The following is a 104,745-nucleotide window of genomic DNA, read 5'->3' as shown; positions in this document are numbered from 1 at the left end:
CGATCACCTCGTTGCCGCGGATGATGGAGCCCATGTCCTTGGCCGACCGCCCGAGCATTTCGATGCCGCCGCCGTCGGCGGTCTCCTGCCCAACATGGTGGATCCTGTTGAACTCCACGGTGTTGTTGCGGTTCAGCTGGCCGTCATCCCACTCCTTGAACGACACGCCGTAACGGGGAGCGTCGGTGACGTCGTTGTGGCTGACCAGGGTATCGCTGCTGCCGACGGCACCGATGCCGGCCCCGCCCTTGGTGATCTGGCCGATATGCTCGATGGTGTTGGCGTAGATGCGGTTGCCGTTGGCGGCATGGATCATCGACACGCCGTTGTCGCCGAGCTGCTCCATATGGTTGCCGGCGATGCGGCTGTTGTCGGTGCCGTCGAGCGACACCGCGGTGCCGACATTGACGAAATGGTTGCCACCGACCGAGTTGTTGTGGCCGCCCTGCATCGACAGCGCCGAGCCGTCATAGCGGGTATCGGAGAAGGTCAGGCCTTCGATGCTGACGTTGCTGGCATTGCTGGTCTTGATCAGCGTGCCGAGCCGGGCGACGACCACGCCGTCCGACTGGAAGCTGCCGGCATGCTCCGGCTTCACCACCAGCTTGCCGTCGCTGGCGCGCCAGCCGAATTCACCGGCGTCGCGGATCAGCGAGGCGTCGTTCATCACCCGATAGGTGCCGCCGGTGCGCAGGCCGTAGGAGGCCGCGTCGTCGAGCGTCACCGTGTGGTGATACTGGTCGATCGACTTCACAGGCGAGATGTCGTCCCTCAGCCGTTCGGTGTCGAAGGTCTGGACGACCAGGCCGGCATGGGGCTTCAAGCCCGAGGGGATGTCGCCGTTCGAGAAGTTGAAGCTGGTCTTGCTGGCGCCGGTGGAGTTGGCCTTGAGCACATGCCAGCCGCTGGTCGTCGCATGGGCCGGGTCGAAATCGCCGGTCTGCGCCGCATGCTGGCGCGCCCCGCCGATGCTGACATCCAGGCCGTTGGCGGACGAAAGCTTGGCGGAATAGAGGCCTTTGCCCTCATAGGTGAAGCCGGTCACCCGCTCGCCACCGCTCAACACCGGTGTCTCGCTTTTGTAGGCGAGGAAGCTGTGGCCGTCGTCGTGGGAATCGAGGGTCAGGGTCTTGTTCAGGCGGTAGGTGCCACCACGAACATAGGTGGTATCGATGTCGCTCGCCCGCATCGCGTCCCGCGCCTTCTCAAGGCTGGCGAAGGGACCGTCGGTGCCGGCGGCGTTGGGAGCGGCGAGCCGCCCGGACCAGCTGTCATTGCCCTTGGTGGACACGAAAAAAGCGGCCTGGTCGGTGGTCGTCATAAGTCATTCCTCCGTTCTGATGGAGGCATGAGTCCAATTTTTTAGTTAAAATTTTATTTACGCCATAAGTACCGCTGATGGACAGGTTTCCACTGCAAGATCAGTATTTTGTGGTACGATGAATGTATGCAAACTGGTGGCAGTATGAACCAGTTTTGTTTATGAAACTGGACAATCGATACGGACAAGCTTCCGCTTTTAACGACTCTCGTATTACGAGTGTCGCAAGTCTCCAACTGATGTCGTCGATCACCGGAACGTCACAGGTCATCACCGCACTGGTCATTTTCTGGAATTTTATGATAAGCTCACGCACGCCGGGGTCTTGTTCTTGGTCATACTGCGGTGCCGCGCCCAGTTCAGCGTCAGGGCCGCCCCTCCCCCGGCTACAGGACGTGAAAGGGACCTGTCTTGAGCGAAGAGTTGAAGAACGTCACCGCGACGAACGTCACCGCGACGGTAAAGTGGTTCAAACCGGAAAAGGGTTTTGGGTTCGTCCGCCTCGCCGATGGCTCCGGAGAGGCTTTCTTGCACGCTTCGGTCCTGGCCGCCGCCTCCCTGCCCAACCCGGTCGAGGGCACGACGGTCGTCTGCGATCTGGCCCAGGGCGCCAAGGGACCGCAGGTCGTCGCCATTCACTCCGCCACGCCGCCGGAAACGCCGCCTGCCCCGCGTGCCCGCAACCAGCGCCCGCCGCGCGCCACCGCTTCGGCACAGCCGATGGGCCAGCAGGGCAGCCAAATCCCTGGACTGGGCGCACAGCCGGACGAGGGCGGTGAGACCTACGCCCGTCCGGCGAAGCCGCCGCGCGAGCGGCGCGAGCGCCATGCCGAGCCGGCCGGCCCGGCCACCATGGCCTACGGCACGGTGCGCTGGTACAATCTGGACAGCCAGTCCGGCCTGATCGAGCCGTGGGAAGACGGCGCCACCGTCTATTTCGACCGCGCCACCCTGCGCCAGTCCGGCCTGGACATCGTCGCCGACGGCGAGGATGTGCGCTATCTGGCCGTCGGGTCGGAGGATGCGCCGGTCGCCCAGCGGGTCGAGCTGATCTGACGACGTGCCCTTTGCCGTAATCGCCGCCGCGGTCCGGCCATAACAGGCCGGCCGCGCGGCGATGATCGTGCGACCTCAGAACCGCGTCGACAGGGTGAGGAAGGCACGCGGGGCGCGGTCCTGCGTGCTGAAGGGCGTGGTGATGAAGGGCTTGGCGAGTTCGACGCTGGCGTCGATGCTCTGGAACACGCCGAATCGCACGCCGACACCGGTCGAGGCGAGAGACCGGCGGCCATGACGCGTGCCGCCCTCATAGTTATACACCGCCCCATAATCGCCGAAGCCATAGGCGATGGCATAATCCAGGCCATCCTCTTGCACCGGCAGGATGTATTGCAGCTCCGCCCGGCCGGCGAAGCCGCTGTCACCGGTGATCTCCGAGGGATCGAAGGCGCGGCCATACTGCTTGCCGCCCAACCCGTATTCCTCCGACGACAGCAGTTGATCGGGGCTGTATTGCGCCTCGCCGGACAGAAAGAGGATCAGCTGGTCGGTCAGCGGCTGGTTGCGCTGGGCCGACAGCAGAATCTTGCGGAAATCGCTGCGCCCGCCGCTGCGCGTCAGGTTGGCGCTGCCGGATTCGGTGGCGTTCAGGATGTCCAGCCCCTTGGACAGCTCTGCCGTCAGCAGGTTCGACGCGCCCCAGCCATCGGCGAAATCATAGGAGACATTGGCGGTAACGATGCGCAGACGGTCCTGAGACAGCTTGTCGCCCAGCGCATCGGTGCGGCTGTCGCGGACTGTGAAGCCGAGACCGGCGCGCAAGGTCACCGTCCGGCTGCGGATGAAGGGATGCGACACCGCCACCCGGCCGGAGGTGGTCAGGCTGTAGAGGTCGAGCGGCCGGACGCTGTCGCCCGGCTGCGACCAGGACCGGCGGACGCCATACTCCACCGTCGTGCCCTCGGCATCCACCGGCACGAGCTGGCCGACGTCGAAGAAGCGCAGTTCGCGCAATTGCGGGGTGACGATGCCCTGGGCGGTGGTGCGCTCGAACAGGCCGAGCTGATCCTCGACGCTGGCGACGCCGGTCAGCTGGAACGGACCGATCGAGCGGGTTCCGCGGTTGTCCAGCGACAGGGAGCCGTTGAAGGGCGTGCGCTCCAGCGCCAGGGTCAGGCGCGAGGCGCCGGGGGTGTCGGGCGACGCCTCCAGCACCGTCTTCACCGCCACACCGGGCAGATCGTCGGCCAGCAGGACATAGCGCTCCATGTCAGCCATGCGCAGCGGGCGGGAGGCCTTGATCTTCTCCCCCATCCGCCGAAGCAGACCGAGCCGGTCGGCCGCCTCGCCCTGAACGATCACCTCGTCGACATAGCCCTCCACCACCTGCAGGCGGACGACGCCATCGCGGATGCGCTGGGCCGGCACCACCGCCTGCGACAGCACATAGCCGTCGTTGCGGTAACGCGCGGTGATGGCGTCGCGGATGGCGTAGAGATCCGCCAGAGTCACCGGCTTGCCCAGCCTGTCGCGCCACAGGGTGGACAGGCTGTCGGCGTCATAGACGCTGTTGCCGTCGATGCGGATCTCGGTCAGCGTCAGGGTGATGCGCTCGGCATCGCGGGGCGGCGGAGCTTTTTCCGGCGCCGGCATTTCGATTTCCGGCGAGGATTGCGGCACGGCCGGCCGTTCGAAGCGCTGCTCCAGCCGGTTGGGGTCGAGGGACGGAGGCAGGACCGGCGGAACCACTTGGGCCAGCGCCGGCAGCGGACCGGCAACACCCGCCAGCAGCAGAATGGACAGGCGGGCGAGACGCCGGGCGTGGCGGGGGGCGATGATGGGCATGACGGTTGGGGACACGGCTTTTCGTCGCAAGGCTATTTGTCGGTGAGGGCGGTGACGCCGGCCCAGTTCGGCTCGGCAGGCAGGCCGATGCGCCTTTCCGCCTTGTTCAGCATCGCCACGGCGGCGCCGTCACCGGCGATCAGAGCGCGGAACCCGGCGGCGGCGTCCTCGAACCGGCCGGCGCGCCAGTTCTCAAGGGCCGCGGCATAGGCGGCGCGCTGGGCACGCTCCTCGGGGTCGGTACGGCGGGCATCCGACAGCGGCTCGAAAACCTCGACCGGTTCACTGCGGCCGACGACCTGAACGATGTCGAGCGCCCGGAAGGCCTCCGGATCGCCATGGTGGCGCATGGTCTCGCCGCTGACCATCAGAAAGGTGTTGTAGTATTTGTTCGCCCCCTCCAGCCGGGAGGCCAGATTCACCGTATCGCCCATCACCGTGTAGTTGAAGCGGCGGGGCGATCCGATGTTGCCGATCAGCGCCGGACCGGTGGCGATGCCGATGCGGTTGGAACCGCGACCGCCGGATGTGGCCAGCAGGGTGGGATCGTCCGCCATCGCCTGACGCATCGCCAGGGCGGCCGACACCGCGGCGCGGGCATGGTTGTCGATGGCATAGGGGGCGCCGAACACCGCCAGCACCGCGTCACCGATGTATTTGTCGACGAAGCCGCCATGGGCTTCGATGATGTCGGTCATCACCGTGAAATAGCGGTTCAGCACGGTGACCAGCGCTTCCGGCTCCATCCCCTCCGACATCTTGGTGAAGCCCGCGATGTCGCAGAACAGGATGGACAGGTCGCGCTCCTCGCCACCCAGGCTGGGCGACTGGCCCGACGCGATCATGTCGTCGATCAGCGATCCCGGCAGGTAGAGCTTGAAAGCGTTGCGGATGTGCCGCTGGTCGCGATCCAGCACGGCGAAGCGGAAGCCCAGGGCCAGCGGGAACACCAGCAGCGCCGCCAGCGCCGCTTGCAACCAAGGCAGCACCAGTCCGCCCTGGAATGCCTCCACCGCCACGCCGCTCCACCCCGCCAGCAGCAGGAGCAGACCGAATGCCGCCACCGGCGGCCGGATCGCCAGCGTCACCACGGCGGCCAGTCCGGCCAGCAGCAGGACCAGCGCCGCGGCGGCCGGCCGGCCGGTCTCCTCCAGCGCGTCACGCGCGATCAGGTTGGAGATGGCGGCGGCATGGATGTAGACGCCGGGGATGCTGTCGCGGGTGCGGCCGGCGACATACAGCTCGCCCATCACCGGCAGGGCACAGCGCTCGGGAAGGTTGACTCCCTCCGGCTTGGTGACCCAGCGGTTGGAGGAGAGCTTGCGGTCCTCGACATCCAGCACGGTGCCGACCATCACCGCCTTGCCCTTGAAATGCCTGGCAAAAAAGTCGGTATTGCCGGCTTCGGCGCAAGCGTGGAGGTCGGCGAGCGAGTAGGTCGGGATGGCGCCGGCTGCGGTGGCATGGTTGACCAGCAGCCGGTTCCCCTCCCCGCCCGGCACCCGGTAGCCGCCGAGCATGGCCGAACCATCGGCCCCACGCTCCAGCGGCGCCTTAAGCGCCCGCGACGCCACCTCCACCGCCATGCCCGGCTCGGCCTTCGGTTGACCGTCCGGACCGGTGACGGTCAGCGTCAGCGGCACCCGGCGCAGAACGCCGTCGGCATCCTCTACAAGATTGACCGAGCGGATGTTGTTTACCCCGGCGGCGATCATATAGCCCCGATAGGGCATCAGCGGGTCGCTCTGATGCTGCACCTTGGCCAGCACCAGCCGCCCCTCCTTGCCGCCGCGGCGCAGGGTCAGCAGGTATTCGCGCTCGAATCCGGGGATCAGTGTCTCGACCGACGTTGGGTGCACGAGGTCGAGGCCGATGGCCGCCGCCCCGCCGTCGAGCATGGCGCCAAGCACCGTGCCCAATCGCGGCCCCCACAGCGCCTGCGGCGTGCCGGCGAAGGGCGGGCGGCGATAGGTCTCCTCGTCGATGCCGACCACCACCACCGGCGAAGGATCGGGCGCCGGGCGGGGGCCATGCACCCGCTCCCGCAGCCAATAGAGGCTGTCGATCGACGGCCCCTGCAGCATGGGCGAGGCCGCCAGCACCGCAAGCGATGCGATCAGCGGCGCCACCGCGCCGAGCAGGACCAGCCGGACGCGCCGGGGCAGCCTCATCCCAGTCAACGGTCGTGCCCGCCGCTCAGAAGCGGATCAGCCGGCCGAGCGCCGGACCGCCGCCGGCCGACGCCTTCTCGTCGATCTTCACAACGAAGGACTTCTGTCCGGCGGAGATCCTGTAGAGGCCGCCCGGCTCCAGCCCGGCACCGGCTTTGGCAGTATCGAGTGTGGTGCCGGGGACATTCAGCGTGCCCGGCGCCACTCCCTGCACGTCCAGCCGCTCGATGGCGACCGGACCGGGAGCCGACAGGACCAGCACCGGATGCGTCTTGAACAAGGTCAGGTCCGGCTTCGGCAGCGGCGCCTTCATGCCCGGAAGGGCGATGGGCGCGCTGCGGAAGACGGTCACTCCGGCCTTGCCGGCTTCGTTGGAAGCCAGCAACAGCTTGCCGCCGTCGCAAGGCAGCGTGTGGCGATCGATGCTGCCGCCCTGCACCGCCGACTCGCGGGCGCCGACCGTCACCGATCCGCCGGTGATCGTCTCGTTCACGCAGGATTCCAGATAGCTCAGCGTCAGCGTCTGGCCGGCCTTCAACGTGACCGTGCGGCCGGCCGCGAGATAGTCCATCGGCTGCACACCGGCGACACCGTCGGACACATCCTCAACCAATGCGGTGGGTGCGGCCGCCGCCGGCGCCGGATCGGCGGCCTGCGCCAGTGGCGATGCAGCCAGCAGAAGCAGGGTTCCTGCGGCAGCGGCGCGGACTGGCATCTTAAGGACGGGACTCTGGAACGCGGCGGACATGAAAGAACGGCCTCCCGGTCAATGAAGGGGGCAATACCCCCTACGGACGGATCCAATACGGCTATGTCCCCTTTAACGAAGTTACCGAGTTACTTCAAATCCAATACGCTGCGGACGGGGCGGGTCACAGCAACGGTATCATTATAAAGCGGCCGTCCGAGCGATATGCGATTGTCAGGAAAGTGAAACAATCCCGCCACGTTGCCGTCATGACCACAGGCTAATATACACCTCCCGCGCGTGGCGACCTTGCGGGCCGCTGCGGATGGGACGGAGATCATTGGAGCGTCGCGACCGAACATGGGCACCGAACACATCGTCCGTTCCTTCGCGCAGGAATTGCAGCGTCTGTCCAACCTCGTCACCCAGATGGGCGGCGTGGCGGAGGCGCAGGTCGAAGCTGCGGTGAAGGCGGTGACCCGGCGCGACGTCGGGCTCGCCTCGCAGGTGATGCAGGCGGATGCCCGGCTCGACGCCTATGAGCGCGACATCGATGCGGAGGCGGTGCGGTTGCTGGCCCTGCGTCAGCCGATGGCCCAGGATCTGCGCGAGATCGTCTCGGCCCTGAAGGTTGCCGCCGATCTGGAGCGCATCGGCGACTATGCGGCCAACATCGCCAAGCGGTCGCTGGCGCTGGCCCAGGTGCCGGTGGTGCGGCCGGCGGCCGGCATCCCGCGCATGGGCCGGCTGGTCGAGGCGATCCTGAAGGAGGTGCTCGACGCCTACATCGAGCGCGACGTCGACAAGGCGATCGCCGCCTGGGAACGCGACGAGGAACTGGACGACCTCTACACCAGCCTGTTCCGCGAGGTCCTGACCTATATGATGGAGGATCCGCGCAACATCACGCCCTGCACGCATCTGCTGTTCATGGCGAAGAATCTGGAGCGCATCGGCGACCACGCCACCAACATCGCCGAGATCATCCATTTCCTGGTGGTCGGCTCACCGCTCACCGTGCTGCGCCCGAAGAACGACGGCAGCAGCTTCGCCGTGGTGTCGCCGGAGGCGACGGAGATCGATCCGGCATTTTCCCCCGAGGATGACCCTGCATCCGACGCCGGCTGAACCCCGACAGTCAGAATCGCCCTTTCCCGCCCCGGGAGGGGAGCCACACTCTCCGCCCGCCTTTCGCACATGCCCCACCACCGCCGGCAGCGATGCTTTCCCCGGCAGCCTGCGACGGATCCGCCCGCGCAGGGGAGATACCGCCACCGTGCGGGGCTTTTCCGTTTGCATGCGGCGCGGGGGTCGGGTATTAGCCCGCCCCGTGTGCCCGACATTCGCCGCGGCATCCCTGTCCCTGCCTGCAACGAGACACGCTGGTCATGCCCGCCGACGCACTGAGCTCCGCCCTGCTTCCCGCCGGACTGCACGACGTGCTGCCGTCCGAAGCGGCGCATGAGGCGGCCGCCGTCGAACGCCTGCTGGCGGAATTCGCCGCGCAGGGTTACCGCCGCGTCGACCCGCCGCTGGTCGAGTTCGAAGAGAATCTGCTCTCCGGCCCGGGAGCCGCGATGTCCAAGCAGACCTTCCGGCTGATGGACCCGCATTCGCAGCGGATGATGGCGGTCCGCGCCGACATCACCCCGCAGATCGCCCGCATCGCCACCACCCGCCTGAAGAACGAGGCCCGGCCGCTGCGCCTGTGCTACGCCGGGCAGGTGCTGCGGGTGAAGGGATCGCAGTTGCGTCCCGAACGCCAGTTCACCCAGGTCGGCGTCGAGCTGATCGGTGCCTTGGAGGCGGAGGCCGATGCCGAGGTGGTGCTGCTGGCGGTCCAGGCGCTGACCGCCATCGGCGTGCCGCACCTGTCGGTCGACCTCTGCGTGCCCACCATGGTGTCGCGCATCTGCGCCGGGCTGGGTCTGGGCGAGGATGAGATCCGGCAACTGCGCGCCGCGCTCGATCGCAAGGACTCGGCCGCCGTGGCGGCCGTCGGCGGCCCGGCGGCCAAGCTGCTCGAAACGCTGATGGAGGCCTCCGGTCCCGCCGACCGCGCCATGCAGGCGCTGGCCGCCCTGCCGCTGCCGGAAGGCGCCGAGAAGGACCGCCGCCGGCTGACCGATACGCTGGCCCTGCTGCGCGCCGCGATGCCCGACCTGACGGTGACCATCGATCTGGTGGAACATCGCGGCTTCGAGTACCAGACCGGCCTCAGCTTCACCCTGTTCTCGCGTGCCGCGGGGGAACTGGGCCAGGGCGGGCGCTACCGTGCTGGCGCGCAGGGTGATGACCGCGGAGAGCCGGCGACCGGTTTCACGCTCTATATGGACACGCTGCTGCGCGCGGTTCCGGCGGCCAAGGCCCCAGGCCGGGTCTATGTACCGCATGGCAGCGGTTGGGAGACGGCGCGCAAGCTGCGGGCCGAAGGATGGGTGACGGTTGCCGGGCTGGCCCCGGTGACCGATGCGGCCGCGGAAGCCAGACGGCTCCAGTGCGGCCATTGGCTGGCCGGCGGGGACGTCAAGCCGGTCGTGTGACCCTGGGTTCAAACGAGTTGGGTTCAGGATGAACGGGCCCCCACGCCGTGCGGATGGTACCCTGCGGTGGATCGGGAGGTTGAGCGGTTCCTTTTGAAGTTTTGCGGAGACGAGAGATGGCCAACGTTGCGGTGGTCGGCGCCCAGTGGGGCGACGAGGGCAAGGGCAAGATCGTCGACTGGCTGTCCAGCCGGGCCGATGTGGTGGTGCGCTTCCAGGGCGGTCACAACGCCGGCCACACGCTGGTGATCAACGGCGTCGAATACAAGCTGAGCCTGCTGCCGTCCGGCGTGGTGCGCCAGAGCAAGCTGTCGGTCATCGGCAACGGCGTCGTCTTCGACCCGTGGGCCTTCATTCGCGAAGTCAACGCGATCAAGGAAAAGGGCGTCTCCGTCACCCCGGAGAACCTGATCGTCGCCGAAAACGTCCCGCTGATCCTGCCGGTGCACAGCGCGCTGGACAAGGCGCGCGAGGAGGCCAAGGGCGCCGGCAAGATCGGCACCACCGGCCGCGGCATCGGCCCGGCCTATGAGGACAAGGTCGCACGCCGGGCCATCCGCCTGTGCGACCTGACCGACGACGCCGTGCTGGTGGAGAAGGTCGACGCCCTGCTCGCCCACCACAACGCGCTGTTCCGCGCGCTGGGCGCACCGGAGATGACCCCGGCCGACATCCTGGAGCCGCTGCGCGAGATCGCGCCGCAGGTGCTGCCCTACGCCGCCGTCGTCTGGAAGCAGCTGGACGAGCTGCGCCGTGCCGGCAAGCGCATCCTGTTCGAAGGCGCCCAGGGCACGATGCTCGACATCGACCATGGCACCTACCCCTACGTCACCTCCTCCAACACGGTGGCTGGCAACGCCGCAGCCGGCAGCGGTATGGGCCCGCGCGCCGTCGGCTATGTGCTGGGCATCTGCAAGGCCTACACCACCCGCGTCGGCTCCGGCCCCTTCCCGACCGAGCTGAAGGACGATATCGGCGAGCTGATCGGCCAGAAGGGCAAGGAATTCGGCGTGGTCACCGGGCGCAAGCGCCGCTGCGGCTGGTTCGACGCCGTCATGGTCCGCCAAGCCGTCAAGACCGGCGGCATCGACGGCATCGCCCTGACCAAGCTGGACGTTCTGGACGGCTTCGACGAGATCAAGGTCTGCGTCGGCTACCGGCTGGACGGCAAGGAGATCGACTATTACCCGGCGAATGCCGGTGCCCAGGCCCGCGTCGAGCCGATCTACGAGACCTTTGAAGGCTGGAAGGACACCACCCGCGGCGCCCGCTCCTGGGCGGAGCTGCCGGCCCAGGCGGTCAAGTATGTCCGCCACATCGAGGAGCTGATCCAGGCCCCGGTCGCCCTGCTGTCGACCAGCCCGGAACGCGACGACACCATCCTGATGACGGACCCCTTCGCCGACTGAGTTGGCGGAAAGGTCACAACAAAAAGGGCCGGCACTTCGCCGGCCCTTTTTGTTTTTTTATGACCCCTCAGGTCACACCGACCGCGTCAGCCCGCCATCGACACGGATGTTCTGACCGGTGATGTAGCCGGCGCCCGCCGAGGCCAGGAAGGCCACCGTGGCGGCGATCTCCTCGCTGCTGCCGTAGCGCTGCATCGGCACGCTCTGGCGCCGTTCCTCGGTCGCGGGCAGGCTGTCGATCCAGCCGGGCAGGACGTTGTTCATCCGCACATTGTCCGCCGCATACTGCTCGGCGAAGATCTTGGTGTAGGCGGCAAGACCGGCCCGCGCGACGGCGGAGGTTGGGAACATCGCACTCGGCTCGAACGCCCAGGCGGTGGAAATGTTGACGATCGAGCCGGCCTTCTGCGCCACCATGATCGGCGCCACCAGCCGGACCGCCCGCACGACGTTGAGGAAATAGACCTCCATCCCGCGGTGCCAGTCCTCGTCGCTGATCTCCAGCAGGGGACCGCGCGGGCCATGGCCGGCGCTGTTGACCAGCGCGTCGACGCGGCCCCAGCGCTGCATCGTGGCATCGACCAGCCGCTTCAGGTCGTCGCTGGACTGGTTCGACCCGGTGATGCCGATGCCACCCAGCTCTGCCGCCAGCGCCTCGCCCTTGCCGGAGGAGGACAGGATCGCGACCTTGAACCCGTCGGCCGCCAGCCGGCGCGCCGAGGCCGCACCCATTCCGCTGCCGCCGGCGGTGATGATGGCGACCTTCTCATCAGACATGCCCAATCCCTCCCAAATTCACGGTTGTCCAACCATAAGGATCGCCAGTCGCCGTCTCAAATGCGATTTCAGTGCGGCGGCGGAGCGGGAGATGTGGACCGGGAGGGTCAGATGTCGAAATTGGCGGCGATGTTGCCGGTGGACTGGCGGTGGCGCAGGGCGTCGGCCAATGTACGGTTGTCGAGAACAGCGGCGGTGGCGTCGCGGACCTGGACCATCAGCCAGCGGACCGAACAGGTCTCGGTATCGATGCAGTCCTCGCATGGCCGGAAGGAGGCCTTGCTGGCGCAGGGGATCGGAGCGAGATGGCCGTCGATCAGGCGGATGACCTCGCCGAAGGTGATCTCGGCCGCGGGACGGGCCAGCCGGTAGCCGCCGCTCTTGCCGCGCTTGGCGAACAGGACGCCCTCCTTGCGCAGCTCGACCAGGATCGCTTCCAGGAACTTGCGCGGGATATTCTCGCGCTCCGCGATGTCGGCGATCAGGATCAGGTCGCCATTGTCCTTCTCCGCCAGCATGATCAGGGCACGCAACGCGTATTTGGCTTTCTGCGACAGCATTCCGGCGGAATCCGTATGATTTGCGGCGGCGGCAAGATGGTCCGCCCCGATCTAAAGCTTCGGTGGTTAACATTTCGTACCGGCCCGCTATTCCACCCAAAAGCGCAATCCCGGACCGGACCAGCGGACCTTAGATCGGATCGCGCAAAATCGGAATCGATTTGAAGCGTGAATCCGATCGCCAGTTGCCGGCCAGATTCCCCACGCACTGCGACCGGCATTGCGCGAATGGTTTGCGGCAGCCGCCGCGGGCGCGTTAAGGTCGCCCTGCCCATCGGGCCATTCCGCCGTTTTCCCGTAGAGCCGAAGGTCAGGACATGCAGTACGCCATCGTTCCGGTCACCCCGTTCCAGCAGAACTGCACGGTGCTCTGGTGCCCCGAGACGATGAAGGGCGCCGCCATCGATCCCGGCGGCGATCTGGACCGCATCCTGGCGGCGGCCAAGGCCAAGGGCGTGACGCTGGAGAAGATCCTCGTCACCCATGGTCACATCGACCATGCCGGCGCGGTCGCCGATCTGGCCGACAAGCTGTCGCTGCCGATCGAGGGACCGCACCGCGAGGACCAGTTCTGGATCGACGGCATGCCGATGCAGAGCCAGATGTTCGGCTTCCCGCCCGTCCGCTCCTTCACGCCCGGCCGCTGGCTGGACGAGGGCGACACCGTGACCGTCGGCAACCAGACGCTGGAGGTCCGCCACTGCCCCGGCCACACCCCCGGCCACGTCGTGTTCGTCCACCGGCCGTCCAAGCTCGCCATCGTCGGCGACGTGCTGTTCCAGGGCTCCATCGGCCGCACCGATTTCCCCAAGGGCAACTTTGCCGACCTGATCGCCTCGATCCGCGACAAGCTGTTCCCCTACGGAGACGACATCGCCTTCATCCCCGGCCATGGCCCGATGTCGACCTTCGGCGAGGAGCGGCTCTACAACCCCTTCCTGAACGACTGAGGGCGGCGCTCTCTCAATCCACCGCCGGATCGTCGCCCAGCAGCAGGTCGATGCGCCGGCGCAGGCTGATCAGCTCGCGGCGCTGCATGTCGTCGACATAGGCGCGGTGTTCGCGCGGGTCGCCCAGCCGCGCGGTGGCGCGGCGCAGCGCGTCGAGGAAGCGGCCGACCGCCGACATGGTGCGCAGCGACGGCTCCCTGGCGGCGTCCTTGCGGCTGCGGGTGGCCTGGACGGTGCCGTCGCCGGCCTTGACCTGCTCCCACAGGGCGATCTGTTCGTCCAGATCCTTGATCCAGGCGATCTCGATCAGGGTGGAGCGCGACACGTCATGGTGGGCGGCGGCATATTCCTGCTTGATCATCTCCGGCAGGCTGTTCAGCCGCAGGGTATGGCTGACGTTGCTCTGGCTCTTGCCGATGATGCGGCCCAGCTGTTCCTGGGTGTAGCCGAAGCGCTCGATCAGCCGGGCCAGCGCCTCGGCCAGCTCCAGCGCGTCCAGATCGACGCGCTGCACATTCTCCACCAGCGTCAGTTCGTCCGGGTTGCCGGAGGTGACCAGCGCGTAGATGGTCGCCAGCCCCAGCATCTCGTGCGCCCGCAGCCGCCGTTCGCCGGCGACCAGACGGTGCCCGCCGACGACCTCCTGCACCAGGATCGGCTGTTTCAACCCGTAATGGGCAATCGAGTCGGCCAGCCCCTGCATATCCTGCGGATCGAAATGGCGGCGCGGCATCCCCGGGTTGCGCATGATCCTGGCGACGTCGAGTTCCAACAGCCGGGGCGGCTTGCCCGTATCGTCGAACAAATCCGAATGATCGGGTGCGAGCGTCGGCATGTCGTCTACAGGTCCCCTGGTCCCCAATCCGCCCGGTCGTCCTTCCGGTTTCGCAACGGTGCCCGGCACTTACGGCCCTGTCAACGGTGCAGTGGAAGAAAAGGAGAACATCGCCCCCGCAATGCGCCCGCGATGCTGCGGTCGCGAGAATCCGACTCAAATAGTCGATGAAAAGGAACCGTCATCGCGGAGTCACCGTTTTGTTAAACGATCATTCAAAATCCATTCGGCTGGCGCAATGAAACGTAACTGAGTAGAAAGGGTTTAAGCAGAGCCGAGGAATTGATCCGGCGTCTGTTGGGAGGTCGGTCGATGTCACTTGCTGAACGCAAGCTTTTTGTCGAGCGCTGGATTCGCTCACCCCTGAAGGTCGCGTCGGTAACTCCAAGCGGACCTGAGCTGTGCCGGACGATGGCGAAGGCGGCCGATTGCAGCCCGACACGGCGGGTGGTGGAATTGGGGCCGGGCACCGGTCCGGTCACGTCGGCCCTGCTGGCCCATGGCGTCACCCCCGACAATCTGCTGATGGTCGAACTCGACCCCGCCTTCGCCGACCATCTGTCGATCCTGCACCCCAACGCCACGGTGGTGCGCGGCGACGCCACGCGGGTCCACCGCATCGTCCAGGCCCATGGCTGGGAGACCTGCGACGCCGTGGTATCGGGCCTTCCGCTGATTGCCATGCCGCTGTCGGTGCAGGCGCGGATCGTGCGCGGCGCCTTTTCCGTGCTGGCGCCCGACGGCGTTTTCGTGCAATTCACCTACGGTCCCTTCGCCCCGGTCAATCCGGAACTGATCCGGCGGCTGCGGCTGAAACCGCGGCGCCATGCCTGGATCGCCCGGAACCTGCCGCCGGCGTCGGTCTGGACCTTCCGCCGGCTGCCCTGACGAGTCATTTTGACTGCTGACACTGTACTGGATGAGGCGCGCGCCCTGATCGACGCGCGCCGTTACCGTCCCGCTTTGCGCCTGCTGCGTGGCGCAACCGCATCATCCGGGGTCGAGCGGCTCCATCTGCTCGGGCTGGCCCATCTCGGCCATCGCGGCCCGTCCGCCGCCATCGCCTGTCTGCGCCGGGTGCTGGCCGACAGCCCCGCCGACGCCGACCGGCTGGCCATCCTCGCCAGGGCCCATCAGGCCGACAACGCACCCCTCCCCGCCGTGACCTGGCTGGAGCGCGCGTTGCGCGTGGCTCCCGAGCGTCCGGACCTGACCGCGGCGCTGGCCGGAGCCTTGCGCCGCGACGCCCGCTACACCGACTCGGTCGCCGTAGCCCGCAAGGCGCTGGCCGCCGGCGACCTCTCTCCCGACATCCGCTTCGAGGCGGCGACGGCCGCAGCCTATCTCGGGCGTGACGAAGAGGCGCTGGCCCATTTCAACGCTCTGCTGGCCGACGACCCCGAACATGCCGCGGCATGGTTCGGCAGCCACGCCCAGGCTTTGCACCACCATGGCCCCGACGAGGCGCTACGTCGCCTGCGCCACGCCACCCGCTGCGGCGGCGCCGCCGGCAAATACTGGGGCTATCTTGCCGCCACCCTGCGCCTGCTCGGTCGCTCGGCCGAGGCTGACGCTGTCGAAGAGGCGGAGGTCGGCGACAACCCGAGGCGCCGCCCGCTGCCGGACGGGGCCAAGGCGCTGCTGTCCAACCTGTCCGCCGACTTCCGCCTGTTCGGCAACAGCGGCCGGCTGCTGCGCCACGCGCTGGCCTGTGCCGCCACGCCCGGTCTGGTGCTGGAGTTCGGTGTCCGGCGCGGCACTTCGCTCGACCATATCGCCGACGCGGCGGGCCAGGAGGTCCACGGCTTCGATTCGTTCGAGGGGCTGCCGGAGGGCTGGGTCAACTCTCCCCGCGGCGTGTTGACCACGGGCAGCCAGCTGCCGCCGGTGCGCGACAACGCCCGTCTGCATGTGGGGTGGTTCGAGGACAGCCTGCCGCCGTTCCTGGCGGCCCATCCGGGGCCGGTGCGCTTTGTCAATGTCGACAGCGACATCTACGCGTCGGCCCGCACGGTGCTGACCGCGCTGGCGGATCGGGTGCGGCCGGGCACCATCATCGTGTTCGACGAGTATATCGGCAACCACAGCTGGCGCGACGACGAGTATCGGGCGTTTCAGGAATTCGCCGCGGCGAATGCGGTGCGCTACGAGTATTTCGCCGCCAGTCCCTACACCAAACAGGTGGCGGTGCGGGTGTTGGCAATAGGGTAGGCGGGTTGGGTGCGGCGGGGAGCAAAGCCCCCCGCAGCGGAGACAGACCTCAACCGGCCGCCTTAACCTGACGGCGGCGCGCATGCAGGACCGGCTCGGTGTAGCCGTTCGGCTGGACGCGGCCCTTGAACACCAGATCGCAGGCGGCCTGGAAGGCGATGCTGCCGTCGAAGTTGCCGGCCATCGGCTTGTACAGCGGGTCGCCGGCATTCTGCTTGTCGACGACGGCGGCCATGCGCTTCATGACCTCCATCACCTGGGCCTCGGTGCAGATGCCGTGGTGCAGCCAGTTGGCGATGTGCTGGCTGGAGATGCGCAGGGTGGCGCGGTCTTCCATCAACCCGACGTCGTGGATGTCCGGCACCTTGGAGCAGCCGACGCCCTGGTCGATCCAGCGCACCACATAGCCGAGGATGCCCTGGGCGTTGTTCTCCAGCTCCTGCCGGATCTCGTCCTCCGACCAGTTGGGGCGGTCGGCGAGCGGGATGGTCAGGATGTCGGACAGGGCGGCGGCCTGCCGCTTGGCCAGCTGGTCCTGCACCTCGGCCACATTCACGGCGTGATAGTGGGTGGCGTGCAGGGTGGCGGCGGTCGGCGACGGCACCCAGGCGGTGTTGGCGCCGGCCTGCGGATGGCCGATCTTGGCGACCAGCATGTCGGCCATCAGGTCGGGCATCGCCCACATGCCCTTGCCGATCTGGGCGCGGCCCTTCAGACCGGCGCGCAGCCCGACATCGACATTGTTGTCCTCATAGGCCGAGATCCACTTGGTGGCCTTCATCGCCGCCTTGCGGACGACGGGGCCGGCCTCCATGGAGGTGTGGATCTCGTCGCCGGTGCGGTCGAGGAAGCCGGTGTTGATGAACACCACGCGGTCCTTGGCGGCGCGGATGCACTCCTTGAGGTTGACGCTGGTGCGCCGCTCCTCGTCCATGATGCCGACCTTGAGGGTGTTGCGGGCCATGCCCAGCAGGTCCTCGACACGGCCGAACAGCTCGTCGGCGAAGGCAACCTCTTCCGGCCCGTGCATCTTCGGCTTCACGATGTAGACCGAGCCGGCGCGGCTGTTGCGCAGTCCGCCTTCCGCCTTCAGATCGTGCAGCGCGATCAGCGAGGTGAAGACGCCGTCGAGGATGCCTTCCGGCGCCTCGCTGCCGTCGGACAGCTTGACCATGTCGATGGTCATCAGATGGCCGACGTTGCGGACCAGCAGCAGGCTGCGGCCGTGCAGGGTGACGCTGCCGGTCGGCGTGGTGTAGACGCGGTCCGGGTTCAGCTTGCGGACGATGGTCTTGTCGCCCTTCGGGAAGCTGGCCTCCAGCGTGCCCTTCATCAGGCCCAGCCAGTTGCGGTAGGCGACGACCTTGTCCTCCGCATCCACGGCGGCGACGGAATCCTCGCAGTCCTGGATGGTCGACAGCGCCGCTTCCAGAACCACGTCGGCGATGCCGGCGGCATCGTCCTTGCCGATCACGCTGCTGCGGTCGATGCGGATTTCGATGTGGGTGCCGTTCTGGACCAGCAGCACGGCCGACGGCGCCGAAGCCTCGCCCTGCCAGCCGACGAAGGCGGCCTTGTCCTTCAGCCCGGTCTTGGCACCGGTCTTCAGCGTCACCGCCAGCGCACCGCCCTCGACCGCGTAGGCGGTGGCGTCGGCATGGCTGCCCTCGGCCAGCGGAACGCTGTCGTCGAGGAACTTGCGGGCCCAGGCGATCACCTGCGCGCCGCGGGCGGCGTCATAGCCGCCGGCCGCAGCGGTGCCGGGGATGGCGTCGGTGCCGTACAGCGCGTCGTACAGGCTGCCCCAGCGCGCGTTGGCGGCGTTCAGGGCATAGCGGGCGTTGGTGATCGGCACCACCAGCTGCGGACCGGCGAGATAGGCGATCTCCGGATCGACGTTGCCGGTTCCGACGGCGAAGTCGCCACCCTCCGGCACCAGATAGCCGATCTCGCGCAGGAACGCCTCATATTCGGCCTGATCGAAGAGCTTGCCACGGCGGGCGGTGTGCCAGGCGTCGATCTGCGCCTGCAGGCTGTCGCGTTTGTCGAGCAGAGCCTTGTTGCGCGGCGCCAGCTCGTGCAGCAGCTGGTCGAGGCCGGTCCAGAGACGGTCGGCGTCGACACCGGTCCCCGGCAGCGCCTCGTCATTGATGAAGTCGTACAGCGGCTTGGCGATTTCGAGGCCGCCACGGCGGATCCAGTTGCTCATCTCGTTGCGTGTCCCATTCTCTTGCGCTCGGTTCGCAGACTCCTCTTCGGGAGTCTTGGTTCATCGGTTATCGCGTCTTCCGCGCGAGCCGGTCAACACAATGTGGCACCGCAGCGTATGGAGAAATGGTAGCAGGCTCCCGGCGCAGGAAACGTGCCCCCCTCACGCCAGCAGATTCAGAACGGGGGCCGGTTGGGCGGTCGAAGCGACGGCGGGGGACACGGCCACGCCATCCGTCCCCTCCCCTTCGCCGCCACCAGACAGCCCGGCGCCACCGGGTGCCTGGCCAAGCTCCTTGCTGGACCCGAAGGCTGCTGCGCGCAGGGCGTTGACCTCCTTCTGGGCGGCATCCACCATCTTGTCGTCGGCCTTGAAACCTTCCCGCCGCTCGCGCCGCCGCTTTTCCGACTCGTCCAGCATGTTGGCGGCCTTCGCCTCGCCGATGATGCGCTTGGAGGTGGCCAGCACCCCTTCCACCCGCTGGCCGAAGGCGTCTGCCTCGCGGTAGCGCGACATCTTCATGGCGTTGTCGGCCATCAATTGCTGGATCATCGCACCGCGTCCGCCGATGCCGCCGGCCGCGGCCCCCGCCGGACCGGTGCCGGTCATCGCCCCGCCGCCCAGGCCCGACAGCACATCCTCCACCAGACGCTGGATGTCGTCCGGCAACGCGCCGTCCTGACCCGCGCCCTGATCCGTAATCACGCCGGCGACATCCGACGCCGCTCCGGCATTGGCCGCCATCAGGTCGGCGGCCGTCTCCGCCGAGGCCCCCTCCCCCGTCGAGAAGCCGATGGTCAGCGACACCTCGGTCTGTTGCAGGGTCAGGCTGGTGGTGCTGCGGGTGATCGTGGTCTCCGACGACAGAATCGTGCCGCCGGTGGCGGCGCTGCTGTCGCCGGGCAGACCCATCTCCGCCGCGGCCTTGATGCCGGCGCCATATTCCTTGGCCGCGCGTCCGGCCTCGCGCGCCAGCAGTGCCGCCTCCCGGGCAAGGGACGCCAGTTTCTGCGGATCGCCCTGGGCGAAGCGCATCGCCAGCTTCAACTCCTCGATCCTGCGTTCGACCTGTTCAAGCCGGGCGGCGGCGGATGCCTTGGAGCCACCGACCCGCCGCGCCTCCTCCAGCGCCGCCTGGGCGGTGGCATGGTCGCTCTGCCATTTTGCGGTGGGCTGGGTCAGCCCCTGCGCGCGCTCCGCCTTCTGGGCGAGCTGGCCTTGGCCGTCCTTCGCCTCAAGCTCCTTCTCCCACGGCTTCTTCGCCTGCTGCAGGCGGAAAAGTCCGGCCTGACCGTCGGCCACAACGCTGAAGACGCTCATGCCGCCACCCTCCGGCCCGGCCGCACCAACTTGTTCGCGGGAAAGTTTAGCACATTCGTGGCTGCTGTCCATTTCGCGCCACACGTGCGTGGAACCCCGAAGGCTTGGCTGGTGTTTCACTTCCCGACACCCGCTTCCGCAACGGGCGGTTTGACGCCGCAGGCGCGGAGCCACGGAAAACCGGAACCCCCGAGGAGGAAAGACAAGATGCCGAACCGCGACATGACCGGCACCGGCGGACCGAACCCGACCGGCTCCACCACCGGAAGTTCCAACATCGGCGACAGCGTCGACGAGATGAAGAAGAGCGTCAACCGTGCCGCCGAAGACGTGATGTCCACCGGACGCGAGACGCTGGGCAACGCCCAGGGGCGCATCCGCTCGCTGCTGGAACAGCAGACCGGCCGTGCCGCCGACCAGTTGGGCGGGGTCGCCAATGCCCTGCACAAGGCTGCCGAGCAGCTGAACCAGGAGAATGGCGGCGTGGCCGCCGATTACGCCGAGCAGGCGGCCGGCCGCGTCGAGCGCGTCGCCGACATGCTGCGCGACGCCAATGTCGACGACATCGTCGGCGAGGTCGAAGGCTTCGCCCGCCGCCAGCCGGAGGTGTTCATCGGCGCCGCCTTCGCCGTCGGCTTCCTCGCCGCGCGCTTCATCAAAAGCTCCAGCGACCGCCGGATGCACCGCGCCTCGACCTCGCGGCAAAGCACAGCCCACCCGTCGCAGAGCGTCCGCACCGCGCGTGGCGCCTCCTATGACACCCCGCGCGACGTGGGGCGCGATATGGGCCGCACGTCCATGCCCAGCCGCGGCATGGCCGGCGGCATCGGTGAATCCGTCAGCCGGAGCACCCCGCCGCAGAGCGCCGACACGCCGACGACCGGTTCCTCCAGCGTGAACACCGCCCATCTGGCCGGCCGCATGGAATCGGAGCGCGGTGCGGAGCGTCTGGGTGAGCCGAAACCGGCCGCCGGCCGCATCGGCATGCCGCTGTCCACCGCCCCGGCCTCGGTCACCGGCCGCAACGCCGCGCCGGCAGCCGATACGGCGCTCGGCACCGGCGCCGTCGGCAGTGCCGGCAGCACCGCGAATTCAGGCACCACCGGCATCAGCGGCACACAGGGCGCCGCCGCCGGCACCGGCCCCTCCACCTCCAAGCCGCAGGGTCAGCGTCCATGAGCGCCGCCGAGAACCGCTATGACGAGCCGCGGGATCCGCGGCAGGACCGGCCGCTCGCCGGCCTGTTCGCCGATCTCGCCCGCGAATCCGCCAACCTCGCCCGATCCGAGATCGCGTTGGCGAAGGCCGAGCTGACCGACAAGGCCACCGAGGCCGCCGGCGGCGTGGCCTTCATCGCCGTCGGCGGACTGGTCGCCTTCGCCGGCGTCCTGGTCCTGCTCGCCGCCGCGGTTCTCGGCCTGTCGAACGTCCTGGCCCCGTGGCTGTCCGCGCTGATCGTCGGCGTGGTGGTTCTGGCGGTGGGCGGCATCCTGGCCTATGTCGGCAAGAACCGGCTGAGCCCCACCAACCTCCGCCCCCGCCGCACCATCAAGACGCTGGACGAGGACAAGCGCTGGGCCAAGTCCCAGCTTGCCCGCTGAGGGGCCGGCCGATGACGGACGACGATCGTCAATCCAAGGATCTAGACGCCCTTGAGGGCGACATCCGCGCCAGCCGCGCGCGCATCGGCGGCACCGTCGAGGCGCTGCGCGACCGCACATCCCGTCTGCGCGACAGTCTGACGCGGTGGTCCCCCCAATCCCTGATGGAGACTTCCATGAAGCACACCTACTCGCCCTCGACGCCGGACACCCCGTCCCAGCGCGCGCACCTGCATCAGAGCGATCGCCCCCAAAGCGATCGCTATGAAAGCGGCCAGACCGTCCATTACAAGCGCCAGCAGTCCCAATCGTTGGGCTCCATCCTGAGCAGCATGACCAGCAACCCGATCCCGCTGGCGCTGGTCGGCATCGGGCTCGGCTGGCTGGCCCTGTCCGGCACCGGCTACGACCGCCGCATCGCCCGGTCCAGCACCATGCGCAACGCCCGCCACCGCATGGGCGACGCCGTGGACTACGCCCGCGAATCGCTGAGCGGCGCCACCGACAGCGTCCGCAACGCCGCCAGTTCGGCCTACGACAGCGCCTCGGGCGCGGTCAGCTCCGCCTACGACAGCGCGTCAGGCACCGTCAGCGGCATGATGGGCGGGTCGGACAACGACCATCCGTCGGGCCGGAGTGACCTGCATAACCAGCGCCAGTCGCAGGGCTATGTCAGCCGCGGCATGTCGCGCCTGTCCTCGATGACGCCGTCGACCGACCATCTGCGCCACCGCGCACACGACATGTCGACCGGCTTCTGGGATCTCGTCGAGGATCACCCCATCGTCGCCGGCGCCATGGGCGTGGCGCTGGGTGCCGCCATCGGTGCCGCCCTGCCGGGCACCCGCTATGAGAACCAGTGGGTCGGCGACTATGCCGACGAGGCGACCGAGCGTGCCAAGTCCATCGCCATGGACGCGCTGGACCGCGGCACCCGCGCCGCCCAGGCGGCCGCCCAGACCGTGGTCGAGTCGGCCAAGGAGGACGTCCGCGACGTCGTGTCGGAGGCCACCAACGCCGCCCGCGAGGAAGTGAAGAAGCCGGGCTGATCCCCGGCTCGCACCGTCTCGCACCAACCCCGCGCCGCTCCCGGCGCGGGGTTTTCCGCATTTGGGGAAGCTTCGCCCCCCGCGACAAACCGCCGCACCACGTCCCGATACCCGCGGCTTGGCAGTGGCGCGACGGCAGGCACCGCGCTATAACCAACTTGCGTTGATGGGTATTGTCGGCGCATCAGCCATGCAAGACTGCGAAAGCCGCGGAAACCCTGCACTTTAATCGACAAACGCCCCTTGCCCCCCGGAGCAATCAGGACTAAATTGGTCCTGTATTCGAAACCGGGGTGAAACGGGGTGCGGGCATGATCCGGCTGAGCAAGCTGACCGACTATGCCATCGTCGTGTTGAGCGAGATGGCGCGCCAGGTCGGCACGGTCCATACCGTCGCCCATCTCGCCGACCGCACCGGCGTTCCGGCTCCCACCGTCGCCAAGCTGATGAAGGCGATGACCCCGGCGGGGCTCACCACCTCGCAACGGGGGGCCGCCGGCGGTTATGCGCTGAGCCGCCCCGCCGACGCAATCTCCATCGCGGAAATCATCACGGCGCTCGACGGTCCCATCGCGCTGACCGCCTGCGTCGACGGCGCCGACAGCCAATGCGGGGTGGAGCAACTTTGCCCCATGCGCGGCGGTTGGGAAAAGGTGAACCGCGCCATCCGCAACGCGCTGGAGGAGGTGACGCTGGCCGACATGATGGCCCCCATCACCTTCCCGGCCCCGGCAGCCGCAACGAACTCCACTGCCGCCCAGCCGGCCCGCCCTGCGCACTGAACGGCGCGCATCGAACAGCATTCTTGAGAAGGACGAGGCAAAGCCATGGCCGCCCAACCGGAAACCGTCGAGCAGGTCCGCGCCGTCACGGAGCAGAAGTACAAGTACGGCTTCACGACCGACATCGAGGCCGACGTCGCGCCGAAGGGCCTGAACGAGGACATCGTCCGCTTCATCTCCGCCAAGAAGGAGGAGCCGGAGTGGCTGCTGGAGTGGCGCCTGAAGGCGTTCCGCGTCTGGCAGACGATGGAGGAACCGGAATGGGCCGCCGTCAGCTTCCCGCCGATCGACTATCAGGACGCGCATTACTATGCCGCGCCGAAAAAGAAGGCCGGGCCGAAGTCGCTGGACGAGGTCGATCCCGAACTGCTGAAGACCTACGAGAAGCTGGGCATCCCCCTGCGTGAGCAGGAGATCCTGGCCGGCGTCGAAGGGTCGGAAGGCAAGAGCCCGGCCATCGCCGTCGACGCCGTGTTCGACAGCGTGTCGGTCGCCACCACCTTCAAGGCGAAGCTGGAGGAGATGGGCATCATCTTCTGCGCGATCTCCGAAGCGGTGCAGAAGCACCCGGAGCTGGTGAAGAAGTATCTCGGCTCGGTGGTGCCCTACACCGACAACTATTATGCGACGCTGAACTGCGCGGTCTTCACCGACGGCAGCTTCGTCTACATCCCCAAGGGCGTGCGCTGCCCGATGGAGCTGTCGACCTATTTCCGCATCAACCAGGCCAACACCGGCCAGTTCGAGCGGACGCTGATCATCGCCGACGAGGGCGCCTACGTCAGCTATCTGGAAGGCTGCACGGCGCCCAAGCGCGACGAGAACCAGCTCCACGCGGCGGTGGTCGAGCTGGTGGCGATGGATGACGCGACCATCAAATATTCGACGGTCCAGAACTGGTATCCCGGCAACGAAGAGGGCGTCGGCGGCATCTACAACTTCGTCACCAAACGTGGCGCCTGCCGCGGCAAGAACTCAAAGATCTCGTGGACGCAGGTCGAGACCGGCTCGGCGATCACCTGGAAATATCCGAGCTGCATCCTGCAGGGCGACAATTCGGTGGGCGAATTCTATTCGGTCGCCATCACCAACAACTTCCAGCAGGCCGACACCGGCACCAAGATGATCCACATCGGCAAGAACACCCGCAGCACAATCGTGTCGAAGGGCATCTCGGCCGGCAAGGCGCAGCAGACCTACCGCGGCCTCGTGAAAATCCTGCCGAAGGCGGAGGGTGCGCGCAACCACACCCAGTGCGACAGCCTGCTGATCGGCGACAAGTGCGGCGCCCACACCGTCCCCTACATCGAGAGCCGCAACCGCTCAGCCCGCATCGAGCATGAGGCGACGACGGCCAAGATCAGCGAGGACCAGCTGTTCTATTGCCGCCAGCGCGGCATCTCGGAAGAGGACGCGGTGTCGCTGATCGTCAACGGCTTCTGCAAGGAGGTCCTTAAGGAACTCCCGATGGAATTCGCCGTGGAGGCCCAGAAGCTGGTGGGCATCAGCCTGGAAGGCAGCGTGGGCTAAGGGCATCTCCCTCCCGCCCACCGAAGGACAACCGACAGAACGTGAAGACCGGACGGCGTGCCGGCGGCCTGAAGAAGACAACGAGGCGAAGACGATGATCGAAATCAAGAACCTGCACGCCACCGTGGACGGCAAGGAAATCCTCAAGGGCGTCGACCTGACGATCCGCCCGGGCGAGGTCCATGCCATCATGGGGCCGAACGGCGCCGGCAAGAGCACGATGTCCTACGTCCTCGCCGGCCGCGACGGCTACGAGGTCACGGAAGGGTCGGTCACCTATTACGGCAAGGACCTGCTGGCGATGGAGCCGGAGGAGCGGGCCGCCGAAGGCGTCTTCCTCGCCTTCCAGTATCCGGTGGAAATCCCCGGCGTCGGCAACACCACCTTCCTCAAGACCGCGATCAACGCGATCCGCAAGTATCGCGGCGAGAAGGAACTGGACGCCATGCAGTTCCTCAAGCTGATCCGCGAGAAGACCAAGGCTCTCGGCATGACCGACGAGATGCTGAAGCGTGCGGTCAATGTCGGCTTCTCCGGCGGCGAGAAGAAGCGCAACGAGACCCTCCAGATGGCAGTCCTTGAGCCGAAATTCGCCATCCTCGACGAGACCGACAGCGGGCTGGACATCGACGCGCTGAAGATCGTCGCCGAGGGCGTCAACGCGCTGCGCTCCCCGGAGCGCTCGATGCTGGTCATCACCCATTACCAGCGCCTGCTCGACTACATCGTCCCCGATTATGTCCACGTTCTGGCCGCCGGCCGCATCGTGAAGTCGGGCGGCAAGGAACTGGCGCTGGAGCTGGAGAAGAACGGCTACCGCGACTTCGGCGCGAGCGAGGCGGCGTGATGACGGCACACCATTCCCCGCTCCACCCCATGACCTACTCGACGCGCGGTGCCGATCCGGCGACGGCGCCGGCCTTCCTGGCCCCGCTCGACCAGATGGGCGCCGGCCTGCCCGGCAGCGGCCTGTCCTGGCTGACCGAGTTGCGCGCCGCCGGCCGCGAGCGCTTCGCCGCCGTCGGCCTGCCGACGATCAGGAACGAGAGCTGGCGCTACACCAACCTGCGCGATCTCGCCAAGACCAGCTTCCAGCCGGCCGCCCCGGCGGCGGCCATCATCGACCTACTGCCGACCGTGCGGGCCGAGGGGCAGGACGGTCCGCGTCTGGTCTTCGTCGACGGCCGCTTCCGCGCCGACCTGTCGTCGGTCGAGGGCCTCCCGCCGGGTGTGGACCTGCTGAGCATCGCCGCGGCGCTCAACAGCCATGGCGATCTGCTGGCCGACCATATCGGCCGCCTCGCCGCGGCGGACGACCGTCCCCTGGTCGCGCTGAACAGCGCCTATCTCGCCGACGGCCCGGTCCTGCATGTGCCGGCCGGCGTCCAGGTCGAGCGTCCCATCGAACTGGTCTTCGTCTCGGTCGGATCGGAGGCGCAGGCGACCTCCTGCCACCCGCGCAGCCTGCTGATCGCGGAGGCAGGCTCCAAGGCGGTGGTGATCGAACATCATGTCGGCCGTGGCGCCGGCACGACGCTGGCGAACCCCACATTGGCGAACCACGTCACCGAGGTCTTCGTCGGCGAGGGCGCCACCCTGCATCATTACAAGTCGCAACGCGACGGGGCCGGCGCCATCCACCTGTCGCACATCGCGGCGACGGTGGCGACCGGCGGCTGCTACGACAATTTCATCCTGACGACCGGTGCGAAGCTGTCGCGCAACGAGGTGGTCAGCCGCCTGGATGGCACCGACGCGCGGACGCATGTCAGCGGCGGCTATCTGGTCCGCGGCAGCCAGCATGCCGACACCACCACGCTGATCGTCCACGCCAAGCCCAACGGCACCAGCCGCGAGGTCTACAAGGGCGTCATCGGCGACACGGCGCGCGCGGTGTTCCAGGGCAAGATCACCGTCTGCCCGGACGCCCAGAAGACCGACGGCTATCAGCTGAACCGCGCCCTGCTGCTGTCCGACGGCGCCGAGATCGACAGCAAGCCGGAACTGGAAATCCACGCCGACGACGTGAAGTGCAGCCACGGCTGCACCGCGGGCGAGTTGGACGACGATGCGCTGTTCTACCTGCGCGCCCGCGGCATCGACCGCGACACCGCCCAGGGCCTGCTGATCGGCGCCTTCCTGTCGGAATCCCTTGAGGAAATCGCCGAAGAGTCGATCCGCGACGCCTTCCAGGGGATCGTGGCCGGCTGGCTGGAGGAGCAGAAGTAACCATGTCCGATGCCATCCTGAACCAAGCCTACGACGTGCAGCGGGTGCGGGAGGATTTTCCCATCCTCGCCCGCAGCGTCCACGCCAGGAAGGGAAAGCCCGGCAAGCCGCTGGTCTATCTGGACAGCGGGGCGTCCGCCCAGAAGCCGCGTCAGGTCATCCAGGCCATGACCCGCTTCCTGGAGGAGGATTACTCCAACATCCACCGCGGCGTGCATTTCCTGTCGCAGACCGCGACCGACCAGTTCGAGGCGGTGCGCACCAAGGTCGCGCGCTTCCTGAACGCGCCGAACGACCGCTGCATCGTCTTCACCCGCAGCTCGACCGAGGCGATCAACCTCGTCGCCAGCAGCTATGGGCGGACCTTCCTGAACGAAGGCGACGAGGTCATCCTGTCGATCATGGAGCATCACGCGAACATCGTTCCGTGGCAGTTGCTCCAGGCCGAGAAGAAGATCGTCATCAAGGTCGTGCCCTGTGACGAGGACGGCGTCCTCGACATGGACGCCTACCGCAGCCTGCTGTCCGACCGCACCAGGCTGGTGGCGATCACCCACTGCTCCAACGTGCTGGGCACCGTCACCCCGGCCAAGACCATCGCCAGGCTGGCGCATGAGTGTGGCGTGCCCGTCCTGTTCGACGGCAGCCAGGCGGTGGTGCACGGCACGGTCGACGTGCAGGACATCGACGCCGACTTCTACGTCTTCACCGCGCATAAGCTTTATGGCCCGACCGGCCTCGGCGTGCTCTACGGCAAGTACGACCTGCTGAAGAAGATGCCCCCCTACCAGGGCGGCGGCGACATGATCGAGAGCGTCAGCTTCGAAGGCACCACCTTCAAGGCTCCGCCGTCGCGCTTCGAGGCCGGTACCCCGCCGATCACCGAGGTCATCGGCCTGGGCGCCGCCATCGACTATGTCAAGGCGCTGGGCCGCGACGCCATCGCCGCGCACGAGCATGACCTGCTGCAATACGCCACCCAGCAGCTGTCGCAGGTCGAAGGGCTGCGCATCGTCGGTACCGCCCCCGGCAAGGGGCCGATCATCTCCTTCGCACTGGAGGGGGTGCACCCGCACGACGTCGGCACCATCGTCGACCAGTATGGCGTCGCCGTGCGCGTCGGCCGCCATTGCGCCGAGCCGCTGGCCGAGCGTTTCGGCGTCGGACCGACCGTTCGCGCCTCGTTCGGCCTCTACAACACCCGGGAGGAGGCCGACGCCCTCGTCCAGTCCCTCCAAGCGGTCAAGGAGTTCTTCGGAGCATGATGGACGATCTGCGCGAGCTGTATCAGGAAGTGATCCTGGACCACGGCAAGAATCCCCGCAACTTCCGCCATCCCGACGACGCCAATCGCGAGGCGAAGGGTGAGAACCCGATGTGCGGCGACCGCTTCATGGTCTATCTGACCCTGAAGGACGGGGTGGTGGACGATGTGGCCTTCCAGGGTCGCGGCTGCGCCATCTCCACCGCCAGCGCCTCGATGATGACCGAGCTGGTGCATGGCAAGACGGCGGCGGAGGCGGAAAAGCTGTTCCACGCCTTCCACGAGCTGTGCACCCAGGACGAACCCGACATCCCCGAGGGTGTCGATGACGAGACCATGGAAAAGCTGATGGTGATGTCCGGCGTGCGCCAGTTCCCGGTGCGGGTGAAATGCGCGACGTTGGCTTGGCACGCAATGAATGCGGCCCTCCACGGCGAGGCCGCGGCCTCCAGCGACCAGTATTGAGGCAAGGGGAATCGACATGCCCGATGAAGCCCTGACCCAACGCCCGATGGCTCCCAATCCGGCTGAAGCCGAGGCGCAGCTGAAGGCGGAAGCCGCGACCCAGGCGACCACGGAGGAGTCCAAGGACTTCGCTCCGATGCCGAAGCCGCCCGAAGGCTACGACCCGCGGGAAGAGTTGATGGACCGTGTCGTTGCGGCCATCAAGACCTGCTACGACCCGGAAATCCCGGTCGACATCTGGGAACTTGGTCTGGTCTACCGTGTGGACATGGATGGTCAGCGCAATGTCGAGATTGATATGACGTTGACCAGCCCCATGTGTCCGGTGGCCGGCGAACTGCCGGAGCAGGTGCGTCAGGCCGTGCTGGGCGTCGAGGACGTCAACGAGGTCAAGATCGAGCTGGTGTGGGAGCCCCCGTGGCACCAGGGCATGATGTCCGAGGAAGCCCGCCTGCAACTGGATATGTTCTGAGCCGTATTAGGAGACCGTCACCATGGCCCGTTCCCTCCCCAAGGCGCTCACGATCACCGACGCCGCCGCGGAGCGCGTCAAGGCGCTGATGTCAAAGGCCACCGACGACATGGTCGGCCTGCGCATCGGCGTGAAGGCGCGCGGCTGCTCCGGCCTCAGCTACGACGTTCAGTATGCCAAGGAGAAGATGAAGTTCGACGAGGTGGTGGAGGACAAGGGAGTCACCATCCTGATCGACCCGGCCGCCGTCATGTTCCTGATCGGCAGCGAGATGGACTATGTCGACGACAAGTTCCAGACCGGCTTCGTCTTCAAGAACCCCAACGAGAAGGGCCGCTGCGGCTGCGGCGAGAGCTTCCACGTTTGATCGTTGGTGACGCCCTCTCCCGCCCTGGGAGAGGGAGAATCCCCCCTCAAGACATCGGATTTGCCGGCTTCGGCATCTCCGGCAGCGGGATGAACTCGCCGTTGTCGAGATCCGGCAGTTTCATCCGCCCGGCCCGCCAATCCGCCTTCGCCTGCTCGATCCGCTCCTTCGACGACGATACGAAGTTCCAGTCGATGAAGCGCTGCCCCAGCGGCTCGCCGCCGATCGCCATCACGATGGCCTGCGTCGCCGCAGTCAGATCCGCCGGGTGCCCCGAGGCGAAGACCACCATCCGCCCCGCCTCGAAGCGCTGTCCGTCGACCTCCACCGCGCCCGCCACCACATAGGCGGCGCGCTGCCAGCCCTCCTCCGGCAAGGACACGTGGACACCGGGGGCGAGATCCCAATGAATGTAGAACAGGGGTGAATGGGTCTTCACCCCGGCCTTTGCCCCAAAGGCCTCGCCCGCAACCAGCCGGCCGCGCACGCCTCCCTCCTCGAACAGCGGCAGATCGCCGGTGCCGTAATGGGCGAAGGCCGGGTCGGTCTCCTCATCCGCCTCCGGCAGGGCGACCCAGGCCTGGATGCCGTGCATCGCTCCGCCCTCCATCCGGGCGCGCTCGAAGCGCTCCGAATGGGTGATGCCTCGCCCGGCGGTCATCCAGTTCACCTCACCCGGCCGGATCGGCTGTTCGGACCCCACGCTGTCGCGGTGCATGATCTCGCCCTCGAACAGGTAGGTGACGGTGGAAAGGCCGATGTGCGGGTGCGGGCGCACGTCGACGTCGCGGGGAAGGCCCGGCTGGAAATCGACCGGTCCCATATGGTCGAAGAAGACGAAGGGGCCGACCATCCGGCGCTGAACGAAGGGCAGAACACGCCCGACCTCAAAACCGCCAAGGCTCTTGCGGCGCTGTTCGATCACCAGATCCAGCATGGCTATTCCTCCCGAGGTTCACGTGTTCTGGGTTCAGGCGTTCGGATCGCGCGGCACGGTCTGGATGACCTCGAATCCCTCAAACTCCGGCGGTCCGACATAAAGCGGCTTGCGGGCACCCGCGTTGCCATGGGCATTGCGGAACGCTTCCGACCGCGTCCAGTCCAGGAACGCCGCTTCCGATTCCCACACGGTGTGGGAGGAATAGAGCCGGTATTCCTCCCGGTCCGGTCCCCGCAGCATGTGGAACTCGACGAAGCCCGGCACCTTGTGCAGATGCACCTCGCGGTTCAGCCAGACCTCCTCGAACTCCTGTTCGGCCCCATGGCGGACCTTGAAACGGTTCATCGCGATGAACATGCGGCTTTCCTCATGCTTCCTGGCCGACAGGCCCGTTCCGGTCGAGGATAGAGGTTGGGAGCAGCGGCCGGCAATCAAGCAGATGCAGCCTTGCCGAATGGCCGGACCGCCGCGCGCCCGGAGCGCTGGCGCAGCCGGATTTGCAAATATCATCAGTGGTTTGGAACCTGTTTTCTCGGACACCCCACAGGCGCTCCATGGGTTGGGATAAGATGCGGACCGACTTGCCCCGCCGCGGACAGCCCCACATTCCCGAAACCCGGCTTTCTCCGCTCACTGCCGTCCCGTCAGCTCTTTCCTTCCGCCGAATGGACGGTGGAACACAATCCAAAAAAGGTTCCACAGTGTTTCAAACGTGCAGCCGGTAAGGGTCAGCCGTGTATGGACGGCCAATGACGTTAAGCTCTAATATACGCAAAAGAGGTACAACGACCGCGGGCCGGGCGACCGGTCCAGTGGCCGGGGGGATCGAAATGACTGCAACAGTCCCGATGCGGACAGGAGCGGCGCAAGGCCGCGTGAAGCCGCCCGGCGCCATCGCAACATTGCTGACCCTTGTGGTTCCCTTCCTTCTGCTTCTGGAGGCCTCCCGCTTTTCCGGTGCGATGGAGCTGGCGCACTACCTGCCACTGCACAGCTTCTTCGAGATGTTCTCGATCTCCGTCGCCACGCTGATCTTCGCCATCGGCTGGCATTCCCACACCGACGAGACGCCGCCGGCCCTGCTGGCACTGTCCACCGGCTTCCTCGGGATAGCGCTGCTCGATTTCGGGCATCTGCTGTCCTATGCCGGGATGCCGGATTTCGTAACGCCATCCAGCCCGGAAAAGGCCATCGCCTTCTGGCTCGGCGCCCGGCTGATGGCGGCGCTGGCGCTGCTGATGGCGGCTTTGCTGCCCTGGCGGGCGGGGTCCGCGCCGATGTTGCGCTACCCGCTGATGGGTGCGGTTCTGCTGACGACCGCGGCGATCTTCTGGATGGTGCTGTGGCATCCCGACCTGCTGCCGCGCACTTATGTGGACGGACAAGGACTGACGCCGCTTAAGGTGGCGGCCGAATATGGGCTCGTCCTGCTCTATGCCGGGGCTGCCCTGATCTTTTACCGCCGCCGGCGCGACGCCCGCACGCTGGATGTCCACCGCTTGGTGATCGCCGCCGTCGCCATTGCGATCAGCGAACTGTGCTTCACGCTCTATCTCAGCGTCTACGACCTCGCCAACGTTGCCGGGCATGTCTACAAGGTCATCGGCTACTGGTATCTCTACCGCGCGGTGTTCGTCACCGCAGTCCATCACCCCTATGACGCCCTGCACCACTCCCAGCGCGACCTCTGGCGGGAGAAGGAGCAGGCGCGCGTTACCCTGCTGTCGATCGGCGACGGGCTGATCGCCACCGACACCGGTGGCCGGGTCACCCTGATGAACCCGGTGGCGGAACGGCTGACCGGCTGGATGGGAACCGAGGCCACCGGGCGGCCGATCGCCGACGTGTTCGACATCGAGAATGCCGAAACCGGGGAACGGGTGCCGGTGCCGGTCCAGCAGGTGCTGGAAAACGGCGCAATGGTCGGTCTCGCCAATCACACCGTGCTGGTGGCGCGCGGCGGAACCCGCAGCCACATCGCCGACATGGCCTCCCCCATCCGCGACCGCGACGGCACGCTGCATGGCGTCGTCATGGTCTTCCAGGACGTCACCGAGACCTATGCCAGCCGGGAAGCGCTGAAGGACAGCCTGTCGCTGAACACCGGCATTCTGGAAAGTGCCGCCTGCGGCATCATCGCCACCACGCTCGATGGCGTCGTCCGTGTCTTCAACCGCGAGGCGGAGCGCATCTTCGGCTATCCGGCGGCGGAGATGATCGGCACCGCCGACCTGCCGCGCCTGTATGACCGGGACGAGCTGCGCGCCCATGCCGACGGTCTCGCCATCGAACTCGACCGTCCGGTCGAGGCCGATTTCGCGGCACTGGTCGCCCGCACCCGCTGCAGCGGCCGGCCGGAGACCGGGGAATGGACCGGCTTGCGCAAAAACGGTGCCCGCATCTCGGTCTCGACGGTCACCAGCGTTCTTCGCGACAGCGGCAATGCTGTTCGCGGCTACCTGACCGTGGTGATGGACATCACCGAGAGAAAGCGGGCGGAGCGTCAGATCGAAAGTCTCGCCTATTACGACCCGCTGACCAACCTGCCGAACCGCCGTCTGCTGCTGGAGCATCTCGACGTTCATCTACGGGCGGCCCGGCAGAGCGGACGGTGCGGCGCGCTGATGTTTCTCGATCTTGATGATTTCAAGGGATTGAACGACGCCCGCGGCCACATTGCCGGCGATGCGCTGCTGCGCGAACTCGCGGCGCGGCTCACCGCCACCCTGCGCAAGGGCGATGTTGTCAGCCGGCTGAGCGGCGACGAGTTCGTCATCCTGCTGCCCGACCTCGGCGAAACGGTGGTCGAAGCCGCCGCGATTGCCTGGCGTGTGGCGGAAAAGCTCCGGCTGGTCGTCGCCGAGCCCTTCCGTCTCGACTGCTGCGAACACAGCATCTTCGCCAGCATCGGCCTGACGGTCTTCCCCAAGACGCCGGACGAGTCGGTGGAGGATCTGCTGAAGCAGGCGGATACCGCCATGTACGCTGCCAAGGATGGCGGGCGGAACACCATCCGCGACTATGATCCGGCGATGCTGGTGGATGCCCAGGCCCGTCTGCTGCTGCTGCAGGACCTGCGCAAGGCGATCGATGCGGGGGAATTCACCCTGTTCCTCCAGCCGCAGACCCGCGCCGACGGCACGCTGGTGGCGGCGGAGGCGCTGATCCGCTGGCAGCATCCGCAGCGCGGCTTCGTCGCCCCCGGCGCCTTCATCGCGGTGGCGGAGGAATCGGGCCTGATCCTGCCGCTGGGCGACTGGATTCTGATGGAAGCCTGCCATGTGCTGCGCCGGCTGGCTGATGCCGGCAGCGACTGCCACCTGTCGGTCAACATCAGTCCGCGCCAGTTCCGCCAGCAGACATTCTGCGCCGGCGTCATCAGCGCTCTGCGCGCCACCCGCACCGACCCGCGCCGCCTGACGCTGGAGATCACCGAAGGCATCGCGGTGGGCGACTGCGCCGACACCGTCGCCAAAATGTCGGAGCTTGCCGCCTTCGGCGTCTCCTTCTCGCTGGACGATTTCGGCACCGGCTTCTCTTCGCTGTCCTACCTGACGCGGCTGCCGGTGGGAGAAATCAAGATCGACCGCTCCTTCGTCCAGGATGTCGACAGCAACAGCCATAATGCCGTGCTGGTGGAAACCATGCTGTCGATCGCCAGCCGCCTGGGCCTGAAGGCGGTGGCGGAAGGGGTGGAGACCACGGCGGAGCGGGATTTCCTGAAAGATTGTGGCTGCACGATCTTCCAGGGCTACTACTTCGACCGGCCGATGTCCGTCGAAGATTTCATCAACAAATACGCAAGAGAACCGGCCCACGCATGAAAACGGGGCCGGCCTTCCGGATGCTTTACTTCTGGGCCAACATCTTGGGCTGGCCATTGCTCCAGATATACATGACATAATTCGGCTTGGTGATATCGCCCTTCTTGTCGAACTCCACCGAACCGACGACCGTGTCATAGCTGCCGGAATGCAGGGTCTTGGCCAGCTTCCCGCTGTCGGCGCTGCCGGCCTTCTGCAAGCCTTCGGCGATCACCTGGACCGCGGCATAGCTGTAGAAGGCGAAGTTGCCCGGCTCCGGCAGGCCGGCCTTCTTGAAGGAGGCGATCAGCTCCTGCGCCTTGGGATCGCTCGCCGCCGACGGGCTGTCGGTGTACAGCGTGCCCTCGCCGGCGGGGCCGGTGATCGACCAGTATTCCTGATTGTTCAGGCCGTCACCGGCGATGAACTGCGGCTTCATCCCCTGCTCCTGTGCCTGACGGACGATCAGGCCCAGTTCCGGATGGTATCCGCCATAGTAAACGGCATCGACGCCCTTGTCCTTCAGGCTGGTGATCAGCGCCGAGAAGTCCTTCTCGCCGGCGGTGACCGACCCACGATAAGCGACCTTGCCGCCGGCCTTCTCCAGCGTCTCCACCACGACGTCGGCCAGCCCCTTGCCATAGGCCTGCTTGTCGTCGAGCACGGCGATGTTCTTGCCCTTGAAAGTCTGGGCCAGATAGGTGCCGGCAACCACGCCCTGCTGGTCGTCACGGCCGCAGACGCGGAAGATGTTCGGATGGCCCTTGGCGGTCAGCAGCGGGTTGGTGGCGGTCGGGGTGACCATCACCACGCCCTCCTCCTGGTAGACGTCGGCCGCCGGGATGCTGGCGCCGGAGCAGAGATGGCCAACCACGGCCGTCACCTTCTCGCGCACGAACTGATTGGCGACCGCCACCGCCTGACGCGGATCGCAGGCATCGTCGCCCACCTTCAGCACCAGCTTCTGGCCCAGCACGCCGCCCTTGGCGTTGATGTCCGCGACCGCCTGCTTGGCACCATACACCGACTGCTCGCCCAGCGCCGCGACCGGTCCGGTCGTCGCCGTGCCCAGGCCGATCACGATATCGGCCTGCGCCGTGCCGAAGCCGGCCAGCAGCGCCGTCGCGCTGACGAAGGAAAGGACGGTGAGACGCATGATTGGTTCTCCCAGGATGACCATTTTGTGCGGGACCATGTCCGCCGGCCCCGACATGTTTTCATTTCTGACCGATACGACAGGATTTTAAAAGGGCGATCATAGGTTTCGCAGCGCTCCGACAGCAGCCGCGACGGTTCGTCGCCATCAAAAATGGCTCACTATTTGAGCCATTGCAAAATTATTTGACACATTTTTCCTGCTGAGCCAGCATCCCGGCAAGTGGGCTCTGCGGAACGGGCAACAGGCGAAGCAATGGCGGTGACAGAGGTGGCGGAATCCGAGCACGAAAAGCCGCGGGGAACAGGAACGCAGACCCTGCTGCGCGGCCTGGCGCTGCTCGACTGCGTGGCTGCCGGAATCGGAGACGTCAAGGGAATCGCGGCCCGGCTGGGCACGCCGCGCAGCACAACCAACCGCATGCTCGCCAGTCTGGTGGCGGAAGGATATCTCCACCACATCCCGTACAAGGGCTATCTGCTGGGCCCGAAGCTGATCCAACTGGGCATGACGGCGTTGGAACAGCGTCCGCTGGTCGCCATCGCCCGCCCGCATCTAGAACAGCTTGCCCGGACCACCGGCGACACCATCCATCTTGGGGTGGAGGAGCATGGCGAGGTCTTTTACCTCGACAAGATCGCCGGCACCCGTGGGCTGGAGATGCGCTCCTGCACCGGACAACGGATGCCGCTCGCCTCCACCGGTCTGGGAAAGGCACTCATGCTGGGGATGCCACCGGACCGTTGGCCGGCACTCCATGCGCTGGCCCGCCCAGCCGGCTTGCGGGACGGCCGGCCACGTCCAGCCGGCTGGCTGGAATTCGAGGCGCAGATGAACCGCTACGTCGCCCAGGGCTGGGCGATGGATTTGGAAGAGAACGAACTCGGCATCCGCTGCGTGTCCGCACCGCTGCGCGATGGCCGGACGCAGGTGGTGGGGGCGATCAGCGTCGCCAGTGCCGTGCCTTATATGCCCGAAGACCGAATGGCCGCATTGGGACCACTGGTCCGCACGACGGCCGAGGCAATTTCCAAGGACCTGGGATGGACCGCTCCGTGACCTCCTCGAATGGACTTACCATCGGCGCTCCGGTGCTGATCGCGCTGGATTGGGGAACGTCGAGCCTGCGCGGCTTCCTGATGGACAGCTACGCCCGCATCCTCGCCGAACGGTCGAGCTCCCACGGCATCCAGAACCTGCCACAGCCCGGCGCCGCCGGCTTCGAGGCGGCGTTGACCGGTCTGTGCGGCGACTGGCTGGATGCCCACCCCGCCCTGCCGGTCGTGGCCGGCGGCATGGTCGGCAGCGCCCAGGGCTGGGTCGAGGCCCCCTATGTCGCCACACCGGCCGACGCCATGGTTCTGGCCAACAAATCGACCCACGTCATCATGGCGACCGGCCGCCGGGTCCTGATCGCACCGGGTGTGCTGCACGATCCTGCCGATGGCACTCCCGATGTGATGCGGGGAGAGGAGATCCAGATCGCCGGGGCGGTGGCGGAGAATGCGGGCTGGGGCCGCAACGCCTGCGTCGCCATGCCCGGCACCCATTCAAAATGGGTGCGGATCTCCGACGGCCGGATCACTGGCTTTACGACCTACATGACAGGCGAGCTGTTCGCGGTCCTGAAGACCCATTCTCTGCTCGGCCGCCTGATGCCGGCGGGAGTGGACGCCAAGGCGGAGGATGAGGAGGAGGCCTTCGCCATCGGCCTCCGCGCTGCCCAGTCCGCCGGACCGGGCGACCTGCCCCACCAGCTGTTCGCCACCCGCAGTTTGGGGCTGACGAAACGCCTGCCGGCGGAGGCGCTGGCGCATTACCTGTCGGGCCTGCTGATCGGGCACGAACTGCGGTCGGGATTGGCTCTGCTTGCGGAGATGTCGGCCGGCACGCCGCTGTTGCTGATCGGTGATCCGGGGCTTTGCCGCCGCTACACCCGCGGACTTGCCGCCTTCGGCATTACACCCACGGCGCAACTCGGCAATACCGCGCCGCGGGGACTGTTCCAGTTCGCCGCGGCTGCGGGACTGCTGCCATCGCTTTCGGCCAACTCCTCCAGCATCAAGAGCACACCATGACGCAACTTTCGCTTCCCGCCCGCTTCGACAGCGCCTTCGCCGCCCTGCCGCTGGTCGCCATCCTGCGTGGCCTGACCCCGGTGGAGGCGGAGCCCGCGGGACGTGCACTCTACGACGCCGGCTTCCGGCTGATCGAAGTGCCGTTGAATTCGCCCGATCCTTTCGACAGCATCGCCGCCATCCGCGACGCGCTGCCAAAGGATGCCTTGGTCGGGGCCGGAACCGTCCTGGCCCTTGATCAGGTCGATCAACTGGCCGACATCGGTGCCGATCTGGTGGTGATGCCGCATGCCGACACTGCGATCATCCGCGCTGCCAAGTCGCGGTCGATGATCTGCGTTCCCGGCGTCGCCACGGCGACGGAAGCTTTCGCGGCGCTTGCCGCCGGCGCCGACGCTCTGAAGCTGTTCCCGGCGGAACAGATCGCTCCGCCGATCGTGAAGGCCCTGCGCGCGGTCGTGCCGTACAGCGTGCGCCTGCTTCCCGTCGGCGGCATCACGCCGGACAATATGCGGCCTTACCGAGCGGCGGGTGCCGCCGGTTTCGGACTGGGCTCGGCCCTCTACAGCCCCGGCCTGCCGGTGGCGGAACTGGCCACCCGCGCCACACGCTTTGTCCAAGCCTGGGCGGCCGATTCTGCCAAGCAGTAGCCGCCACCGACCGATCTGCTATAAGGCGATGCTGGAGCGTCCGGCCATACTTGACCGGACGCACGGAAGCGGAATGGAAGGACAGAGGGTATGCCCGCCTACGTCATGCTGTTTGTGGCTGCCGCGCTGCTCCTCCGTCTGTCCACGCTTTATGTGTCGGTGAAGCATGAAAAGGCGCTGAAGCTGGCTGGCGCCACCGAATACGGCGCGGGCAACAGCGTAATGCTGGCACTGGCCCACACCGCTTTCTACATTGCCGCGATTGCCGAAGGCGCCCTACGCGCGGCGCCTTGGAACGACGCGCTTTCCTGGCTGGGTATGGGACTCTATGGGCTGGCCGCGCTGGCGCTGCTGGCCGTTATCCGCTCGCTCGGGCCGCTCTGGACGATCAAGATCATCGTCAGCCAGAGCCATCGGCTCGTCCGCAGCGGTCTGTTCCGGCTGGTCCGCCACCCGAACTACCTCCTCAACATCCTCCCGGAACTGGTTGGCTTCGCATTGGCCCTCAATGCGCCGGTGACACTGGTCATCGGCGTCCCACTTTACCTGATCCCGCTTTTCATCAGAGTTCGGCAGGAAGAGGCGGCAATGCGCCGTCATTTCAGCGACTACGCCTGACCGCAGGGAACATGGCGGCAGGACAAGCGCCACTCCCTGCTGTTGTCTGAAAGGACACAGGTGGGAGAGGAACGACCATGGCCCCGCAGATTCCGTTGTCGGAGGACAGCAGCGCGATCGACTTGGCGCTTGACGCATTGCGCGGCGACCACACGCACGAGATCGCAGCCGACCTCGCCTATCGGCGGCTCGGCATCGTCAATGTGGTGTTCTGGGGACCGCCGGGTGCCGGCGACCGCGGCTGGGTGCTGGTCGATGCCGGGCTGATCGGCACCAAGGGATTCATCCGCTCAGCCGCGGCGGAGCGGTTTGGCCGCGTCTCCCGGCCGGCGGCCATCGTCCTGACCCACGGCCATTTCGACCATGTCGGCGTGCTGGAGGATCTGGCGGAGGAATGGGATGCGCCGGTCTACGCCCACCCGCTGGAGCATCCCTATCTGAACGGTCAGGCCGCCTACCCGCCCGGCGATCCGTCGGTCGGCGGCGGGGCGATGGCGGCACTGGCACGCTTCTATCCGCGCAAGCCGGTGGATGTCGGAGCGCGCCTGCGCGCCCTGCCGGACGACGGCTCAGTGCCGGGGATGCCGGGATGGCGCTGGATACACACGCCGGGACACAGCGTCGGCCATGTCTCCTTCTGGCGGGAGCAGGACCGTTCGATGATCGTCGGTGACGCCTTCGTCACCACGGGCCAGGAATCGGTCTATGCAGTGGCGGTGCAGCGGGCCGAGATGCACGGGCCGCCAATGTATTTCACCGTCGAATGGGACAAGGCTCGGGAATCGGTCGCCCGGCTGGCGGCCCTGGAACCCGAACTGCTCATCGCCGGCCATGGGGAGCCGATGCGGGGTGCCGAAATGCGTGCCGCCCTGCACAAGCTGGCCGAAGAGTTCGACAGGATCGCCATCCCGCGGCGGGGGATCTATCTGGAAAAGCCGTCGCGGGCGGAGGACCGCAGCGCCTATTGCGCACCCTGAAGCTCCAGAGTGACGAAAAACCCCGCCGGATCGCTCCGGCGGGGTTTTTCGTCACCGACCGCTGCGTCCGACGATCAGGCCGGGACGGCGACCTTTTCCGCGACTTCCTGGAAAGCCGGGATCTGGTCGAAGTTCATGTAGCGGTAGATGTCGCCAGCCGACTTGTTCACCACGCCGACCTGGGCGAGATACTCCTCGGTGGTCGGGATCTTGCCCAGCAGCGCCGCGACGGCGGCCAGTTCGGCCGACGACAGGTAGACGCGGGTGTCGATGCCCAGACGGTTCGGGAAGTTGCGGGTCGAGGTCGAGACGGCGGTCGAGCCCTTGCGGACCTGCGCCTGGTTGCCCATGCACAGCGAGCAGCCCGGCATCTCCATGCGGGCGCCGGCCTTGCCGAGGGTGGCGTAATAGCCTTCCTCGGTCAGCATCATCGCGTCCATCTTCGTCGGCGGGGCGATCCACAGGCGGGTCGGGATGTCCGAATTCCCGTTCAGGATCTTACCGGCGGCACGGAAGTGGCCGATGTTGGTCATGCAGGAGCCGATGAACACCTCATCGATCTTGTCGCCGGCGACTTCGGACAGCGTCTTCACGTCGTCCGGATCGTTCGGGCAAGCCAGGATCGGCTCCTTGATGTCGGCCAGATCGATCTCGATCACCGCGGCGTATTCGGCGTCGGCGTCCGGACGCAGCAGCTGCGGATCGGCGATCCACGCCTCCATCGCCTTGATGCGGCGCTCCAGGGTGCGCGCATCGGCGTACCCGTTGGCAATCATCCACTTCATCAGCGTGATGTTGGAGTTCATGTACTCGATGATCGGCTCCTTGTTCAGGAGCACGGTGCAGCCCGCCGCCGAGCGCTCGGCCGAGGCGTCGGTCAGCTCGAACGCCTGCTCGACCTTCAGGTCGGGCAGACCTTCGATCTCCAGCACGCGACCGGAGAAGATGTTCTTCTTGCCCTTCTTCTCGACCGTCAGCAGGCCGGCCTTGATCGCGTAGAGCGGGATGGCGTTGACGAGGTCACGCAGGGTGACGCCCGGCTGCATTTCGCCCTTGAAGCGGACCAGCACCGATTCCGGCATGTCCAGCGGCATGACGCCGGTGGCGGCGGCGAAGGCGACCAGACCGGAGCCGGCCGGGAAGCTGATGCCGATCGGGAAGCGGGTGTGGCTGTCGCCGCCGGTGCCGACGGTGTCCGGCAGCAGCAGGCGGTTCAGCCAGGAGTGGATGACGCCGTCGCCCGGACGCAAGGACACACCGCCGCGGGTGGAGATGAAGTCCGGCAGCTCATGGTGGGTCTTGACGTCCACCAGCTTCGGATAGGCGGCGGTGTGGCAGAAGGACTGCATCACCAGATCGGCCGAGAAGCCCAGGCAGGCCAGATCCTTCAGCTCGTCGCGGGTCATCGGGCCGGTGGTGTCCTGCGACCCGACCGTGGTCATCTTCGGCTCGCAATAGGTGCCGGGACGCACACCCTTGCCTTCCGGCAGGCCGCAGGCGCGGCCGACCATCTTCTGGGCCAGCGTGTAGCCCTTGCCGGTGTCGGCCGGAGCGGCCGGCTGGCGGAACAGCTCCGACGCCGGCAGGCCGAGCGCCTCGCGGGCGCGAGCGGTCAGGCCGCGGCCGATGATCAGCGGGATGCGGCCGCCGGCACGCACCTCGTCGAAGATCACCTCGGAGCGGACGGTGAATTCGGCGATGACCTCGCCGTTCTTCAGCGCCTTGCCCTCATAGGGGCGCAGCTCGATGACGTCGCCCATCTCCATCTTGTTGACGTCGAGTTCGATGGGCAGGGCGCCGGCGTCTTCCATGGTGTTGAAGAAGATCGGGGCGATCTTGGTGCCGAGGCAGACGCCGCCGAAACGCTTGTTCGGGACGAAGGGGATGTCCTCGCCGGTGAACCACAGCACCGAATTGGTGGCGGACTTGCGCGAGGAGCCGGTGCCGACCACGTCGCCGACATAGGCGATCAGGTTGCCCTTCTGCTTCAGCGCTTCCAGCTGCCTGGTCGGGCCGCGCTGGCCCGGCTCGTCGGCCTCGATGCCCGGGCGCGGGTTCTTCAGCATGGCGAGCGCGTGCAGCGGGATGTCCGGACGGCTCCAGGCGTCGGGGGCCGGCGACAGGTCGTCGGTGTTGGTCTCGCCCGACACCTTGAAGACGGTCAGGGTCATCGAGGCCGGGACTTCCTGACGCGAGGTGAACCACTCGGCATCGGCCCAGGACTGCAGCACCGCCTTGGCGTTGGCGTTGCCCTTGTCGGCCAGCTCCTTGACGTCGTGGAAGAAGTCGAAGACCAGCAGGGTCTTCTTCAGACCTTCCGCGGCGGCGGTGCCGCATTCGGCGTCCGCCAGCAGGTCGATCAGCGGCTGGACGTTGAAGCCGCCGAGCATGGTGCCCAGCAGTTCGGTAGCCTTGACCTTGGAGATCAGCGGCGAGCTGTCGGCGCCCTTGGCGACGGCGGCCAGGAAGCCGGCCTTGACACGGGCGGCATCGTCGACGCCGGCCGGAACGCGGTGGGTGATGAGGTCGAGAAGGAAGGCCTCCTCGCCCGCCGGCGGGGCCTTCAGCAGGTCGATCAGCTCCGACGTCTGCTTCGCGGTGAGGGGCAGGGCCGGAATTCCGAGGGCGGCGCGTTCGGCCGCGTGCTGGCGGTAGGCTTCGAGCACGGCAGGGTTCCTCATAAATGAAAGGCCGGCCCGTGGATGGGAACCGTGAGACGGCCCGCTTGAACTCATGGCGGGTTTATATGCCTGCTTAAATGAAAGTGCAAGGGGGCGCCCCGCTTACGTGAAGCGGACAGGATGAAGCAGCCATTCTTTTTGCACTGGTATTACCGGCGCTTGGTATGACCACTTCGGCACCCATGCTTTACTTCAAGGTGGCGGCCTGCTCCGGCGTCAGCAGGACGATGCCGTCCTCGTCGGCGAACAGGATGTCGCCGGGGCGGATGACAGCGCCCGGCAACTCCACGGCGACGTCGACCAGCCCCTGGTCGCGCCGGGTAGAGGCACGCGGAATCGACGCCAGCGCCTTGATGCCGAGCGGCAGGGTCGCCAGTTCGGCCACGTCGCGGACGCAGCCCCAGATCACCACGCCGGCCCAGCCGTTCCTGACGGCCGACGCGGCGATCATGTCGCCCATCAGGGCGCAGCGCAGGCTGCCGGCGCCATCCACCACCAGGATGCGGCCGGCACCGGGGGTGGCCAGCAGTTCCTTGACGCGGGAATTGTCCTCCAGGCACTTCACGGTGACGACCCCGCCGGCAAAGCGGGTGACGGCGCCGAAGTCGCGGAAGCCCGGCAGGACATAGCGGGCGTCATCCTTGAAGCGGTCGAACAGATCGCAGGTGGGGACGAAGGAGAGGCTCTGATCGGTCGTCATGGGGCTTGGAACTCCGCAGCGTGAACGGTGCAGGGACTTTCTCGCGTCACCTCTTGCGCCAAAGCCGGACGGGAGGCAAGAGCCGCCAGCCGCCCCGGCGGCCGGTCGGCGAACGTGACGCAGGAGACTTGCCGAACGTGCAATCGACGCCGCCGCATCCGCCACCCATATTTCCAGAAAGACGAAGAAAACGAATGGTGCCGTCCCCGATGAAAACGCCGAACCTCGCGGCCGCCGCCGCGGCCGGTACGCTGACCCTGCTGGTCTCCGCCTGCGCCTCCACTCTCTCGCCCCCGCCGATGGCACAGCCCGATCCAGCCCTGCTTGCCGTCATCAACAGCAACGTGGCCAATGACTGCAACCCGCAGACCGCGTCGGTTCTGACCGGGTTGCGCCTCCCCCCCGGCAACATCCGCGGCGTGAATTACGGGATCTATCGCGACATGTTCCGCGATGCGATCGTCCGCTGGGACGCCTGGGTGTATCTGAAGGACCAGCCGGGCGCGCTGGTGGTCACGCTCGACGAGGATTGCCGGCCGATCCAGGTCTACGCCCGCGAAGGGGCAAAGCTGCCGGGCCAGCAGTAAGCCATCGGGTCGCCATGGAAGATGGAACGGTGTGGAACAGGAATCCGCCCGTTGTTCCATGTCACGCCATGGCGCCAACCCACGCGTCGGTCGGCATGGGCAAGCGCCGGGCGGGTGAAACAGCGTGGAACAGGTCCCCGGCCGCTGTTCCATCCACGCGGCGAAAACTTGGCTGTCGAGCGGCATGGCAGGCCTCCGCAAACGGATGGAACCTGCCGCAGTATATAGGAATTTCATCCTTTCTCCGCCTTTTTGTTGAACGGAGCCGCACAACGGCTCCGCCCCGCGCGAATCTCTGACCTGTCTTAACTATTGCCGGCCCGTTCCGATACGTGGGCGTCCACCGCGCGGTCGTGGCGCTTCAGCCGCTCCTGGAGGGTGTCGCCCATCCGTAGCGCCACGGCGATCGACAGGATGTCGCCCAGGACCAGATGGGCGATGCGGACGGTCATCGGCGAATGGATGTCGAAATCGTCGGCCACGTCGGCGACGAGGCTGACGGTCGCCATGTCGGCGAGAGGAGAGCCGGAACGGGTCAGGGCCACCACGTCGGCGCCGGCCTTGCGGGCGTTCTGCACGGCGTCGAGGATGTCACGGGTGCGGCCTGTGCTGGACACCGCGACGACGGCATCGCCCTTCGCCAGGGTCAGGGCGGAGGCGAAATAGACGTGGGAGTCGGTGTAGGCGACCGTCGGCATGCCAAGCCGGAAGAATTTGCGCTGGATGTCCTCCGCCACCGTGCCGGAATTGCCGGAGCCGTAGAACTCGATCCGCCGGGCCGAGGCCAGAACGTCGGCAGCGCGGTCCACCGCCTGGGCCGGCAGGTTGTTGCGCACCTGCATCAGCGTGGCGATGGTGCGGTCGAACAGCTTGCCGGCCAACACTGCCCCCGGCACACCCCCATCCGCATCCACATCCCCACCGACCGACAGATCCTGGTGCAGGAAGGGCATGCCGCCGGCGATGTCCTGCGCCAGCTTGATCTTGAATTCACGGAAGCCGCGGCAGCCGAGCGCCGCGCAGAAGCGCGCCACCGTCGGTTCGCTGACCCCGACCCGGTCGGCCAGTTCGGCCATGGAAAGGTTGATGACGTCGCCCGGATGGGCCATCGCATAATCGGCCAGCTTGCGTTCCGATGGCCGGATCTGGTCGCGGACGGCGGCGATTCTCGCCAGCATGTGGGGGGCGCTCCCTTCTGATTGTGGGTCAGTCTAGCACATGTAGCAAAGCTACATATACAGCGCTGCGAACGACCGATTCCGTCGCGCCGCCGACGTGGCCCTTCCGAGCATTTCCAACCGCTCCATCCCCTGCCTGCGACAAAATGCCGGCCCCGTTTGCCTTGTCCGGAAGCCCGTCCGGGGGTATGTAGTAAAACTACAGAGCGGGCGCAACACATAGCGTCGGTCAAGAGATCGGCCACCCGGCGCCCGGCCTGAAAATATGACGTGTATCAACGAATTCGGCGCCGATCGCGCCTATGCTTTCAATCGTCCCGCGCGGTTCGCGGGCACCACGAGACCGCCGACACGGCATTCGACCCGCGCCGACGGCTATATCTCTGAGGAGTCATCATGGACACCCTGCTGATGGACGGACTTGCCCAGGCCACGGAGCAGCAGTCCGCCGCCGACCCCTGGCGCGGCTTCGCCCCGGGCGTCTGGCGCCGCTCGGTCGACGTCCGCGATTTCATCCAGCGCAACCTGACCCCCTATGAAGGGGACGCGGGCTTCGTCGCCGGTCCCACCGCCCGCACCACCGCGCTGTTCGCCAAGGTCACCGACCTGCTGAAGCAGGAACGCGCCGCCAAGGGCGGCGTACTGGATGCCGACACCGAGGTCTTCGCCTCCATCACCTCGCACGCCGCCGGCTACATCGACCGCGAGCTGGAAGTGATCGTCGGCTTGCAGACCGACAAGCCGCTGAAGCGCGCGATCATGCCGTTCGGCGGCTGGCGCATGGTCAAGACCGGCCTGGAAGCCTACGGCTTCACCCCCTCGCCGAAGCTGGAGGAGGTGTTCCCGGCCCTGCGCAAGACGCACAATGACGGCGTGTTCGATGTCTACACGCCCGAGATGCTGCGCTGCCGCAAGTCCGGCGTCATCACCGGCCTGCCCGACGCCTATGGCCGCGGCCGCATCATCGGCGACTATCGCCGGCTGGCCCTGTACGGCGCCGATTTCCTGATCAAGGACAAGAAGGCCCAGCTCGCCTCGCTGGAGGTTAGCCGCATCGACGAGGACGTGCTGCGCCTGCGCGAGGAGATCTCCGAGCAGATCCGCGCGCTGAAGGAGCTGGTCACGATGGCCGCCTCCTACGGCTTCGACGTCAAGCGGCCGGCCGCAACCGCGCGGGAAGCGGTGCAGTGGACCTATCTGGCCTATCTGGCGGCGGTGAAGGAGGCCAACGGTGCGGCGATGTCGCTGGGCCGGGTGTCCAGCTTCCTCGACATCTACATCGACCGCGATCTGCGTGACGGCGTCATCACCGAGGCGGAAGCCCAGGAGATGATCGACCATTTCGTGATGAAGCTGCGCATGGTCCGCTTCCTGCGCACGCCGGAATATGACCAGCTGTTCTCGGGCGACCCGACCTGGGTCACGGAATGCCTGGGCGGCATGGGGCTGGACGGCCGGACGCTGGTCAGCAAGACCAATTTCCGCATGCTGCAGACCCTGCACAACCTGGGGCCGGCGCCGGAACCGAACCTGACGGTCCTGTGGTCGGAACAGCTGCCGGACGGCTTCAAGCGCTTCTGCGCCGACACCTCGATCAAGACCTGCTCGGTCCAGTACGAGAACGACGACCTGATGCGCGGCTATTGGGGCGACGATTACGGCATCGCCTGCTGCGTCTCGGCCATGCGCATCGGCAAGCAGATGCAGTTCTTCGGCGCCCGCGCCAATCTGGCCAAGACGCTGATGTACGCCATCAACGGCGGCAAGGACGAGGTTTCGGGCGAGCAGGTCGGCCCGGCCTTCGCGCCGATCACCGGCGACGTGCTGGACTATGACGAGGTCATGGCCCGCTTCGAGCCGATGATGGAGTGGTTGGCCAAGGTCTACATGAACGCGCTGAACGCCATCCACTACATGCATGACAAGTACATGTATGAGCGGATGGAGATGGCCCTGCACGACCGCGACATCCTGCGCACCATGGCCTGCGGCATCGCCGGGCTGAGCGTGGTGGCGGACAGCCTGTCGGCGATCAAGTTCGCCAAGGTGAAGGTCATCCGCGACGCCAGCGGCCTCGCCACCGATTTCGCGATCGAGGGCGACTATCCGGCCTTCGGCAACAACGACGCGCGGGTCGACGACATCGCGGTGTGGGCGGTCGAGCGCTTCATGACCGCGCTGCGCAAGCAGAAGCCCTACCGGAACGCCATGCCGACCCAGTCGGTGCTGACCATCACCTCCAACGTGGTCTACGGCAAGAAGACCGGCAACACGCCGGACGGCCGCAAGGCCGGCCAGCCCTTCGCGCCGGGTGCCAACCCGATGCACGGGCGGGACAAGAAGGGTGCCATCGCGTCGATGGCCAGCGTGGCGAAGCTGCCCTACTCGCACGCGCAGGACGGCATCAGCTACACCTTCACCATCGTCCCCGGCGCGTTGGGACGGACCGAGGACGAGCGTGTGAACAATCTGGTCGGCATGCTGGACGGCTATGCCGCCCAGGGCGGCCACCACATCAACGTCAACGTCTTCGACCGCGAGACGCTGCTGCATGCCATGGACCATCCGGAGCTGTATCCGCAGCTGACCATCCGGGTGTCCGGCTACGCGGTGAACTTCATCAAGCTGACACGCGAGCAGCAGCTCGACGTCATCAGCCGGACGTTCCACGACAAGCATTGAGGGGTATTGGCTCAGCTCCCTCTCCCGCCTCTCGCACAAACTTCGTTTGTGCGAGAGGCGGGAGAGGGCGATCCGCGAGCTGCAAAGTTTTGAAATTGGATTCCTGACGTTATGACACCCCCCCTCCCCCAGGCCCGCCCCGGCTCCGTTTCCGGCTGGATCCATTCGGTCGAGACCGGCGGCACGGTGGACGGGCCGGGGATCCGCTATGTGCTGTTCATGTCGGGCTGCCCGCTGCGCTGCCTGTACTGCCACAATCCCGACACCCAGCACATGCATGACGGGACGCGGACCACCTCCGCGGAAATTCTCGACGACATCGCGCTCTACGCCACCTTCCTGAAGCGGGCCCATGGCGGGCTGACGCTGAGCGGCGGCGAACCGCTGGTGCAGCCGGAATTCGCCGCCGCCATCCTGCGCGGGGCCAAGGCGATGGGGCTGCACACCGCGCTCGACACCTCCGGCTTTCTCGGCAACCATGCCGACGACCATCTGCTGGAGGACGTCGACCTCGTCCTGCTCGACATCAAGGCCTTTTCGGAAAAAACCTACCGCCATCTGACCGGCGTTCCGCTGCGCCCGACGCTGGAATTCGCCGAACGGCTCGCCGGGATGAACAAGCGCATCTGGCTGCGCTATGTGCTGGTCCCCAACCTGACCGACGATGCGGCCGAAATCGACCAACTGGCGGAGTTCGTCGCCGGGCTCGGCGTCGTCGACCGCGTCGACGTGCTGCCCTTCCACAAGATGGGCGAGCACAAGTGGAAGGCCTTGGGACGCAAATACATGCTGACCGACACCGAACCGCCCTCGCGCGCGCTGGTGGAGCGGGTGCGCGGGCAGTTCCAGGCACAGGGGCTGCGGGCGGACTGACCTCCCGCAGCCCCGGCCCGGAGTTACGCCGGGCGGATCGCCTGGGCGAAGGTGAAGAGCATGGCCGGGTCGACCGCCTTCTTCACCTGGGCCAGCCTGGCGAGATTCTCGCCGTAATAGGCGCGCTGCCAGTCGGCCAGCGACGGGTCGGGGAAGTTCTGGAAGGCCCCCTGCGCCCTGGTCCGGCGGTTGACATCGTCGTAGAAGCGCTGCTGCCAGTCCAGCGCCTGCTCGATCAGCAGGGCCGAATCCGTCGGCCGCCACCAGTTGGCCTCGACCGAGAACAGCCAGTCATAGCCGCGGTGGACATAGGCGGTGTCCGTCGGACCGACGCGGTTGATGGCGCCGCCGACCTGGAAGAACTTGAAGGCGACGGGCATCGAGGTGGCGGGCATCCTGGCCGCCCAGTCGAACATCGCGGCGATCGCCTCGTCGCCGATGTCCGCCGCCTTCATGAAGCTGGATTTTTCCTGGTAATAATAGGGGAAGGTGGTTTCGGTCAGGAAATCCTGCCCCGTCCAATAGGGCACAGTCTCCTTCACCTGCGACTGGTCCTTGTCGACCAACTCCCAGGTCGACTTGAAGATCTCCTTGAGCGTCTTGTTGGATTTGTGCAGCTGGCCGAGAATCGACAGCTTCAGCGGCACATTGGCGCAACGCTCCTGCCAGCTGGGGATAGTGACGTTGATCTTGCTGCCGAACTCGTCGGGGGCCGCCGCCAGTTCGGTCAGCAGTAGCTTCAGGACCTTCGGCAGATCCTTGGTCCAGACCAGATTGAAGACGGTCACCGGCTCCGCCGGGCGGGTCTCCAGCGTGAAGGAAGTGTTGATGCCGAAATTGCCGCCGGCGCCGCCACGGCAGGCCCAATGGAGGGCGGATTCGGTGGTGGCATCGGCCTTGACGTGGCTGCCGTCCGCCGTCACCAGCTCGGTCGCCCGCAGCAGGTCCGACGCCATCCCGAATTTGCGCATGTTGAAGCCGATGCCGCCGCCGAGCAGGAAGCCGGCCGCCCCGACCGAATCACAGCGCCCGTGGGTGATGGTGCGGCCCAGCCGCTCCATCTGCTTGTAGACGTAGGAGTTCAGCGTGCCGCCCAGCACCCTGACCAGCCCGTCGGAGCCCGCCAACGGCTCCGCCCCCGCCATCGGCGTCATGTCGATCAGCAGGCCGGGCGTGGTGGAGAAGCCGGCGTAATTGTGGCCACCGGAGCGCACGGCGAAGGGCATGGCCTGCTCCTTCACCCATTTGATGCAGGCCTGGACATCCTGGGGAGTGCCGCAGCGGGCGATACCGACCGGCAGGGTGGCGCCATAGCGCAGGTTGTTGGGACGGCAGATGTCGGCGAAGAACGGATCCTCCGGCCGCAGCACCGCCCCACCCTTCACCGCCTTCGCCAGATCGGTCCAGGCCGATGGCGGCGGGCAATAGCCTGCGCCCGTCTCGGCCGCGAAGGCACCGCCCGGCAGCAGCCGGACCGCGGCGGCGGCCCCAGCGACGCGGCCGGCCCCGACAAGGAAATTGCGGCGGGAAGAATGCAATGCGAGCGCCATGAACTTGCCATCCCCTTCAAGGGTTGTTCTGCGTACAGATCTATCACAATCAGAACATAAAGAGCGTAGAAATTCTCGTAAAGGTGGATCGTGGCGGGTCGCTTGCCTATGCGGCTAAATACCAATGAGTGTATTATAATAATATTTCTCTAACATTTGGATTCATTTCGGTGATTTAAGTTTCCTTTTCAGATATTGATGAATTAATAATATTCAATATAGTTGTATATGGCAGCCATTGAGTTGCCCCCAAGAGCGCACGGGCGATTTTCAAACGCAAAATAGATCAAATGGAGGGAATCATGATGGATATCAGTCAGTTCCTTGGCAGCACGTCGCAAACGGATGTCACCTATGATATTAAATATCTTGGCCTTATAGTTGGAACAGCAACTTACAATTTGATAACGCCGTCTTATGTTGAAATTGGAATTCAGAATTACAGCATCGATTTGGGGAAGAATTCGATTGCATTTGACCAGGGTACTCTTGTCTTGCAGTCATGGTCGCTCCCCGTCGGGGGACAATCTGTAGACATGCTTACCTATCAGCTCTCAAGAACGTCGACGTCGACAAAGGGAGACACAACGACGATAAACAACTTCAACGACAACATTGAATCCACAGCTTCTCTGGTGTCGAACGCCGGTTCCCTGTCTCCGAACAAGCAGCAGCTTATCGGTTCCGCTTTGGTCGGCGGCGTCATCGTTCCATTTGGAATGATGCCCGTCAAGAATACTGCAGAGAATGCATCTGCCGGATCAAGCAACACGCAGCTCTCTTTCAAGGTTCTACTGTGGCAAAACCTCACTCTCGTACCACAACCCTCTTCCTGATTTCTTGCCTACGTGCATTCACGGTCTGTCTTGTGACCATTAAATTACATGACAAACTCTAGCATTATAATTTTTCGCGCGATTCACGATCCAAGCGACACCGCTTGAAACGATCACATTCCAAATCGCACCGACCTATCCCTATGGAGATGACGGCGGCAGCCAAGGGCAATGCCGTCGTCTCCATGGGTGTTTCAGGAATTACGAGCAATGGCTCGGGACGAATCGCATAAATCTGACGTGGTTCCGGACCTGCGCCGACCTGGCCGAGCTTCCGTCCAATCTCCTATTTGGCTTTCGCCGGCCGGGTGCTGCCGCGGATCACCAACTCGCAATCCAGATTGTGGTGCTTCGGCGTCACCCGGACTCCATCGAGGGCCGCCAGGATTTGCGTGGCGCTGAGGCGGCCGATCTCTCGCTGGGGCGGGCGGACGGTGGTCAGCGGCGGCGGACAGGAACCGCTGAAGGGCAGATCGCCGAATCCCACCACCGCCAGATCGTCGGGCACGCGCAGGTCGCGGCGGGTCACCTCGAACAGCACCCCCAGCGCCAGCGCGTCGTTGGAGCAGACCACGCCGTCGATGTCGGGATGGCGGGTCAGGATCTCGTCGATCAGCCAGCGGCCGACCTCGGTCGTCGCGGCGTCGGGGACGGTGAAGTCGATGGGATCGTGCAGGCCGCGGCGCATCACCTCCGCCTCGTAGCCGTCGGTGCGGCTGCGGACGCGCAGATCCTGGTGGGCGGCGGCGCCGATGTAGGCGACCTTGCGGCTGCCCTGGTCGTAGAGGTGGCTGGTCTGCATGCGGCCGACCTCGAAATGCGAGAAGCCGACGCTGATGTTGACCGCCTCACCGGGGTGGCCGGGCATGTCCCACATCTCGACCACCGGCACTCCGCAGGAGGCCAGCATGGCGCGGGTCCGTTCGGTGTGGTGGAAGCCGGTCACCACCATCGCTGCCGGCGACCAGGCGAGAAAGGCGCGGATCAGGCTTTCCTCCTCCTCCGGGCTGAATTCGCTGACGCCGAGCAGGGTCTGGTAATGCGCCGCCTGGAACATGCCCTGGAGCGTGTTGTAGGTCTCGGCAAAGAAGGAATTCAGGATGGACGGCAGGATGACGCCGACGGTGCGGCTGCGCGCGGCGGCGAGGCTGCCGGCGACCAGGTTGGGCACATAGCCCATCTCGTCGATCACCCGCGCGATGCGTTCGGCCAGATGGCGCGACACCGACTCCGGCCGGCGGAGATAGAGCGAAACGGTGCTGGGCGACACGTCGGCGGCGGCCGCCACGTCGGTCATCGTCACCCGCTGGGTGCCGCGGCGCGTCCGCTTCCTGGTCTCTGTCGTCTGCATCGTCGGTCTTCCTCACGCATCTGGATGCGGCCCGTCAGTGCCGCGTCGGCGGACCGGCGGCAGCAGGCTCGGCAAGGATCAGATCAGCCAGGACCGCTATCGCTTCGTGGACAAGCCGATAGGCGGCCTCGATCCGGCTGAGCGCCTCGTCGCACTCGCTCCCGTCGTCACCGTCGCGCGTCTCCTGCCGGACGGCCCGGAACAGGCTCAGCGCTTCGCGGCCGATGATCCTATGGCTTGCCCGCAGGTTGCAATCCTCTTGCATCGCCAGCGGGACATGCAGCAGGCGATGGCGCAGCACCGCGGCGTCGAGTTCGAGTTCGGCGATGCGCCGGTTCAGAAGGGGTGTCATCATCCTGCACCTTCGGGGGGCGCCACTGCGGACGCGCCCCCTGTGTTACGGTCAGGGCCGCTGCATCATGCTGCCACCAGTTCCGTCATCGCCGCCTTCATGCCCTTCGCCTCGATGGCGGCGAGGCTGTCGGCCACCCGGGCGGCGAGGCCGGGGATGGCGGTCAGGTCCTCCTTCCAAAGGCGGGTGTCGGACAGGACGGCGGCAACCAGAGCCTTGGCATCACCCGCGTTGGCGGCCCAGGCGGCCGCCATGACGGCGATCACATCGGCATTGTCGCTGATCGGATAGGCTCCGGCCTCGCGCGTACCGGTGTAGGCGCCGTCGGCCAGAGCGCCGCGATAGAAGCGCAGGAGCGCCGCCAGCGAGAAGGACAGGCCGGCGGGGGCCGCACCGTCGCGGACCACCGCGTCCTTCAGGCTGGGCAGGACGCGCACCTGCCATTTCGACACCGAGTTCAGCGTGATCGAGATCAGCTCGTGCCGGATATAGGGATTGCTGAAGCGCTCCATGATGGTGCGGGCGTAATCCTGGCGTTCGGCCTCCGGCAGGGGAACGTAGGGGACGATCTCCTCGAACATCACCTTGTTCAGGTAGGCCGACACGGTCGGATCGTCCATCATCGACTTGACGGTGTCGAGCCCGGCGCAATGGGCGGCCAGCGCGCTGGCGGTGTGGGCGCCGTTCAGGATGCGGACCTTGCGGGTGCGGTAGGGCTGGAGGTCGTCAGTCCACACCACGTTGAGGCCGGCCTTGTGCAGCGGCAGTTCCTCGGCCAGATGGGCCGGGCCCTCGATCACCCAGACATGGAAGGGCTCGGCGGCGACGGCCAGCCTGTCCTCATAGCCCCATTTGGCGCTGAGGGCGGCCGCCTCGTCCTTCGGATAGCCGGGGACGATGCGGTCGACCAGCGTGTTCAGGAAATGGTTGTGCGTCTCGACCCAGTCGGCAAAACCCGCTTCCAGACCCCAGCGCTTGGCATGGGCCAGGACGATGCGCTTCAGGTTGCTGCCGTTGGCCTCGATCAGCTCGCAGGGCAGGAAGACCAACCCGCTGTCGGCGGTACCGCCCAGCGCTTTGTAGCGGGCATGCAGCAGCGCCGCGACCTTGGCCGGGAAGCTGTCGGGACAGGTGCCGGGCGCATGGGCCTCCTCGCGGTCGGCGATGCCGGCTTCGGTGGTGTTGGAGACGAGGAAGCGCAGGGCCGGCGACGTCGCCAGCTCGACCATCCGCGCCCAGTCGGCATGGGGGTTCAGCGCCTCCGAGACGCAGGAGACGACACGGCGGGATTCGACCTCGCGCCCGTTCTCGATGCCGCGCAGCAGGACGGTGTAGAGGTTGTCCTGTGCCTTCAGCAGCGGGGCGATGCCCTGATCCAGCGGCTGCGCGATGGCGACACCGGCTTTGGTCAGCCCCTGGCCGTTGGCGACATCGACCATCCAATCGACGAAACCGCGCAGGAAATTGCCGTCGCCGATCTGGAGGATGGTCACGGGCAGGGTCGGAGCGCCGTCGGTGTGGGCGACGTCGAACGCGCCACCGGCAAGCTGGTCACGGGTCAGGGAACGCATGACTGGGCATCCTTAAGGGGAGCTGAAGATCGGAGCCCGGCGCATGGGAGGCAGGCACGGGCGATGGGTTCAATATACTAATATATTAATACCCTGGGCAAGAGGAAAAGGGTGCGGCATTGTGGTGAGGATGTTGGCTTCGACTGCCCCCACCCTGCCCCTCCCCCGCTGGGCGGGGAGGGGCAGGGTGGGGGCAGTCGCCCCTACTCCTTGAACCCCGCCATATGCTCGAACAGGTGGCGCTTGCGGCGAATCTCCGCCTCGGCTTCATCAAGGAGCGCGTGGTAGCGCTCGGGGTTGGCGCGCTCAACCGCGCTGAAGCGCGATTCCCCGGCCATGAAGGCGGCGAGCCCGGCCGAGGGGGCGCCGCTGTCCAGCTGCAGGGCGGTCTTGCCGTCGGCCAGCCGGCGCGGGTCGCGGCGGTAGAGCGACCAGTGGCCGCTGTCCACCGCCAGCTTCTGGTGCTCCAGCCCGTGCGACAGCTCGTAGCCATGGGCGACGCAATGGCTGTAGGCCAGGACCAGAGACGGGCCCTGGTAGGACTCGGCCTCGATCAGGGCGTTCAGCGTGTGGCTGTCGCGGGCGCCGAAGGCGGTGCGGCCGACATAGACATGGTCGTAGGCCATCGCCATCAGCCCCAGATCCTTCTTGGCCGCCGACCGGCCGGCGGTGGCGAACTTGGCCGAGGCGCCGATGGGGGTGGCCTTGGACTGCTGGCCGCCGGTGTTGGAATAGACCTCCGTATCCATCACCAGGATGTTCACGTCACGGCCCGATGCCAGCGCATGGTCGAGCCCGCCATAGCCGATGTCGTAGGCCCAGCCGTCGCCGCCGACGATCCACACGCATTTGCGGACCAGATAGTCGGCCAGCTGCTCCAGCCGGCGGGCCAGCGGGTCCTTCAGCGCCGCGAGCTGTCCCATCAGCGTGGCGGCGCGGGTCCGCTGCGCGGCGATGCCGGCGGAGTCGGATTGGTCGGCCTCCAGAAGCGCGGTGACCAGCCCCGGTTCAAGCTGCGCCGACAGCAGGCCCAGCGTGTCACGCGCCTGTTCGGCCATCTGGTCGATGGCGACGCGCAAGCCGAGGCCGAATTCGGCATTGTCCTCGAACAGCGAATTGGCCCAGGCCGGACCATGGCCGCTGGCATCGGTGGTGTAGGGCGTGGTCGGCAGGTTGCCGCCATAGATCGACGAGCAGCCGGTGGCGTTCGCCATCACCATGCGGTCGCCGAACAGCTGGGTCAGCATCTTGATGTAGGGCGTCTCGCCGCAGCCGGCGCAGGCGCCGGAGAACTCGAACAGCGGTTCGAGAAACTGGCTGTGCTTGACGGTGACGGGCACCGACTCGCGCGGGATGGCGGGCAGGCCGCGGAAGAAGTCGAAGGCCTCCTGCTGGCCGGCCAGCGCCTGGATCGGCCGCATCTCCAACGCCTTGCGGCCGCCCTTTTCCCTTCCTGAGGCGCCCTTCTCCTCCGCGGGACAGGCGGCGACGCACAGCGTGCAGCCGGTGCAGTCGGCCGGCGAGGCTTGCAGGCGATAGCGGCCGCCTGGGAACTCGCGGCCCTTGTAGGGAATCGTCTCGAATCCGGCCGGCGCGCCGGCCAGCGCCGACTCCGGCACCACGGTGGCCCGGATGGCGGCATGCGGACAGACCAGCACGCACTTGTTGCACTCGATGCAGAGGTCGGCGTTCCAGCCCGGCGCCTCCGCCGCGATGCTGCGGCGTTCGTATTTGGAGGTGCCGGTCGGCCATGTGCCGTCGACCGGGAAGGCGGACACCGGCAGCCGGTCGCCATGGCCGGCGATCATCATGGCGGTGACGCGCTTGACGAAGTCGGGCGCGGTCTCCGGCACCGGGGCCGGGCGATCATGGTCGGCGGTAACGCGGTCGGAAACCGGAACGGGGCGGAGATGGGTCAGCGCCTGATCGACGGCGGCGATGTTGCGCGCCACCAGCGCCTCGCCACGGCGGGCGTAGGTCTTGCGGATCGCCGCCTTGATCTCGGCGATGGCGTCCTCGACCGGCATCACCTTGGCAAGGGCGAAGAAACAGGTCTGCATGATGGTGTTGACCCGGCGGCCGAGGCCGACTTCCCGCGCGACGGCACCGGCATCGATGGCGTGCAGCGACAGCCTGCGCTCGATGCAAAGGCGCTGGACCTCCGCCGGCAGCGCGTCCCACACCTGCTCAGGCGTGCCGGGAGCGTTCAGCAGGATGGTGGCGCCGGGGGCGGCCATCTCAACCACCTCGACCCGCTCCATCAGCGGCAGATGGTGGCAGGCGACGAACTGGGCCTGACCGATCAGGTAGGGCGCGCGGATCGGCTCCTTGGAAAAGCGCAGGTGCGACACGGTGGTCGAACCGGACTTACGGCTGTCATAGACGAAATAGGCCTGGGCATGGCCGCCGCTGCGCGACTGGATGATCTTCAGCGAGTTCTTGTTGGCGCCCACCGTGCCGTCGGCGCCCAGACCGAAGAACACGGCACGGGAGACCCCCGGCTCCTCCACCGCCCAATTCGGGTCCCAGGGGATAGAATGGTGGGTGACGTCGTCGGTGATGCCGATGGTGAAGCGGCGCTTCGGCCGGTCGCGGCCCAACTCGTCGAACACCGCCTTCGCCATGGCAGGGTTGAATTCCTTGGACGACAAGCCGTAGCGGCCGGCGATCACCATGGGATCAACGGCAGTCGGGTCGGCGGCGCGGGCCTCGGCCAAAGCGGCGACCACGTCGAGATAGAGCGGGTCGGCGACCGCCCCCGGTTCCTTGGTGCGGTCGAGCACGGCGATGCGGCGCACCGTCGCCGGCAGGGCGGCGACGAAATCGGCGATGGCGAAGGGCCGGAACAGCCGGACGGTCAGGCAGCCGACGCGCTCGCCCTGCCCGACCAGCCGGTCAACCGTGCCATTGCAGGTCTCCGCCCCCGATCCCATCACCACCACCACCCGCTCCGCCTGTGGATGGCCGTGATAGTCGAACAGGTGATAGGCGCGGCCGGTGCGGGCGGCCAGCTGGTCCATCATCTCCTGCACGATGGCCGGACAGGCATCGTACCAGGGGTTGGCGGCTTCACGGGCCTGGAAGAACACGTCGGGATTCTGCGCCGTGCCGCGAACGACCGGATGGTCGGGCGTCAGGCCGCGGCGGCGGTGCGCATCGACGCAAGGCTCCTCGATCAGGGCGCGCAAATCGTCGTCGGCCAGCGGCGCGACGCAGTTGAATTCGTGCGAGGTGCGGAAGCCGTCGAAAAAATGCAGGAAGGGGACGCGGGCGCGCAAGGTGGCGGCATGGGCGACCAGCGCCAGATCCTGCGCTTCCTGCACATTGGCCGAGGCGAGCATGGCGAAGCCGGTCTGGCGGCAGGCCATCACGTCGGAATGGTCGCCGAAGATCGACAGCGCATGGGTCGCCAGCGTGCGCGCCGCCACATGCATGCAGAATGGCGTCAGCTCTCCGGCGATCTTGTACATGTTGGGGATCATCAGCAGCAGGCCCTGCGACGCCGTGAAGGTCGTCGCCAGCGCCCCGGCCTGCAAGGCGCCATGGACCGCACCGGCGGCACCGCCTTCCGACTGCATCTCCACCACCTGCGGCACGCTGCCCCACAGGTTGGGACGGCGCGCCGCCGACCATTCGTCGGCGAATTCCCCCATCGGCGAGCTTGGCGTGATGGGGTAGATCGCGATGACGTCGCTGGCGCGATAGGCCACGGAGGCCGCCGCCTCGTTGCCGTCCATGATGCGGGCCATGAGGGGGGATGCCGGGACGGGGCTGACGGAGGCGGTGGAGGTCGGGCTGTGGGTCATGCCGGAAAATTCCTTTGTGCTGGCGACGATCGTCTCCATGAGGCGTCTTCGATGACGGAGGCCGGCAGAGCTTTGAAATGCCGGCACGGCGGGCGTCAGGAAACGGCTGTCGGCCAGAGGGAATGGTCGGCCCGGAGCGGGCTGGACACATTGACGCTGGTCAGTCCAATGCGGAATTTCCGGGTGCCGTCCTTCTGCGCTGCACCACGGTCTGATATATTACTTTTGCAAGGAAGGCCTCAATTTGTCGCACCGCAGCATTGGCGGAAAACCCGGCAATCCTGCGGAAGAATCAACTGGAACAGTCCGAAGGCAGGTTCCGGCAGAGGCGGACGGTCTCAGATAGACCTTTGATCCAGATCATTTATCGCGAACCGGCGCTGTGGCTTCCTGAATACGGATGAAGCGGGCCGACCAGTCCGCCTTTGAATCCGAACAGGAGAACAGGCTTCTCAACCCCCAATTATACTGCGTCGCAGCAAGAAGCCGCCATCGAATGACAGGCGCGGTTATGCTGCGGATGCGAAGAAATCAGCGCACCGCATCATTGGACTGCGACATTTTCGCAAGAACCGAAGGCGGCCCCGGAAAACCGCTTGCACCCGACACTGATATATTAATATAACTCCGTCAGCGATGCTCCCGCCCCTCTTGAAACGGAGTGGAAGCGACCCCGTCGCCCGGCACCGAACACCCGCCGGCCAGGCGTCCCTCCCGAGGATCGCCGCCTTAAGGGCCTGTACGTGCGCACCGGCGCCTGCCGTGGCAGGCATGTGAGGAAAACATGAACAAGATCCGTGGTTTGCGGTGGCAAATCCTTGCCCTGATGATGCTGGGCACCGTGGTCAACTACATCGACCGCAACACTCTGGGCATCCTGGCGCCGACGCTGAAGGAACAGCTCCACTTTTCGACCGAGCAGTATTCCTTCATCGTCAGCGCCTTCCAGCTCTGCTACAGCCTGATGCAGCCGGTCGCCGGCTACATCACCGACCTGATCGGGCTGAAGCTGGGCTACGCGATGTTCGCCGGCGTCTGGGGCATTGCCGCCGCCATGCACGCGCTGGCCGGCAGCTGGCAGTCGATGGCCTTCTTCCGCGGCCTGCTGGGCGTCAGCGAAGCGGCGGCCATGCCGTCGGGCGTCAAGACCTCCACCCTGTGGTTCCCGGCCAAGGAGCGCTCGATCGCCACCGGCTGGTTCAACACCGGCAGCTCGATCGGCGCGATGATCGCCCCGCCCTTCGTCATCTGGCTGTCGCTGACCTATGGCTGGCAGGAAGCCTTCCTCGTCACCGGTCTGCTGGGCGTCGGCATGTCCGCCCTCTGGTACATGCTGTACCGCAACCCGGAGAACCATCCGCGCCTGACCAAGGAAGAGCACGCCTACATCCTGGAAGGCCAGGAGCATGTCGAGCTGCCGAAGCCGTCGATGAAGCGCGTGCTTGGCAAGGGCAAGTTCTGGAGCATCGCCGCCGCCCGCTTCCTGACCGAGCCGGCCTGGCAGACCTTCAGCTTCTGGATCCCGCTGTACATGGTCTCCACCCGCGGCATGGACATCAAGCAGTTCGCCCTGTTCGCCTGGCTGCCGTTCCTGGCCGGTGACATCGGCTGCATCCTCAGCGGTTACCTGTCGCCCTTCTTCGTCAAGCGCTTCCGGATGTCGCTGGTCAACTCCCGCATCGCCGGCGTGGGCGTGGGAGCGGTGTGCATGGTCGGCCCGGCGCTGATCAGCTTCGCCGCCAGCCCGATCACCGCGATCTTCCTGTTCTCGCTCGGCGCCTTCGCCCACCAGATGCTGTCGAGCCTGCTCTACGCCCTGGTCACCGACACCTTCGAAAAGCAGGATGTCGCCACGGCGACCGGTTTCGGCGGCATGGCCGGCTATCTGGGCGGCATGATCTTCTCGCTGATCATCGGCCAGTTGGCGACCACCATCGGGTACGAGCCGCTGTTCGCCTGCCTGACCGTCTTCGACCTGACCGCTTTCGTCATCATCGCCCTGGTCCTGGGCCAGCGCGGCACCAAGCACGGCGCCGTCCTCCCGAACGCCACGGCCGGCGCCGACTGACGGTTCTTCCGAAGCCCGTCCGAACGGTGGCAAAGACGCCCTCCGGCCCAGCGCCGGGGGGCGTTTCCCTTTGCCGGCGGACCAGGAGGGTTGCTGGGCAAAAAAGCTGACCGCGGGAAGAGAAGTCGCTTGCCACGCGAATAGGATATTAATATATTAGTCTTGTACCGCTGGATGCGCCGTGGGTTGACCCGGCACAACTTGTTGGACGTTCCTCTCGGACTTCAGAGCCGCCGGTTTTCCGGCGGCTCATTTTTTTGTCCGGCCGCGATCAGTTGAACAGGAAGGACTGGCTGTCGGGTTCGACCGCAGGGACCGCGCGGTGCGGCGCGGCGGAAACCGTGGCTGCGCCGGCGGCGACCGACAGCAGCGAAGCCAGGGCAAAGGCCGAGGCGACCAGAGCGCGGGCGAGGGTGTGGCGAGCGGCGGGCTGCTGGGCGGAATACTGCTTGGCGGACATGCGGCGGCTCCTGATCTGGGATTTCGATGATCGGGCGTCGTGGAGCGGCGTCATCATCGGCAACGCCATGCTGCCATCGGCCTGTCATTGTGAAACGCGCCGTTACCGCATGTCCTTCATGCTTATGTTGCACTGCATCATAGCGCTGTGACTGTGCATGATCCAATTCGCGGCAATGGTTCACAGCGCTATTATTGGTTTTGCAGGCCTTTCATTTGCCGAAAGGCTGCTTCTTTACTGCGCCAGACCGCGACGGCCGCCGACTTCGTCCAGGTGATCCAGCATGTCGGCCGGATCCTCGTAGACGCGCAACGCGCCGGAGCGCTCCAGCTCCTCCCGACCGTAACCGCCGGACAGCAGGCCGATGCCCAGCGCGCGCGCCCGCTTGGCGGCGATCATGTCCCAGATGCTGTCGCCGACGACGAAGGCGCTGGCGATGTCGACGCCGATCCGGGCGGCGGCGGTCAGGAACAGGTCGGGATCGGGCTTGGCATATTCGACCTCGTCGCGGGTGACGACCGCGGACTTCGCCGGATCGACGCCCAGCTTCTCCAGCGCCGGCCGCGCCGTCTCCATCCGGCCGCTGGTGGCGATGGCCCAGGGAATCTTCAACTCCGTCAGCGTGTCCAGCAGGTCTCGCGCGCCCGGCAGCGGCACCACGCCCGACGCCAGCCGCCGGTAGGCCTGCGCATGGCGCTGGCGCAGCCGGTCGAGCAAAGCCTGGTCGGCGGCGAGACCGGTCTCGCGCAGCAGCATGTTGGTAAACAGGCCGCCGCTCATGCCGATCTTGCGGTGGATCCGCCAGACCGACAGGGCGATGCCCTCCTCGTCCAGCGCCTCCTTCCAGGCCAGCACATGCTGGTACACCGTGTCGGTCAGCGTGCCGTCGAGGTCGAACAGAAAGGCGTTGGTCACGCGTGCAAAGCCGGTCATGTCCAGATGTCCACGATTTATGAAGGTCGGACCACAGGTGGGGTCGCCCGGCCGTTTTCGCCAAGGAATCGCCGCCGGGGGCATGGATTTCCCTCGACGATAATCCACGCGAATCTCCGCCCCACTTTCACCACGCTGGCGCGCAGACTGCCGCTTCCGCTGGCGCGTTGACTTCGCTACAGTCCGCGGCCAAGCTTGCCGCCGGTTCGTGCGGTATCGGGGAGGGGGAAGAACGCGTGTCGGAAAGGCCGGAGGATGGCGACAGTGCCTCGACAGACGACGATCTGGTCACATTGCTCGATCAGGTCAGCCGGCTTGTCTATGGCATCAGCTTCACCGACGGGCTTTTCCCGGCCCAATGGGTGGCGCTGCGCTATTTCCATGACGCGCCGGAGCCGGCGCGCACCCTGACCGCGCTGGCGCGGTTCCAGAAAATCCACTTGGCGCCGGTATCGCGCACCGTCTCGACCCTGGTGGACAAGGGGCTGCTGGCCCGCCGCCCCCATCCCGGCTTCAAGCGCGGCTGGCTGTTCGACCTGACGGCGGACGGGCTGACCCTGCTGGACCGCGATCCCCTGCGCCAGTCGCTGAGCCCGCCGATCGCCGCCATGGCGGAAAACGAACGGGCGATGCTTGGCCGCCTGATGAAGCGGATCATCAGCCACATGCAGGCGGGCAGCGACGCCGGCGAGAAAAAGGCGGACGGCACGCCGGTCGCCTGAAGCCGCCTGTTGTCCGCTCTCCTGCCCTGCTCCATCAGAATGTCAGCCGCTCGATGTTCTGCAACACCAGCTGGTGATGGTTCTGGTCCTCCAGCGTGACGGTCGTCTCCTGGGTGAAGGTCAGGCCGTGGCCCGACGGGTCCAGGGTGTAGGCGTGCCCGTCCAGCTGCTGCAGCCAGTTGGTGCCGGCATTGGCGACGAAGGCGCCGACCTCGACGACGTCGGTCCAGCCCACCCCGCCATTGATGGTCAGGGTGCCGTCGCGCGGGGCGAAGATGAACAGGTCGTCGCCGGCCCCGCCGGACATGCTGGTCGTGGTGGCGCCGGCATGCAGGAGGTCCGCGCCTGAACTGCCGGTCATCGTCGTACCGGCGGAGACCAGCACCTGCACCGCCAGCGGGTCGCTGGACAGCCCCTGATCGTCGCTGACCGTCACCTCCAGCGTCCGGGCGCCGCCGCCGTTCGGCATCAGGGCCAGATGGTTGAGGATGTCGGTGTAGGTCGCGGTCGACGCCGTGCCGGACAGCGACAGTTGGTGGGTGCTGTCGTCCCAGCTGACCTCGATCCCGGTGCCGGCGATCGTCTTGCGCCCGGTGGACGCATCGGTGGCGATGGTCAGGCTGTCGAGGTTCAACGTGTCGCCGGTCTGTGACCCGGCGGCGATGCGGATCGACATGCCGGACATGACGCTGCTGTCCACATCGGCGATCGTCACGTCGGAGGTCACGGCCGGATGGTCGGTGGCGTCGGCGGCGATCACGGTGGTGGTGTGGGCGGCGGCCAACGTCGGCTTGTCGTTCACCGGATCGACCGTCACCGCGAGCGTCTGCGTCACCACTGCCGTGCTGGACCCGTCATGGGCGGTCGCGGTGACCGACAGGGTCACGGTGCCGTTGGCGTCGGCAGGCGGGGTGTAGGTCAGGCCGGTCAGGTCCGACGTGCTGAGGCTCCAGCTGCCGTCGCTGTTGTGGGTGCCGTGGTTCAGGCTGGCGCCGGTGGGCATGCCGGTGACCAGCACCGTCACCGTCTCCGACCCGTCGGTGTCGGTGGAGGCGGCGGTGATGGTCAGCGGGATCGCCGTATCCTCCGAGCCATGGGCTGCCGGCGTGGTCAGCGTCGGCGTGTCGGCGACCGGCGCCACCGTCACCGCCAGCGAGCGGGTCAGGCTCGCCGGGGTGGCGGTGCCGTCGGTCGAGGTGGCGGTGACCGACAGGGTGAAGCTGTCGCCACTGTCTTGCGGCGGGGTGATCGCGAGACCGGCCAGCTTGTCCGGTGTCAGCGTGATCGAGCCGTTGACGATGGTGAAGGTGTCGCCCGCCATGTTCGACAGATGGGCACCGGTCGGTATGTTGGCGATGGTGACGCTCAACGCCTCCGACGGGTCGGTCAGCGCCGGAATGATCGACAGGGCGACCGTGCCGTCCTCCGCCACCGATGCCGGATCGACCTGAAGGGTCGGCGTATCGGACACCGCCCGGACCGTGACCGGCAGCTGCGCGACGGTGGTGGCCGGAGCGGCGCTGCCATCGGTGGAGGTCGCGGTGACGGTCAGGGTGAAGGCGGCGCTGTCGTTCTGCGGCGGCGTGATCTTCAGCCCGGCCAGCTGGGCCGGGGTCAGGGTGATGCTGCCGCCGCTGACCGTCAGGTTGCTGCCGGCGCTGTTGGTCAGCGCCGCGCCGGTCGGGATGCCGGCGATGGTGACGCTCAGCACCTCCGAACTGTCGGTCAGGGCCGGGGTGATCGACAGGGGGATCGCCGTATCCTCGTCGCCGGTCGCCGCCGACACGGTCAGGGTCGGGGCGTCCGACACCGGATTGACCGTCACCGCCAGGGTCGAGGTGACGGCAACCGCGGCGGCGCTGCCGTCCTTGGCGGTCGCCGTGACGGTCAGGCTGAAGTCGGCGTCGCTGTTCGAGGGCGGCGTGATCGCCAGCCCGGCGAGCTGGGCAGGGGTCAGGGTGATCGAACCGTTGCTGATCGTCAGGCTGTTGCCGGCGCCGTTGGTCAGCGTGGCGCCGGTCGGGATGCCGCTGATGGTGATGCTCAGCGTCTCCGAGCCATCCGTATCGGTCAGCGCCGGGGTGATCGTCAGCGCGATCGCTGTGTCCTCGTCCCCGGTCGCGGCGGTCACGCTCAGGGTCGGCGTGTCGGTGACCGGGTTCACCGTGATGGCCAGCGGCAGGCTGGTGCTGGCCGGTGCCGCGCTGCCGTCCTTGGCGATGGCGGTGACGGTCAGGGTGAAGTCGGCGTCGCTGTTCGGCGACGGCGTGATCGCCAGCCCGGCGAGTTGCGCCGGGGTCAGAGTGATCGCGTTGTTGGTGATCGTCAGCGTGTCGCCGGCGCCGTTGGTCAGCGTGGCGCCGGTCGGGATGCCGCTGATGGTGACGCTCAGCGTTTCCGAACCGTCCGTGTCGGTCAGCGCCGGGATGATGGTCAGCGCGATCGCCGTGTCCTCGTTGCCGGTCGCGGCGGACACGGCCAGGGTTGGCGTGTCGGACACTGCGGCGAGGGTGATCGGCACGGTGACGGTGGTGGTCGCCGTGCTGCCGTTGGATTCGATGCTGACGGCGGTGACGGTCAGGCTGATCGGCGCATCGCTGTTGGCGGGCGGGGTCAGGGTCAGGCCGTTGATCTGGGCCGGCGTCAGCGTCCAGCTGCCGTCGGCATTGTGGGTGCCGGCCGACAGAAGCGCGCCGGTCGGCACGCCGGTGATGGTCAGCAGCCCGAGCCGCTCCGACCCGTCGGTGTCGGCCAGCGCGACGGAGAGGTTCAGCGGCACCGCCGTGTCCTCGGTCCCGGACAGCGGCGACCAGGTGATGATCGGCTGGTCGGCGACCGGATCGACGCTGACCCGGAACAGCTGGCTGGTGGTGGCGGAAATGCCGGTCGAGCTTTCCGTCGTCGTCGCCGTCAGGGTCAGGTTGAAGTCGGTGCCGGCATTGGCCGGCGGCATCAGCTTGAGACCGGACAGCTGGGCGGCGGTCAGGCTGACCGAGCCGGCGGTCGGCGTCAGCGTGGCGCCGTTGGCGTCGATCAGGACAGCGCCGGTCGGCAGGCCCGACAGGACGATGGTCATGGTCTCCGACCCGTCGGTGTCGACCAGGGCGGCCGACAGGTTCAACGCGATGGCGGTGTCCTCGCTGCCCGACGCGTTGGCGACGATGACGGTGGGCGCGTCGGTGACCGCCGTCACGTCGACATGGATGGTGGCGCTGGTGCTGGCGGTGTCCCTGTTGGAGCTTTCCAGGCTGGTGGCGGTCAACGTCAGGGTCATGCCGCCCGAATAGTTGCGCGGCGGGGTTACGGTCAGGCCGGACAGCTCCGACTGCTTCAGGGTCCAGGACCCGTCGCCGTTGTTGGAGCCATGGTTCAGGACGGCACCCGCCGGCAGACCCGACAGGATGATCGCCATCGTTTCCGAGCCGTCGGTGTCGACCAGGGCGGCCGACAGGTTCAGGGCGATGGCGGTGTCCTCCGCCCCCGTGGCGTCGTGGACGGTGACGACGGGCGCGTCGGCGACCGCCGTGTAGGTGACGGCATAAGTGCCGGTCGACCAGGCCGGCGTCGCGGTGCCGTCCTGGGACGCCGCCTCCACCGTCAGCGTCACCGTGCCGGCATTGTTGGCCGGCGGCGTCAGGGTCAGGTGCGCGCGGTCGTAGGCGGACAGGCCGGTCAGATCATAGACGCCGTTGCCCAGCGCCGTGCCGCCGGACAGGGTGAAGCCGGCCGGCACCGTCACCCTCAGGGCGGTGATGACCTCGCCGGCGCCCACCAGATCGGTGACGGCGGCGTCGATCGACAGGCTCGCCGCATGATCCTCCTGCACCACAGGGGCGGTGAAGGAGATGGCGGGCGCATCGCTGACCGGCGCCACGTCGACGGTCAGCGTTTTGGTCGTGGTCGCCCGGTCGGCGTTGCTGATCTCGCGCGAGACCGCGGTCACCGTCAGCTGGAAGGTTCCGCTGGCATCCTGCGGCGGGGTGAATTTCAGCCCGCTCAGCTCGGCCGGCGTCAGCACCCAGCGGCTGTTGGTGGAGTCGTAATAGCCGGCGGACAGGGTGGACCCGGCCGGAAGCCCGCTGATGACGATGCTGGCCAGGGTTTCGGAGCCGTCGGTGTCGGCCAGCGCGGCGGAGATGTCCAGCGCGATGGCCGTATCCTCGTTGCCGGACGCCGTCCGCACGGTCAGCAGCGGATCATCGGCCACGGCGGTGACGGTCACCGCCTGGGTCAGGGTCGTCTCGGTGTGGCTGGTGCCGGAAACCACCTTGATGCCCAGCGTGAAGTCGGCATCGCTGTTGGACGGCGGGGTCAGCGTCAGGCCGGCGAGCCTCGCCGGGTCCACCGAGACCGTGCCGCCGGTGACCGCCAGCACGGTGCCGTCGGAGTATTTCAGGACGGCGCCGTCGGGAATGCCCGACAGCGTCACCGCCGTCACGCCCGTCCAGTTGTTCAGTCCGGAATCGAGACTCAGGGCGACGGCGGTATCCTCGGCCGTCGTGAGGCTCGACGGCCGGTCGGTGCCGACGCCGGTCCCGGCATCGGTTCCCCCGGAGCCACCCGTACCGCCAGTGCCACCGGTGCCGCCAGTGCCACCCGTACCGCCGCTTCCGCCGGTGCCGCCGGTGCCACCGGTGGACAGGGTCCACTTCACCTCGAAGCTGTCGGACACGCCGACATTGCGGTCGCCCTCGCTCTCGATGCTGTAGGGCTTGACGGTCAGCGTCATGCCGGCGGTGTCGGTGCCGTTCGCCACCACATGGGTGATGCCGGCGGCGGCCGTGTCCTTGACGCTCAGCTTCAGCCCGCCGTCGGCCAGCGCCGCTTCATAGTCGGACGGGGTCAGGGTCCAGGTGCCGTCGCCGTTGTCGCGGCCATGGGACAGCACCGTGCCTTCCGGCACGCCGGTGATGGTGACCGCCAGCTTTTCCGACCCGTCTGTGTCCTGAAGATAGGCGTTCAGGTTCAGCACCAGATCGGTCGGCACCGCCCCCGTCACCGTGACGTCGTCGACATGGTAGGCCTCGACTGCGCCGTTCGCCCCGTGCGACACCGGGGCGTCGGCCACCGCGGTGACGGTGACGGTCGGGGTGTAGGTCTTGGTCAGGCTGTCGGTGCCATCGACAGCCGTCACCTTGACGGTGATGGTGAAATCGTCGGCGTTGTTTGCCGGCACGAGCAGGCGCAGGGTGCCGAGCTTGGTGGGATCGACCGTCCAGCTGCCGTCATGATTGTCGGTCAGTGCGGCAGCATCCGTGCTGGTCAGCGTCACCCAGGACGGCAGGCCGGAGATGACGATGGACGAGATGTGCTCCGACCCGTCGATGTCGCCGGTCAGGGCGGAGATGGTCAGCGGAATGCCGCCGACCGCGTCCTCCAGCCCGCTGGCGCTGATCGAGACCACCGGCTCGTCGGCCTTGGGATCGACGGTGACGGTCAGGTCGCGCGTCTCCTTCAGCGTTCCGCCGGAGGTGACGCCGTTCACCGTGATGATCGGCGCGCCGTTGCTGTCGGTGGTGATGACGTCCACCTTCAGGGCGACGGTGCCGGAGAAGTCCTTCGTCGTCGTCAGCGTCAGTTCGTTGCGGTACTGGGCATCGACCGACCAGCGGCCGTTGCCGAGATAGACCAGACCGCTCTCGTGCCCGGCGGCCAGCGACAGCCAGGAGCCCGACGGCAGGTTGCTGATGACCAGCGACAGGCGTTCCGACCCGTCATTGTCGGCCATCACCAGATCGCCGAGCCGCAGGTTGATCGCCGTGTCCTCGTCGCCGCGGGCGCTCAATGCGCCGCTCGGCGTCACCACGTCGGCCACGCCCTGCACATCGACATGGACGGTCACCGCCGCCGCGTCGGCGAAGGCGCTGTTGGAGCTTTCCGTCGCCCGCGCGGTGAAGGTCAGGTCGAAGCCGGTGTTGGAATTGGACGGCGGGGTGATGGTCAGGCCGCTCAGGTCGGCCTGGGTCAGCACCCATTTGCCGAGCGTCGCGTCGTAATGGCCATGGTTCAGCGTCGCCCCGGCCGGGACGCCGCCGACCAGGATGCTGAGCGTTTCCGAGCCGTCGCGGTCGGTCAGGGCGGCGACCACCGACAGCGGGATGGCGGTGTCCTCGCGCCCCACCGCGTCGGAGGCCGACAGCACCGGCGTATCGGCGACGGCGGTGACTGTCACGGTGAGCGATTGCTGCGCCGAGGTGGCGGTGGTCGCCCCCTCCACCGAGGTGGCGGTGATCTTCAGCGTCACCGTGCCGGAATAATTCAGCGGCGGCGTGAAGGTCAGGCCGGTCAGCTGCGCCGGGGTCAGGGTCCAGCTGCCGTCGGCATTGTGGATGCCGGCGGACAGCGTCGCCCCTTCCGGCAGGTTGGTGATGGTGATGTGGTCCAGCGTCTCGCCGGTCAGGTCCGACAGGTGGGCGTCGATGGACAGCGGGATGGCGGTGTCTTCCAGGCCAGTGGCGGCCACGGGAATGACGATGGGGGCGTCGGCGACGCCGGTGACGGTCACCGACAGCGTCGCCGGCGCGGAATCGGCGGTGGAGCCATTCTCCCGCTCGACCGAGGTCGCGACGACGCTGAGGGTGATGGTGCCGGAGAAATCATGCGGCGGGGTCAGGCGCAGGTTCGCGACATCGGCCGCATTCACCTTCCAGATGGTGCTGCCGTCACCCTGGGTGCTCAGCACGGTGCCGAGATTGAGGCTCGCCCCCGCCGGCACGCCGGAGATGGTGACGTAGCCGATGCTCTCCGACCCGTCGGTGTCGGTCAGCGCCGGGGTGATGGTCAGCGCGACCGCGGTGTCCTCGTCCGTCGCGGCGGCGGCGGCGGTCACGGTCGGCGCATCGGCCACCGCGTCGACGGTGATGGTGCCGGTCGCCGACTGGGTGCCACGCACCGTGCCGGCGCTGGTGGTGTCGATGGTCCCGACCGTCAGGGTGTAGGTGAGGTCGGCGTCGGAGTTGCGGGTGGTGACGATCTTCAGTCCGGACACCGTCCAGGTTCCGGCCGATCCGCCGGCAACCAGGGCGCTGGTCGGAATCGTCCAGCTGTAGGTGGTGGTCCCGCTGCGCGTCAGCTCCGTGCCATTCAGGTAGAGCTTGGCGCCGGCCACATCCAGCTGCGAGGCCGACATGGTCAGTGTGACCGTCTCCACCGCCTCCGGGCTGGCGGCATCGATATCGCTCAGCGTGATGGTGGGAGCGATGGCGATGCCTCCGGCCGCATCCTCGTTGCCGCGCGCGTTCAGCGTGGTCAGGGTGATGGCGTCGGCGACCGGCGTCACCTTGATGGTCTGCGTGGCGGTGGAGGTGCCGCCATAGCCGTCGGTGACGGTGAAGGAGAAGGTCTCCGTACCGCTGAAATCGGCGTCGGGCGTGTAGGTGAAGGTTCCGTCGGCGTTCACCACCAAGGTCCCGTGCGACAGGCGCACCGGCTGGCCGTTGTCGCCGGGCCCCTTGAAGGTCATCGTCTCATCGGTGCGGTGGTTGGTCGTGTCCTGATCGGTCGCCGCCAGCCGGCCGGAGATGGCGTTGTCCTCCGTGGTGGTGGTTGTCGCCGCGGTCGCTGTCGGGGCGTAGTTCAGAGCGGTGCGGACATCGACCGGCTGGCCGTCGACATACAGCTCCAGCTTCTCGAAATCCGCCACCTTGATGCCAAGGGCCGTCAGGGTCGCTGCGCCGGCGACGTCGGTGTCCTTGGTCGCGGCGTTGGTATCGGCCGCCGCCGTCTCGATGCGGTCGCGCAGGGTGCGCAGATCGGCCAGGATCGATGCGTTCGACAGCTGGGCGCTGGTCAGCATCACCCGGAAGGTGTCGATGCCGGCGTCGCCGTCCTGCTGCTCCGGAGCGGACGAGGTGCCGCCGTCGGTGCCGACGGTGAAGATCGACAGGTCGTCGCCCGCCCCGCCATGGATGGTGTCGGTCCCGGCCCCGCCGGTGATGGTGTCCTTGCCGGCGCCGCCGAGCAGGATGTTGGCCCCGCCGTCGCCGGTGATGACATCGTCGAAGGCCGAGCCGGTGACGTTCTCCAGGTTGCGCAGAACATCGGTGCCCTCGCCGGTGCCGACACCGGTCGCGAGATTCGCGTTCACGGCGGTGGCGGAAGCGGCGTAGGTGACGGTGTCGGTGCCGGCACCACCGTCAATGGTGTCGTTGCCGGGGCCGCCGGCCAGCAGGTCGCTGTCGGCGCCACCGTCCAGGCTGTCGTCGCCGAGACCGCCGGTCAGGGTATCGTTGCCCGCACCGCCGACGATGGTGTCGTTGCCGTCGCCGCCGTCCAGGCTGTCGTTGCCCTTCGGCGTGTTGGTGAAGCTGATGGTCAGTGTCTTGGCGGTGCTGTCGGCGGTGCTGCCGTTCTCCCGCTCCTCCGACGTCGAGACGACGGTGAGGGTGATGGGGTGGGTGGTGTCGCCTTCCTTCGCGGTCAGCTTCAGGCCGGACAGCTGGGCCTGGGTCAGGGTCCAGCTGCCGTCGGCATTCAGGGTGCCGGCGCTGAGCGTCGCCCCGGCCGGAACGCCGGTGATCGTCACCTTGGAGATGAACTCCGACCCGTCGGTATCGGTCACGGCCGGGGTGATCGACAGGGCGGTGGTGAAGGTGCCGCTGCCGTCGCCATAGATCACGTCGTCGCCGGCGCCGCCCAGGATGGTGTCGTTGCCCGCACCGCCCGACAGCGTGTCGTTGCCGGCGGTGCCGGTCAAGGTGTCGTTCTGCCCGACGCCCAGATCATAGGAGACGGCGGTGACGGAAACCGTCGGCTTGTCGGCCACGGCGATGACGGTGACCGCCAGCGTCGACTGAACCGAAACCGGGGACAGGCCGCGGTCGGTGGCCGTCGCGGTGACGGTCAGGGTGAAATCGACGTCGCTGTCGGCCTTCGGGGTGATCTTCAGGTTGGTCAGCTGGGCCGGGGTCAGCGTCCAGCTGGTGGTGCCGTCGCTTTCGGTGACGGAGGTGCCGGCGCTCAGCGTGGCCCCGGCCGGAACACCGGAAATCCTGATGCTCAGCGTCTCCGACCCGTCGGTGTCGGTCAGGGCAGACCGGATGTCGAGCGGGATCGCGCTGTCTTCGTTGCCGGACGCGGCGGTGACGCTCAGCGTCGGCGTGTCGGTCACCGGATTGACCGTCACCACCAGAGGCTTGGTCGTGGTCGCCTCAACGGCGCTGCCGTCCTTGGCGACGGCGGTCACCGACAGGGTGAAGTCGTCGTCGCTGTTCAGCGGCGGCGTGATCTTCAGGCCGGCGAGCTGATCGGGATTGAGCGTGACCGATCCATTGGTGACCGTCAGCGTGCCGTTCAGCGTGTTGGTCAGCACCGCACCGGTCGGGATGCCGGTGATGCGGACCGTCAACACCTCCGACCCGTCGAGATCGGTCAGCGCCGGGGTGATCGTCAGCGGGATCGCGGTGTCCTCATTGCCGGTGGCGGCGGAAACACTCAGCGTCGGGGTGTCGGACACCGGATTGACGGTCACCGGCAAGGTCTGCGTCACCGAGACCGGGTCGGCGACGCCGTCCTTGGCGGTGGCGGTGACCGTCAGGGTGAAATCGTCGTCGCTGTTGACCGGCGGCGTGATCTTCAAGCCGGCGAGTTGGGCCGGCGTCAGCGTGATCGAACCATTGCTGGCGGTCAGCGTGTTGCCGGCGGTGTTGGTCAGCACCGCACCGCTGGGGATGCCGCCGATGGTGATCGTCAGCGTCTCCGACCCGTCGAGATCGGTCAGCGCCGGCGTGATGGTCAGCGGGATCGCGGTGTCTTCGTTGCCGGTCGCCGCCGTGACGCTCAGCGTCGGCGTGTCGGTGACGGGATCGACGGTGACGTGCAAGGTCTGCGTCGCCGTCGCCACCGGCGCGCTGCGGTCCTGGGCGATCGCGGTGACGGTCAGGTCGAAATCGACGTCGCTGTTGTGCGGCGGCGTGATCTTCAGGCCGGCCAGCTGGGCCGGTGTCAGCGTCCAGCTGGTGGTGCCGTCGCTTTCGCTGACCGACGTGCCGGCGCTCAGCGTCGCCCCGGCCGGGACGCCGGAAATCCTGATGGTCAGCGTTTCCGACCCGTCGGTATCCGTCAGCGCCGGGCTGATGGTCAGCGCGATGGCGGTGTCCTCGTCGCCGCGGGCGGCGGACACCGACAGGGTCGGAGTATCAGTCACCGGGTTGACGGTAACCGCCAGGGTCTGCGTCACGCTGACCGGGTCGGCAACACCATCCTTGGCGGTGGCCGTGACGCTAAGGGTGAAGGTGCCGTCGCTGTTCAATGGCGGCGTGATCTTCAGGCCCGCGAGTTGGCCCGGCGTCAGGATGATCGCGCCATTGCTGATGGTCAGCGTGTCACCGGCGCTGTTGGCGAGGGTAGCGCCGCTGGGAATGCCGCCGATGGTGATCGTCAGCGTCTCCGACCCGTCGAGATCGGTCAGCGCCGGGCTGATCGTCAGCGGGATCGCGCTGTCTTCGTTGCCCGTGACAGCGGAAACGCTCAGCGTCGGCGTGTCGGTGACGGGATCGACGGTGACGTGCAGGGTCTGCGTCGCCGTCGCCACCGGCGCGCTGCGGTCCTGGGCGATCGCGGTGACGGTCAGGTCGAAATCGACGTCGCTGTTGTGCGGCGGCGTGATCTTCAGGCCGGCCAGCTGGGCCGGTGTCAGCGTCCAGCTGGTGGTGCCGTCGCTTTCGCTGACCGACGTGCCGGCGCTCAGCGTCGCCCCGGCCGGGACGCCGGAAATCCTGATGGTCAGCGTCTCCGACCCGTCGGTATCCGTCAGCGCCGGGCTGATGGTCAGCGCGATGGCGGTGTCCTCGTCACCGCGGGCGGCGGACACCGACAGGGTCGGGGTGTCGGTCACCGGATTGACGGTAACCGCCAGGGTCTGCGTCACGCTGACCGGGTCGGCAACACCATCCTTGGCGGTGGCCGTGACAGTCAGTGTGAAAATGCCGTCGCTGTTCAACGGCGGGGTGATCTTGAGGCCGGCGAGCTGATCGGGCGTCAACGTGATCGAACCGTTGCCGATGGTCAGCGTGTCGCCGGCCGTGTTGGTCAGCACCGCACCGGTCGGGATGCCGCTGATCGTGATCGTCAGCGTCTCCGACCCGTCGAGATCGGTCAATGCTGGAGTGATCGACAGCGGGATCGCGGTGTCTTCGTTGCCGGACGCGGCGGTGACGCTCAGCGTCGGCGTGTCGGTCACCGGATTGACCGTCACCACCAGCGGCACGGTCGTGGTCGCCTCAACGGCGCTGCCGTCCTTGGCGACGGCGGTCACCGACAGGGTGAAGTCGACATCACTGTTCGACGGCGGCGTGATCTTCAGGCCGACGAGCTGATCGGGCGTCAACGTGATCGCGCCGTTGCTGACCGCCAGCGTGCCGTTCAGCGTGTTGGCGAGCGTCGCTCCGGCGGGAATGCCGGTGATGCGGATCGTCAACACCTCCGACCCGTCGGTGTCGGTCAGCGCCGGCGTGATGACCAGCTGGATGGCGGTGTCTTCGTCACCCCTTGCCGCCGCGACGCTCAGCGTCGGCGTGTCCGACACCGGATTGACGGTGACCACCAGCGGTTCGCTGACGTTGACGGGGCCGGCGACGCCGTCCTTGGCCGTGGCGGTAACGGTCAGGGTGAAATCAACATCGCTGTTGGCGGGCGGCGTGATCTTCAAGCCGGCAAGCTGATCCGGCGTCAGCGTGATCGCGCCGTTGGTGATGGTCAGCGTGTTGCCGGCGGTGTTGGTCAGCACCGCACCGCCGGGGATGCCGCCGATGGTGATCGTCAGCGTCTCCGACCCGTCGAGATCGGTCAGCGCCGGCGTGATCGTCAGCGGGATCGCGCTGTCTTCGTTGCCGGTCGCCGCTGTGACGCTCAACGTCGGCGTGTCGGTGACGGGATCGACGGTGACGTGCAGGGTCTGCGTCGCCGTCGCCACCGGCGCGCTGCGGTCCTGGGCGATCGCGGTGACGGTCAGGTCGAAATCGACGTCGCTGTTCGACGGCGGCGTGATCTTCAGGCCGGCCAGCTGGGACGGTGTCAGCGTCCAGCTGGTGGTGCCGTCGCTTTCGGTCACCGACGTGCCGGCGCTCAGCGTCGCCCCGGCCGGGACGCCGGAAATCCTGATGGTCAGCGTCTCCGACCCGTCGGTATCCGTCAACGCCGGGCTGATCGTCAGCGGTATCGCGGTATCCTCGTCACCACGGGCGGCGGACACCGACAGGGTCGGGGTGTCGGTCACCGGATTGACGGTCACCGCCAGAGTCTGCGTCACCGAGACCGGGTCGGCGACGCCGTCCTTGGCGGTCGCCGTGACGGACAGGGTGAAGTCCGCATCGCTGTTCGACGGCGGGGTGATCGCCAGACCGGCGAGTTGGCCCGGCGTGAGGGTGATCGAGCCGCCGGAAATGGTCAGAACGTCGCCCGCCGTGTTGGTCAACACCGCACCGGTCGGAATGCCGGCGATGGTGATCGTCAGCGTCTCAGAGCCGTCAAGATCGGTCAGCGCCGGGCTGATCGTCAGCGGGATCGCGCTGTCTTCGTTGCCCGTGACAGCGGAAACGCTCAGCGTCGGCGTGTCGGTGACGGGATCGACGGTGACGTGCAGGGTCTGCGTCGCCGTCGCCACCGGCGCGCTGCGGTCCTGGGCGATCGCGGTGACGGTCAGGTCGAAATCGACGTCGCTGTTGTGCGGCGGCGTGATCTTCAGGCCGGCCAGCTGGGACGGTGTCAGCGTCCAGCTGGTGGTGCCGTCGCTTTCGGTCACCGACGTGCCGGCGCTCAGCGTCGCCCCGGCCGGGACGCCGGAAATCCTGATGGTCAGCGTCTCCGACCCGTCGGTGTCGGTCAGCGCCGGACTGATCGTCAGCGCAATGGCGGTGTCCTCGTCACCACGGGCGGCGGACACCGACAGGGTCGGGGTGTCGGACACCGGATTGACGGTCACCAGCAGCGGGGCAGTGGTGATCGCCGCAGCGGCGCTGCCATCCTTTGAGGTCGCTGTGACGGTCAGGGTGAAGTCGTCGTCGCTGTTCAGCGGCGGCGTGATCTTCAGGCCGACGAGCTGATCCGGCGTCAACGTGATCGAGCCGTTGCTGATCGTCAGCGTATCGCCGGCCGTATTGGCGAGAGCGGCACCGGACGGAATGCCGGCGATGGTGACGGTCAGCACCTCCGATCCGTCGGTGTCGGTCAGGGCCGGGCTGATCGTCAGGGGGATCGCCGTGTCCTCGCTGCCCAATGCCGCCTGAACGCTCAGCACGGGAGCATCGGAAACGGCGGAAACGGTCACCGGCAAGGTCTGCGTCACCGACACCGGGTCGGCGACGCCGTCCTTGGCGGTCGCGGTGACGGTCAGGGTGAAATCAACGTCGCTGTTGGCGGGCGGTGTGATCTTCAAGCCGGCGAGCTGATCCGGCGTCAGGGTGATCGCGCCGTTGGCGATGGTCAGCGTGTTGCCGGCGGTGTTGGTCAGCACCGCACCGCTGGGGATACCGCCGATGGTGATCGTCAGCGTCTCCGACCCATCGGGATCGGTCAGCGCCGGGCTGATCGTCAGCGGAATCGCGGTGTCTTCGTTGCCGGTCGCCGCCGTGACGCTCAACGTCGGCGTGTCGGTGACGGGATCGACGGTGACGTGCAAGGTCTGCGTCGCCGTCGCCACCGGCGCGCTGCGGTCCTGGGCGATCGCGGTGACGGTCAGGTCGAAATCGACGTCGCTGTTGTGCGGCGGCGTGATCTTCAGGCCGGCCAGCTGGGCCGGTGTCAGCGTCCAGCTGGTGGTGCCGTCGCTTTCGCTGACCGACGTGCCGGCGCTCAGCGTCGCCCCGGCCGGGACGCCGGAAATCCTGATGGTCAGCGTTTCCGACCCGTCGGTGTCGGTCAGCGCCGGGCTGATCGTCAGCGGGATCGCGCTGTCCTCGTCGCCACGCGCGGCGGTGACGGCAAGGGTGGGCGTGTCCGACACCGGGTTGACGGTCACCGCCAGGGTCTGCGTCACCGAGACCGGGTCGGCGACGCCATCCTTTGCCGTCGCCGTGACGGACAGGGTGAAGTCCGCATCGCTGTTCGACGGCGGGGTGATCGCCAGACCGGCGAGTTGGCCCGGCGTGAGGGTGATCGAGCCGCCGGAAATGGTCAGAACATCGCCCGCCGTGTTGGTCAGCACAGCACCGGTCGGAATGCCGGCGATGGTGATCGTCAGCGTCTCAGACCCGTCAAGATCGGTCAGCGCCGGCGTGATGGTCAAAGGAATGGCAGTGTCTTCATTGCCGGTCGCCGCGGAGAGCGACAGGGTCGGCGTGTCGGTGACGGGGATCACCGTAACGGCCAAGGGCGCGCTGACGCTCACCGGATCGGCGCCGCCATCCCTGGCTGTGGCGGTGATGGTCAGGGTGAAATCCACGTCGCTGTTGGCCGGCGGCGTGATCGTCAGGCCGGCGAGCTGGCCCGGCGACAGCGTGATCGACCCGTTGCTGATCGTCAGCACGTCGCCCGCCGTGTTCTTGAGGCTGGCGCCGGTCGGAATGCCACTGATGGTGACGCTCAGCGCCTCCGAGCCGTCGGTGTCGGTCAGCGCCGGGCTGATGGTCAGCGCAATGGCGCTGTCTTCGTTGCCGCTCGCCGCAGAGACCGACAGCGTCGGCGTGTCGGTGACCGGATTGACGGTGACCGCCAGGGGGGCGCTGACGCTCACCGGAGCGGCGGTGCCGTCCTGAGCGGTCGTGGTGACGGTCAGGGTGAAGTCGACGTCGCTGTTGGCCGGCGGCGTGATCCTGAGGCCAGCCAGTTGGCCGGGCGTCAGCGTGACCGAACCGTTGCTGATCGTCAGCGGATCGCCCGCCGCATTGGCGAGGCTGGCGCCGGCGGGGATGCCGCTGATGGTGACGCTCAGCGTCTCCGACCCGTCGGTGTCGGTCAGGGCCGGGGTTATGGTCAGAGGAATCGCGGAGTCTTCATTGCCCGTCGCGGCGGCGACGGTCAGCGTCGGCGTGTCGGTCACCGGGTTCACCGTGACGAGCAGCGGCTGGCTGGTGCTGGCCGGGGCGGCGGTGCCGTCGCGGCTGGTCGCGGTGATGGTCAGGGTGAAGTCGGCGTCGCTGTTCAGCGGCGGGGTGATCGCCAGACCGGCGAGCTGGCCCGGCGTCAGGGTGATCGAGCCGCCGGAAATGGTCAGCCTGTCGCCGGCCGTGTTGGTCAGCACCGCACCGGCCGGAATTCCGGCGATGGTGACGGTCAGCGCCTCCGAGCCGTCGGTGTCGGTCAGCGCCGGGCTGATGGTCAGCGGAATCGCCGTATCCTCGGCGCCGGTGACGGCCGAGACGCTGAGCGTCGGCGTGTCGGACACCGGATTGACGGTGACCGGCAGGGTGGCGGCGACGCTCGCGGGCGCGGCGGTGCCATCGGTGCTGGTGGCTGTCACCGTCAGGCTGAAGCTGTCGCCGCTGTTGGGCGGCGGGGTCAGCGTCAGGCCGGGGATCTGGGAGGCGGTCAGCACGATGCTGCCGTTCACCACCATCAGCACCGTGCCGGAGGCGTCGCGCAGAACCGCGCCGTCCGGGATGCCCGCCAGCGTGACGGTCAGCACCTCCGTCCCGCCGGTGTCGGTCAGGGCAGCGGCGATGTTCAGGGCGATGGCGCTGTCCTCGTCACCCGAAACCCCGTTCACCGTCAGGCTGGGCGTATCGGAGACGGCCGTCTGCGCCGGCGTCGCGGTGGTGGCGATGTCGGCGGCGATGTCGGTGGTGGCAACGGCGCCCTGGAGGAAGGTCACCCCCTCGGCATTGGGAACGGTCCCGTTGTCGATCACCTGGGTGGGCGTGCCGGGCATGGGAATGGCCGACTGCGCCACCTGGAGCGGATCGTAGGTCGAGGTCGTCCGCGCGTTGGACAGAAGCTCCGCCCGTTCCGCCGCCGTTCCGGCCGCTTCACGCGGTCCGCCGTCCGACGGGCCGGCCCCCTCAGGACCGCTCGGGCCGGAGCCGCGGGTGCCTTCGGTAAGCAGCACGTCACCGTTCAGCAGAAGCGCGTTCACCGCCTGATCGGTGGTGACGGCCACCGCTTCGCCGACGACGGTGCCGGTCTGCACCGCGCCGCCGACCATCAGATCCTCGGCACCACGATAGTCAGTCTGGACGTAGCCAAGCGTGTCGTCGGGCCGCTGCAATTGCACGGTGCTCGACTCATGGATGACACCGCCCAGCCGGGTGCCGTCGACCTGCTGGAGAAGGGTCAGATCGTCCAGGATCTGACGATCATCGACCGCCGGAACCTTCTCCTGAACCGCTTCCTCAGCCATCGGACCGCTCCATAAGTCGGGTGCAAAATCGCACCGCGCCACACGTCACGACCCTAGGTTCTAGCGTCCTCACTTGCTTGTGATAAGAAACATCCTGTGATGAGTTTCAACAGCATGAAGGATGAATCTGTCGCTGCGGCCGCAATAGGATGACCGGCAATCAGCGCAAAATTGCTTTGAAACGCTTGGTTTCCACCGCTTTCACGCAAGCTCGGAAGCGTCGGGTGCAACACGCTTTGTCACTCGGTTGCCTTTTGTTGCTATTCGCGGATTTACCTATCACTAGCAATTATGATGTTGATTGACGTACCCGGTTAATCCCGTGAACAGGTTGGTCGTTTTGCAAGCCGCAGCCCCGCCCACCCCCCAAGCCACAGCGCCCGCCCGGACCGGGCGCAATGGCGCCAACCGCGATCAGGTCAAGCGCGACCGGGCGGCCGAGAAGGCCGCGCGTCGCCTGCTGTCCGGCATGCTGGGGCCGCGCCGCGACCGGGCGATGCTGATCCTGGCCTCCTTCGCGCTGAACATCTTCGGGCTGGCCCTGCCGGTCACCCTGCTGCACGTCTATGACCGCATCCTGCCGAACGAGTCCTACGGCACCATGCTCCTGCTCGGCATCGGCTGTGGCGCGGCGGCGGTGATGGAGGCCATCCTGCGGGTCGCGCGCTCGGCTCTGACCACCTGGATGGGAGCGAGGATCGAGCACCGGTCGAGCGCGTCGCTGATCGACCGGCTGATGAACATGCCGCTGAACACCTTCTCGCAGCAGGGCATCGGCACCCATTTCGAGGTCTACCGCGCCATCAAGCTGGTACGCGAATTCTATTCGGGCCAGGCGCTGCAATCGGCCATCGACATCCCCTTCGCCGTCCTCTACCTGGGCCTGATCGCCCTGCTGGCCGGCTGGCTGGCGGCGATCCCAGTGGCGGTGCTGGCTCTGTTCCTGATCGTCGGCGCCGTGCTGGGACGGCGGATGCGCCGGGCGCTGGAAAGCCGCCACACGCTGGAGGAGCGGCGCCTGAACTTCATCAGCGAGGTGCTGGGCGGCGTCCACACCGTGAAGGGGCTGGGGGCCGAGGCCGGCCTGCTGCGCCGCCACGAACGCCTGCAACAGGGGTGCAGCGAGGAGGATTTCGCCGTCGCCCGGCTCAGCGGCTCGGCCTCCGTCGTCGCCGCCACGCTGGCGCAGGCGACGATGATGCTGGTGGTGCTGCTGGGCAGCGTGTCGGTGATCGACGGGGCGATGACCACGGGCGTGCTGACCGCCTGCTCCATGCTGGCCGGTCGCTGCGTCCAGCCGGTGCAGGCGCTGTTCGACCGCTGGGTCCGTTACCAGTCGGTGTCGCTGGCCCTGCGCCGCATCGGCCATGTCCTGCTGGAGGTCGGGGCGGACGGCGCCGCTCCGCAGCGGCACAGCGGCGGCATGGCGGAAAGCGAGCGCTCGCTCGCCACGCCGCCGGCCGCCGGTTCCATCGAGATGGACGCGGTCCGCTTCGCCTACGACCGCGGACCGGAGATTCTGAGCGGCCTGTCGCTGAGCGTCGGACCGGGCGAGTTGCTGGGCGTGCTGGCGACCAACGGTTCGGGCAAGACGACCCTGCTACGCCTGATCCTCGGCGTGCTGCGCCCGACCGCCGGCGCGGTGCGGGTCGGTGTGCGCACCGACATGCGCCCCCTCGCCGAAGCCGACGCCATGACCGGCATCGGCGGCGTCGTCTATGTCGGCGAACATCCGGAACTGTTCAAAGGCACCATCCTGCAAAACCTCACGCTGTTCGACCCCGGCCGGGCCGATCTGGCGATGGAGGTCTGCCGGCGCCTGGGCCTCGACCGCCGCATCGCCAGCCTGCCCCAGGGATACGAGACCATCGTCGGCGATGCCTCGCAGGAGGCGCTGCCCCGCGGCGCCCGCCAGATGATCTGCCTTGCCCGCGCCCTGGTCCGCGAGCCGGCCGTGCTGCTGCTCGACGAGCCGAACTCCTCCCTCGACGTCGAGTCCGACAAGGCGTTCCGCCGGGCGCTGGACGAGCTGCGCGGCAGCGTCACCATCCTGCTGGTCACCAGCCGCCCGTCGCTGCTGTCGCTGGCGGACCGGGTGGTGCAGATCGTCGACGGCCATGCGGTCACCCGCAATCCGGCGGCCGAGAGCACCCCTGGCGGCATCGTCGGACAGCCGGTCCTGGTCGCCTCCCCCCCGCCGCCCCGGCGGACGAAGACGCCGCCAAACCGGATGCGGAACCGATCCGCGCCGCCCATGACGATGCCGACATCCTGCGCCGCCGGCTGGCCAGAGCCTCGGCGGTCGGCGCCTGCATGGTGCCGCTGCTCGACGCGCTGGGCTGGCGCGGCGCACCGCAGACGCTGGCGGAGGCCCTGCCCCACTTCTCCGAGGTGCAGACGGTGGAGGAGCTGTGCGATGTCCTCCAGCGCCTGCATTTCGACGGACGCAGCCTGCGCTTCGACCTCGCCCGGCCGGAGCCGTCGCTGCTGCCGTGCCTGTTCCGCGCCCGCGACGGCCGCATCTATACCCTGCTCTCCGCCGATGCCGACGGCGTCACCGCCTTCAGCGGCCAGGTGCGCGAGACGGTGACGCTGAGTTACGGCAAGGGAACCGCCTACGTCTTCACCCCGCTGGAGACCGCCGCCGGCGCCGGGAGCCAGAATTGGGTCGGCACGGTCATCCAGGCCTATTTCCCGTTGCTGTGGGCGGTGCTGGGGCTGAGCGCGGTCATCAATGTGCTGTCGGTCGCCGCCCCGCTCTTCACCATGGCGGTCTATGACAAGGTCATCGGCACCGGGTCCTTCGACACGCTGGCGACGATTGCCGTCGGTGCTTTCCTGGTGATTGCCGGCGACTTCGCCCTGCGCCAGATCCGCGGCCGGGCGCTGGCCCATGCCGGGTCACGCATCGCCCGCAGCATCAGCAACGCCACCATCGAGCGCATCCTGATGCTGCCGGTGGGCATGAGCGAGCGGGCGGCCATCGGCACCCAGATCGCCCGGGTGAAGGATCTGGAATCGATCCGCGACTTCATCAGCCAGGGGCAGGTCGCGGCCCTGTTCGACGTCCCCTTCGCCCTGCTGTATCTCGGCGTGATGGGGGTGCTGGGCGGACCGCTGGCCCTGGTGCCGCTGGCCGCCGTGCTGGTGACCGCCGCCATCGGCGCCGCCGTCCACCCGCTGGTGCGCGCCCGCACCGGCACCACCGCGCGGGCCGACACCGAGCGGCAGGAATTCTTCGTCGAGATGGTCGCCAAGATGCCGGCGCTGCGCGCCATCGGCGGGCTGGCGCACTGGCGCGACCGTTATGACCGGCTGTCGGCCCGCACCGCAAGGTCGGGCCACACCGCCGCCAATCTCTCGGCGACCCATGCGGCGCTGGCCGGTCTGGTGGTGCCGGTCGCAGGATTGGCCACCGTCGGCGTCGGCGCCATGCAGGTCTTCGCCGGCACCATGACGCCGGGCGCGCTGATGGCGTCGATGATGCTGCTGTGGCGGGTGATGGTGCCGTTGCAGACCGCCGTCTCCATGCTGCCGCGCATCGAGCAGCTGCGCGCCAACGCCCGCCAGATCAATGGGCTGATGAGCATCCGTCCGGAGCGCGAGCCGCGCTGCGCCACCCTGCAGCCGCGCCGGCTGAAGGGCGAGGTGTCGTTCTCCCGCGTGTCGCTGCGCTACCGCAACGATGCCGACCCGGCGCTGGTCGGTGTCAGCTTCACCGTCAAGCCGGGGCAGATCGTCGCCATCGTCGGACCGGACGGCGCCGGCAAGTCGTCGCTGCTGAAGGTGATGCTGGGGCTCTACGCTCCACAGGCCGGCAATGTGCGGGTCGACGGCGTCGACATCCGCCAGATGGACCCGGTCGATCTGCGCAAGTCCATCGGCTATGTGCCGCAGGCCAGCTCGCTGTTCTACGGCACCATCGCGCAGAATCTGCGCTTCGCCGACCAGACCGCCGACGAGGCGGAACTGCGCTGGGCGCTGTCGCTGGCCGGCGCGCTGGACGAGGTGGAGGCGCTGCCGCGCGGGCTGGACACCCGCATCGGCGACAACCAGTCGCTGCGCCTGTCGCCCAGCCTGACGCAGAAGATCTGTCTGGCCCGCGCCTATATCCGCCGTCCCCGCATCCTGCTGCTGGACGAGCCGGCGAGCCGGCTGGACTTCGAGGGCGACAAGGCGCTGCACGCGGCGCTGGCCGCCCTGCGCGGCCACAGCACCATCTTCCTGGTCACCCACCGGCCAAGCCATCTGACGCTGGCCGACACGGTGCTGACCATGGATGCCGGCATGATCGCCCCCGCCACGGCCGGCGGCCTGCCCGGTCCGCGGCCGGTCGGTCCGGGCGGCGGTCTGGCCGGTGGCGGCAACAGCGTCGCCAACGGCATCGCCGGGGCGCTGCTCGGCGGGATCGGACTGCAACGCCCGCCCGGCGTCGCCGCCACGCCGCAACGCTGACCGGGCGCCGACCGGACGCCGACGCCTTTCGCTTTTTTCCTCCTTCCCGTGTGAACCGCAAGATGGCCGCTTCAGACCTCGCCCGCCCCACCGGCAAATCGCTCAGCGCCGACGATGCGACGCTGTCGCTGGTCCGCGCCACCATCCTCGTGCTGGTCCTGCTGATGGCGGCCCTGCTGACCTGGGCCACGCTGATGCCGGTGAAGGAGGCCGTCGTCACCGCCGGTCAGGTGGTGCCGTCGGGCAATGCCCAGGTCGTCCAGCATCTGGAGGGCGGCATCGTGTCGTCCATCCTGGTCAAGGAAAGCGATCTGGTCGAGGCCGGCCAGCCGCTGATCGTCTTCGATCCCAAGCAGGTCCAGGCGGAACGGGAGCAGATGAATGCCCGCCTGCTGACGCTGGAGCTGCGGGCCGAGCGGCTGCGCGCCTTCGCCGCCGGGCGCACGCCGGACTTCGCCGGCGTCGGCGGTCCCGATACGCCGCAGGCGGAGGCGCAGATCGCCGACCAGCGCCTGATCTACGAGACCCAGCGGCAGGCCCGCGACACCGCCATCGCCGTGCTGCGCGCCCAGGTGTCGCAGCGCGAGGCCGAACTGGCGCTGTATGAAGGGCAGCTGGCCAGCATCAAGGACCAGATCACCTTCATCACCGGCTCGGTCGACATCCGCAACCGGCTGGAATCGATGGGCCTGTCGTCCAAGCTGCAATCGCTGGAAACCCAGCGCGAGCAGTCGCGCCTGATGGGCGAGCAGCGGCGGATCGAGGGGCAGATCATCGCCACCCGGCAGGCGATCACCGAGGCCGCCAACCGCATCCTCGACCAGTCGGCCAAGCTGTCGCAGGACGCCGTGACCGAGATGGGCACCGTCACCGCCGAGATCGCCCAGCTGCGCGAGGCCCGCGCCAAGCTGGACGACCGCGCCGAGCGCCTGACCGTGCTGTCGCCGGTGCGCGGGCTGGTGCAGGACCTGCGGGTCAACACCATCGGCGCCGTGGTGCCGGAGGGCGGCGTGCTGATGCAGATCGTCCCGGTCGACCACGAGATGACGGTGGAGGCGCATGTCACCCCGCGCGACGTCGGCCATCTCCAGGTCGGACAGGAGGCGACGGTCAAGGTGCTGACCTACGACTTCGCGCGGTACGGCGCCATCACCGGCACGCTGCTGCGCATCTCCGCCTCCACCTTCCTGGACGAGCAGCACCGCCCCTACTACAAGGCGGTCATCGCCCTCGCCCGCAACCATGTCGGCCGCGACGACGCCCGGCATCCGGTGCTGCCCGGCATGACCACACAGGTGGAACTGCCCACCGGCGAGCGGTCGCTGCTGGAATATCTGCTGAAGCCGATCTACTTCGCCCTGTCCGACAGCTTCAACGAGCGATGAGGGTGGGACAGACGCCCAAAGTGCCCTCTCCCCCCGGGGAGAGGGGGAGTCAGGGCATCTTCACTCTCATGCCCAAAACGCAGAAAGGCCGCCGGTCCTCAACAGGACGGGCGGCCTCGGGGCAGAGTAACCGGTCAGTAGGCGCCGAGCGCGCGGGCGGCGGCGGTGAACTCCTCGGCGAGCCAGCCTTCCTGACGGATCAGATGCCCCATCAGGTGCTTCAGCGCCGCCTCGTAAGCCTCGGTGCGCTCTTCGGCGGACAGGCCCGCCCCGGCGAGCCGGGCGACGAAATCGTCCACGGCCTGCTCGGGCTCGACCTGCTCAACCTTGCGGGAGTCGACTGGGGCCATGACTTTGAACAACCTGGGGGTGGTGTCGGCGATCTGCTGCGGAACCATGTGAGCGCCTTGATGCTGGAGGCAATGCCTGGACGGATAATGAGTGCGCGGCAGACGGGTGTGAAGGTACGATTTAGCGCTTAAATGAAATAAATTTAGGAAGTATTTGATACATCTCGTTTCATTTGCGTTCGCATGATGGCGAAAAGCGGCGGCGGTTCAGCTTCCGACCGCTCCGACACAGCTCGACAGAATATGTCACGACATACCAGTAGCAATCATTCATACCAGTAAATAAAATTTCCGCGATTCAGCAGCGCCCGTGAACGCCATGGCCGGCCGCCCCAACCGCAGCGCCTCCCTTCAGACCATACCGCTCCGCGCGGTGGAACCCGATCCGGCTGCCGTCAGCCTGGACAAGGTGAAGGCGATCCTGGCGCCGCTGGACCGGGCGCAGAAATCCAAACTGTTCGAGCTGGTGCAGGCCGGCCATCTGGAGGACGACCAGATGACGCTGGAGGTCGGCCGCCTGATCGTCGCCATGCTGAACGGCCCGCGCACCGAACATGCGCGCCGCATCTGGACCGGCTGGTTCGATCCGGTGATGCTGCGCGCCGACGCGCTGATGCTGGCGGAAAGCCGGCCGCCGGGCTGCATGCATGTGGTCGACGCGAGCGCCTGGTGGTTCGCCCTGCTGCCGCATATGCGCGAGCTGGCCGGACGGGTGCAGACCGACATCGCCGGCCGCGCCAGCGAGCACCCGCTTGAATCCGTCCTCGCCTCCCCCGCCGCCGCCGACTGGGCGGAGGAACTGCGCGTCCGCTCGCTCGCCGTCCTGCGCCAGCGCGGCGGGGCCGGACCGCTGCTGGCGACCGCCAACGCCGAACGGCTGGCGCTGCTGCGCAAGCGTGGACTGTCGGGCGTGGCGCCGCTGTCGATGGGCGATCTGGCGATGCTGGATTCCATGCTGGACCATGCGCCGCTGTGGAAGGGTGCCGTCCGCCCGCGCGACACCATCGGCATCCTGCACGCCGTGTCGGGGATGGCGGACCGTGGTTTGACGGACGGCGGCACGGTCGACGGCGCAATGCAGTACGCCCTCGCCCTGATCAACGGGTCGCGCGATCCCGATCAGGCGTTGGCGCTTTACGGCATGTCGCCCAACCCGCTGCTGGTCGAGGCGGCCGTCGGCCATGTGCAGTTCGCCTGGCAATGCCTGCGCCAGAAGCTGGAGGACCAGCATCTCGGCCGCCCCGCCCCGCCGCAGCTGACCGCCGGCGAGACGGTGGACCGTTTGCAGGAGCGCGCCTTCCGCTGGTACGACGCCTTGCAGGGCTTCGGCGTCGAGCGTGGCGGCCGCAACTGGGCGGCGGTGGCGGCGGCCGTCGGCCGGACCACCGGGCTGGTGGAGGGAGAGGTGGTGCCGGTGCTGAGCCACCGGCTGCTGACGCTGAATGCCAGCAGCTCGGCCCGGCCGCTGATCGACGCGGTGCGCTTCATCAACGGCTTCAACCACCGCCTGCGCCGCCGCGGCATCGCCGCCTCCACCAACCCCTGGCTGACGGCGATCGGCGAGCATCTGGCCGGCCTGTTCCGGCAGATCGGCGCCTATGGCCGCGAGGATGCGCTGGCCGCCATGGCCGAGCTGTGCGAACTGGCGGAGGAGACCGGCTATCCGATCGAGGTGACGGCCATCGACAAGACGCTGCTGGGGATCACCGAACGCGCCCTGCGTGACGGCCGCGAGTTGAACCCCGGCGAAAGCAGGCTGATCGAGCGGGTCGTGACCGTCGCGACCGAGGAACGTCGCCGCTGCCGCTGGTGGGTGTCGGGCGAACTGGTCAGCCTGCTGGATGCCGCCCAGCAGCGCGGCATCGGCCCGACACCGCGATAGGCCGCTTCCGGGCGCCGAACTATGACGACAGCTTGATCCCGGACTTCATGGTGGCGAGCGCCTGCATCGGAACTGACCACCGCTTATCGCTAAGCCCCTTTCATCTTCGACGAACACAATGCCTCTCCGCGGGCAAGGCTCTTTGTGGAACCGCACCCCAAGGGCAGCGGCTATTCACAATGCAAGGGACATCTGGCTGTCCACCTTACGTTCCTTAGACGTGTGCCGCATGTATTCATGTTCGACGCCGAGACACTCCGCTACCTTCTGTAGATTAAGTCGTTTGAGAAGATCCACTGTGATCGGCCTCTTGTCGCTCCAGAAGACCATCGATCCGAGAAGACTTTGCACTTCCTCAGACATAAGGAGATGGTGCAGCAGGCGTGCTTCATCCTCCGACCAGCATGCAAGGAAATAGACCGTATCATCGAATACAACAGGTTTGCCGCCGACAGGGCCGATGACCTTGAATTCCAGACTCTTGTAGAAACCGGAGATAGCAACTTTCCATGGGGAGAAAGAATAATCTCCTACACCAAAAATTGAGAACTCGGGCTTTCCTTTGTAAATTGTGCTCCCCCTGGCGCCAAGAGCCTCAGCATTGTCCCGCAGATAGCGCCAGGTATGTGGAGCGATGCTGGCAATCCTGGCGGTCGGTTCTCCCACGGCCCGCTGTGGGACGACCATGAACTTGCGACGCTCTTTCCTGCTCCTTCCGCCTAAGTCAGAACTCTTAAGCATTGGGTAAAGAAAAATGTCCTCAATCTCGACTACAGCCTCATCTCCATTCACATACGTCGAGTTCGTATAAGTAAGCTCCATAACCCGTGAGCAGTCGTGCTTGATCCCTGAGCGCCAGATATAATGCGGATCCTGACCACAAAGGTCCCGGTGCGCAAGATAGGCTTCAACATCCGAAACTATCAGATGATCGTGATAGCCGATCGTATTGATCGGTTCCTTGGCGCCCAGGCTCTCGAATACATCGCAATCTCGTGCCTTCCCCCCGGGCCCGACCTCCAGGAAGAAAAAGCAAGCATCAACGGCCGCACCGAAGGATGCCATAGCATCGATGGCATAGATGCGCGCGCGCCTAACTGAGAGTTCGCTCCGCCAAGCGTGATTGAGGATCTTCCTGGCGACTGCCGTCTTGCACAGCATGGCGATGGCTCCGGAACGACCGTCCAGCCACTCCAGGTTTCGCAAGAGCATCCATTCCGAGATGTCAAAATTGCTCTTTCCCATAAGAGCGTCAAGGCCACCATAGCCGCGGAAATTTGACTTCGCAGGTAGATTGGAACTTTGGATGGCTCCCAGAGCAGCACTGGTAACCCAGGGATAATTACCGGTGATCAACAGTGGATCGGGCAGCTTGGCAGCTTCCGCTGACCAATCAGTTTCAAAAAAGTTGCAGTGCCTAACTGTCACATCCCTCTGAGCCCGATCTCCTTCTGCAAGCCGGTCCTTCAGGTGCGCGACATACTGACCGTTCACCTCTCCGGCCAAGACACGGGCACCGGGAAAGACGTCGCTTGCGGCGATGACAAAGGCCCCTCTCCCACAGGTAGCTTCGATGACTGAGGCGGGATCAAAGCCTATCTCTTTGAGTACCGCGACGGCATTTGAGGCCAACTCGTCGGGGGTTTGAAAGTCACCAAACTCACAAGTAGCCTTCGCCTTTCTCGGCGCCATGAAAATACCTACCTAATTCGTTCGATACCAGGCACTGCTCCAGCTTCCTGGATAACCCGGCCATACTGGAGTCGCCACTGTAGCGCATTGGAGATGGTTAGGTAGCCCTGATTTGGGCGCGTCCTCATCAATTCCTCTGCGATCCGCTGCGCCTCGATGTCGTCTATGGGGAGGTTGCGGTCAGCCATAAAGGCTATCAGATCGTCCTCATTCCCATTCCGGTCAAGGATATCACAAATGCCGCGTGTCATTTGGTAGTCTGCCGTTCGGCTACGATCGATGAAGATAGTATTTAAGATATTCAGACGCCCAGTACGGGCTTCATGGTCGTCATATTTTTCATATACAAAGACAATCAGGTGATAGCCTAAACCAAAAATCTTCTGTCTCGCGGATTTGTATGGACAAGAAGATTGCGGCTGCTTGGAGCTTGTAACCTTCATGTCAACTTGTAATTCAGGAAAATCAATACCTGAAGCGGAATTTCCTTGGTTGAATTTATAGATTCCAAGAAGATGATTGGTAAACTTATGCTCAAGATAAGTGCCAACAGCTTTCCCATCCGTGACACCAAAAAGCTTTGTCTCAAATATATTACTTTCATACTCGGCAAATTGAGCCGCTTCTTGCCAAAGCATTGGCATGGTCAAGACAGGCTTTTCTATATTACCCAGCATTGATTTTTCCCAGAATCTCAGATATTGATCTTGTGTGCGGGAAAGTAGCGCTTGGCATAGGGTGGAGCCAAGCTTTTTAGTGCGACATAAATTCCGCCCGCGAGTAATTCTGCCGGCTGGTTGCGACTGGCAGCCCGGACTTCTGAACCAGCGTGCCACGGTTGCCGCGATGTGGACGGCGGCTCTGTCGCAGCCCCTCTCGCCATGCGGAAGATCGGTGGTGGACATCCGGGCAAGTGGAAGAGCGGCTCCAGTCGCCCAACCGCTCCACCGTCAACCGGAACTGACCGGCCGTCATCGCGAAGCCCTTTCAAAGGGGTCAAATCACAACGCCTCCTGCCGGCAAGGCTCTCTATGGAGCCTGACCTTACGCATCGCACACCCGTCCGCCTATTGCGATGACAGCTTGATCCCGGACTTCATGGTGGCGAGCGCCAGCTGGGTGCGGTTGCGCACGCCCAGCCGCTGCATCACCGTGCGCAGATGCACCTTGATGGTGCCTTCCAGCACGCCCAGGGCGCGCGCGATCTCCTTGTTCGACTGGCCTTCCAGCAGCAGCCGCAGAACCTCGCGCTGACGATCGGTCAGGCCGCTGACCGCATCGCTTTCGGTGCGGACCGGAGCCGCGGAAGGCGGCAGCGGAATGCGGATGGGCGTGCCGCCGCGCACGGCCGGCGGCGCCGGGACGAAGATGCCGCCGTCGAGCACGATCGGCAGCGCCTGGTCGAGCACCGTGTCTTCGCAGCCCTTGTGGACGAAGCCGCGCGCGCCGGCGCGAATGCAGGAGGCGATGACATTGCCGTCGGTCACCCCGGACACCACGATCAGCGGCACGTCGCCGGCCGCCTCCAGCATCTCGACGAGGCCGCTGTGCTCATCGCCGTCATCCAATTGGAGATCATAGAGAATGGCGGCGAGTCCCGGTTCGGAACGCGCCTTGCGCATGGCCTCGGCCAGCGTTCCCGCCTCGATGATCGCGACATCCTCGTACCGCTGCCGCAACGCCAGGGACAGACCGTAGCGGACCAGGGCGTGATCGTCGACGATCAGGAACTTGAGGGGATCGCTGGGCAGGTCCCGGCGCTCGGACGCCTGATCCATTTCCGCGGAGCCATGAGCGTGCTGCACGTGATGATCCACTTTTGTTCCCCTTAACTCGTCTAAAGTGCCATTGCCCATCAAGACGCCGGGCGAGGCTGCAACCTTAGAACCAATCCAGCATATGGATGAACCTCCCATCGGACGGCATCACGGAGCATGGGGATAGCCGTACCCCAAACCGGAAGTGGCAATGTTCCCCATCAAGGGTGGCGTCTCCGTTTGTCGGCCGAGGCCAGCGGAACCATCACCGAGAAGACCGACCCGCGGTCCGGCCAGGAACGCAAGCCGATCTCGTGGCCGAGCCGGCGGGCGAGCCGTGCGACGATCGCCAACCCCAAGCCGACACCACGCTTCTGGTCCCGATCGGGATTGTCGAGCTGGCGGAACTCCTCGAAAATCGCCTGCTGGCTGTCCTCGGGAATACCCGGGCCGGTGTCCCACACTTCGATGCGCAGCCGGTCGCCGCAGCGGCGGCAGCCCATCAGGATCGTTCCCGACACGGTGTATTTCAGCGCGTTGGCGACGAGGTTCCGCAGGATGCGCTCCAGCAGTTGCCCATCGCTGAACACGGTCACAGTGCAGGGCACGGCACGGAAGCGCAGGCCGCGCATGTCCGCCTGCGGCATGAACTCGCCATGGATGATCTCCAGCATCAGGGCGATCGGCAATGGCTCGATCATCGGCTCCAGAGCCCCGGCATCGAGCCTCGCGGTGTCGAGCATGCCCTCCAGCAGGGTGCGGATCGACAGGTGCGCCGCCAGCAGCCCGCCCATGATCGGCCGCTCCTCTGCGCCGAGGCGGTTGCGCAGCACGTCGAGGAACAGCCCCATCGACATCACCGGCTGCCGCAGATCGTGGCTGGCCGACGCCAGAAGCTGCAATTTGTCGGCGTCGGCGGCCTGAAGGCGGCGCAGTTCCTCATTGGCGCGGCCCAGCTGGATGTTGGCCTCCTCCATCCGCTCCAGCGTGAGGCGCAATTCCTCGTCCATGGCGCGCAGTTCTTCCAGCGAGGCATGCAGTTCGGAATCCGACCGCTCGAACTCCCTGCCCCGGCGCTCAAGCGCGTTCTCACGGATGGCGAGCCGTTCCTGGATCGCATCCAGCTGCGCCAGCGAGTCGCGATACCGTTCCGTCACGATCGCCAGTTCGCGGTTCTGGCGGTCGATGACCTCGTCGGCCTCGGTCAGGCGCCGCTCCAGATCCTCGATCAGCGTCTGCGCCTGCTCCAGTTCGGCCGACAGGCGCTTCACCGCGTCGGGCGCCCGGTTCTCCGTCAGGTCCTCCTTCAGGGCGTCGGCCACGCAGATGAAGTGTTCGGTCTCGCCATGCACACCCACCAGCGGCGTGACGACGAGGCTGCACAGATAGTCGCTGCCATCCTTGCGCCGGTTGACCAGGGAGACACGCGCCGAGTCTCCCTGCCGCAGGTCGCGCTTGATGGTCGCCGCCACGGCGGGATCGGTGCGGCGGCATTGCAGAAAGCGCGGCGAGCGGCCGATGGCCTCGTCCGCCCGATAGCCGGTCAGGGTGGTGAAGGCCCGGTTGACATAGAGGATGGTCGGCCCCGGAGCGTCCAGATGGCAGTCGGTGACGATGACCGCATGGTCCAGGCGGTCCCACAAGGGTTGCACGATCAGCGGCCTGACCTTCGTGCCAGCGGCCACAGCGCCGTCCGCCGCCTTCAATCCATCCTCGTCCGCCATTCCGCCCTGCCTCTGTCGGCATCGCCAGTTGAACAACGTCGCATCAAGTCGTCAGGCAAACCAGCGTAAGTTCACTATCCAAACTGTCGCAGTCAATCCCAGTTCCGGCCTATTTCTTTCGATCAGTCCATAGGACGCGAGTTGAGTATCAGGGCACCACGCCCCCCCCCCGACAGCATCGTTTACGGAAAAGCTCATCGGACCAGTCCTGGCTGATCCATCGCGCAAAGCTGCCGGACTTTCAGCTGCTTACCGGCTCCGCGCGGCTGTCGTCGAGACCGATGCGTTGCCGTTCGGTCACGTCATGGGCCATGGCAACGAGGATCGGCGGCTGTTCCTCGCCGAAATACTGCATGCAGATCTCCATCGGACGCACCGTCTGGTCGGGAGCCTCGATGGTCGTCTCGAACACGATCTCGGCCTTCTCTCCAGACAGCAGCGGCGCCACCAGCCGGGTGAAGGCGACGGCATCGATGTCTGGCATCAGGTCGTGCAGGGCGATCTGGCGCAGCGATTCCAGCGGATAGCCCAGCTTCAGCTCCGCCCCCTTATTGACCAGCTGGAAGCTGAAGGTGGTGGGGTCGATGAAATAGACCTCGTTCAGCGACTCGCCGACGATCCGCCCGAGATATTCGGCGAAGGCGTCCGACCGCGCCCGTTCCGTCATATCCTCGATGATCAGAACGACGCCGCGCGTCAGCCGGTTGTCATAGAGCAGCGGCGACAGGCGGATGCGGCAGGTGATGCGCCGGCCACGGCGGTCCATCGCCTCCAACTCCACCGGCTCGACCGGGGCCTGCGTCTCCAGGATGTCGTGGAGCGGGCGGCGCAGCCGTTGCACCGGCAGGCCGATATCGAGATCGAGGAAAACCTCGCCGGTCACCTCCTCGTTCCGCAATCCCCAGACATTCTCGCTCCAGCGGTTCCAGGACTGGACGGCGAGGCTATCGTCCAGAACGATGATGCCCACGTCGATGCTGCGCAGGATCGATTCGGAATAGCGGCGATACTCGCTCGCCTCCTCGCTCTGCCGGCGCATCTCCTCGTTGGCGACCTCCAGCTCTTCGTTGGTGGAGCGCAGCTCCTCGTTCATCGTCTCCAGTTCCTCGTTGGTCGACTGGAGTTCCTCGTTGGTGGTCTCAAGCTCCTCGTTGGTGGACTGGAGTTCCTCGTTGGTCGTTTCCAGCTCCTCGTTGGAGGACTGGAGTTCCTCGATGGTGGTTTCCAGGCTTTCCTGCGCCGCCTCGATCTCCTGTTGCAGCAGGTAGACCCGGCTGGTGTCGAAGAAGCTGAGCAGGGTGGCGAAGGCCTTGCCGTCACGACTGAAAAGCGGCGCCACCTCGATGGTCAGCCGGACCGGCTCGGACCCCGCCCGGCTGAAGGACTGGTGTTCGATGCGGACCATCCGGCCGGAATTGCGCACCTCCTCGATCCGGCTGCGCAGCTCGGTCGGGCGGTAGGAGATGGTCAGGTCGTGGAACGGGCGGCCGATGTCGGTTTCCTCGACGTCGAACAGGCGGCGGGCATGGGTGTTGGCGAACACCAGCAGCCCTTCGGCGTTCACCGCCAGATAGCCGGTGGAGCTGCTGTCGACGATGCTCTCCAGCAGCCGGGCCTGCTGGTTGATGCGGGAGCCGCCGGCGTCGCTGGCCAGCGACAGGCTGCCGCCGGCGGTCCGCCGCCATTCCTGCGGCACCTTGGCGAAGATGCGGCTCTTCAGGTCGACCGGCTCGAACATGCGCGACCGCGCCAGCTGGGTCTCCGCCTTGCCCAGGAAGAGGAAGCCGTCATTGACCAGGGCATAATGCAGCCGCGGCAGGACGATGCCCTGGGTGTCGGCCTCCAGATAGATCAGCAGGTTGCGGCAGATCAGCAGGTCGATGCGGGAGATCGGCGCGTCGCTGACCACATTGTGGCGGCCGAAGATCACGCATTTGCGCAGTTCGCGCTGGAAGACGTAATGGTTGTTGGTGCGCTCGAAATAGCGCTCCAGCAGCGGTTCCGGCACCGACTCCACGTCGCGCGGCGCATAGGTCGCGTGGCGCGCCGTGTTCAGCGCCGCATCGTCCAGGTCGGTGGCGTAGATCTTGACCCGGCGGCAGAAGTGCACCGTCCCCAGCGCCTCCGCGAACATCATCGCCAGCGAATAGGGCTCCTCGCCCGATGCGCAGCCGACGCTCCAGATGCGGATCTGTCCCTTGTCGCCCTTGCGCTCCAGAATGCGGGGAACGACCTCCCGCCGCATCACCTCCCACGCTTCGGCATCGCGGAAGAAGGAGGTGACGTTGATGAGGACGGTGTTCAGAAGATCGACGAATTCCTGCGGATGCGCCTCCAGGAAGGCGTGGTAGGCAGCGAAGCTGTCACAATTCACCTCCTCCATCCGGCGGCGGATGCGCCGTTCCAGGCTGGTTCGTTTGTAGCCCCGGAAGTCGATGCCCCGGCTTTCCTGGATGTGACGGATCAGATTGGTGAAATCGCTGTCGGGATCGTCGGTCTTCTTCGTCATCGTCTTGTGTCGGTACGGTGTTGGAAGGAGCATAATCGTCTGCCCGCTTCCTACTCAAGCGGCGTGGAGACCTACGCCCTTTTCGGGAAACGTTGGAAGGATGGGCGGAATTATTCGGAGGATCGTGAAACGCGACAAGAGGGGAGTTGTTCTTAACCCATGGGAAATCGCGACATCATCGTCATCGGTGCGTCGGCCGGCGGGCTGACCGCCCTCACCCGCCTGTTCGGCGGGATGCCGAAGCAGTGCGCACCGACGGTGTTCGTCGTCCTCCACATCACGCCAAACGCCCACAGCGTCCTGCCGCAACTGCTCGACCGGATCGGCTGGCTGCCGGCCTTCCATCCGACCGACGGGGAGCCGATCCGTCCCGGACACATCCATGTGGCACCACCGGACCACCATCTGCTGGTGCATCGCGACCGGGTGCTGATCCGCCGTGGCCCGCGGGAAAACCGCACCCGGCCGGCGGTGGACCCGCTTTTCCGTTCGGCCGGTGTTGCCTTCGGCAGCCGCGTCGTCGGCGTCGTGCTGTCGGGCACGCTGGACGACGGCACCTCCGGCCTGCGGGCGATCCGGCGCTGCGGCGGGATCGGTGTGGTGCAGGAACCGGACGATGCCGAATGGCCGGGAATGCCGCAAAGCGCCATCAATCGCGGCGAGGCCGATCATGTCTTGCCGCTGGACCGGATGCCTGCCCTACTGTCCCGGCTGGCCGCCGAACCGGCGCCGCCAAGCCCGCCCGTGCCGTTCGACATCGTGACCGAGGCGCGGATCGCAGAGCAGGAGTTCACGACCGTGTCCGACGATACCCAGACGGTCGGCAAGCCGACCACCCTGTCCTGCCCGGAATGCGGTGGCGGCCTGAGCGAAATCCATGACGGACCGGTCCTGCGTTTCCGCTGTCAGGTCGGCCATGCCTACAGCCCCGACGCCATGGAGGCGGCGCAGGCGGAGGCGATGGAAAACGCCCTGTGGGTCGCCCTGCGCACCCATGAGGACCGGGTGGAGCTGTTCCGGCGCCTGGGCGATCATGCCCGCGAGCGCGGCCAGCCCCGCCTCGCCGCCACCTGGGACAAGCAGATGCAGGAAGCGCGCAGGAACGCCGAGCTGCTGCGCGCGGTACTGTCCAAACCGGAGATGCGGGACGCCAGTGCGGTGAAGACGCGCTGAGCCGGCCCCGGAAAGGCGGGGGGCGGGAACCGGAGGGCGCCTGGCCGGTTGGATTCCAGTGGAACAGCAATGCCGCTCCCAGGAGCCTGCCCCCAAATGCCGGAAGATCCCCCCATGAGCATCGACGGACTGTCGGACGACAAGGACACCCCGCATTACGACGGCCCGGCCGGCGGCTGGGGATCGGTCGGCTCCATGGCCCGCATCATGGGGGAGGAGCGGCCGACGCCCGCCGTGCTCGACACGCTGCGCCGGCAGAACAAGCCCGGCGGCTTCATGTGCGTGTCCTGCGCCTGGGCGAAGCCGGCCAAGCCCCACACCTTCGAGTTCTGCGAGAACGGCGCCAAGGCGACGATCTGGGAACTGACCAGCCGGCGCTGCACCCCCGACTTCTTCGCCCAGCACACGGTCACCGAATTGAAGGGCTGGAAGGATTATGATCTGGAGCAGCAGGGGCGGCTGACCCACCCGATGCGCTATGATCGGGCCGGCGACCGCTATGTGCCCTGCGGCTGGGACGAGGCCTTCGCCGCCATCGGGGCGGAGCTGCGCGCCATTGAGCCGGACCGGGCGGTGTTCTATGCGTCGGGCCGCGCCAGTCTGGAGACGTCATATCTCTACGCGCTGTTCGCGCGGCTCTATGGGCACAACAACCTGCCCGACAGCTCCAACATGTGCCACGAGACGACCTCGGTCGGGTTGAAGAAGGTCATCGGCTCGCCGGTCGGCACCTGCGTGCTCGACGATTTCGACAGCTGCAACGCCATCTTCTTCTTCGGCCAGAACACCGGGTCGAACAGCCCCCGCCTGCTCCACCCGTTGCAGGACGCGGTGAGGCGCGGGGCGAAGATCGTCACCTTCAACCCCGTCCGCGAAAAGGGGCTGGAGAGCTTCCGCAACCCGCAAAGCCCGCTGGAGATGCTGACCGGCAAGGAAACGCAGATCTCCACCCTCTATTTCCAGGTGAAGGCCGGCGGCGACATCGCCGCGATCACCGGCCTGATCAAGCATGTGCTGGCGGCCGAGGAGGAGCGGAAGACGGAGGGCAAGCCTGTCCTCGACCGCGACTTCATCGCCCAGCACACCGCCGGCTTCGAGGAGATGAAGGCACGGGTCGACGCCATCGGCTGGGAGGAGATCGAGGAGGAATCCGGTCTGACCCGCGCGGATCTGAAACAGGCCGCCGACATCTACATCGAGGCGGAACGCTCCATCGCCATGTACGGCATGGGCCTGACCCAGCAGGTGCGCGGATCGGAGACGCTGGCGGCGCTGGTCAATCTGTGGCTGCTGAAGGGCAACATCGGCCGCGACGGCGCCGGTATCTCCCCGGTGCGCGGCCATTCCAACGTCCAGGGCCAGCGCACCGTCGGCATCTCGGAAAAGCCGGAGCTGGTGCCGCTCGACCGGCTGGCCGGCCAGTTCGGCTTCGAGCCGCCGCGCAAGGAGGGGCTGAACACCGTCAAGGCCTGCGAGAAGATCCTGTCGGGCGAGGTGAAGGCCTTCATCGGCCTCGGCGGCAACTTCGTCCGCGCGATCCCCGAGCGCGAGCGGATGGAGGCGGCCTGGACGCGGATGCGCCTGACCGTGCAGGTGGCGACCAAGCTGAACCGCAGCCACCTGATCAACGGCGAGGTCGCCTATCTGCTGCCCTGCCTCGGCCGGTCGGAGGAGGATGTGCAGGAGAGCGGCGCCCAGGCGGTGACGATGGAGGACAGCCTCAGCTGCATCCATGGTTCGCTCGGCAACAACAGGCCGGCCAGCCCGCACCTGAAATCGGAGGTCGCCATCGTCGCCGGCATGGCGAAGGCGACGCTGCCGCCGAATCCGAAGGTGGCCTGGGACGACTGGGTGGCCGATTACCGCCGCATCCGCGCCCTGATCGAGGAGACCTATCCCGACCAGTTCCATCATTTCAACGAGCGGGTCTTCACCCCCGGCGGCTTCTACCGCGGCAACCCGGCGCGCGAGCGGCTCTGGAAGACCGAGTCCGGCAAGGCCCACTTCACCCCGCCGGGCCGGCTGCGCGCCATCGGCTTCGAGGATGCGCCGGGGCGCTGGCGGCTGATGACGATGCGGTCGAACGACCAGTTCAACACGACGATCTACGGCTATTCCGACCGACTGCGCGGCATCGAGGGCACCCGCGACGTGCTGCTGATGAATCCGCTCGACATCGCCGCCGCCGGCTTGCAGGAAGGTCAGCTGGTGGCGCTGGCGAGCGATGCCGGCGACGAGGTCGACCGCCGGGTGGGCGGACTGACGGTGACGCCCTTTCCCCTGCCACGCGGCTGCGTCGGGGCGTATTACCCGGAGATGAACCCGCTGATCCCGCTGTGGTATCACGACGAGGCGTCGAAGACGCCGGCGGCGAAGGGGGTTCCGGTGCGGATCGTCGCGGAGGAAAAAACTTCAATCCCCTCTCCCCCCCGGGGAGAGGGTTAGGGTGAGGGGGACGCGGAGCGACTATCTCCAAGCATCGCGCACTCCCCGGTCCCCACCAAATCCTCGCTGTGCATCCCCCTCACCCCGCCCCTCTCCCGGGGGGAGAGGGGGATTATCGCCCCCCTCAGTGCGCCTCTTCCCAGTTGTCGCCGATCCCGGCTTCCGCCACCAGCGGCACGCCGAGATGGGCGGCGCCCTCCATCACCTCGCGCACAATCCGCGCCGCATCCTCCGCCTCCGCTTCCGGCACCTCGAACAGCAGTTCGTCATGCACTTGCAGCAGCATCCGCGCGTTGCTGCCGGCGGCGGCCAGCGCGCCCGGCATGCGGTTCATCGCGCGCTTCATGATGTCGGCGGCCGTGCCCTGGATCGGGGCGTTGATCGCCTGACGCTCGGCGAAGGCGCGGCGGGCGGCGTTCTTCTCCTGGATGCCGGGCATGTAGCAGCGGCGACCGAACAGCGTCACCACATAGCCATGCTGGCGGGCGAAGGTCTTGGTCGCCTCCATCCACACCTTCAGCTCGTGGAAGCGCTCCAGATAGGTCTTGATGAAGGCATTGGCCTCCCCCGGCGCGATGCCGAGCTGGCGACCCAGCCCGAAGCCGGAGATGCCGTAGATGATGCCGAAGTTGATCGCCTTCGCCTTGCGGCGGATGTCCGGCGTCATCTGCTCCAGCGGGATGCCGAAGACCTGGGCGGCGGTGGCGGCATGAATGTCCAGCCCGTCGCGGAAGGCATCCTTCAATGCCTGGATGTTCGCCATCTCCGCCACCAGACGCAGCTCGATCTGCGAATAGTCGACGCTCAGCAGCTTGAAGCCGGGAGATGCCACGAAGGCGCGGCGGATCTTCTTGCCCTCCTCCGTCCGCACCGGAATGTTCTGGAGGTTGGGGTCGGTGGAGGACAGGCGGCCGGTGTTGGTCGCCGCCAGCGCGAAAGCGGTGTGGACGCGGCCGGTGACCGGCGAGATCTTCTCCTGCAACGCGTCGGTGTAGGTGCTCTTCAGCTTGGCGAGCTGACGCCAGTCGAGCACGCGCTGGGCAATGGTATGGCCCTGCTCCGCCAGCTCCTCCAGCACGCTGCTGTCGGTGGAATAGGCGCCGGTCTTGCCCTTCTTGCCGGTGCCGAGCTTGAGAGTGTCGAACAGGATCTCGCCCAGCTGCTTGGGCGAGCCGATGTTGAAGCTCTGGCCGGCGAGCGCGTGGACGTCCTTCTCGATCTCGACGAGGCGTTCGGACAGGCTCTTCGACAGGTCGGACAGCGCCGTCTTGTCGATGCGCACGCCGGCCCGCTCCATGTCCGCCACCACCGGGACCAGCGGGCGATCCAGCGTCTCATAGACGGTGACCATGCGGTCGCCGACCAGCCGCGGCTTCAGCAGCGTCCACAGCCGCAGCGTGATGTCGGCGTCCTCGGCGGCATAGGCCAGCGCCTGGTCCAGCGGCACGCGGTCGAAGGTGATCTGGTTCTTGCCGGTGCCGCAGACCTCCTTGAAGGGGATCGGCGTGTAGGCGAGGTGCAGCTCCGCCAGCTCGTCCATGCCATGGCCGTGCGAGCCGCCCTCCAGCACGTAGGAGATCAGCATGCTGTCGTCCACCGGCGACACCTTGATGCCGTTGCGGGCGAACAGCTGGTGGTCGAACTTGAAATTGTGGCCGATCTTCAGGACCGACCGGTCCTCCAGCACGTCCTTCAGGATCGCCATCGCCTCGTCGGTCGGGATCTGCTTTGGCGGCTCCGGGGCGTCGAAGTCGAGCTGGCCGGCGGCGGCGGCCCCCTCCGCCTTGTGGGCGAGCGGGATGTAGCAGGCGATGCCGGGCTCGGTCGACAGCGAGACGCCGACCAGCGTGGCAGTGGCCGGGGTCAGGCTGTCGGTCTCGGTGTCGACCGCCAGCACGCCGGTCTCGCGCGCCCGCTCGACCCAGCGGCGCAGGGCGTCGGCGTCCTGCACCAGTTCGTAGCGCACCTCCGGCACGTTCAACACCGTCTTGCGGGCCGGACGGTCTTCACCAGCCGGGCTTTCGGCCGGCGCCGGAGACTTGGCAGCCGGCGTGGGCACGGAACCGGGGGACGGGAGCCCGCCGGCGGCGCCATCGGCGATGCGTCCGTCCTTCTGCATCTCCATCTCGACGCGCGAGACGATGCTGCGGAAGCCCTGGGCGCGCAGGAAATCGATCAGCCGCTGGTGGTCGGGCTCGCGCACGCGCAGCTCGTCCAAAGGCTTGGGCGGCGGCACATTCTCATCCAGCAGGACCAGACGGCGGGAGATGCGGGCCTGCTCGGCGAACTCGATCAGCTTCTGGCGGCGGGCCGGCTGCTTGATCTTCTCGGCATTGGCCAGCAGGGCTTCCAGGTCGCCATATTCGGTGATCAGCTGGGCGGCGGTCTTCACGCCGATGCCGGGCACGCCGGGGACATTGTCGACGCTGTCGCCGGCCAATGCCTGGACGTCCACCACCTTCTCCGGCGGGACGCCGAACTTCTCGAACACCTCGTCGGGACCGATGGCCTTGTTCTTCATCGGGTCGAACATGCCGACGCCGGGGCGGACCAGCTGCATCAGGTCCTTGTCCGACGACACGATGGTCACCGGCCGCCCGGCCTCCTGCGCCAGACGGGCATAGGTGGCGATCAGGTCGTCGGCCTCGAATCCCTCCAGCTCCAGGCAGGGCAGGCAGAAGGCCTCCGTCGCCTCGCGGATCAGCGCGAACTGGGGCTTCAGCTCCTCCGGCGGTTCCGGGCGGTGGGCCTTGTAGTCGGGATAGAACTCGTTGCGGAAATTCAGGCGCTTGCTGTCGAAGACGACGGCCACGGCCTCCGCCTTGGCGTCGGCCAGCAGCTTCAGCAGCATGTTGGAAAAGCCCAGAACCGCGTTCACCGGCGTGCCGTCCGGCCGCGTCAGCATCGGCAGGGCGTGGAAGGCGCGGAAGATGAAGCCGGAGCCGTCGACCAGGTACAGGCCGCTGCCGTCGCCGCCGGAAGCGGCGCTGCCGGTGGCGGACGTGGTCTCGGAGGCGGCGGTGGCGCCAGCAGTTTCGGCGGTCATGGTGGTCTCTCGTCCCTTCCTTGCGGGCGCTACCATCGCCGAAGGAGGGCCGTGAGTCGAGTGCCGAGACCGGGGTAGGGCACCCCCATCAACAGCTTGCGGTCAGCCGGCGCTGTCCTCCACCGCGCTTGTCACCACCGGACCGACGAAGGCATAGCCGACGCCGTGCACCGCCTGGACCGGCAGGGCGCAGCCGCTGCGCTCCTCCACCTTGATGCGCAGGCGGCGGACCAGCGAATCGATGGAACGGCTGTAGGGATCCCAGTCACGGCCGGTCAGGGCGATGGAGATGTCCTGGCGGCTTACGGCCTCGCCGGGCGCGGTGACCAGCAGCGAGAGGAACTTGTACTCCGTTGCGGTCAGCGGCACGGCGGCACCGGTCGGCGGCTGGATGCGCCATTCGATATCGTCGAACACCCAGGCCTTGCGCGACTCCGCAGGCGCGGATGCGACGGGGGCGGTGGCGGTCCCGGCCGGCGACAGCTCCACGGCCGGCTGCGCGGCGGTGCCCTTCTGCATCCGCCGCATCAGCGCCTTGACCTGCGCCTCCACCTCGCGGAAATCGACCGGCTTGACCAGATAGACGTCGGCGCCGAGTTCCAGCCCGATGACGCGGTCGATCAGGCCGGACCGCGCCGTCAGCATGATGATGGCGGCCGACGAGCTGGCGCGAACGCGCCGGGCGACCGAGAAGCCGTCCTCGTCCGGCAGGTTGATGTCGAGCACGATGACATCGGCCGGCCCTGCGTCAAGCAGCCGGTCCAGCTCCGCGCCACGCGACGCTCCCAACACCTCGAACCCGCAGCGGTCGAGATATTCGACAAGATCGTCACGAAGGTCGGCTTCGTCTTCGACCACAATGATCCGGGCCACGACGCCTCACGCCCCCATGCACATTCGTATGACGTTATATTAATCAGTGGAACGGGTTACGCAATTCATATCGGACGAATGGGATAAACCCCGACGACGCAATTCTTGTTCCGACGGCTCACCTGACGGGCAGATAGCGGTCGCCGACGGTCGCGGCATAGCGCGCGACCCAGTCGCGGTCGATGGCATCGATCCGCCCCTTCGCCTTCATTTCCGCAAGGCAGCGGTCAAAGTCGGCGCGCAGCGACTCGTCGCGGAACATCATGCTGTAGGCGGTCGGCGGAAAGATGGCGGTGAACTGCACCGGCTGGGCCGGATCGAAGGGCAGGCCACCGGCGGATTTCGCCTTTTCCTGAAGCTGGCGGTTGTATTCGGCGAAGATCAGCCCGTCGGCCAGCACCGCGTCCACCCGGCCGGCGAACAGCAGGTTGGAATGCACCATCTGGTCGGCGCGCTCACGGAAATCGCCGAAGCTGGGGATGGCTGCGCGCAGGCCCGGCAGCACGTCGGGCGCACCGGAGAAGGTGATGACGCGCTTGCCCGCCAGATCGGACACCGACTGGACGTTCAGGCCGCTGCCTTTCAGCACCGACGCCCCGTTCTGATAGAGGATGTAGGGGGCGGAGCGGGCCCCCGGCATCTCCATGCCCGGAGGAACGGTGGAAACGGCGTCGACCTGCCCGATCCCCTGGCCGCCGTTCCCTTGGCCGGCCTGGACGCTGTCGCGGTAGTCGTTCCAATGGCGGCCGAAGGGCACCACCTTGAAGCGCGCCTCATGCCCGCAGGCGGCCAGCGTCTCCCTGATGATGGTGGCCTCGCGGCCGGTGCCGTCGGCGCTGACCATCGGCGGCAGTTCCGGCGCCAGCACGGTCACCGGACGCGCGGCGACGGGCGGCGCCGTCCCGAGCAAAGCGGCGAAAGCCGCCCCGCCGACGGCGGCAAGCCATGTCGAAACGATCCGTGGGGCACCGAAAGCACGAAAACCGAACGCCATCCTTCGCTCTCCCCCATGAAGACAGCTTCAACCGCCTGGCTTCTTCACACGCGGCAGTATCGGAAAATAGCATGGGCAGTGACGCGGCCGTCCACGGGAAAAGCCGCTGTCCCGCAAAGGCTTCAGCGGCTCGACCAGATCGCTGTTACACTTCGTCGCAATTGGACGACATTGGTCGCCGACGGTTGCCGGTTGCTCCCATTTTCCTGTGTGTTCCGACAATCAACGAAGTCATTGCCCAATGTTATTTCACGACTGACCAAACCGATTGTGCTATCTGTAGGCTTATCCGCCACATGCATCATGCCCGCCGGCCGGTTCGATGACTGTCGGCATGTTGCACGCAGGGGTGGATTTACTGATGGACATGCGACCACCGCGGATCCGGTCCACCGGACCGGGGCTGTATTGAAAGCCGCCATGAACACGGAACGCCCGATCGGCCGGGTCAGGAGGATGTGGATGAGCGTCACGGGATGGGACGACACCGAATCCTATACGCTGCGCGGCGCCGGCCCCCGTGGCACGGGAGACGGAACCACCCGCGCCGGCGGATCGTCGCTGCTGACCCGCGTCATCCTGATGATCGTCGGCTGCACGCTGCTGGTCGGGCTGATCGCCATGGGCGTGTCCTCCGTCCTGGTCGGCCGGCAGCAGCGCGACGCGCTGACCCACCGGGCGACGCTGGTCGGCACGCTCCAGGCCTCGGCCATGGGGCAGGCGGTGTGGGAGTTCGACACCCGCGCGGTGGAGGCGATGATCCGCGGCCTGATGGCCGAGGATCCGGCGGTGCGCAGCGTCAAGGTGTGGGCGGCGTCCGGCGGCCGCGGCGGCCATGGCGAGCCGCTGGTGGCGCTGGAGCGGCCAGCCGGCCGGGCCGAACTGACGACGGTCGAACGGCAGATCGCCATCTCCGGCGGCAACGGCGAACGCACGCTGGTCGGCCTGCTGCGCCTGACCTATTCGCTGGAGGAGGCGGAAAGCGCCACCATGACGGCGCTGGCGCCGATGGCCGGCCTGGTCTTCTTCTCGCTGCTCGCCGTCATCGGCATGATCAGCGCCCTGCTCAACCGGCTGGTGCTGGCGCCGCTCGCCCGGCTGACCCGCTCGGCCGGGGCCATCGCCGCCGGCGACTACCGCGTGCGCCTGCGCAACAGCCGCGCCGACGAGATCGGGCAGCTGACCGTCGCCTTCAACCACATGGCGGAAACCGTCCACGACTACACCGAGCGGCTGGAACAGCGCGTCGCCGAACGGACGGAGGAGCTGCGCCAGTCCAACGACCAGCTGGCGGTGGTCAACCGGCAGGTGATGGACAGCATCCAATATGCCAGCCTGTTGCAATCGGCCATCCTGCCCGACGAGCGGGAGATGGCGCGGCATCTGGACGGCGTCTGCGTGCTGTGGCGGCCGCGCGACGTGGTGGGCGGCGATTTCCACATCTTCCGCGCACTGGAGGGCGGCCGCTTCCTGATCGGCGTTGCCGACTGTTCCGGCCATGGCGTGCCCGGCGCCTTCATGACGATGACGGTGTCGGCAATCCTCGACCATGTGCTGTCGGAGACGCCGGACAGCGATCCGGCGGCGATCCTGGGTGGGTTGAACCGCATGGTGCGCGCGGCCCTGGCCCGCGGGCGCGACAACCCGCGCTTCGACAATGGGTTGGACATCGGCCTGTGCCTGGTGCGGCCGGACCGGGGCGACCTGCTGTTCGCCGGCGGCCGCATCGGCCTGCACATCGTCGATCCCGGCGCCGCGACCGTCGGCGAGGTGAAGGGCGATGCGCAGAGCCTGGGCTATCGCCGCTCAGACACCGGCCACCGCTTCACCACCCACCGGGTCGAACTGGCACCGGGCCGCAGCTTCTACCTGACCACCGACGGTTTCCTCGATCAGGCCGGCGGCGCCCGCGGTTTCGGCTTCGGCAACCGCCGCTTCAGCGCCATGCTGCTGGAACACGACGCGATCCCGATGGCCGAGCGCCGCACGGCCTTCGCCCAGGCCCTGGCCGGGCATCAGGG

Annotated in this window: 68 protein-coding genes and 1 pseudogene (2 of these 69 only partly in view); 37 read left to right on the top strand and 32 right to left on the bottom strand. The window is 66.8% G+C overall.

Annotation, left to right across the window (positions count from 1 at the left end; translation table 11 throughout):
* On the bottom strand, positions 1-1,321 hold the 5' portion of the coding sequence (locus tag E6C72_RS20075; RefSeq protein ID WP_109865242.1) for a right-handed parallel beta-helix repeat-containing protein. It extends 560 nt beyond the left edge of the window; only the first 1,321 of its 1,881 coding nucleotides appear in the window; its start codon is at positions 1,319-1,321; its stop codon lies beyond the left edge, outside the window.
* Between the two features lie 411 nt (positions 1,322-1,732).
* Between E6C72_RS20075 and E6C72_RS20070 the strand changes: the two genes are divergently transcribed.
* Positions 1,733-2,377: a cold-shock protein gene (locus E6C72_RS20070; protein ID WP_247876139.1), complete on the top strand. Its 645-nt coding sequence runs from the start codon at positions 1,733-1,735 to the stop codon at positions 2,375-2,377.
* Between the two features lie 75 nt (positions 2,378-2,452).
* Here the strand turns inward: E6C72_RS20070 and E6C72_RS20065 are convergent, their stop codons facing one another.
* From E6C72_RS20065 to E6C72_RS20055, 3 genes are read right to left on the bottom strand one after another with little or no spacing between them, the layout of a single operon-like run.
* On the bottom strand, positions 2,453-4,180 hold the full coding sequence (locus E6C72_RS20065; RefSeq protein WP_247882150.1) for a ShlB/FhaC/HecB family hemolysin secretion/activation protein: 1,728 nt from the start codon (positions 4,178-4,180) through the stop codon (positions 2,453-2,455).
* Between the two features lie 17 nt (positions 4,181-4,197).
* A complete protein-coding gene (locus E6C72_RS20060; protein ID WP_109865239.1) occupies positions 4,198-6,336 on the bottom strand; it encodes an adenylate/guanylate cyclase domain-containing protein in 2,139 nt (712 codons plus the stop codon).
* Positions 6,337-6,361: 25 nt separating this feature from the next.
* Positions 6,362-7,084, bottom strand: coding sequence for a hypothetical protein (locus E6C72_RS20055; protein ID WP_109865238.1), 723 nt, complete (start codon positions 7,082-7,084; stop codon positions 6,362-6,364).
* 300 nt (positions 7,085-7,384) lie between these two features.
* Here E6C72_RS20055 and phoU point away from each other — a divergent pair, with 300 nt between their 5' ends.
* From phoU to E6C72_RS20035, 3 genes are all read left to right on the top strand, one after another.
* Entirely contained in the window at positions 7,385-8,152 is a 768-nt protein-coding gene (phoU, locus tag E6C72_RS20050; RefSeq protein ID WP_109865237.1) for a phosphate signaling complex protein PhoU, read from the top strand.
* Positions 8,153-8,412: 260 nt separating this feature from the next.
* Positions 8,413-9,567, top strand: a complete 1,155-nt coding sequence (locus E6C72_RS20040) for an ATP phosphoribosyltransferase regulatory subunit (RefSeq protein ID WP_109865235.1) — start codon at positions 8,413-8,415, stop codon at positions 9,565-9,567.
* 116 nt (positions 9,568-9,683) lie between these two features.
* Complete coding sequence (locus tag E6C72_RS20035; RefSeq protein WP_109865234.1) at positions 9,684-10,976, top strand: adenylosuccinate synthase; 1,293 nt, start codon at positions 9,684-9,686, stop codon at positions 10,974-10,976.
* Between the two features lie 72 nt (positions 10,977-11,048).
* Here the strand turns inward: E6C72_RS20035 and E6C72_RS20030 are convergent, their stop codons facing one another.
* Complete coding sequence (locus E6C72_RS20030; protein WP_109865233.1) at positions 11,049-11,753, bottom strand: SDR family oxidoreductase; 705 nt, start codon at positions 11,751-11,753, stop codon at positions 11,049-11,051.
* Between the two features lie 107 nt (positions 11,754-11,860).
* A complete protein-coding gene (locus E6C72_RS20025) occupies positions 11,861-12,313 on the bottom strand; it encodes an Rrf2 family transcriptional regulator (protein WP_109865232.1) in 453 nt (150 codons plus the stop codon).
* A 317-nt stretch (positions 12,314-12,630) separates the two neighbouring features.
* Between E6C72_RS20025 and E6C72_RS20020 the strand changes: the two genes are divergently transcribed.
* Positions 12,631-13,263: an MBL fold metallo-hydrolase gene (locus E6C72_RS20020; protein WP_109865231.1), complete on the top strand. Its 633-nt coding sequence runs from the start codon at positions 12,631-12,633 to the stop codon at positions 13,261-13,263.
* A 13-nt stretch (positions 13,264-13,276) separates the two neighbouring features.
* Here E6C72_RS20020 and E6C72_RS20015 read toward each other — a convergent pair whose 3' ends face one another.
* The gene (locus E6C72_RS20015; protein WP_109865230.1) at positions 13,277-14,098 is read right to left on the bottom strand and encodes a ParB/RepB/Spo0J family partition protein; all 822 of its coding nucleotides are present in this window, start codon (positions 14,096-14,098) and stop codon (positions 13,277-13,279) included.
* Positions 14,099-14,509: 411 nt separating this feature from the next.
* On the opposite strand from E6C72_RS20015, the gene E6C72_RS20010 reads away from it, so the two are divergent.
* Positions 14,510-14,986 (top strand): class I SAM-dependent methyltransferase, encoded by a 477-nt coding sequence (locus tag E6C72_RS20010; protein ID WP_109865229.1) that lies wholly within the window; start codon positions 14,510-14,512, stop codon positions 14,984-14,986.
* Positions 14,987-14,995: 9 nt separating this feature from the next.
* Entirely contained in the window at positions 14,996-16,309 is a 1,314-nt protein-coding gene (locus E6C72_RS20005; RefSeq protein ID WP_247876138.1) for a class I SAM-dependent methyltransferase, read from the top strand.
* A gap of 49 nt (positions 16,310-16,358) precedes the next feature.
* Here E6C72_RS20005 and E6C72_RS20000 read toward each other — a convergent pair whose 3' ends face one another.
* Positions 16,359-18,518: a malate synthase G gene (locus E6C72_RS20000; RefSeq protein ID WP_109865228.1), complete on the bottom strand. Its 2,160-nt coding sequence runs from the start codon at positions 18,516-18,518 to the stop codon at positions 16,359-16,361.
* A 162-nt stretch (positions 18,519-18,680) separates the two neighbouring features.
* Positions 18,681-19,838 carry a hypothetical protein gene (locus E6C72_RS19995; RefSeq protein WP_109865227.1) on the bottom strand — a complete coding sequence of 386 codons (1,158 nt, stop codon included), beginning with the start codon at positions 19,836-19,838 and terminating at the stop codon, positions 18,681-18,683.
* Positions 19,839-20,045: 207 nt separating this feature from the next.
* On the opposite strand from E6C72_RS19995, the gene E6C72_RS19990 reads away from it, so the two are divergent.
* The 11 genes and pseudogenes from E6C72_RS19990 (at position 20,046) to E6C72_RS19940 (ending at position 29,597) form a co-directional block, all read left to right on the top strand.
* Positions 20,046-21,017 carry a hypothetical protein gene (locus E6C72_RS19990; protein ID WP_109865226.1) on the top strand — a complete coding sequence of 324 codons (972 nt, stop codon included), beginning with the start codon at positions 20,046-20,048 and terminating at the stop codon, positions 21,015-21,017.
* Positions 21,014-21,439: a phage holin family protein gene (locus tag E6C72_RS19985; protein WP_109865225.1), complete on the top strand. Its 426-nt coding sequence runs from the start codon at positions 21,014-21,016 to the stop codon at positions 21,437-21,439. The genes E6C72_RS19990 and E6C72_RS19985 overlap by 4 nt, the downstream gene beginning before the upstream one ends.
* A gap of 11 nt (positions 21,440-21,450) precedes the next feature.
* A complete protein-coding gene (locus tag E6C72_RS19980) occupies positions 21,451-22,488 on the top strand; it encodes a hypothetical protein (RefSeq protein ID WP_109865224.1) in 1,038 nt (345 codons plus the stop codon).
* Between the two features lie 311 nt (positions 22,489-22,799).
* Positions 22,800-23,270, top strand: a complete 471-nt coding sequence (locus tag E6C72_RS19975; RefSeq protein WP_109865223.1) for an SUF system Fe-S cluster assembly regulator — start codon at positions 22,800-22,802, stop codon at positions 23,268-23,270.
* A gap of 45 nt (positions 23,271-23,315) precedes the next feature.
* The gene (gene sufB, locus E6C72_RS19970) at positions 23,316-24,800 is read left to right on the top strand and encodes a Fe-S cluster assembly protein SufB (protein WP_109865222.1); all 1,485 of its coding nucleotides are present in this window, start codon (positions 23,316-23,318) and stop codon (positions 24,798-24,800) included.
* Between the two features lie 157 nt (positions 24,801-24,957).
* Positions 24,958-25,647, top strand: a pseudogene (gene sufC / locus E6C72_RS19965) (Fe-S cluster assembly ATPase SufC); the annotation flags it as partial.
* Positions 25,647-27,029: a Fe-S cluster assembly protein SufD gene (gene sufD / locus E6C72_RS19960; RefSeq protein ID WP_247876137.1), complete on the top strand. Its 1,383-nt coding sequence runs from the start codon at positions 25,647-25,649 to the stop codon at positions 27,027-27,029. The pseudogene sufC and the gene sufD, both read left to right, overlap by 1 nt.
* Before the next feature lie 2 nt (positions 27,030-27,031).
* The gene (locus tag E6C72_RS19955) at positions 27,032-28,294 is read left to right on the top strand and encodes a cysteine desulfurase (protein WP_109865220.1); all 1,263 of its coding nucleotides are present in this window, start codon (positions 27,032-27,034) and stop codon (positions 28,292-28,294) included.
* Positions 28,291-28,758, top strand: coding sequence for a Fe-S cluster assembly sulfur transfer protein SufU (sufU, locus tag E6C72_RS19950; protein ID WP_109865219.1), 468 nt, complete (start codon positions 28,291-28,293; stop codon positions 28,756-28,758). Before E6C72_RS19955 ends, sufU begins: the two co-directional genes overlap by 4 nt.
* A 16-nt stretch (positions 28,759-28,774) precedes the next feature.
* On the top strand, positions 28,775-29,230 hold the full coding sequence (locus E6C72_RS19945; protein WP_109865218.1) for an iron-sulfur cluster assembly protein: 456 nt from the start codon (positions 28,775-28,777) through the stop codon (positions 29,228-29,230).
* 22 nt (positions 29,231-29,252) lie between these two features.
* Positions 29,253-29,597 carry an iron-sulfur cluster assembly accessory protein gene (locus E6C72_RS19940; RefSeq protein WP_109865217.1) on the top strand — a complete coding sequence of 115 codons (345 nt, stop codon included), beginning with the start codon at positions 29,253-29,255 and terminating at the stop codon, positions 29,595-29,597.
* Positions 29,598-29,643: 46 nt separating this feature from the next.
* Here E6C72_RS19940 and E6C72_RS19935 read toward each other — a convergent pair whose 3' ends face one another.
* Positions 29,644-30,534, bottom strand: a complete 891-nt coding sequence (locus tag E6C72_RS19935; protein ID WP_109865216.1) for a pirin family protein — start codon at positions 30,532-30,534, stop codon at positions 29,644-29,646.
* A 33-nt stretch (positions 30,535-30,567) separates the two neighbouring features.
* On the bottom strand, positions 30,568-30,894 hold the full coding sequence (locus E6C72_RS19930; RefSeq protein ID WP_109865215.1) for an antibiotic biosynthesis monooxygenase: 327 nt from the start codon (positions 30,892-30,894) through the stop codon (positions 30,568-30,570).
* Positions 30,895-31,367: 473 nt separating this feature from the next.
* Between E6C72_RS19930 and E6C72_RS19925 the strand changes: the two genes are divergently transcribed.
* Positions 31,368-34,361, top strand: a complete 2,994-nt coding sequence (locus tag E6C72_RS19925) for an MASE3 domain-containing protein (protein ID WP_109865214.1) — start codon at positions 31,368-31,370, stop codon at positions 34,359-34,361.
* Positions 34,362-34,386: 25 nt separating this feature from the next.
* Here the strand turns inward: E6C72_RS19925 and E6C72_RS19920 are convergent, their stop codons facing one another.
* A complete protein-coding gene (locus tag E6C72_RS19920) occupies positions 34,387-35,496 on the bottom strand; it encodes a branched-chain amino acid ABC transporter substrate-binding protein (protein ID WP_109865245.1) in 1,110 nt (369 codons plus the stop codon).
* 255 nt (positions 35,497-35,751) lie between these two features.
* Here E6C72_RS19920 and E6C72_RS19915 point away from each other — a divergent pair, with 255 nt between their 5' ends.
* The 5 genes from E6C72_RS19915 (at position 35,752) to E6C72_RS19895 (ending at position 39,819) form a co-directional block, all read left to right on the top strand.
* On the top strand, positions 35,752-36,555 hold the full coding sequence (locus E6C72_RS19915; RefSeq protein ID WP_109865213.1) for an IclR family transcriptional regulator: 804 nt from the start codon (positions 35,752-35,754) through the stop codon (positions 36,553-36,555).
* Positions 36,552-37,574, top strand: coding sequence for a 2-dehydro-3-deoxygalactonokinase (locus E6C72_RS19910; protein WP_247882149.1), 1,023 nt, complete (start codon positions 36,552-36,554; stop codon positions 37,572-37,574). The genes E6C72_RS19915 and E6C72_RS19910 overlap by 4 nt, the downstream gene beginning before the upstream one ends.
* Complete coding sequence (locus E6C72_RS19905; RefSeq protein WP_109865211.1) at positions 37,571-38,224, top strand: 2-dehydro-3-deoxy-6-phosphogalactonate aldolase; 654 nt, start codon at positions 37,571-37,573, stop codon at positions 38,222-38,224. Before E6C72_RS19910 ends, E6C72_RS19905 begins: the two co-directional genes overlap by 4 nt.
* Positions 38,225-38,314: 90 nt before the next feature.
* Complete coding sequence (locus E6C72_RS19900) at positions 38,315-38,842, top strand: isoprenylcysteine carboxyl methyltransferase family protein (protein ID WP_109865210.1); 528 nt, start codon at positions 38,315-38,317, stop codon at positions 38,840-38,842.
* A 77-nt stretch (positions 38,843-38,919) separates the two neighbouring features.
* Positions 38,920-39,819: an MBL fold metallo-hydrolase gene (locus E6C72_RS19895; protein WP_109865209.1), complete on the top strand. Its 900-nt coding sequence runs from the start codon at positions 38,920-38,922 to the stop codon at positions 39,817-39,819.
* Between the two features lie 74 nt (positions 39,820-39,893).
* Here the strand turns inward: E6C72_RS19895 and acnB are convergent, their stop codons facing one another.
* Both acnB and rraA read right to left on the bottom strand, forming a co-directional pair.
* On the bottom strand, positions 39,894-42,485 hold the full coding sequence (gene acnB, locus E6C72_RS19890; RefSeq protein WP_109865208.1) for a bifunctional aconitate hydratase 2/2-methylisocitrate dehydratase: 2,592 nt from the start codon (positions 42,483-42,485) through the stop codon (positions 39,894-39,896).
* Between the two features lie 202 nt (positions 42,486-42,687).
* A complete protein-coding gene (gene rraA, locus E6C72_RS19885; protein WP_109865207.1) occupies positions 42,688-43,200 on the bottom strand; it encodes a ribonuclease E activity regulator RraA in 513 nt (170 codons plus the stop codon).
* Between the two features lie 209 nt (positions 43,201-43,409).
* Between rraA and E6C72_RS19880 the strand changes: the two genes are divergently transcribed.
* The gene (locus E6C72_RS19880; RefSeq protein ID WP_109865244.1) at positions 43,410-43,787 is read left to right on the top strand and encodes a hypothetical protein; all 378 of its coding nucleotides are present in this window, start codon (positions 43,410-43,412) and stop codon (positions 43,785-43,787) included.
* Between the two features lie 305 nt (positions 43,788-44,092).
* Here E6C72_RS19880 and E6C72_RS19875 read toward each other — a convergent pair whose 3' ends face one another.
* Positions 44,093-44,965: a MurR/RpiR family transcriptional regulator gene (locus E6C72_RS19875; protein ID WP_109865206.1), complete on the bottom strand. Its 873-nt coding sequence runs from the start codon at positions 44,963-44,965 to the stop codon at positions 44,093-44,095.
* Between the two features lie 411 nt (positions 44,966-45,376).
* On the opposite strand from E6C72_RS19875, the gene pflB reads away from it, so the two are divergent.
* Both pflB and pflA read left to right on the top strand, forming a co-directional pair.
* Positions 45,377-47,647, top strand: coding sequence for a formate C-acetyltransferase (pflB, locus tag E6C72_RS19870; protein ID WP_199229005.1), 2,271 nt, complete (start codon positions 45,377-45,379; stop codon positions 47,645-47,647).
* Positions 47,648-47,758: 111 nt separating this feature from the next.
* Complete coding sequence (gene pflA, locus E6C72_RS19865) at positions 47,759-48,520, top strand: pyruvate formate-lyase-activating protein (RefSeq protein ID WP_109865204.1); 762 nt, start codon at positions 47,759-47,761, stop codon at positions 48,518-48,520.
* A gap of 23 nt (positions 48,521-48,543) precedes the next feature.
* On the opposite strand, the gene E6C72_RS19860 is transcribed toward pflA, so the two are convergent.
* Positions 48,544-50,070, bottom strand: coding sequence for an FAD-binding oxidoreductase (locus tag E6C72_RS19860; protein ID WP_109865203.1), 1,527 nt, complete (start codon positions 50,068-50,070; stop codon positions 48,544-48,546).
* A 302-nt stretch (positions 50,071-50,372) separates the two neighbouring features.
* On the opposite strand from E6C72_RS19860, the gene E6C72_RS19855 reads away from it, so the two are divergent.
* The gene (locus tag E6C72_RS19855; RefSeq protein WP_136700812.1) at positions 50,373-50,906 is read left to right on the top strand and encodes a hypothetical protein; all 534 of its coding nucleotides are present in this window, start codon (positions 50,373-50,375) and stop codon (positions 50,904-50,906) included.
* Positions 50,907-51,192: 286 nt separating this feature from the next.
* Here E6C72_RS19855 and E6C72_RS19850 read toward each other — a convergent pair whose 3' ends face one another.
* From E6C72_RS19850 to nifJ, 4 genes are all read right to left on the bottom strand, one after another.
* Positions 51,193-52,257, bottom strand: coding sequence for a LacI family DNA-binding transcriptional regulator (locus tag E6C72_RS19850; RefSeq protein WP_109865202.1), 1,065 nt, complete (start codon positions 52,255-52,257; stop codon positions 51,193-51,195).
* Between the two features lie 34 nt (positions 52,258-52,291).
* Positions 52,292-52,612 (bottom strand): hypothetical protein, encoded by a 321-nt coding sequence (locus E6C72_RS19845; protein WP_247876136.1) that lies wholly within the window; start codon positions 52,610-52,612, stop codon positions 52,292-52,294.
* Positions 52,613-52,674: 62 nt separating this feature from the next.
* Entirely contained in the window at positions 52,675-54,180 is a 1,506-nt protein-coding gene (locus E6C72_RS19840) for a tagaturonate reductase (RefSeq protein WP_109865200.1), read from the bottom strand.
* 203 nt (positions 54,181-54,383) lie between these two features.
* Positions 54,384-57,917 (bottom strand): pyruvate:ferredoxin (flavodoxin) oxidoreductase, encoded by a 3,534-nt coding sequence (gene nifJ, locus E6C72_RS19835; RefSeq protein WP_109865243.1) that lies wholly within the window; start codon positions 57,915-57,917, stop codon positions 54,384-54,386.
* Positions 57,918-58,770: 853 nt separating this feature from the next.
* Here nifJ and E6C72_RS19830 point away from each other — a divergent pair.
* Positions 58,771-60,054, top strand: coding sequence for an MFS transporter (locus E6C72_RS19830; RefSeq protein ID WP_109865199.1), 1,284 nt, complete (start codon positions 58,771-58,773; stop codon positions 60,052-60,054).
* Positions 60,055-60,325: 271 nt separating this feature from the next.
* Here E6C72_RS19830 and E6C72_RS19825 read toward each other — a convergent pair whose 3' ends face one another.
* Complete coding sequence (locus E6C72_RS19825; RefSeq protein ID WP_109865198.1) at positions 60,326-60,514, bottom strand: hypothetical protein; 189 nt, start codon at positions 60,512-60,514, stop codon at positions 60,326-60,328.
* A gap of 234 nt (positions 60,515-60,748) precedes the next feature.
* A complete protein-coding gene (locus E6C72_RS19820) occupies positions 60,749-61,447 on the bottom strand; it encodes an HAD family hydrolase (RefSeq protein WP_109865197.1) in 699 nt (232 codons plus the stop codon).
* A gap of 236 nt (positions 61,448-61,683) precedes the next feature.
* On the opposite strand from E6C72_RS19820, the gene E6C72_RS19815 reads away from it, so the two are divergent.
* On the top strand, positions 61,684-62,169 hold the full coding sequence (locus E6C72_RS19815; protein ID WP_109865196.1) for a MarR family winged helix-turn-helix transcriptional regulator: 486 nt from the start codon (positions 61,684-61,686) through the stop codon (positions 62,167-62,169).
* A gap of 34 nt (positions 62,170-62,203) precedes the next feature.
* Here E6C72_RS19815 and E6C72_RS19810 read toward each other — a convergent pair whose 3' ends face one another.
* A complete protein-coding gene (locus tag E6C72_RS19810; protein ID WP_136700811.1) occupies positions 62,204-78,439 on the bottom strand; it encodes an S-layer family protein in 16,236 nt (5,411 codons plus the stop codon).
* A gap of 469 nt (positions 78,440-78,908) precedes the next feature.
* On the opposite strand from E6C72_RS19810, the gene E6C72_RS32330 reads away from it, so the two are divergent.
* The 3 genes from E6C72_RS32330 (at position 78,909) to E6C72_RS19800 (ending at position 84,279) form a co-directional block, all read left to right on the top strand.
* Positions 78,909-81,029: a peptidase domain-containing ABC transporter gene (locus E6C72_RS32330; RefSeq protein ID WP_247882148.1), complete on the top strand. Its 2,121-nt coding sequence runs from the start codon at positions 78,909-78,911 to the stop codon at positions 81,027-81,029.
* Positions 81,014-82,894 carry a peptidase domain-containing ABC transporter gene (locus E6C72_RS32325; protein ID WP_371298449.1) on the top strand — a complete coding sequence of 627 codons (1,881 nt, stop codon included), beginning with the start codon at positions 81,014-81,016 and terminating at the stop codon, positions 82,892-82,894. Before E6C72_RS32330 ends, E6C72_RS32325 begins: the two co-directional genes overlap by 16 nt.
* Before the next feature lie 62 nt (positions 82,895-82,956).
* A complete protein-coding gene (locus E6C72_RS19800) occupies positions 82,957-84,279 on the top strand; it encodes an HlyD family type I secretion periplasmic adaptor subunit (protein ID WP_109085853.1) in 1,323 nt (440 codons plus the stop codon).
* Between the two features lie 134 nt (positions 84,280-84,413).
* Here the strand turns inward: E6C72_RS19800 and E6C72_RS19795 are convergent, their stop codons facing one another.
* A complete protein-coding gene (locus tag E6C72_RS19795) occupies positions 84,414-84,629 on the bottom strand; it encodes a hypothetical protein (RefSeq protein WP_109085854.1) in 216 nt (71 codons plus the stop codon).
* 319 nt (positions 84,630-84,948) lie between these two features.
* Here E6C72_RS19795 and E6C72_RS19790 point away from each other — a divergent pair, with 319 nt between their 5' ends.
* On the top strand, positions 84,949-86,511 hold the full coding sequence (locus tag E6C72_RS19790; RefSeq protein WP_109085758.1) for a hypothetical protein: 1,563 nt from the start codon (positions 84,949-84,951) through the stop codon (positions 86,509-86,511).
* Positions 86,512-86,685: 174 nt separating this feature from the next.
* On the opposite strand, the gene E6C72_RS19785 is transcribed toward E6C72_RS19790, so the two are convergent.
* The 5 genes from E6C72_RS19785 to E6C72_RS19765 all read right to left on the bottom strand — a co-directional run bounded on the left by E6C72_RS19785 (position 86,686) and on the right by E6C72_RS19765 (position 94,193).
* On the bottom strand, positions 86,686-88,203 hold the full coding sequence (locus E6C72_RS19785) for an SAM-dependent DNA methyltransferase (protein WP_136700810.1): 1,518 nt from the start codon (positions 88,201-88,203) through the stop codon (positions 86,686-86,688).
* Positions 88,204-88,211: 8 nt separating this feature from the next.
* Complete coding sequence (locus E6C72_RS19780; protein WP_199228747.1) at positions 88,212-89,108, bottom strand: hypothetical protein; 897 nt, start codon at positions 89,106-89,108, stop codon at positions 88,212-88,214.
* 162 nt (positions 89,109-89,270) lie between these two features.
* Positions 89,271-89,981 carry a response regulator transcription factor gene (locus tag E6C72_RS19775; RefSeq protein WP_109085761.1) on the bottom strand — a complete coding sequence of 237 codons (711 nt, stop codon included), beginning with the start codon at positions 89,979-89,981 and terminating at the stop codon, positions 89,271-89,273.
* Between the two features lie 200 nt (positions 89,982-90,181).
* On the bottom strand, positions 90,182-91,684 hold the full coding sequence (locus E6C72_RS19770; protein WP_247875703.1) for an ATP-binding protein: 1,503 nt from the start codon (positions 91,682-91,684) through the stop codon (positions 90,182-90,184).
* A gap of 241 nt (positions 91,685-91,925) precedes the next feature.
* Positions 91,926-94,193, bottom strand: a complete 2,268-nt coding sequence (locus E6C72_RS19765; protein ID WP_109085762.1) for a CheR family methyltransferase — start codon at positions 94,191-94,193, stop codon at positions 91,926-91,928.
* A gap of 159 nt (positions 94,194-94,352) precedes the next feature.
* On the opposite strand from E6C72_RS19765, the gene E6C72_RS19760 reads away from it, so the two are divergent.
* Together E6C72_RS19760 and E6C72_RS19755 are read left to right on the top strand one after the other, a co-directional pair.
* Positions 94,353-95,366 (top strand): chemotaxis protein CheB, encoded by a 1,014-nt coding sequence (locus E6C72_RS19760; protein WP_109085763.1) that lies wholly within the window; start codon positions 94,353-94,355, stop codon positions 95,364-95,366.
* A gap of 114 nt (positions 95,367-95,480) precedes the next feature.
* Positions 95,481-97,811, top strand: coding sequence for an FdhF/YdeP family oxidoreductase (locus E6C72_RS19755; RefSeq protein ID WP_199228748.1), 2,331 nt, complete (start codon positions 95,481-95,483; stop codon positions 97,809-97,811).
* 124 nt (positions 97,812-97,935) lie between these two features.
* On the opposite strand, the gene polA is transcribed toward E6C72_RS19755, so the two are convergent.
* From polA to E6C72_RS19740, 3 genes are all read right to left on the bottom strand, one after another.
* A complete protein-coding gene (polA, locus tag E6C72_RS19750; RefSeq protein WP_109085764.1) occupies positions 97,936-100,857 on the bottom strand; it encodes a DNA polymerase I in 2,922 nt (973 codons plus the stop codon).
* Between the two features lie 102 nt (positions 100,858-100,959).
* Positions 100,960-101,730 carry a response regulator transcription factor gene (locus tag E6C72_RS19745; protein WP_169055245.1) on the bottom strand — a complete coding sequence of 257 codons (771 nt, stop codon included), beginning with the start codon at positions 101,728-101,730 and terminating at the stop codon, positions 100,960-100,962.
* 118 nt (positions 101,731-101,848) lie between these two features.
* Complete coding sequence (locus E6C72_RS19740) at positions 101,849-102,724, bottom strand: ABC transporter substrate-binding protein (protein WP_109085765.1); 876 nt, start codon at positions 102,722-102,724, stop codon at positions 101,849-101,851.
* A gap of 462 nt (positions 102,725-103,186) precedes the next feature.
* Between E6C72_RS19740 and E6C72_RS19735 the strand changes: the two genes are divergently transcribed.
* Positions 103,187-104,745: the 5' portion of a SpoIIE family protein phosphatase gene (locus E6C72_RS19735; RefSeq protein ID WP_109085766.1), read on the top strand. Its footprint extends 124 nt past the window's final position; 1,559 of the gene's 1,683 nt are visible here — the first part of the coding sequence; the start codon lies at positions 103,187-103,189; its stop codon lies beyond the right edge, outside the window.

Source organism: Azospirillum sp. TSH100 (assembly GCF_004923295.1).
Lineage (GTDB): Bacteria > Pseudomonadota > Alphaproteobacteria > Azospirillales > Azospirillaceae > Azospirillum.
Note: the sequence above shows the minus strand (reverse complement) of the source record. Positions and strands in the feature narration are given on the sequence as shown.

Coding starts and splice junctions, on each gene's coding strand:
- E6C72_RS19900 (WP_109865210.1), top strand. CDS start 38,315: ATGCCCGCCTACGTCATGCTGTTTGTGGCTGCCGCGCTGCTCCTCCGT.
- E6C72_RS19940 (WP_109865217.1), top strand. CDS start 29,253: ATGGCCCGTTCCCTCCCCAAGGCGCTCACGATCACCGACGCCGCCGCG.
- E6C72_RS19800 (WP_109085853.1), top strand. CDS start 82,957: ATGGCCGCTTCAGACCTCGCCCGCCCCACCGGCAAATCGCTCAGCGCC.
- E6C72_RS19945 (WP_109865218.1), top strand. CDS start 28,775: ATGCCCGATGAAGCCCTGACCCAACGCCCGATGGCTCCCAATCCGGCT.
- nifJ (WP_109865243.1), bottom strand. CDS start 57,917: ATGGACGGCAACGAGGCGGCGGCCTCCGTGGCCTATCGCGCCAGCGAC.
- E6C72_RS19810 (WP_136700811.1), bottom strand. CDS start 78,439: ATGGCTGAGGAAGCGGTTCAGGAGAAGGTTCCGGCGGTCGATGATCGT.
- E6C72_RS20035 (WP_109865234.1), top strand. CDS start 9,684: ATGGCCAACGTTGCGGTGGTCGGCGCCCAGTGGGGCGACGAGGGCAAG.
- E6C72_RS19830 (WP_109865199.1), top strand. CDS start 58,771: ATGAACAAGATCCGTGGTTTGCGGTGGCAAATCCTTGCCCTGATGATG.
- E6C72_RS19880 (WP_109865244.1), top strand. CDS start 43,410: ATGAAAACGCCGAACCTCGCGGCCGCCGCCGCGGCCGGTACGCTGACC.
- E6C72_RS19755 (WP_199228748.1), top strand. CDS start 95,481: ATGAGCATCGACGGACTGTCGGACGACAAGGACACCCCGCATTACGAC.
- sufD (WP_247876137.1), top strand. CDS start 25,647: ATGACGGCACACCATTCCCCGCTCCACCCCATGACCTACTCGACGCGC.
- E6C72_RS19790 (WP_109085758.1), top strand. CDS start 84,949: ATGGCCGGCCGCCCCAACCGCAGCGCCTCCCTTCAGACCATACCGCTC.
- E6C72_RS19905 (WP_109865211.1), top strand. CDS start 37,571: ATGACGCAACTTTCGCTTCCCGCCCGCTTCGACAGCGCCTTCGCCGCC.
- sufU (WP_109865219.1), top strand. CDS start 28,291: ATGATGGACGATCTGCGCGAGCTGTATCAGGAAGTGATCCTGGACCAC.
- E6C72_RS19785 (WP_136700810.1), bottom strand. CDS start 88,203: ATGGCGCCGAGAAAGGCGAAGGCTACTTGTGAGTTTGGTGACTTTCAA.
- E6C72_RS19845 (WP_247876136.1), bottom strand. CDS start 52,612: ATGATGACACCCCTTCTGAACCGGCGCATCGCCGAACTCGAACTCGAC.
- E6C72_RS19935 (WP_109865216.1), bottom strand. CDS start 30,534: ATGCTGGATCTGGTGATCGAACAGCGCCGCAAGAGCCTTGGCGGTTTT.
- E6C72_RS19860 (WP_109865203.1), bottom strand. CDS start 50,070: ATGGCGCTCGCATTGCATTCTTCCCGCCGCAATTTCCTTGTCGGGGCC.
- E6C72_RS19955 (WP_109865220.1), top strand. CDS start 27,032: ATGTCCGATGCCATCCTGAACCAAGCCTACGACGTGCAGCGGGTGCGG.
- pflA (WP_109865204.1), top strand. CDS start 47,759: ATGACACCCCCCCTCCCCCAGGCCCGCCCCGGCTCCGTTTCCGGCTGG.
- E6C72_RS20025 (WP_109865232.1), bottom strand. CDS start 12,313: ATGCTGTCGCAGAAAGCCAAATACGCGTTGCGTGCCCTGATCATGCTG.
- rraA (WP_109865207.1), bottom strand. CDS start 43,200: ATGACGACCGATCAGAGCCTCTCCTTCGTCCCCACCTGCGATCTGTTC.
- E6C72_RS19930 (WP_109865215.1), bottom strand. CDS start 30,894: ATGTTCATCGCGATGAACCGTTTCAAGGTCCGCCATGGGGCCGAACAG.
- E6C72_RS19920 (WP_109865245.1), bottom strand. CDS start 35,496: ATGCGTCTCACCGTCCTTTCCTTCGTCAGCGCGACGGCGCTGCTGGCC.
- E6C72_RS20015 (WP_109865230.1), bottom strand. CDS start 14,098: ATGCCGACGCTCGCACCCGATCATTCGGATTTGTTCGACGATACGGGC.
- E6C72_RS20000 (WP_109865228.1), bottom strand. CDS start 18,518: ATGAGCAACTGGATCCGCCGTGGCGGCCTCGAAATCGCCAAGCCGCTG.
- sufB (WP_109865222.1), top strand. CDS start 23,316: ATGGCCGCCCAACCGGAAACCGTCGAGCAGGTCCGCGCCGTCACGGAG.
- E6C72_RS19775 (WP_109085761.1), bottom strand. CDS start 89,981: ATGGATCAGGCGTCCGAGCGCCGGGACCTGCCCAGCGATCCCCTCAAG.
- E6C72_RS19975 (WP_109865223.1), top strand. CDS start 22,800: ATGATCCGGCTGAGCAAGCTGACCGACTATGCCATCGTCGTGTTGAGC.
- E6C72_RS19850 (WP_109865202.1), bottom strand. CDS start 52,257: ATGCAGACGACAGAGACCAGGAAGCGGACGCGCCGCGGCACCCAGCGG.
- E6C72_RS19895 (WP_109865209.1), top strand. CDS start 38,920: ATGGCCCCGCAGATTCCGTTGTCGGAGGACAGCAGCGCGATCGACTTG.
- E6C72_RS32330 (WP_247882148.1), top strand. CDS start 78,909: ATGCTGGGGCCGCGCCGCGACCGGGCGATGCTGATCCTGGCCTCCTTC.
- E6C72_RS19760 (WP_109085763.1), top strand. CDS start 94,353: ATGGGAAATCGCGACATCATCGTCATCGGTGCGTCGGCCGGCGGGCTG.
- E6C72_RS20040 (WP_109865235.1), top strand. CDS start 8,413: ATGCCCGCCGACGCACTGAGCTCCGCCCTGCTTCCCGCCGGACTGCAC.
- E6C72_RS20030 (WP_109865233.1), bottom strand. CDS start 11,753: ATGTCTGATGAGAAGGTCGCCATCATCACCGCCGGCGGCAGCGGAATG.
- E6C72_RS19995 (WP_109865227.1), bottom strand. CDS start 19,838: ATGAGCGTCTTCAGCGTTGTGGCCGACGGTCAGGCCGGACTTTTCCGC.
- E6C72_RS19770 (WP_247875703.1), bottom strand. CDS start 91,684: ATGGCGGACGAGGATGGATTGAAGGCGGCGGACGGCGCTGTGGCCGCT.
- E6C72_RS19780 (WP_199228747.1), bottom strand. CDS start 89,108: ATGTCCACCACCGATCTTCCGCATGGCGAGAGGGGCTGCGACAGAGCC.
- E6C72_RS19980 (WP_109865224.1), top strand. CDS start 21,451: ATGACGGACGACGATCGTCAATCCAAGGATCTAGACGCCCTTGAGGGC.
- E6C72_RS19825 (WP_109865198.1), bottom strand. CDS start 60,514: ATGTCCGCCAAGCAGTATTCCGCCCAGCAGCCCGCCGCTCGCCACACC.
- E6C72_RS19915 (WP_109865213.1), top strand. CDS start 35,752: ATGGCGGTGACAGAGGTGGCGGAATCCGAGCACGAAAAGCCGCGGGGA.
- E6C72_RS19855 (WP_136700812.1), top strand. CDS start 50,373: ATGATGGATATCAGTCAGTTCCTTGGCAGCACGTCGCAAACGGATGTC.
- E6C72_RS20060 (WP_109865239.1), bottom strand. CDS start 6,336: ATGAGGCTGCCCCGGCGCGTCCGGCTGGTCCTGCTCGGCGCGGTGGCG.
- E6C72_RS19840 (WP_109865200.1), bottom strand. CDS start 54,180: ATGCGTTCCCTGACCCGTGACCAGCTTGCCGGTGGCGCGTTCGACGTC.
- pflB (WP_199229005.1), top strand. CDS start 45,377: ATGGACGGACTTGCCCAGGCCACGGAGCAGCAGTCCGCCGCCGACCCC.
- E6C72_RS19925 (WP_109865214.1), top strand. CDS start 31,368: ATGACTGCAACAGTCCCGATGCGGACAGGAGCGGCGCAAGGCCGCGTG.
- E6C72_RS20010 (WP_109865229.1), top strand. CDS start 14,510: ATGGCGAAGGCGGCCGATTGCAGCCCGACACGGCGGGTGGTGGAATTG.
- polA (WP_109085764.1), bottom strand. CDS start 100,857: ATGACCGCCGAAACTGCTGGCGCCACCGCCGCCTCCGAGACCACGTCC.
- E6C72_RS19875 (WP_109865206.1), bottom strand. CDS start 44,965: ATGCTGGCGAGAATCGCCGCCGTCCGCGACCAGATCCGGCCATCGGAA.
- E6C72_RS20020 (WP_109865231.1), top strand. CDS start 12,631: ATGCAGTACGCCATCGTTCCGGTCACCCCGTTCCAGCAGAACTGCACG.
- E6C72_RS19765 (WP_109085762.1), bottom strand. CDS start 94,193: ATGACGAAGAAGACCGACGATCCCGACAGCGATTTCACCAATCTGATC.
- E6C72_RS19795 (WP_109085854.1), bottom strand. CDS start 84,629: ATGGCCCCAGTCGACTCCCGCAAGGTTGAGCAGGTCGAGCCCGAGCAG.
- E6C72_RS20055 (WP_109865238.1), bottom strand. CDS start 7,084: ATGTCCGCCGCGTTCCAGAGTCCCGTCCTTAAGATGCCAGTCCGCGCC.
- E6C72_RS19985 (WP_109865225.1), top strand. CDS start 21,014: ATGAGCGCCGCCGAGAACCGCTATGACGAGCCGCGGGATCCGCGGCAG.
- phoU (WP_109865237.1), top strand. CDS start 7,385: ATGGGCACCGAACACATCGTCCGTTCCTTCGCGCAGGAATTGCAGCGT.
- E6C72_RS19990 (WP_109865226.1), top strand. CDS start 20,046: ATGCCGAACCGCGACATGACCGGCACCGGCGGACCGAACCCGACCGGC.
- E6C72_RS19820 (WP_109865197.1), bottom strand. CDS start 61,447: ATGACCGGCTTTGCACGCGTGACCAACGCCTTTCTGTTCGACCTCGAC.
- E6C72_RS19740 (WP_109085765.1), bottom strand. CDS start 102,724: ATGGCGTTCGGTTTTCGTGCTTTCGGTGCCCCACGGATCGTTTCGACA.